85 protein-coding genes and 8 pseudogenes (1 of these 93 running past the window's edge) are annotated in these 115,343 nt (G+C 62.8%); 49 read left to right on the forward strand and 44 right to left on the reverse strand.

Annotated features, from left to right (window positions below; all coding sequences use genetic code 11):
- Window positions 1–325 precede the first annotated feature (325 nt).
- From XANALMUS060_RS10190 to XANALMUS060_RS10205, 4 genes and pseudogenes are all read left to right on the forward strand, one after another.
- A pseudogene (locus XANALMUS060_RS10190) lies at window positions 326–1,311 on the forward strand (endo-1,4-beta-xylanase).
- Window positions 1,312–1,352: 41 nt separating this feature from the next.
- Window positions 1,353–2,771 (forward strand): glucuronate isomerase, encoded by a 1,419-nt coding sequence (gene uxaC, locus XANALMUS060_RS10195; protein ID WP_045738309.1) that lies wholly within the window; start codon window positions 1,353–1,355, stop codon window positions 2,769–2,771.
- 189 nt (window positions 2,772–2,960) lie between these two features.
- The gene (gene rmuC / locus XANALMUS060_RS10200; protein WP_045738381.1) at window positions 2,961–4,550 is read left to right on the forward strand and encodes a DNA recombination protein RmuC; all 1,590 of its coding nucleotides are present in this window, start codon (window positions 2,961–2,963) and stop codon (window positions 4,548–4,550) included.
- Window positions 4,551–4,806: 256 nt separating this feature from the next.
- A complete protein-coding gene (locus XANALMUS060_RS10205; protein WP_045726511.1) occupies window positions 4,807–5,349 on the forward strand; it encodes a glutathione peroxidase in 543 nt (180 codons plus the stop codon).
- Window positions 5,350–5,594: 245 nt separating this feature from the next.
- Here XANALMUS060_RS10205 and XANALMUS060_RS10210 read toward each other — a convergent pair whose 3' ends face one another.
- The 6 genes from XANALMUS060_RS10210 to XANALMUS060_RS10235 form a co-directional block, all read right to left on the reverse strand.
- On the reverse strand, window positions 5,595–6,656 hold the full coding sequence (locus tag XANALMUS060_RS10210; protein WP_045738310.1) for a VacJ family lipoprotein: 1,062 nt from the start codon (window positions 6,654–6,656) through the stop codon (window positions 5,595–5,597).
- A 3-nt stretch (window positions 6,657–6,659) separates the two neighbouring features.
- Window positions 6,660–6,974 carry an STAS domain-containing protein gene (locus XANALMUS060_RS10215; RefSeq protein WP_045738311.1) on the reverse strand — a complete coding sequence of 105 codons (315 nt, stop codon included), beginning with the start codon at window positions 6,972–6,974 and terminating at the stop codon, window positions 6,660–6,662.
- Entirely contained in the window at window positions 6,964–7,626 is a 663-nt protein-coding gene (locus XANALMUS060_RS10220) for an ABC transporter substrate-binding protein (protein WP_045738312.1), read from the reverse strand. Before XANALMUS060_RS10220 ends, XANALMUS060_RS10215 begins: the two co-directional genes overlap by 11 nt.
- Window positions 7,623–8,162, reverse strand: coding sequence for an outer membrane lipid asymmetry maintenance protein MlaD (mlaD, locus tag XANALMUS060_RS10225; protein WP_045738313.1), 540 nt, complete (start codon window positions 8,160–8,162; stop codon window positions 7,623–7,625). Before mlaD ends, XANALMUS060_RS10220 begins: the two co-directional genes overlap by 4 nt.
- A gap of 106 nt (window positions 8,163–8,268) precedes the next feature.
- Window positions 8,269–9,018, reverse strand: coding sequence for an MlaE family lipid ABC transporter permease subunit (locus XANALMUS060_RS10230; RefSeq protein WP_045726506.1), 750 nt, complete (start codon window positions 9,016–9,018; stop codon window positions 8,269–8,271).
- On the reverse strand, window positions 9,018–9,809 hold the full coding sequence (locus XANALMUS060_RS10235; protein ID WP_045738314.1) for an ATP-binding cassette domain-containing protein: 792 nt from the start codon (window positions 9,807–9,809) through the stop codon (window positions 9,018–9,020). Before XANALMUS060_RS10235 ends, XANALMUS060_RS10230 begins: the two co-directional genes overlap by 1 nt.
- Before the next feature lie 166 nt (window positions 9,810–9,975).
- On the opposite strand from XANALMUS060_RS10235, the gene XANALMUS060_RS21980 reads away from it, so the two are divergent.
- Window positions 9,976–10,158, forward strand: coding sequence for a hypothetical protein (locus XANALMUS060_RS21980; protein WP_235430442.1), 183 nt, complete (start codon window positions 9,976–9,978; stop codon window positions 10,156–10,158).
- A gap of 65 nt (window positions 10,159–10,223) precedes the next feature.
- On the opposite strand, the gene XANALMUS060_RS10240 is transcribed toward XANALMUS060_RS21980, so the two are convergent.
- The 5 genes and pseudogenes from XANALMUS060_RS10240 to XANALMUS060_RS18580 form a co-directional block, all read right to left on the reverse strand.
- Entirely contained in the window at window positions 10,224–11,534 is a 1,311-nt protein-coding gene (locus tag XANALMUS060_RS10240; RefSeq protein WP_045738315.1) for an ABC transporter permease, read from the reverse strand.
- Window positions 11,535–11,553: 19 nt separating this feature from the next.
- Entirely contained in the window at window positions 11,554–12,711 is a 1,158-nt protein-coding gene (locus XANALMUS060_RS10245) for an FtsX-like permease family protein (RefSeq protein WP_045738316.1), read from the reverse strand.
- A 12-nt stretch (window positions 12,712–12,723) separates the two neighbouring features.
- Window positions 12,724–13,413: an ABC transporter ATP-binding protein gene (locus XANALMUS060_RS10250; RefSeq protein WP_045726502.1), complete on the reverse strand. Its 690-nt coding sequence runs from the start codon at window positions 13,411–13,413 to the stop codon at window positions 12,724–12,726.
- A 352-nt stretch (window positions 13,414–13,765) separates the two neighbouring features.
- Window positions 13,766–15,016: an efflux RND transporter periplasmic adaptor subunit gene (locus XANALMUS060_RS10255; RefSeq protein ID WP_045738317.1), complete on the reverse strand. Its 1,251-nt coding sequence runs from the start codon at window positions 15,014–15,016 to the stop codon at window positions 13,766–13,768.
- Between the two features lie 149 nt (window positions 15,017–15,165).
- Window positions 15,166–15,488: pseudogene (locus XANALMUS060_RS18580) on the reverse strand (transposase); the annotation flags it as partial.
- A 401-nt stretch (window positions 15,489–15,889) separates the two neighbouring features.
- On the opposite strand from XANALMUS060_RS18580, the gene recC reads away from it, so the two are divergent.
- From recC to XANALMUS060_RS10285, 6 genes are all read left to right on the forward strand, one after another.
- The gene (gene recC, locus XANALMUS060_RS10265) at window positions 15,890–19,300 is read left to right on the forward strand and encodes an exodeoxyribonuclease V subunit gamma (RefSeq protein WP_045738382.1); all 3,411 of its coding nucleotides are present in this window, start codon (window positions 15,890–15,892) and stop codon (window positions 19,298–19,300) included.
- A complete protein-coding gene (recB, locus tag XANALMUS060_RS10270) occupies window positions 19,297–22,965 on the forward strand; it encodes an exodeoxyribonuclease V subunit beta (protein WP_045738318.1) in 3,669 nt (1,222 codons plus the stop codon). The genes recC and recB overlap by 4 nt, the downstream gene beginning before the upstream one ends.
- Window positions 22,962–24,908, forward strand: coding sequence for an exodeoxyribonuclease V subunit alpha (gene recD, locus XANALMUS060_RS10275; RefSeq protein ID WP_045738319.1), 1,947 nt, complete (start codon window positions 22,962–22,964; stop codon window positions 24,906–24,908). The genes recB and recD overlap by 4 nt, the downstream gene beginning before the upstream one ends.
- A 277-nt stretch (window positions 24,909–25,185) precedes the next feature.
- Window positions 25,186–25,575: a hypothetical protein gene (locus tag XANALMUS060_RS10280; protein WP_045738320.1), complete on the forward strand. Its 390-nt coding sequence runs from the start codon at window positions 25,186–25,188 to the stop codon at window positions 25,573–25,575.
- 112 nt (window positions 25,576–25,687) lie between these two features.
- Entirely contained in the window at window positions 25,688–26,131 is a 444-nt protein-coding gene (locus XANALMUS060_RS19800) for a hypothetical protein (RefSeq protein WP_152640465.1), read from the forward strand.
- A 518-nt stretch (window positions 26,132–26,649) separates the two neighbouring features.
- A complete protein-coding gene (locus tag XANALMUS060_RS10285; protein WP_045738383.1) occupies window positions 26,650–27,672 on the forward strand; it encodes a sugar kinase in 1,023 nt (340 codons plus the stop codon).
- Between the two features lie 118 nt (window positions 27,673–27,790).
- Here the strand turns inward: XANALMUS060_RS10285 and fabV are convergent, their stop codons facing one another.
- A complete protein-coding gene (gene fabV / locus XANALMUS060_RS10290; protein ID WP_045738321.1) occupies window positions 27,791–28,996 on the reverse strand; it encodes an enoyl-ACP reductase FabV in 1,206 nt (401 codons plus the stop codon).
- Window positions 28,997–29,254: 258 nt separating this feature from the next.
- Here fabV and XANALMUS060_RS10295 point away from each other — a divergent pair, with 258 nt between their 5' ends.
- The 8 genes from XANALMUS060_RS10295 (at window position 29,255) to XANALMUS060_RS10330 (ending at window position 36,849) form a co-directional block, all read left to right on the forward strand.
- Window positions 29,255–29,830 carry a PEMT/PEM2 methyltransferase family protein gene (locus XANALMUS060_RS10295; protein WP_045728828.1) on the forward strand — a complete coding sequence of 192 codons (576 nt, stop codon included), beginning with the start codon at window positions 29,255–29,257 and terminating at the stop codon, window positions 29,828–29,830.
- Window positions 29,831–30,084: 254 nt separating this feature from the next.
- The gene (gene lldD, locus XANALMUS060_RS10300) at window positions 30,085–31,245 is read left to right on the forward strand and encodes an FMN-dependent L-lactate dehydrogenase LldD (protein WP_045738322.1); all 1,161 of its coding nucleotides are present in this window, start codon (window positions 30,085–30,087) and stop codon (window positions 31,243–31,245) included.
- Window positions 31,246–31,496: 251 nt separating this feature from the next.
- Complete coding sequence (locus XANALMUS060_RS10305) at window positions 31,497–32,699, forward strand: amino acid aminotransferase (RefSeq protein ID WP_045738323.1); 1,203 nt, start codon at window positions 31,497–31,499, stop codon at window positions 32,697–32,699.
- A gap of 129 nt (window positions 32,700–32,828) precedes the next feature.
- Window positions 32,829–33,536, forward strand: coding sequence for a 2OG-Fe(II) oxygenase (locus tag XANALMUS060_RS10310; protein ID WP_045738324.1), 708 nt, complete (start codon window positions 32,829–32,831; stop codon window positions 33,534–33,536).
- Between the two features lie 99 nt (window positions 33,537–33,635).
- Window positions 33,636–35,105, forward strand: coding sequence for a cardiolipin synthase (cls, locus tag XANALMUS060_RS10315; protein ID WP_045738325.1), 1,470 nt, complete (start codon window positions 33,636–33,638; stop codon window positions 35,103–35,105).
- 124 nt (window positions 35,106–35,229) lie between these two features.
- Complete coding sequence (locus XANALMUS060_RS10320; protein WP_045738326.1) at window positions 35,230–35,499, forward strand: hypothetical protein; 270 nt, start codon at window positions 35,230–35,232, stop codon at window positions 35,497–35,499.
- Between the two features lie 13 nt (window positions 35,500–35,512).
- Complete coding sequence (locus tag XANALMUS060_RS10325; RefSeq protein WP_045738384.1) at window positions 35,513–36,286, forward strand: pyridoxine 5'-phosphate synthase; 774 nt, start codon at window positions 35,513–35,515, stop codon at window positions 36,284–36,286.
- Between the two features lie 137 nt (window positions 36,287–36,423).
- Window positions 36,424–36,849, forward strand: a complete 426-nt coding sequence (locus tag XANALMUS060_RS10330) for a response regulator (protein WP_045738327.1) — start codon at window positions 36,424–36,426, stop codon at window positions 36,847–36,849.
- Window positions 36,850–37,006: 157 nt separating this feature from the next.
- On the opposite strand, the gene XANALMUS060_RS10335 is transcribed toward XANALMUS060_RS10330, so the two are convergent.
- From XANALMUS060_RS10335 to dnaA, 12 genes and pseudogenes are all read right to left on the reverse strand, one after another.
- Complete coding sequence (locus tag XANALMUS060_RS10335; RefSeq protein ID WP_045726487.1) at window positions 37,007–37,423, reverse strand: biopolymer transporter ExbD; 417 nt, start codon at window positions 37,421–37,423, stop codon at window positions 37,007–37,009.
- 3 nt (window positions 37,424–37,426) lie between these two features.
- Window positions 37,427–37,852: a biopolymer transporter ExbD gene (locus tag XANALMUS060_RS10340; protein WP_045738328.1), complete on the reverse strand. Its 426-nt coding sequence runs from the start codon at window positions 37,850–37,852 to the stop codon at window positions 37,427–37,429.
- Between the two features lie 42 nt (window positions 37,853–37,894).
- Window positions 37,895–38,656: a TonB-system energizer ExbB gene (exbB, locus tag XANALMUS060_RS10345; protein ID WP_045738329.1), complete on the reverse strand. Its 762-nt coding sequence runs from the start codon at window positions 38,654–38,656 to the stop codon at window positions 37,895–37,897.
- A 96-nt stretch (window positions 38,657–38,752) separates the two neighbouring features.
- Complete coding sequence (locus XANALMUS060_RS10350; RefSeq protein ID WP_200894040.1) at window positions 38,753–39,313, reverse strand: energy transducer TonB; 561 nt, start codon at window positions 39,311–39,313, stop codon at window positions 38,753–38,755.
- 264 nt (window positions 39,314–39,577) lie between these two features.
- Window positions 39,578–40,771: a tetratricopeptide repeat protein gene (locus XANALMUS060_RS10355; RefSeq protein ID WP_045738331.1), complete on the reverse strand. Its 1,194-nt coding sequence runs from the start codon at window positions 40,769–40,771 to the stop codon at window positions 39,578–39,580.
- Between the two features lie 105 nt (window positions 40,772–40,876).
- Window positions 40,877–41,989, reverse strand: a pseudogene (locus XANALMUS060_RS10360) (tetratricopeptide repeat protein); the annotation flags it as partial.
- Window positions 41,990–42,148: 159 nt separating this feature from the next.
- Window positions 42,149–42,955, reverse strand: coding sequence for a M48 family metallopeptidase (locus XANALMUS060_RS10365; protein WP_045738332.1), 807 nt, complete (start codon window positions 42,953–42,955; stop codon window positions 42,149–42,151).
- Window positions 42,956–43,022: 67 nt separating this feature from the next.
- Window positions 43,023–43,865: a type II CAAX endopeptidase family protein gene (locus XANALMUS060_RS10370; protein WP_045738333.1), complete on the reverse strand. Its 843-nt coding sequence runs from the start codon at window positions 43,863–43,865 to the stop codon at window positions 43,023–43,025.
- An 80-nt stretch (window positions 43,866–43,945) separates the two neighbouring features.
- A pseudogene (gene gyrB, locus XANALMUS060_RS10375) lies at window positions 43,946–46,410 on the reverse strand (DNA topoisomerase (ATP-hydrolyzing) subunit B).
- A gap of 121 nt (window positions 46,411–46,531) precedes the next feature.
- Window positions 46,532–47,632, reverse strand: a complete 1,101-nt coding sequence (recF, locus tag XANALMUS060_RS10380; RefSeq protein ID WP_045738334.1) for a DNA replication/repair protein RecF — start codon at window positions 47,630–47,632, stop codon at window positions 46,532–46,534.
- A gap of 270 nt (window positions 47,633–47,902) precedes the next feature.
- Window positions 47,903–49,003: a DNA polymerase III subunit beta gene (gene dnaN, locus XANALMUS060_RS10385; RefSeq protein ID WP_045738335.1), complete on the reverse strand. Its 1,101-nt coding sequence runs from the start codon at window positions 49,001–49,003 to the stop codon at window positions 47,903–47,905.
- Window positions 49,004–49,266: 263 nt separating this feature from the next.
- On the reverse strand, window positions 49,267–50,604 hold the full coding sequence (gene dnaA, locus XANALMUS060_RS10390) for a chromosomal replication initiator protein DnaA (RefSeq protein WP_045738336.1): 1,338 nt from the start codon (window positions 50,602–50,604) through the stop codon (window positions 49,267–49,269).
- A gap of 259 nt (window positions 50,605–50,863) precedes the next feature.
- Here dnaA and rpmH point away from each other — a divergent pair, with 259 nt between their 5' ends.
- From rpmH to XANALMUS060_RS10415, 5 genes and pseudogenes are all read left to right on the forward strand, one after another.
- A complete protein-coding gene (gene rpmH / locus XANALMUS060_RS10395) occupies window positions 50,864–51,004 on the forward strand; it encodes a 50S ribosomal protein L34 (RefSeq protein ID WP_003469983.1) in 141 nt (46 codons plus the stop codon).
- 38 nt (window positions 51,005–51,042) lie between these two features.
- Window positions 51,043–51,480: a ribonuclease P protein component gene (gene rnpA / locus XANALMUS060_RS10400; RefSeq protein ID WP_082065056.1), complete on the forward strand. Its 438-nt coding sequence runs from the start codon at window positions 51,043–51,045 to the stop codon at window positions 51,478–51,480.
- 18 nt (window positions 51,481–51,498) lie between these two features.
- Window positions 51,499–53,226, forward strand: a complete 1,728-nt coding sequence (yidC, locus tag XANALMUS060_RS10405; protein ID WP_045738338.1) for a membrane protein insertase YidC — start codon at window positions 51,499–51,501, stop codon at window positions 53,224–53,226.
- Window positions 53,227–53,355: 129 nt separating this feature from the next.
- A pseudogene (gene mnmE / locus XANALMUS060_RS10410) lies at window positions 53,356–54,701 on the forward strand (tRNA uridine-5-carboxymethylaminomethyl(34) synthesis GTPase MnmE).
- An 86-nt stretch (window positions 54,702–54,787) separates the two neighbouring features.
- On the forward strand, window positions 54,788–55,744 hold the full coding sequence (locus XANALMUS060_RS10415) for a COG2958 family protein (protein WP_045738339.1): 957 nt from the start codon (window positions 54,788–54,790) through the stop codon (window positions 55,742–55,744).
- A 51-nt stretch (window positions 55,745–55,795) separates the two neighbouring features.
- On the opposite strand, the gene XANALMUS060_RS10420 is transcribed toward XANALMUS060_RS10415, so the two are convergent.
- Window positions 55,796–56,704 (reverse strand): SDR family oxidoreductase, encoded by a 909-nt coding sequence (locus tag XANALMUS060_RS10420; RefSeq protein WP_045738340.1) that lies wholly within the window; start codon window positions 56,702–56,704, stop codon window positions 55,796–55,798.
- Between the two features lie 153 nt (window positions 56,705–56,857).
- Here XANALMUS060_RS10420 and XANALMUS060_RS10425 point away from each other — a divergent pair, with 153 nt between their 5' ends.
- A complete protein-coding gene (locus XANALMUS060_RS10425) occupies window positions 56,858–57,361 on the forward strand; it encodes a helix-turn-helix domain-containing protein (RefSeq protein WP_235430443.1) in 504 nt (167 codons plus the stop codon).
- Window positions 57,362–57,375: 14 nt separating this feature from the next.
- On the opposite strand, the gene XANALMUS060_RS10430 is transcribed toward XANALMUS060_RS10425, so the two are convergent.
- Window positions 57,376–58,218, reverse strand: coding sequence for an ATP-binding cassette domain-containing protein (locus XANALMUS060_RS10430; RefSeq protein WP_045738341.1), 843 nt, complete (start codon window positions 58,216–58,218; stop codon window positions 57,376–57,378).
- 136 nt (window positions 58,219–58,354) lie between these two features.
- Between XANALMUS060_RS10430 and XANALMUS060_RS10435 the strand changes: the two genes are divergently transcribed.
- Window positions 58,355–58,753, forward strand: coding sequence for an EF-hand domain-containing protein (locus tag XANALMUS060_RS10435; RefSeq protein ID WP_045738342.1), 399 nt, complete (start codon window positions 58,355–58,357; stop codon window positions 58,751–58,753).
- A 115-nt stretch (window positions 58,754–58,868) separates the two neighbouring features.
- On the opposite strand, the gene XANALMUS060_RS10440 is transcribed toward XANALMUS060_RS10435, so the two are convergent.
- On the reverse strand, window positions 58,869–60,845 hold the full coding sequence (locus XANALMUS060_RS10440; protein WP_045738343.1) for a UvrD-helicase domain-containing protein: 1,977 nt from the start codon (window positions 60,843–60,845) through the stop codon (window positions 58,869–58,871).
- A 134-nt stretch (window positions 60,846–60,979) separates the two neighbouring features.
- On the opposite strand from XANALMUS060_RS10440, the gene XANALMUS060_RS10445 reads away from it, so the two are divergent.
- Both XANALMUS060_RS10445 and XANALMUS060_RS10450 read left to right on the forward strand, forming a co-directional pair.
- Window positions 60,980–61,606, forward strand: coding sequence for a thymidine kinase (locus XANALMUS060_RS10445; RefSeq protein ID WP_045738344.1), 627 nt, complete (start codon window positions 60,980–60,982; stop codon window positions 61,604–61,606).
- A gap of 192 nt (window positions 61,607–61,798) precedes the next feature.
- A complete protein-coding gene (locus XANALMUS060_RS10450) occupies window positions 61,799–62,509 on the forward strand; it encodes a sel1 repeat family protein (RefSeq protein ID WP_152640466.1) in 711 nt (236 codons plus the stop codon).
- 169 nt (window positions 62,510–62,678) lie between these two features.
- On the opposite strand, the gene XANALMUS060_RS10455 is transcribed toward XANALMUS060_RS10450, so the two are convergent.
- Together XANALMUS060_RS10455 and mutM are read right to left on the reverse strand one after the other, a co-directional pair.
- A complete protein-coding gene (locus tag XANALMUS060_RS10455) occupies window positions 62,679–64,283 on the reverse strand; it encodes a glucan biosynthesis protein D (protein ID WP_045738346.1) in 1,605 nt (534 codons plus the stop codon).
- 216 nt (window positions 64,284–64,499) lie between these two features.
- The gene (mutM, locus tag XANALMUS060_RS10460; protein WP_045738347.1) at window positions 64,500–65,312 is read right to left on the reverse strand and encodes a bifunctional DNA-formamidopyrimidine glycosylase/DNA-(apurinic or apyrimidinic site) lyase; all 813 of its coding nucleotides are present in this window, start codon (window positions 65,310–65,312) and stop codon (window positions 64,500–64,502) included.
- Between the two features lie 87 nt (window positions 65,313–65,399).
- Here mutM and XANALMUS060_RS19805 point away from each other — a divergent pair.
- The 10 genes and pseudogenes from XANALMUS060_RS19805 to XANALMUS060_RS10505 form a co-directional block, all read left to right on the forward strand.
- Window positions 65,400–65,542, forward strand: a pseudogene (locus XANALMUS060_RS19805) (DDE-type integrase/transposase/recombinase); the annotation flags it as partial.
- A gap of 398 nt (window positions 65,543–65,940) precedes the next feature.
- Window positions 65,941–66,276, forward strand: coding sequence for a hypothetical protein (locus XANALMUS060_RS10465; RefSeq protein WP_045738386.1), 336 nt, complete (start codon window positions 65,941–65,943; stop codon window positions 66,274–66,276).
- A 100-nt stretch (window positions 66,277–66,376) separates the two neighbouring features.
- The gene (locus tag XANALMUS060_RS10470) at window positions 66,377–67,486 is read left to right on the forward strand and encodes an efflux RND transporter periplasmic adaptor subunit (protein ID WP_045738348.1); all 1,110 of its coding nucleotides are present in this window, start codon (window positions 66,377–66,379) and stop codon (window positions 67,484–67,486) included.
- A gap of 321 nt (window positions 67,487–67,807) precedes the next feature.
- Window positions 67,808–70,051 (forward strand): annotated as a pseudogene (locus XANALMUS060_RS21985) (efflux RND transporter permease subunit); the annotation flags it as partial.
- Window positions 70,052–70,116: 65 nt separating this feature from the next.
- Window positions 70,117–72,927 (forward strand): annotated as a pseudogene (locus XANALMUS060_RS10480) (CusA/CzcA family heavy metal efflux RND transporter); the annotation flags it as partial.
- On the forward strand, window positions 72,924–74,378 hold the full coding sequence (locus XANALMUS060_RS10485) for an efflux transporter outer membrane subunit (protein WP_045738349.1): 1,455 nt from the start codon (window positions 72,924–72,926) through the stop codon (window positions 74,376–74,378). The pseudogene XANALMUS060_RS10480 and the gene XANALMUS060_RS10485, both read left to right, overlap by 4 nt.
- A 121-nt stretch (window positions 74,379–74,499) precedes the next feature.
- Window positions 74,500–75,228 carry an MgtC/SapB family protein gene (locus XANALMUS060_RS10490; protein WP_045738350.1) on the forward strand — a complete coding sequence of 243 codons (729 nt, stop codon included), beginning with the start codon at window positions 74,500–74,502 and terminating at the stop codon, window positions 75,226–75,228.
- A 44-nt stretch (window positions 75,229–75,272) separates the two neighbouring features.
- A complete protein-coding gene (locus tag XANALMUS060_RS10495) occupies window positions 75,273–76,346 on the forward strand; it encodes an ATP-binding protein (protein WP_045738351.1) in 1,074 nt (357 codons plus the stop codon).
- Entirely contained in the window at window positions 76,343–76,963 is a 621-nt protein-coding gene (locus XANALMUS060_RS10500; protein WP_045738352.1) for a response regulator, read from the forward strand. Before XANALMUS060_RS10495 ends, XANALMUS060_RS10500 begins: the two co-directional genes overlap by 4 nt.
- Window positions 76,964–77,085: 122 nt before the next feature.
- Window positions 77,086–78,495, forward strand: coding sequence for an amino acid permease (locus XANALMUS060_RS10505; RefSeq protein ID WP_045738353.1), 1,410 nt, complete (start codon window positions 77,086–77,088; stop codon window positions 78,493–78,495).
- 34 nt (window positions 78,496–78,529) lie between these two features.
- On the opposite strand, the gene XANALMUS060_RS10510 is transcribed toward XANALMUS060_RS10505, so the two are convergent.
- The 5 genes from XANALMUS060_RS10510 to XANALMUS060_RS10530 all read right to left on the reverse strand — a co-directional run bounded on the left by XANALMUS060_RS10510 (window position 78,530) and on the right by XANALMUS060_RS10530 (window position 86,836).
- Window positions 78,530–80,056, reverse strand: a complete 1,527-nt coding sequence (locus XANALMUS060_RS10510) for a tryptophan halogenase family protein (protein ID WP_200894041.1) — start codon at window positions 80,054–80,056, stop codon at window positions 78,530–78,532.
- A 45-nt stretch (window positions 80,057–80,101) separates the two neighbouring features.
- The gene (locus XANALMUS060_RS10515) at window positions 80,102–81,136 is read right to left on the reverse strand and encodes a cupin-like domain-containing protein (protein WP_045738355.1); all 1,035 of its coding nucleotides are present in this window, start codon (window positions 81,134–81,136) and stop codon (window positions 80,102–80,104) included.
- The gene (locus tag XANALMUS060_RS10520) at window positions 81,133–81,882 is read right to left on the reverse strand and encodes a SapC family protein (RefSeq protein ID WP_045738356.1); all 750 of its coding nucleotides are present in this window, start codon (window positions 81,880–81,882) and stop codon (window positions 81,133–81,135) included. Before XANALMUS060_RS10520 ends, XANALMUS060_RS10515 begins: the two co-directional genes overlap by 4 nt.
- 37 nt (window positions 81,883–81,919) lie before the next feature.
- A complete protein-coding gene (locus XANALMUS060_RS10525) occupies window positions 81,920–85,075 on the reverse strand; it encodes a TonB-dependent receptor (RefSeq protein WP_045738357.1) in 3,156 nt (1,051 codons plus the stop codon).
- A 579-nt stretch (window positions 85,076–85,654) separates the two neighbouring features.
- The gene (locus XANALMUS060_RS10530; protein ID WP_045738358.1) at window positions 85,655–86,836 is read right to left on the reverse strand and encodes a class I SAM-dependent rRNA methyltransferase; all 1,182 of its coding nucleotides are present in this window, start codon (window positions 86,834–86,836) and stop codon (window positions 85,655–85,657) included.
- Window positions 86,837–87,093: 257 nt separating this feature from the next.
- Between XANALMUS060_RS10530 and XANALMUS060_RS10535 the strand changes: the two genes are divergently transcribed.
- On the forward strand, window positions 87,094–88,047 hold the full coding sequence (locus XANALMUS060_RS10535) for a TerC family protein (protein ID WP_045738359.1): 954 nt from the start codon (window positions 87,094–87,096) through the stop codon (window positions 88,045–88,047).
- 54 nt (window positions 88,048–88,101) lie between these two features.
- Complete coding sequence (locus tag XANALMUS060_RS10540) at window positions 88,102–89,109, forward strand: TIGR00266 family protein (protein ID WP_045738360.1); 1,008 nt, start codon at window positions 88,102–88,104, stop codon at window positions 89,107–89,109.
- 51 nt (window positions 89,110–89,160) lie between these two features.
- Here XANALMUS060_RS10540 and XANALMUS060_RS10545 read toward each other — a convergent pair whose 3' ends face one another.
- The gene (locus tag XANALMUS060_RS10545; RefSeq protein WP_235430444.1) at window positions 89,161–90,453 is read right to left on the reverse strand and encodes an amidohydrolase; all 1,293 of its coding nucleotides are present in this window, start codon (window positions 90,451–90,453) and stop codon (window positions 89,161–89,163) included.
- A 303-nt stretch (window positions 90,454–90,756) separates the two neighbouring features.
- On the opposite strand from XANALMUS060_RS10545, the gene XANALMUS060_RS10550 reads away from it, so the two are divergent.
- From XANALMUS060_RS10550 to XANALMUS060_RS21255, 4 genes are all read left to right on the forward strand, one after another.
- Window positions 90,757–91,797, forward strand: coding sequence for a patatin-like phospholipase family protein (locus tag XANALMUS060_RS10550; protein WP_045738362.1), 1,041 nt, complete (start codon window positions 90,757–90,759; stop codon window positions 91,795–91,797).
- Between the two features lie 322 nt (window positions 91,798–92,119).
- Window positions 92,120–92,461: a hypothetical protein gene (locus XANALMUS060_RS19820; protein WP_152640468.1), complete on the forward strand. Its 342-nt coding sequence runs from the start codon at window positions 92,120–92,122 to the stop codon at window positions 92,459–92,461.
- A 101-nt stretch (window positions 92,462–92,562) separates the two neighbouring features.
- On the forward strand, window positions 92,563–93,504 hold the full coding sequence (locus XANALMUS060_RS21990) for a hypothetical protein (protein WP_235430445.1): 942 nt from the start codon (window positions 92,563–92,565) through the stop codon (window positions 93,502–93,504).
- Complete coding sequence (locus XANALMUS060_RS21255; RefSeq protein WP_235430446.1) at window positions 93,504–94,100, forward strand: hypothetical protein; 597 nt, start codon at window positions 93,504–93,506, stop codon at window positions 94,098–94,100. The genes XANALMUS060_RS21990 and XANALMUS060_RS21255 overlap by 1 nt, the downstream gene beginning before the upstream one ends.
- Before the next feature lie 305 nt (window positions 94,101–94,405).
- Here XANALMUS060_RS21255 and XANALMUS060_RS10570 read toward each other — a convergent pair whose 3' ends face one another.
- Window positions 94,406–94,705, reverse strand: coding sequence for a winged helix-turn-helix domain-containing protein (locus XANALMUS060_RS10570; protein ID WP_045738365.1), 300 nt, complete (start codon window positions 94,703–94,705; stop codon window positions 94,406–94,408).
- Between the two features lie 103 nt (window positions 94,706–94,808).
- Between XANALMUS060_RS10570 and XANALMUS060_RS10575 the strand changes: the two genes are divergently transcribed.
- Window positions 94,809–96,296 (forward strand): NADP-dependent isocitrate dehydrogenase, encoded by a 1,488-nt coding sequence (locus XANALMUS060_RS10575; protein WP_045738366.1) that lies wholly within the window; start codon window positions 94,809–94,811, stop codon window positions 96,294–96,296.
- 903 nt (window positions 96,297–97,199) lie between these two features.
- Here XANALMUS060_RS10575 and XANALMUS060_RS18595 read toward each other — a convergent pair.
- The 8 genes from XANALMUS060_RS18595 to XANALMUS060_RS10610 form a co-directional block, all read right to left on the reverse strand.
- Window positions 97,200–98,162, reverse strand: a complete 963-nt coding sequence (locus XANALMUS060_RS18595; RefSeq protein ID WP_082065057.1) for an RHS repeat-associated core domain-containing protein — start codon at window positions 98,160–98,162, stop codon at window positions 97,200–97,202.
- A 207-nt stretch (window positions 98,163–98,369) separates the two neighbouring features.
- Window positions 98,370–98,756: a hypothetical protein gene (locus tag XANALMUS060_RS19825; protein WP_152640469.1), complete on the reverse strand. Its 387-nt coding sequence runs from the start codon at window positions 98,754–98,756 to the stop codon at window positions 98,370–98,372.
- Between the two features lie 303 nt (window positions 98,757–99,059).
- On the reverse strand, window positions 99,060–102,887 hold the full coding sequence (locus tag XANALMUS060_RS10585; protein WP_045738389.1) for a translocation/assembly module TamB domain-containing protein: 3,828 nt from the start codon (window positions 102,885–102,887) through the stop codon (window positions 99,060–99,062).
- Between the two features lie 14 nt (window positions 102,888–102,901).
- Window positions 102,902–104,686 carry an autotransporter assembly complex family protein gene (locus XANALMUS060_RS10590; protein ID WP_045738390.1) on the reverse strand — a complete coding sequence of 595 codons (1,785 nt, stop codon included), beginning with the start codon at window positions 104,684–104,686 and terminating at the stop codon, window positions 102,902–102,904.
- A 215-nt stretch (window positions 104,687–104,901) separates the two neighbouring features.
- Window positions 104,902–105,558: a DUF480 domain-containing protein gene (locus tag XANALMUS060_RS10595; RefSeq protein WP_045738368.1), complete on the reverse strand. Its 657-nt coding sequence runs from the start codon at window positions 105,556–105,558 to the stop codon at window positions 104,902–104,904.
- 815 nt (window positions 105,559–106,373) lie between these two features.
- Entirely contained in the window at window positions 106,374–107,591 is a 1,218-nt protein-coding gene (locus XANALMUS060_RS10600) for a lipase family protein (RefSeq protein ID WP_045738369.1), read from the reverse strand.
- A 529-nt stretch (window positions 107,592–108,120) separates the two neighbouring features.
- The gene (locus tag XANALMUS060_RS10605) at window positions 108,121–109,023 is read right to left on the reverse strand and encodes a hypothetical protein (protein WP_045738370.1); all 903 of its coding nucleotides are present in this window, start codon (window positions 109,021–109,023) and stop codon (window positions 108,121–108,123) included.
- Window positions 109,024–109,226: 203 nt separating this feature from the next.
- Window positions 109,227–111,335: a methyl-accepting chemotaxis protein gene (locus tag XANALMUS060_RS10610; RefSeq protein ID WP_045738371.1), complete on the reverse strand. Its 2,109-nt coding sequence runs from the start codon at window positions 111,333–111,335 to the stop codon at window positions 109,227–109,229.
- Window positions 111,336–111,787: 452 nt separating this feature from the next.
- On the opposite strand from XANALMUS060_RS10610, the gene folE reads away from it, so the two are divergent.
- The 4 genes from folE to XANALMUS060_RS10630 all read left to right on the forward strand — a co-directional run.
- Complete coding sequence (folE, locus tag XANALMUS060_RS10615; RefSeq protein WP_045738372.1) at window positions 111,788–112,390, forward strand: GTP cyclohydrolase I FolE; 603 nt, start codon at window positions 111,788–111,790, stop codon at window positions 112,388–112,390.
- Between the two features lie 77 nt (window positions 112,391–112,467).
- Window positions 112,468–113,937 carry a DUF3375 domain-containing protein gene (locus XANALMUS060_RS10620; RefSeq protein ID WP_045738373.1) on the forward strand — a complete coding sequence of 490 codons (1,470 nt, stop codon included), beginning with the start codon at window positions 112,468–112,470 and terminating at the stop codon, window positions 113,935–113,937.
- Complete coding sequence (locus XANALMUS060_RS10625) at window positions 113,924–114,631, forward strand: DUF4194 domain-containing protein (RefSeq protein WP_045738374.1); 708 nt, start codon at window positions 113,924–113,926, stop codon at window positions 114,629–114,631. The genes XANALMUS060_RS10620 and XANALMUS060_RS10625 overlap by 14 nt, the downstream gene beginning before the upstream one ends.
- A gap of 83 nt (window positions 114,632–114,714) precedes the next feature.
- Window positions 114,715–115,343 carry the start of an SbcC/MukB-like Walker B domain-containing protein gene (locus XANALMUS060_RS10630; protein ID WP_045738375.1) on the forward strand. 2,821 nt of this gene lie beyond the right edge of the window, so the window shows 629 of its 3,450 coding nt (coding positions 1–629); the start codon lies at window positions 114,715–114,717; its stop codon lies beyond the right edge, outside the window.

The following is a 115,343-nucleotide window of genomic DNA, read 5'->3' on the forward strand; positions in this document are numbered from 1 at the left end:
GCCCATTCTTCATCGGATACGTCGGTCGGATAGGAGCGTGCTGGCTTCATCCGCTTACGATAGCCGCGAAAGCCTCAAGTTCATAACACGCTCTAGCCCGTCACAAGCATGGCTTGGCTAGTTTGGCTAGTTTGGCTGGTTGATGGCGAATACCATGCGTATGCTCGTATGCCAGCATCAGGCAATCACACAAGAGCCGTTATGAAAACCATCGCATCGCTTTGTCACAAGCATGGCTTGGCTAGTTTGGCTAGTTTGGCTGGTTGATGGCGAATACCATGCGTATGCTCGTATGCCAGCATCAGGCAATCACACAAGAGCCGTTATGAAAACCATCGCATCGCTTTTATTCGCATTTTTACTAGTCTCTTCCACAACCAGCGTCGACGCTGAACCGTTAGCCGCCGGCAAAAAACGTTTCCTGGGCTGCGCCTATAGCACGCCGCAGGCGCTGGATTTCGCCAAGTACTGGAACAAGGTCACGCCAGAAAACGCCGGCAAGTGGGGCAGCGTAGAAGCCGTGCAAGGACAAATGGACTGGACTGCGCTTGACGAAGCCTACAATCTGGCCAAGCGCAACAACATGCCATTCCAGCTCCATGTTCTGGGATGGGGCTCGCAGCAACCGACGTGGATTCGGACATTACCGCCAGCCGATCAGCTGGCCGCCATCCAAAACTGGTTCGCCGCCGTGGCGCAGCGTTACCCCGATATCGACCTGCTGGAGGTCGCCAACGAAACCCTGCCCAATCACAATCAACCCGACAATCGGAAAAGCGACAGCGGCAACTATATACAGGCACTGGGCGGTACCGGCACCACTGGGGTGGATTGGGTAATTAATTTATTCCGCATGGCGCGGCATTATTTCCCCAATACCAAGCTGATGATCAACGACTACGGCATCACCGCCAGCGACGACGCCACGAACCAGTATTTGAGAACCATCCAGTTGCTGCAGCGTGAAAATCTGTGATCGATGCGATCGGCTTACAGGAGCATGCCTTCGAGACCACATCGGCATCCTGGTGGGTACATTTCTTCAACCTCAACACGTTGGGCTCCACCACGGGCTTGCCGATCTACATCACCGAGCTCGACATCGACGGTCCAACCGATGCCGAGCAGTTGGCTGGCTACCAAAAATTCTTTCCTCTGTTCTGGGAGAATCCATACGTAAAGGGCGTCACGCTCTGGGGCTTCCGCCCCGGCCTGTGGCGCGACCAAGAAGGCGCCAACTTGGTCAATTCAGACGGCAGCGAACGTCCGGCATTAAAATGGTTGCGTAGTTTCGTAGCAAGCAGACCATAATCGGTAGCCTATCCTACCGACTACTAAGCACGGTCTCGGTCATGCCTTCACCCACGTTATTTCTGCATCCGAACCGACTGTTTCCTGCCGATCCGAGCATGCAGGCGATCGCACGACGCCTGTATGCTCAGGTTGCGGCTCTGCCGATCGTCAGCCCGCATGGGCACACCGATCCGGCCTGGTTCGCAGACAATGCGCCATTTGCCGACGCAACCGAACTCCTGTTGGTGCCGGACCACTACGTGTTCCGCATGCTCTACAGCCAGGGCGTGGACCTGGACGCGCTGGGTATCCCGCGTGCCGATGGCAGTCGCGCTGCGGTGGATCCGCGTAACGCCTGGCGAGTGTTCGCCGAACACTTTCACCTGCTGCGCGGCACGCCCTCGGCACTATGGCTGAACCATGTTTTCCACGCCGTCTTCGGTTTGCGTGTGCGGCTGGACGCGGACAGTGCCGATCTGTACTACGACAGCATCGGCGAGGCGCTGCAGACGCCTGCATTTCAGCCACGCGCGTTGTTCGAACGCTTCGGTATCGAAGTGATCGCCACCACCGAATCGCCATTGGACCCGCTACACCATCACGCCACGATTCGCGCCAGCGGCTGGGGCGGGCGAGTCATCACCACCTACCGGCCGGACCCGGTCATCGACCCGGAGCACGAACAGTTCCCTGCGGCGCTGCGGCGCTTCGGCGAATTGACCGGCGAGGACGTCTATACCTGGGACGGCTACCTGCGCGCACATCGTCAGCGCCGCGCGTTCTTCGCACAGATGGGCGCGACGTCCACCGATCACGGTCATCCCAGCGCCGCCACCGCCAATCTGCCGGCCGTCGAGGCGGCACGCCTGTTCGCACGCGTGGTCGCTGGCACCGCCAGTGCTGCCGATGCAGAACTGTTTCGCGCACACATGCTGACCGAGATGGCGGCCATGAGCGTGGACGATGGCCTGGTCATGCAATTGCACCCAGGCTGCTTCCGCAACCACAACCGCACACTGTTTGCGCGCTACGGCCGCGACAAAGGCGCCGACCTGCCCCTGCGCACCGACTACGTCCACGCACTCAAGCCACTGCTGGACCGCTTCGGCAACACGCCAGGCTTCACCCTGATCCTGTTCACCCTGGACGAGAGCACCTATGCGCGCGAACTAGCGCCCCTGGCCGGGCACTATCCGGCGTTGCTGCTCGGGCCGGCATGGTGGTTTCACGATGCGCCAGAGGGAATGTGGCGTTTCCGCGAGCAGACCCTGAGCAGCGCGGGCTTCTACAACACGGTCGGCTTCAACGACGACACCCGCGCGTTCTTGTCGATCCCGGCACGGCACGACGTCGCTCGCCGCGTCGACTGCGCATTCCTGGCCAAGCTGGTCGCCGAGCACCGACTCGAGGAGGACGAAGCGGTGGAAGTGGGCATCGATCTGGCCTACAGGCTGCCGAAGCGTGCCTATCGGCTGTGAACATCGCTGTACAGGTACGCAATTCTCAGCGCCTGGATACTGAGCGGTGAGCTAGCAAGGCACAGGGAAAGCGTTTACTGGGCACGCGCCACCGGCGGAGCGGATCGGCATTCATCGTTCGTGCCGTCATCGCCCCGCCCCGCACGCACAGAGCGCCGTCTTTGCGATGTGGCCGGCTACACTGCCGACATGCAGAACGATGCCCATTTCTTGATCCTCGCCGGCCTGTTGTGCGCCGTCATTGCCTTACTGTTGGCGACGCTGTTGCGCCGGAGCACGCATGCCGGACTGGAAGCAAGCTTGCGCGAGGAACAGCGCAACGGTCGCAGTGAACTGCGCGAGCAGCTCGACAGCCTGGCACGGCAACAGGATGCGCGCAGCGAGAGCTTCGCGCGTCATCTGGCCGAGCTTTCCACCCGTACCGACCAGCGTCTGGACCTGCTGCGCGAAACCCTGAGCGAGGACGCGCGGCGTGGCCGTGTCGAGACGAGCCAAGCGCAACAGCGCCTGGCCGAATCGCTCAACCAACGTTTGCTGGAGATGCGCCACCAACTCGATGGGTTCGGCCAACAGCAGGATGCGCGCATGCAACAGTTCGGCCAGCAGCAGGCTGAGCTGATCGCCCGCATCGACACGCAGCTGACCGCGCTACGCGAAACCTTGATCGAAGACGCCCGCAAGGGCCGCCAGGAGGGCGCGGATGCACAGCAGCGTTTTGCCGATGTGCTGGGCTTGCGCATGGCGGAGCTGGTCCAGCGCAACGAGCAACGCTTAGGCGAGATGCGCGGCACCCTGGAGGAACGGCTGAAGGAACTGCAAGCCGACAACGCCCTCAAGCTGGAACAGATGCGCGGCACCGTCGACGAGAAACTGCAAACCACCCTCAATACCCGCCTGGATGCCTCGTTCAAGCTGGTTTCCGAGCGGCTGGAGCAGGTGCAGCGCGGGCTCGGCGAGATGCAGCAATTGGCCACTGGCGTCGGCGACCTCAAGCGCGTGCTGAGCAACGTCAAAGACCGTGGCGGCTGGGGCGAGGTACAACTGGACAACATCCTCGAGCAGACCCTGACCCAGGAGCAGTACGCGCGCAACGTGCGGATCCGGCCCGAGCGCAACGAAGCGGTCGACTTCGCCGTGCGCCTGCCCGGTCGCGGCCACGAGGATACCCCGGTGTGGTTGCCGATCGACGCCAAGTTTCCGCGCGAGGACTATGAGCGGCTGCTCGATGCACAAGAACGCGGCGATGCGGAACAGGCGCAACTGATGGGCGCGCAACTGGAACGCGCGATCCGGGTGCAAGCCAAATCGATCGGCGATAAATACATCGCACCGCCGCACACCACCGATTTCGCGGTGATGTTCCTACCAACCGAAGGACTGTATGCGGAAACCCTGCGTCGGCCCGGGCTGGCCGATGCGTTACAGCGCGAGCACCGCATCGTCATCGCCGGTCCGACCACCTTCACCGCGCTGCTCAACAGTCTGCAGATGGGCTTTCGTACCTTGGCCATCGAGAAGCGCTCCAGCGAAGTCTGGGGCGTGCTGGCGGCGGTCAAAAGCGAGTTCGGCAAGTTCGCCGGCATCCTGGAAAAAGCCGAGAAGCAGATCAACACCGTCGGCAAGAGCCTGGGCGAGGCCAGCCGTAAGACCCGCACCATCGAGCGTCGCCTGCGCGGGGTGGAGACGCTGACCGACGCGCAGGCCACGCAACTGCTGGAACTGTCCCTACCGCTGGACGAGGCCGATGCGGAGGAAACCGCAGCCGACGCGCCGGAGTAAGCGTAGCCAACAAAACGACGGCAGCGCCGCCGGATGGGCCCGAGCAGTGCTCGGAATCTTCATGTCCCCGCTCTACTGCGGTCCCTGCGCGTTGTTCGCGCCCACTCGATTCGATAGCCATTGGCGAGGTTTTGTTAGCCACTCTACGCCGTCGCCGCAGTTTGCCCGGATCGCTGCAAGGGTTGCCAATAGATCGGTGACACACCCGCCGTTGGCAGCGACTATGCTGGCACTCCCTATCGCCCGAGGCGTCCCCATGTCCCTCTCGCTCTACGACATCCCGCTGACCCGCATCGACGGCCAACCCGCCACGCTCGCCGACTATCGCGGCAACGTGTTGTTGATCGTCAACGTCGCCTCCAAGTGCGGGCTGACCCCGCAGTACGCCGGACTGGAAGCCCTGTACCGCGACAAGCGCGCCGCTGGGCTGGAAGTCCTCGGCTTCCCGGCCAACGACTTCAAAGGCCAGGAACCGGGCGATGAAGCGCAGATCCAGCAGTTCTGTCAGCTCACCTACGATGTCACCTTTCCGATGTTCGCCAAGATCGCCGTCACCGGCGAGGCGACACATCCGCTGTATCGCGCGTTGATCCAGGCGCAACCACAAGCCGAGGGCGAAGGTCCGATGCGCGAGAAACTCGCAGGCTACGGGATCGAACCGAATCCAGCGCCAGGCGTGCTATGGAATTTCGAAAAATTCCTGGTCGGCCGCGATGGTCGGGTCTGCGGCCGTTTCGCTCCCGATGTAAGCGCCGACGCTCCACGCCTGCGTGCAGCGATCGACGCCGCACTGGGATAAACGCGGCGACGCGTGCTGCCTCAAGCCAGGGCAGGGGAGACGAGCACGTCGGGTCCTCGGAAGGCGAGCACGGCGGCATCGACAACGCTTGCAACCGCTGCGCGGCGAGATTGAACACAACGCCCACGGATCGCATCCCGAGCAATTCGGCAAGCATCCCATCGGCGGGAAAACCGCTCTATTGCATCCATAAAAAAACCCCTGGCTTAACCAGGGGGTTTTATGCTGCTGCACTTGCGCTGACGTCAGCGGGTACCACCATGCCATTGCAACATCGGCATCGCGTCCGCCGGCACCGTCGGATTCTTGTCCTCCTCGCGTAGGTAGTCGGGCAGATCCTTGTCCTCGCGCTGGTGAGCGCGACGCAAGTTGTTTTCGATCTGATAGTTGCGGCGCTGCAGCCAGGCGTCGCGGGTGAGCTGGTACTCGTCCGGGGCCTGATCGCGCATGCTGTCCAGAGGCAGCAATTGCGCGCGGATGTCCACGAGTTGCAGACCCTGCAGCCCGATCCGCACGCGGTCATCTTCGATCTGCTGCAATGGCGACAGCGACGTGTCGGCAGCCAGGCCAAAGACGTCGCGCACGGTGCGTGGACCGAAAAACGGCAATTCCACGTAACGCGAACGGCGCCAGCCCCAGACGCCAAACGTCTTGCCGAAATCCTCGGTGCGACGCGGCAACTTGGCGTCGGTGGCTGGATCGAGGACGCCGCCGATGCCCAGCGTGCTGTTGATGACGAACCGGCTCAAGGTCTGCCCGGCTTGTAGCGGATGACCCTGTAACACCTGGTTGACCATGGTCAGCGGCGAGCCGAGGTTATTGAAGAAGTTGGTCACACCCAGGCGCGCCGGCTGTGGCACCACATTCACGTATGTCCGCGCCAGCGGCCGCGCCACCGCGTGGTCCACCACGTTGTTGAACGCATGCACCTTGCGGTTGAACTTTTCCCAGGGATCGTAGCTCTGCACGGATGTGCCGTCGGACAGGGTCGCGTCGGCCACCTGGTTGCTGGGGTCGCTGGCATACAACGCAGCGTAGTCATCCTCGGCCGAGGTGGGCGCACCTCTCTGCGTGCCCGTCGAAGCAGCGCCGCTGGCAACGGCCTGGGGGCTGCTTGCTGGCGCGCTGTCCGTGGCCGCTGGCATGGTGGACGCCGTGGTGCTGCTATCCGTGGCCGTGGGCGGCGTGGATGGGTCCGGCGATGCGGCGACCGGGGGCGTGGCCGGGAGCTTGGGAGTGCTGGCGCAGGCACTCAGCGCGACGACCAGGGTCAGTATCAAAGAAGTGAGGATACGCAGCACGTTCATGTGTCAGCTTGCCGCCGGTGGTGAATGGAAATCCAGGGTCGAAGCCAGCCGGTAGGCCGCGCTTAGTTCGGTCAGGCCGGCAGGGTCGCCGTGGATGGCGACCTCGGCCTGAGTTTGGGTGCGCATGCGCGCGGCGAGTTCGGCCAGCAACGCCAGGCCGGCGCTATCCACCCGCGACACGGCGCGCAGATCCAGCGCGCGCGCGCCAGAGAGCTGGCGCAACGCCGCTGGCCACAGCGCGGTGGCCGCGGCGCGGTCGAGCACGCCGCTCAACGCGAGCGTGTCACCGTCGCGACCTAGTTGCGGCTCACTTGCCACTGTTGCTCGCCGGTGCTGCCTGCAGCGTGCCGTTGCGCAGTTCAGCCGCGACTTCGGCAATGGACTTGTTACGCAGCGGAGTATCGAATTGGTTGCGGAAGGTCTGCACGTAGGACACGCCTTCCACCATCACGTCGAAGATCTTCCAAGTACCGCCCGTATTGCGCATCAGGTAGTCCACCGGCACCGGATCGCCGCTGCCGCGCACCAGTTCGGTGGAGACTTTGACACCACGGCCGCCCGGCAACGGCGCTTCGGACTTGACCTGCACCTGCGGCTTGCCTTCGAAGTTCAGCAGCGCGCTGCCGTAGCGCTGCATCAGGTTGTCGGCCATCGCATCGGCGAACAGCTTGACGTCGGCATCGGAGGCGCCGCGGCCATGCACGCCCAGCACCAGACGCGCGGCATAATCGCGGTCGAAGGACTTGTTCAATTCGCTGTCGATGAACTGGCGCAACGCGCCGCTATTGCTCTTGAACTCGGCACGGCGCTGTTCCAGCGTGGTCAAGATGCGGGTGCTGTTCTCGATCACGACCTTGCTGGCGGCCGAGGCGCTCGGAGCGGTGGCAGCGGCTGTCTGGGCCAATACGGCGCTGGGCGCGGTCATTGCAAACGCAGCGGCGAGAGCGACGGAAAGCAGTTTGATCGTCATTGCTGGTGTTCCTTAGAGGGCGGGGTAGTGCCGGCAGCGGAGGATGCGGCAGCGGGCGTTGCGGTCTTGTCACCGCCACTACCGCCGCCGAACATGTATTTACCCACGAGTTGGATCAAGTCCACCGCCGGTTGGGTGAAAGCGATTTCCTGTCCGGGCTTGAGCGTGTCCGGGTCGCCACCGGGTTGCAAGCCGACGTAGCTCTCGCCCAGCAGGCCGCTGGTGAGGATCGCGGCGGAGGTATCGGCGGGCAGATCCTTGTACTTGTCGTCGATGGACAGCGTCACCACCGAGTCGAACTTGGTCGGGTCCAGATCGATCTTGGCGACCTGACCGATGATGACACCACCGATCTTCACCGGCGCCTGTGCACGCAGTTGGCCGATCTGGGAGAAGCGGGCGATCAGCGCATAGCGGTCACCGCCGAACCCCCATTGCCGGTTGGTGGAGGCGATCGCCAACACCAGCAGCGAGGCCAAGCCCAGCAGCAGGAAGGCGCCGACGGCGAACTCGAGACGGGGACCACGCAGAGCCATAACGTACCTACCTCATTGATTCGATCTGGCCGCAGCGACAGTGCCGCGACCGGTGAACTCATGCCACAACAGGACCAGCCACCAGCCAGCCCCGCGCTGGCGCCGCCTAACGGAACAGCAACGCCGACATGACGAAATTGAACATCAGCACCAGCAACGAGGCGTTGACCACCGCACGGGTGGTCGCCACCGAGGTGCCCTCGATGGTCGGCTCGGCATGGAAGCCCACGTAGGCCGCCACCAGCGCCGCCGTACCGCCGAACACCGCCGACTTGAGCATCGCCACGCCGAAGTCGGCCCAGAAATCCACACTACTGGACAGCGCCGACCAAAAGGTACCGCGATCCAGCCCGAGCGCCCCAATCGCCTCGAAGTAGCTGGCGCTGATCGCCAGCGAGCAGAAGATGCCGGTCAGCAGCGGTACCGTCAGCACCGCCGCCCAGAAGCGTGGCGCCACCGCCTTGGCCACCGGGTCGATCGCCATCAGCTCCAGCGCCTTGATCTGGTCGGTGGCACGCATCAGGCCCAGTTCGGCGGCAATCGAGCTGCCGGCACGGCCAATGAACAGCAGGGCGGTGAGCACCGGCGCCAGTTCGCGGTAGAGCGACAGGCCGAGCAGGGTGGACAAGGCATCGGAGGCACCATAGGTGGTCAGGGTGCGGTACCCCTGCAGGGTCAGCACCAGGCCGACGAAGGCACCGCCGACGGCGATGATCGGCAGCGAACGCGCCCCGATCTTGTAGATTTCGCGGACCAACTCGGCCAGCAGATCGCGGGTCGGCAACGAGCCGCGCAGCACGGTCAAGAAGAACAGCCCGGCGCGGCCCAGGGCGCGGATCGAGGCGAGCATGGCCATCAGGCGGCACTCCGCGCACGCTGCGGCGCATCGAACGGGATCGGACCATCCGGGCGACCGTGCAAGAACTGTTGCAGCAACGGATCGGCGCTGGCCTGCAACGCCTGCGGCGTACCGGCGAAGACCACGCCGCCATTGGCGATGGCCACCGCCTGGTCGCAGATCGGCAAAGTCTCGTGGACGTGATGGCTGACAATGATGCTGGTCAAGCCGAGCGTGGCATTGAGCCGCTGGATCAGGCTCATGATGACACCCGAAGCAATCGGGTCCAGCCCGGTCAGCGGTTCGTCGTAGATCATCAACGGCGGGTCCAGTGCCAGCGCCCGCGCCAGCGCCACGCGCCGCGCCATGCCGCCGGACAACTCGCGCGGCCACGCCTCGGCGGCGGCGAGCAGGCCCACCGCATGCAGCTTCAACGCCACCAGGCGCTGCAGAACCGGCTCAGGCAGGCGGGTGTGGGCACGCAGCGGCAGCGCCACGTTCTCGGCCACGGTCAGGTCGGTCAGCAGGCCATTGCCCTGCAACAGCACACCGATGCTTTTGCGCGTTTCGCGCAGCGCGCGACTACCGCGCGGCAGTGGTTGGCCGAAGACCCGGAGCGTGCCCGCCGCCGGCACCAACTCACCGGTGAGCGCCGCCAGCAGGGTCGACTTGCCACTGCCGGAGGGGCCGAGCACGGCGGTGATGCTGCCCTGCGGCACCGTCAGCGACACATCGCGCAGGATCGCCCGACCACCACGGTCGATCCGCACGCCCGACAACTGCACCAGATTGGGTTCGGAAGACGCCATCGCGACCTTTAACGAAAATACAACGTAGGATTGATCCGGCCGGCTGAACTTAACCGGACTAGCTCGTGCAGTATTGTCGCATCGCTCACTTCGGTGTTTGCCCGGCGCAGTGGGCCTGTACATGCGCCAGCAGGGATTGGCTTGGTTGCGGTCGCGATGCCGCCACGTGTCCAGTCGCCCCCGGCGTTGCCGCAACGTATCCGGCACAATGCCGGTCGCGCGCTTCGGCCTGCACGAAATCCTCTACATGATCCCAAGCGCACTGATCGCCGAGGCTGCCGGGCTGGACGCCATTGGAAGTGGAATCTCCTATCCTCGCGTCCACGAGAATCAGACCAGGACGAGTTGAATCGTAGAGGCACTCAAGGACTATCCGCAGCGCAATGAGGGTCCGAATGGCGGATGAGGGCTACCTCATACCTCGCGCAGCGCGGTGGTGACCGGCAGCCGTGCCGCGCGCAGGGCGGGAAACAGACCGCCGACCAGGCCGATTCCCAGCGCCCACTTCAGCCCGCTCCACAGCAGCTCCGGCGAGACCTTGAACTGGAACACCACCTGGCTGAAGTTGCTGCCCAGTGTGGACACGCTGTAGCCGTTGAACACCGCCCAGGCGATCGCGCCACCCAGCACGCCGCCGAGCAGCGCCAGCAGCATTGTCTCCAGCATCACGGCCATCACCACCGGCGCACTGCGGAAGCCAAGCGCGCGCATCGTGGCAATCTCGCGTGCACGCGTGGCCACCGCCGCGTACATGGTGTTGAGTGCGCCGAACACCGCACCGACCGCCATGATCGCGCCGATCACCGTGCCGAGGATACCGATCAGCTTGCTCAGCCCGCCGCCCTGCTTGCCGTAGTAGCTGCGCGTGGTATCGACGTCGAGCTTGAGCCGTGGGTCGGCGGCCATCGCGGCCTTGAACCGGTCGAAGCCGGCCTTGCCCTCGGTGCGCGCGCTGATCGACTGCCAGGCGCTGCGCTGGTAGGTGCTGGCCAGGGTCTGCGCATCGGTCCACAGCTCCGAATCGTGTGCATCACCGGAGGCGAACACGCCGACCACGGTCCAGGTCTGGTTGCCCAGGCTCAGCGTCCTGCCGACATCCAGCCCGCGGAACTGGTTCTGCGCGCCCTTGCCGACCACGATCTCGCGCAGGCCGGTGCCGAAGCGCCGGCCATCGATGATCTTAACCTTGTCGTGCACCGCCCAGCCCTGCTCGCCGACGCCGCGGAACTGCGCGTTCACGTCGGTGCCGTCGGACTTGGCGACCAGGTTGACCACCTGCGACAGCTCCGGCGAGATCATCGCGCGACCCTGCACGTCCTTGGCGATGCCGGGCAGCGCGCCGATCAGCGGCACTAGGTCGCGGGTGATCACCGAGTTGGTCTCCGCCTGCGAACCGCCGCGCAGCACAATCGCCGTGGTGTCGTCGCCGGTGCTGTTGAGCGTGGCCTCAAAACCGCGTCCCATCGCCAACATCGCCACCAGCACGCCGACCACGCCGGCGATGCCAACCACGATCACCGAACTCGCGCCCCAGCGCTGCGGGAGACTGGCGATGCCGATGCGCGCGGCAGCCAGCGATAGCCGACCGCTGCGGGTCAGCAGCAGCCACAGCGTCAGCGCCCCAGCCGCCGCCAGCACGCCGATCCATGGCAGCGCGATCCACACGCCCAGGCCCACCGCCAGCAGCAGGATCGACAGCGCGTTGCCCAACCAATGCTTCTTCATGCCGATCTCCTATCTCCTATCAGCGCCCAGCCAGGGCATCGACGATCTTCAGACGCTTCGCGCGCAACGCCGGCAGCACGCCGACCACCACGCCGATCACCACGATCAGCCCGGCACCGACCAGCCAGGTTTGCAGTGGCACGTTCGGAGGCAGCATGCCCCTCGCCTTGGACGCCAGCCCCGGCAGGATCAGCGCCGCAAGACCCAGTCCGATCGCACCACCGAGCCCGATCAGCAACACCGATTCGACCATCACCAGGGTCAACATCGTGCCGTCCTTGAAGCCGAGCGTCTTCAGCGTCGCCAGTTCCGGGATGCGCTCGCGTACCGCCTGGGCCATGGTGTTGCCGGTCAGCAGCAGCAGTGTGAAGAACACCGCGCCCATGATCGAGGTGACGATCATGCCGATGTCGGCGAACTGCTTGACGAAGGCCTGTTGAAATGCCGACTCGGTCTGGCTCTTGGTCTCATGATCGGAGTTGGCCGAGATCGCATCGATCGCCTGCGCCACGCGCGAGGCATGGTCGGGGTTGTCCAGCGTCACCGTGTACCAGCTGACCTTGTTCTTGATGTAGTCGTTGGATTCGTCGAAGTACTTCCAATTCATCATCAGCTGGCGTTCCTCGTTGGCGGCCAGCGTGCGGTCCTTGGAGCGGAAGATGCCAACCAGTTGCAGCGGCCAGTCGTTGCTGCCGCCGCGGGGGAAGAGCGTCGCCTGCAGTGGGATGGTGTCGCCGAGCTTCCAGCCGAACTCTTTGGCCAGCGATTCGCCGACGATCGCGCCGGTGCGCGTGGCATGGAACGCCTTCAGCTGTTCCGGAGGAATCTGCAGTTCACGGTAGACGTCGAAGTAGTTCGGAGCCACCGAGGAGTTGGCGAAGAAGTTCTTCGGATCCTTATAGATGCCACCGAACCACATCGCCGAGGTCACATCGCGTACCCCGGCCACCTCGCGGATCTGCGTGCCCAGGCGGATCGGCAGCGACTGGGTGATCGACAGGCGCGAGGTCACCACCAGGCGGTTGACGCCTTCGATGCTGCCGCCGGAATTGAACGCCACACGCACCGAATCGAGCATGCCGAACAACAGGAATGCAGCGACCACCGACAGCAGGGTCAGCAGCGTCCGCGTCTTGCTGCGGAACAGCTGCGCCCATACGAGCGAGAAGTATTTCATCGTCGTCTCCGGTCAGTCAGCGACCAGCGCGTCGGCCAGCTCGCCCTTGTCCAGATGCACGGTATGCGAGGCGTACTCGGCGGCCTTGGGATCGTGGGTGACCATGATGATGGTCTTGCCGTGCTCGCGGTTGAGCTGCTGCAGCAGCTTGAGGATCTCCTCGGCGTTGTGGCGGTCGAGGTCGCCGGTGGGCTCGTCGCAGATCAGGAAGGTGGGGTCGGAGACGATGGCCCGTGCGATCGCCACGCGCTGCTGCTGGCCGCCGGACAATTCGCTGGGCTTGTGGCTGCGGCGCTCATCGAGGCCGACCAGCGTCAACGCGATTTCGGCATGGCGCCTGCGCTGTGCTGCACCGAGGTTGGTCAGCAGCAGTGGGAGCTCGACGTTCTTCTGCGCGTTGAGCATCGGCATCAGGTTGTAGAACTGGAACACGAAGCCGACGTGATGGCTGCGCCAGGTGGCCAGCTGACCGCCGCTCATGCGGTCGATACGCTCGCCTTCGATCTCGATCTCGCCGCCTGACGGCGTGTCGAGTCCACCGATCAGATTCAGCAGTGTGGTCTTGCCCGAACCGGACGGGCCCATCAGCGCGACGAAGTCGCCGCGCTCGATCTCCAGATCGATGCCATGCAGCACCTGCACCTTCTCGGGGCCGCGCTGGTAGGTCTTGGTGACGTTGCGGAGGGTAACGAGGGCGGTCATTGCGTGGGATCCTCTGCCTTTCGATGCGGGGTGAACGAGATCAATGATGGGTGGGCTGGTATTGCGATGCGATCGGTATCGATATGTCTCCATGTCATGGTCATGCATGTCGCCACGCGTGCGGCTATCAACGTCGGCGACTCCACTGTCTTTGCAGGTTCAAGTGCAGCGGGTGTGGTTGTTGCTGTCACTTTGGATTTCCCCGGTTCCGGTACGAAGCGGCATTCCCCGGCCGGCGCCGCAGACGGGGACTCGGTAGGGCGCTCGACAGCAACAACAGCAACGCCGCTCACGACCTAGAACCAATCCACGCAACATTCAAACGAAGACCACACTTGCGCGCGCGGCGCACTCACTCCTGTGCGTCGCTGGACAACGTCACCGCATCGCCATCCTTCAACGCCTGCGGTGGCTCGACGACCACCGTGTCGCCTACGGATACGCCTGATACCACCTGCTTGTCGCTGCCCATGTCGATGCCGGTCTTCACCTCGCGCAGCGCGACGTGGTTGTCGTTGCCGAGGACGAAGACGCGGCTGGTGCCGTCACGCTGCAGCAGTGACGCAGCCGGTACCCGCACGCCCTTCGGCGTGTTCTGCTGCTGCGCCTTGGCCTTTTCCAAGAAGCTCACCCGCACGCCCATGTCCGGCACGATGCGTGCGTCCTTGACCTTAAGCGCCACGCGTACCTTGACCGTGGCCTTGCCGCGGTCGGCAGCCGGGATGATCGCGATCACCTCGGCCGGGATGCGCCAGTCTGGATAGGCGTCGAGGATCACTTCGGCCGGCATCTTCGGCTGCACGCGGCCGATGTAGGCCTCGCCGACCTCCACTTCCACTTCCAGCGAATCCATGTCGACAATCGTGCCGATGCCGGTGCGGGTGAAACCGCCGGTGGCCAGCGGCGAGACGATCTCGCCCGGCTGCGCGGCCTTGGCGGTGACCACGCCGGCGAACGGCGCGCGCACCACGGTGAAGTCGACGTGGATGTCTGACAGCGACAACTCGTGCGTGGCGACCGCGACATTGCGCTGGGCCACCTGCAGCTGCGCGCGCAGCGCATCGCGCTGCGACACCGACTGGTCGTACTGCGAACGCGATACCAGTTGCTCGCCGACCAGCGACTGCAGCCGCGTCGCATCGGCCTCGGCCACGACCAGCTGCGCCTGCACGTTCTGCACCTGGCTGCGCGCCGCCGCGAGTTGCGCGGCACCGACCTCGCGCTGCGCATTGGTCTCGATCGGATCGAGCGTGGCCATCACCTGACCGGCCTCCACGCGCATGCCTTCCTCGATCATCACCTGCAGCACCTTGCCGGTGACCTGCGCCGACACCGTGGCCATGCGTCGCGCCACCACGTAGCCGCTGGCATCGAGGACCGACGACGACGCGTTGCCGGCGCTGATCGCCACCACCGGTGCGGTGCGCACCTGCAGCGGCCGCGCCCGGCCCAGCCACCACCACGCGGCTAAGCCGAGCAGCAGCACGATAACGACGACGAGCGTGGCGATGGCGATCCCCCCTCCGCGCCCCGAGGGCGATTCGCGGGACGGGGCCTTGCGGTCGATGCGCAGTTCCTTCAGCAGATCGGCAGAGTTGTTCATTGAGACCTGTTAACGTGACCGTGTCACGCTCTAGGAAGTCATTAAGTTGGAGGCGAATCCTGGGACGCGACTGTACAGCATCATGATGCGTATCGTCGGGGTGGTGCGAGTGCAGCGGCGCTACATAGTAGGGGCTTGCGCCTAGAGGCGTTGGCCGCCGTGCATTCCACGTGGTGGACCAGGCCCGACTCATCGTCCACCCCAATGTGCGCCTTCATCCCGAAGAAGTACTGGTTGCCCTTCTTGGTCTGGCGCATGTCCGGATCGCGCTCGCCGTCCTTCAAGAAAAAGTGGATGCGCGCGCAGCATCGTTTCCAGCCGATACGGCATGCCCCGACTTCGGAGAATGCGGCTCGATCAGCGCCATCAGACCCTTCCACGGCACCACCTGATCCATCACCGCCAGGAACATCTCGCGCCGCGTCCGCTTGCGCTTGCCGTTGTACTCCGCGTCGCCGAAGGAAAGTTGCATCGTGATCGTCCCGTTGCCTCGGTGCGATTGCCGCAGGATCAGGGAGAGTTGTTCAGACCTTCCTTAGCGGTGCATAGACGGAGTCGAGGTTTGATCATTCGCAACGGGGTGCTGACATTGCCATTGAATCGCCCAGGATTTTCTATCATCGAAGCCATCAGCATTGAAATTGCAAGAAACCGCTGTTCACATTAGCGGGAATTGGCAAACACCGCACGCCTGATGGTGCTTACAAACCCTGCTCTGTAAAGGGCTGTGTGGTTCTCAGGGGCGACTCATTACACCATCACCCAACCCACGGCCTGGCGTGCCACTGATGACTTGCGCCGTAGGTGTACGCCATCATCGGTGTGGGCAGCCCACCGGCGTTACCGCAACGCATCCGGCACAATAGCGGGAACATGCCTGTTACGCCCCCACCCGATTTCCGGCTGTATCCCTCCAACGCGCTGGATACCCTGGCCGCTCTGCTCGCCGAAGAGTTGCGTCGGCCACTGCCGGAGCAACCGCTGCTGGCTCCGGAAGTGGTGTTGATCCCGCAAGTGGCAATGCGGCGTTGGCTGCAATCCACGCTGGCCGCCACGCATGGAGTCGCGGCGAATCTGCAGTTCCTGACCCCCGGCGAGTTCGTCGCGCACGCGCTGGAGCGCAATCTTGGCGCCGCAGACGACGACCTGGACATGGCCAGCTTGCACTGGCATCTGTATGCAGCGCTTCGCAGCGAGCTGGGCGCCGACCCGGCGCTGGCACCGCTGGCCGCTTACCTGGCCGACGGCGATCCACTCAAACCCTGGACCTTGGCCAGCGAGCTGGGCAACGTGTTCGAAAAATACCAAGCCTGGCGCCGCGACTGGCTGCTGCGTTGGGAAGCCGGTGCCGATCCGGACGACGTACAGGCGCGACTGTGGCGCCGCATCGCCAGCGGCCGCGCCTACCGCGCCCGGCGCATCGGCCAGTACCTGGACCGCTACGCACGGCCCGACGGTCCGCTGCCGCAGGGGTTGCCACCGCGCCTGTTCGCCTTCGCCGTGCTCAATATCTCCCCCGACGTGCTGCGCGTGCTGGCCACTCAGGCCAGAGTCGGCACGCTGCACTTCTACCTGCCGACGCCAACGCAGGGTTACTGGGGCGACCTGCACACCCTCTGGCAGAGCCGCCGCACTGGCGTGGCGGTGGACCTGTTCGCCGAGCAGGTACAGGAAAATCTGCTCCTGCAAGCCTGGGGCGCGGCCGGGCGCGACTTCATGGCCCTGATCGGCGACTACGACGTGGTGCATCCGCTCGCCGAGATCGCGGTCTACGCCGATCCGCTCGAATCGGGCCAGCGTCCACTTGTCGACGGTGGCCTCGGCGACAGCCTGCTGCGGCGGATGCAGAGCGACCTGTTCCAGCGCCGCGCACCGACACCACCGGCGGCGTTGCCGACAGTGAACCAGCACGATCCCAGCCTACAGGTGCACGCCTGCCATACCCGTCTGCGCGAACTGCAGGTGCTGCACGACCAGTTGCGCGCCTTGCTGGACGATGCGCGTTTCGATCCCCCGCTGCAACCGCGCGAAATCGCGGTGCTTTCCCCGGACATCGACCCCTACGTACCGTACCTGGATGCGGTGTTCGGCGGCCACGGCGGCGGTGACAGCTTGCCCTACACCCTGGCCGACGCCAGCCCACTGGCCAGCGAGCCGCTGGCCGAGGTGTTCCTGGCCTTGCTCGACCTGCCGATCGCGCGCTTCGGCCTGCACGAAATCCTCGACCTGATCGCCAGCGCACCGATTGCCGAAGCCGCGGGGCTGGACGCCGCCGGACTGGACCGCCTGCGCGACTGGCTGCACGCGGCCGGCGCGCGTTGGGGCCTGGACCCAGCGCACCGACACCAGCACCAGGCACCGGCCGACGATGCCTACACCTGGCGCTTCGCCCTGGATCGGCTGCTGCTCGGCCACGCCAGCGGCGCCGAGGACGACATCGATGGCGTCGCCCCATGGCCGCAACTGGAAGGCAGCGCGCTGACCGCCCTGGATACGCTGCTGCGGCTGCTACGCGTCCTCGACCGCCACCGCGCCGCGCTGGCCGAACCGATGCCACCGACGCAGTGGCGCGAATGCCTGCTTGCCCTGCTCGACGCCTTATTGCCGCAGACGCCATCGGCGCCACGCGCACAGCGCGCGCTGGAACGACTGCGCACGCTGATCGATCAGTTCGCGCGCGACGCCGCCCGCGCCGAGTACGCCGATGCAGTACCCGCCGAGGTCGTGCGCGCGCATTTCGCCGCCGTCCTGGGCGAATCGGACACCCGCGCACCGTTGCTTACCGGCGGTATCAGCATCGGCCGCATGGTGCCGATGCGATTGCTGCCGTTCCGCGCGATCTGCCTGCTCGGCATGAACGATGGCGATTTCCCGCGCCGCGATCCAGCCGCCGGACTCAACCGGCTCACTGCCGAACTGGGGACCGCGCGCCGCCGCCACGGCGACCGCTCCACCCGCGAAGACGACCGCTTCCTGTTCCTGCAACTGTTCGCCTCGGCGCAGGACGTGTTCTATCTGAGCTATCTCGGCGCCGATGCGCGCGATGGCAGCGTCCGTGAACCTTCGCCACTGGTCAGCGAATTGCTGGCCTGCGCCGCGCACTACCACGCCGAGCCGGCGGCGGCCACGGCGCTGGTGGTGCGGCATCCATTACAACCATTCGCCGCGGCGGCCTTCGGCGCCATCGGTGCGGAGGCGGCCGACCCGCGCCGTTTCAGCTACCTGCAACAATGGCGACCAGCGGTGGATAGCCTGATCGGGCGACGCCAGCCGCTGCCGTCGTGGATCCCCGCGACACTGCCCGTCGTGGCCGATGACGCACCGCCGACAGCGCTGTCCATCGACGAACTGCGGCGTTTGCTGATCGATCCCGCCGAGCAGTTCCTGCGCCAACGCCTGGGCCTGCGCCTGCCCGATCCAGCGCAGGCCGACGGCGACCTGGAACCGCTGATGGCGCCCAACCGCGGGCTGGACAAGTATGTTTTGCAGCAACAGGTGTTCGAGGCGGTACTGCGCGAAGCAACAGACGGCTTGTACGAACGCCTGCGTGCTCGCGCGTTGTTGCCCTCCGGCCCACTGGGGCGGCGTCAGCTCGATCATTGCCTGCGCCAGTTGCGCCCCTATGCGGACGCGTTTTCACACTGGTGCGGCGCGACACCGCCACTGCCAGCACAGCGCCTGCACGTCCACATCGACGGCACCGAACTGCATGGCCGTCTCTCGGATTGGTACCCGTCGGGAGTCGGGCGGGTCAAGATCGGCGCATTGAGCGGGCGCAGTGCGATCCGCCATGGCCTGGAGTGGCTGCTACTGCGTGCCGCTGGCGAACACACGCCATTCGTGCGCTTCTTCGAGCACGAGGACGGCCTCGGCCCACATCCGCTGGATCCCGAACCGCTGCCACCAGCGCAGGCGCAACAAGCGCTGGCCGACTTGCTGCGACTGTATCGCCAAGGCCAGCAGACACCGTTGGCGTTCGCGCCTTACAGCAGTTGGGCGTATTACCAGGCCGCACGCGGCGGCGATCTGGATAAAGCGATCAAGAACGCCGCCGCGCAATGGCAAACCGGCTTCAACTGGAGAGAAGCGGACAGCCCGCAACTGCGTCTGGTCGGTCGTGGCCGCGATCCGTTCGCCGACCCCCACCGCTTCGCTGCCTTCGCCAGCACCAGCCAGCACGTCTTCGCTCTGCTCGAACGCGGCGATCCCGGCCCGGGACTCGACCCCGAGCGTCTGATCGAAAGCTGGCAGCGCTGGCACGGCGCGCAGGAAGATGCCGAATGAGCACCGCATCCGATCGCGATCCTTATCTGCATCTGCCACTGCACGGCGTGCGCCTGATCGAGGCGAGCGCCGGCACCGGCAAGACCTTCACCCTGGCGACGCTGTTCACCCGATTGGTGGTCGAACGCGGCCTGCGCCTGAGCCAGATCCTCGCCGTCACCTTCACCGAAGCCGCCACGCAGGAGCTGCGCCGGCGCATCCGCGAGCGCCTCACCCTCGCCGCCACATTGGTGCCGGAGACCGACGCGGCGGCTTTGGAGATGCCAGCGTCAGCAGAATCGCCCGACGTGCGCCTCACCCGGCAATTGCTCCAGGCGCACCTCGCCGCCGCCCAGGAAACGCCTGCCGCGCTTCGCCGGCGCCTGCAGCAGGCAGCCGAGGACATCGACCTGGCGGCGATCTTCACCATCGACAGCTTCGGCGCGCGGGCGTTGCGCGAGCATGCGCTGGAGAGCGGCCAGACCTTTACCGCGCCGCAGTTACTGACCGACGAGCGCGAACTCCTGCGCGATGTCGCCGCCGACCTGTGGCGCACGCACGTCGTCGATGCCACCGTCGCCGAGGATCTGGAAGCACTGTGGAAAGGCGGCCCACACGATCTCGCCGCCGATCTGCGCGCGCTGATCCACAGCCCAACGCTGTTGCCAGTGCCATCTGCACAGATATCGGCAGATCCATCTGCAACACGCGCGCAGGCGGCACAGGCGCTGATCGCCGCGATGCACACGCATGCCGACGACGCCTACGCCGCGATCATCGCGGCGTTCGACGATAAATTTTTCAACGGTCAATTGGTCAAACGGCGGAGCTTCGACAAGGCGTTCGAGCAGTTGTGGCAGGGCAGGGCAGACGCGCATTGGACACTGGATGCCCCAGGCAGTCATCTCGACAAACTACTACCCGCGCGCTTGAGCACGTTCTGTTGGGAAGACGCGCGTGATCGCGTCCCGCGTTCGCCACTGTTCGATGCGTTCGAGGCATGGCAACAGGCCGACGCACAGGTGCGGCAATGGCAAACCGAGCGTCGCATCCGATTACTGCACACCCTGCGCGAGGCCGCCATCGCACGCATCGCGGCAATCAAGCAGCAGCGGCGCGTGCAGACCTACGACGATCTCATCGATGGTCTCGCGCGGGCGCTCGGCGGTCCGCATGCAGAAAGGTTGGCGCGCAGTCTGCGCGCGCAGTATTCCATCGCGTTGGTGGACGAATTTCAGGATACCGACGCACGTCAATGGGCGATCTTTTCCACGCTCTTCGGTGTCAGCGACCTTGCACAAACCATTGGCCTTGAACCGGCGTTGTTTCTGATCGGCGATCCCAAACAGGCCATCTATGGCTTTCGTGGCGGCGACGTGCACACGTATCTGTCCGCGGTCGCGTGCGCCGAACAGGCACCGCCGCTGGATCACAACTTCCGCTCGCGCCCAGCGCTGCTGGCGGCAATCGACGCGCTCTACGAGCAAGCAGGTTACACGCAGGCATTCTTGATCGATGGCATCGACTTTCACCCCGTGCAGTCCGGTGGACGACGTGCCGACACTGACCTGCAACGCGATGGTCGTTGCGCGCCGGCACTCACTCTCTGGCGTGCACCGGATCCGCCTTTGTCCGACAAAGGCAAACCCAATCCTTGGAATGCAGGCCGTGCGCGCGAGCTGTGCACCGCAGCCTGTGTTGCCGCGATTGGCGATTGGCTCGGTGCCGGTCGTGCCGGCACCGCGCTGGTGGATGGCCGTGCGGTGCTGCCCGGCGACATCGCCGTGCTGGTCCGCAACCACAGCGATGCCACCCGCATCCAGCACGCGCTCGCAGCGGTCGGCATTCCCGCCGTCGCGGCCGGAAAACAGAGCCTGTTTGCGACCGAAGAAGCATTGGAGCTGATGACACTGCTGCACAGCCTGCTCGATCCAGGTGACGATAGCCGCCTGCGCGCCGCACTCGCCACGGTGCTGATCGGCGAGGACGCGGCGGCGATTGCCGCGCTCGATCACGACGGCGAACGGCATCGCCATTGGCAACAGCACGCGTTGGACTGGCGCGAACGCTGGCAACGCGGTGGCCCGCTGGCGCTGATCGAGCATCTCGGCTCCGTCCACGGGCAGCGCTTGCTGGCTTTGATCGACGGCGAGCGTCGGCTGACCAACTATCTGCAGCTCGCCGAACTGCTGCAAGAAGCGCACACTCATGCGCTCGGTCCACACGGCTTGGTCGACTGGCTCGCGCGCCGCATCGCCACGTCCAACGCCAATGACGACACCCAACTGCTGCGACTGGAATCGGATGCGCGGCGTGTGCAAATCATCACCCTGCACAAATCCAAGGGACTGGAATATCCGCTGGTATTTCTGCCTTACGTGGGCATCGGCCAGAAGCCCATGACGCAGAAACCAGGCGAGCGGGTCATCGTGCATCGTGATGGCAAGCGCTGCCTGCATTGGCCGTTACACCTCGATGCAGTGGAATGGGAAGCCAGCAAACACGCATGGGAACATGCGCGGCGCGCCGAAGACGCGCGCCTGCTTTACGTCGGCCTGACCCGCGCCGAACATGCACTGTGGATCGCCACTGGCCCGTTCTTCCGGCACGAGGCAACCGCGCTGGCACCGATGCTCCGCGACATGGACGCGCTGCAATCGCGCCTCGGCAGCGAGATCCTCGTGCGCGATACCCGCCTGCCGCCGACGCATCCGCCGCGCCTGCCACCGGCCGAGGCACTGCACGTGCCGCCGGCACGCACGCCCACGCGCAAGCTACTGACGGAGTGGTGGGTCTATAGCTTCACCCAATTGGCCAATGCCGACGCCGGCAGCGACCCGATGGCCAGCGCCACCATCGCCAGCAGCGGCGGTCGCGACGAACCGATCACCCCCGACACGGTGAGCACCACCATGGAGGTGGAGATCGTCGACCGACGCTTCATCGGCAATCGCTTCGGCGTCGCCATGCACGAGGTGTTCGAACGCTGCGATTTCGCTGCCTGGCGCGATTGGCGGCCAGGGCAGCCGGCCCCGGTTGGGCAGGAAAGCGCCATCCTCCAAGCGCTGCAACGCGGTGGCTATGCCGAGGACGAATGGGGCGACGGTACCGCCGTGCTCGCGAGCCTGGTCGGCCATACGCTCACCGTGCCGCTGCCCGAAGGTATCTGCCTGGCCGCATTGCCACAGACCCAGCGACGCAACGAAATGGAATTCCACTTCGCCATGCGTCCGACCCGGGTCGATGCGCTGCTGACGCTGCTGCATCGCTTCGGCGTGGCTGGCGAGCGCCAGGCGTTCGGCGCACGGCAGCGGCTGGAAGGGCTGATGACCGGCTTGATCGACCTCACCTACCACCACGCTGGGAGCTGGTACGTGCTCGACTACAAATCCAACCGCCTGCCAAGTTACGACCCCGACGCGATGGCGACGGCGATGGCGCACAGCGAATACACCCTGCAAGCACTGATCTACACCGTGGCACTGCACCGCTGGCTGCGTTTCCGCCTCGGCAGCGGCTACGCCTATGCGCGCGATTTCGGCGGCGTGCGCTACCTGTTCTGTCGTGGCCTGGACGCCGCGCGCGATCCATCGCCAGGCGTACATGCCTGGCGCTTCGAGCCGGCGCTGGTCGAAGGCGTGGACGCGTTGTTCGCCGGCAACACTGCCGTGGAAAGCGAACCATGACCCTGTTCGACGCTCTGCAACGTGCCGGCGCACTGCGTAGCCTCGACCTGGCCTTCGCGCAGAGCCTGCAGCGGCTGGAGCCGACCACCGCACCAGCGGTGCTGGCCGCTGCCGCGCTGGCTTCGTTGGCGGTGGCCAGCGGTCATGCCGGATTGGATCCGGCCCACGCCAGCGCGTTGCTCGACCATCACGACGGCACTGCGCCACCGCTGCCCACGGCGGAGGACTGGATGCGGGCATTGGCCGCCTCGCGCTGGGTCGCCCAGCCTATGGCCGAGGACGCCGCCGCCGCCGATTGCCCACTGGTGCTGGAACGCGGCCTGCTGTATCTGCGCCGCTATCGCGAATACGAACGACGCCTGGCCCTGGGCTTGCGCCGCCTCGCCGCGCAATCGCCCCCACCGGGCGACTTGGCGGCACTGGCACCACTGTTCGCGCAGTTGTTTCCCGAAACGAGCGCGCAAGCAAACGGGAATGACGCCTCTGCCGACCGCCAGGCCCAGGCTGCCGCGCTCGCCCTGCGCCGCGCATTACTGCTGGTCACCGGCGGCCCCGGGACCGGCAAGACCACCACCATCGCCCGTCTGCTGCTGCTGCGCATCGCACAGTCACACAGCATGGGCTTGGCCGTGCCCCGCATCGCCCTGGCCGCACCCACTGGCCGCGCCGCCGAGCGCATGGCCGAGAGCCTGCGCAACGCCGTGGCCCGCGTGTGCGCCGATGGCATCGATCCGGCCCTGGCTGACGCGTTGCCGGCCAGCGCTCGCACCTTGCATCGCCTGCTCGGGGTCATCCCCGAATCGCCGCGTTTCCGGCATAACGCGGACAACCCGCTGCCGTTCGAGGTGATTGTGGTGGACGAAGCCTCGATGGTCGATCTGCCGCTGATGTGCAAGCTGGTCGAGGCTGTCGCCGATGGTACGCAACTGATCCTGCTCGGCGACGCCGACCAGTTGCCCTCGGTGGAAGCCGGCGACGTCCTCGCCGCCATCCTGCAGGCCGCCGGCCCAGGCGATGCCTTGCAGCCCGCCGACGCGCACGCGTTGCAGCCGTTGCTTGGCCACAATCCGGTCGCCGTGCAGCATGGCGGATTGGTCGGACATCGTGTGCACTTGCGACGTGGCTACCGTCAGGCGCAGGACTTTACTCTGGCCCCCCTGGCCGAGGCCGTGCGCACTGGCGACGCTGACACCACCATGCACCTGCTACGCGAAGGCGCGTTGGCCGGCGTGCATTTCCACGACAGTCTCGATGATCCGCTCATCGCTGGCGGCGACGCCTTGCTCGCGCACTGGCGTGCGTTGGGTGAGGCCGACGACCCCGCCGAGGCGCTGCGCGCCGCTGCGCGCCTGCGCCTGCTCACTGCCGTGCGCGCCGGCCCGCAGGGCACCCACGCGCTCAACGCACGCATCGAACAGCGGCTTGCCGACACGAGCGCCGGTCACCGCCGCATCGCCACCGCATCGCCCTGGTTCCATGGCCGTCTGCTGCTGATCGTCGAGAACAGCTACCGCCACGGCCTGTTCAACGGCGACGTCGGGATTTGCCTGCACGACGCACAAGGCACGCTGGTGGCCTGGTTCGACGGCACCGGCGATGGTCAGGTGCGTGGCTTCCACCCCGCCGCCTTGCCCGCGCACGAGAGCGCCTTCGCCATGACCGTGCACAAGGCCCAGGGCAGCGAGTTCGACACCGTGTGGCTGCAACTGCCCAGCCGCGACGCGCGCGTGCTCAGCCGCGAGCTGGTCTATACCGGCCTTACCCGCGCCCGTCGCGCACTGCACATCGCCGCCAGCGAACCACTACTGCGCACCGCACTGGCGCGGCATGCCGCACGCATTTCGGGATTGGCATGGCGGTTGGGCGGGAAACCATTACTACCACCGCATCCCGTGTCCCCGCCTGTCGCGATGGGCGGGCCGATGCAGGGTGCGCTGTTCTGAGCGGGTTGAGCGCTCCCAAGGATGGACACGCGCATACGTTCTGTCTCCTGTCCTGTATTCTGGCAGGTCGCGACGGTGCGATGCTTTTTAGAATCGGCGCATTCATTCCATGATGCATATTATGTGAATTATGTCGCAATTGTGTTCGCATCCTTTACTTCACAGTAGACACGATACCAAGCTTGCCATTATTAATGCGCGGTGCATTGGATGGGCGCTGTGTCACTAGCAATTGCCAAGCACGTTGCATACCCTGTTAGATTCAAGAGAAACCATCATGTCTACTTCGACCGCTCGTCATTTTCGCAAAACCGCGCTGTGCAGTATCTTCGCGTTGACAATCGGCGCCACCCTCTCGACGAACGCGGCAGCTGACGTGCCCGTTTACATCAAGAACTGGAACAGCAACGTCAGTTCCGTGTATGTCGTAAGCAATACTGGCATCCATTATTGTGTGACGGCTGTCCCTACCGGCGGCACCGTCGTGTATGCAGGCTACGACTTTGAGACGAATGTTCAGTTCACTGTGATCCCAACAACCGCACCGATCTGCGAGCGTATTGGTTGGATTAACGGTCTTAGCAAAACCTTCACTTTGCACGATTACCGTAAAGTGCGACCGGGATTCATAGAAATCACAAATACCTACACAAGAGTCATTCAATAACAGCTAGTGCCCCATGTACGGCGGCTCATCCCTTGGGCCGCCACGTTGCCGATGTCAGCGTTACCGCGCGCTATGCACTGGTCGCGCGCATAGCGTATTTCCCTTTAATTCAATGGACATCATCATGCACACACATTCGACCATTCGTCATTTTCGCAAAGCCGCGCTGTGCACCATGTTAGCGCTGGGGGCCAGCGCCGCCACGTCGGCTAGTGCACAACAAGGTGTGCCGGCGTATACGGTAAATTATGTCTCTACCGTGAAAGCTATTTATATACAAAACATTAATAACCCTAATGGGTGGGCTTGTGTCCCAGTAACCGCGCCGACGGTGCACCGCAACAGGCACGGCACCACGACGGATGGCGGCTTCGGCACCGCACCAGGCCTACTATACGGCTCCACTTACAGCGCGAATGCGTTTAGCACACCTAACTGCAGCAACGGTACCAGTGTGGCTGGTATATACGCGAGGGGGTATACGGTGAATAATACGAATGAGGTGTATTTTACTATTGAAAACAACACGATCATAATCGACGAATATCCACATTAAGATGCCTGATATGCGCGAGGGCCCATCGCGTCACGGGCCTGCGCGTTGCCGATGCCAGCGCTGCCGCAGAGGCAACCATCCGGTGGCGCTCATGATTCGCATGATCCGTTTGGCAGGTACGTTGCATCACCTTCCATGTGAAATGCAGAGGAATCATCATCTCCACACATTCGACCGTTCGTCATTTCCGCAAAACCGCGCTATGCACCGTGGTCGGACTGGCGGCTGGCGCCGCCACATCGGCTAGCGCACAACAACTTCCGTCCATGCACGTTAAGACGGGGAGGATTCAACTCTGATTCGCAACGCTGTTTTTGAATTCCTCGACGAAGATATCGAGGGGCGCTTTGAATCCAAGGATCTTGCCGCAGGTCTTGCGTAGACATGTTCAACGGCGGATACGCATCGCTGCGTCGATGTCGCCGTTATACGCGTTGCCACGCCCTCACTTTCTCTAGCCACCGCAGGTATTGCCCGGCATGCTTGGCATTCTTTCGACCGTGCAGGATCTGCCCGCTATGACCGTCTCCCATATCGTCTGCTTCGGTGAACTGTTGCTGCGCCTGGCCGCGCCCGGGCACGAACGCCTGCTGCAAACACCACGGCTAGAGGTAAAAGTGGGTGGGGCCGAGGCCAATGTCGGTGTGGCCCTGGCGCATTTCGGCCATGCGGTGAGGATGGTGAGCGTGCTGCCGGACAATCCGCTCGGCGCCGCCGCCGCCGGCGAGTTGCGCCGTCACGGCGTGGACACCGGTGGCATCCGTTTCGCCCAGGGGCGCATGGGGCTGTATTTTCTCAGCACCGGTGCCGGACACCTGCCCAGCGCAATCACCTACGACCGCGCCGGCTCGGCCTTCGCCACGACTCTCCCTGAAACCTACGACTGGCCTGCACTGCTACATGGCGCGCAGTGGCTGCATCTGTCCGGGGTGACTCCGGCATTGGGCGAACGCGGCGCGGCCGTCGCGTTGGCGGCGGCACAGGCCGCGCGTGCGGCCGGGATGCGGATCTCGTTCGACGGCAATTACCGGCCTTCGTTGTGGGAGGCCTGGGACGGCGACGCGCCAAGCATTCTGCGTCCGCTGATGGCGCAGGCCGATGTGCTCTTCGCCGACTATCGCGATCTGGAAGTGGTGCTGGGCCACCGCTATCGGCAGGACAGCGCCCAAGCACGCGTGGAAGCCGGCGCGCGCGATGCGTTCGCCGCGTTCCCGCAGCTACAGCTGATGGCCTGTACGCAGCGCGTGGCGCACAGCGCGGAGTGGCATAGCCTGGGCGCGATGCTGCTGCGGCGCGATGGCAGTGTGGCGCAGGCCCCGGCCGAAGAGCTGACCGGCATCGTCGACCGCATCGGTGGTGGCGACGCGTTCGCTGCGGGCGTACTGCATGGCCTGTGCCAGGGCTGGGACGATACCGCCACGGTCCGCTTTGGTCTGGCCGCCGGTTGCCTGAAACATTCCGTGCCCGGCGACATGCTGGTCCTGAGCGAAGCCGAAGTGCAGGCCAGCGTGGGTGCGACACGCTTCGATGTGAAGCGCTGAAGGAATCACCATTGCGCCACCTGCTCACGGTGGCGCAACGCAGGATATGACGCGGGCGCGATTGCTTGCGAGGCTGGCCAACGCGGGCACAGCCATCTGTGCGACCGCAACGAATCCGCTACAGCTCGATGCAATCGAAAGTCACGTTCGGATCGACCTCGGCATCGTAATCGATGTCCTTGCGGTCGAAGCCGAACAACTTGAGAAACTCGTGTTTGTAGCCAGCGTAGTCGGTGAGCTGGAACAAGTTCTCGGTGGTGACCTGCGGCCACAGCGCCTTGCCGGCGTTCTGCACCTCCTCACGCAGTTCCCAGTCGTCCAGCCGCAGGCGATGCTCGGCGTCGGTGGCGGCCGGTTCGCCATCCTGACGATACAGGCGCTCGCGGAACAGGCGGTCGGCCTGATCGATCGTGCCTTCGTGCAAGCCTTGCTCCTTCATGATCTTGTAGACAATGGAGATGTACAACGGCATCACCGGAATCGCCGCGCTGGCCTGGGTGACGACCGATTTGAGCACGGCCACGTTCGCCGTACCGCCGTGACGTTGCAGGCGTGCATGCAATCGCTGCGCGGTCTGGTCCAGATCGATCTTGGCCTTGCCCAAGGTGCCATGCCAGTAGATCGGCCAGGTGATCTCGGTCCCGATGTAGCTGAACGCCACGGTACGTGCGCCCGGGGCAAGCACGCCAGCGGCGTCCAGTGCCTGGATCCACAGTTCCCAATCCTGGCCGCCCATCACGGTGACGGTGTCTTCGATCTCCTGCTCGGTGGCCGGTTCGACCGACGCCTCGATGATGGCGTCCTTGTTGGTATCGATGGCGGTGGCGGTGTAGGTCTTGCCGATTGGCTTGAGCGCTGAGCGTTTCACTTCCTCGGTGCCTGGCAGCTTGCGCACCGGAGAGGCGAGCGAATAGACCACCAGATCGATCTGCCCGCCCATTTCGGTCTTGATCCGTTCGATCACCTCCGCGCGGGTTGCATCGGAGAACGCATCGGCGTTGATCGACCGGCTGTACAAACCGGCGGCCTTGGCATGTTTGTCGAATGCGGCGCTGTTGTACCAGCCTGGGCTACCGAGCTTCTTGTCGCTGCTTGGCTTTTCGAAGAACACGCCAAGCGTGGCAGCGCCGAAACCGAACGCGGCGGTGATGCGCGAGGCCAGGCCATAGCCGGTGGAGGCGCCGATCACCAGCACGTTCTTCGGGCCATCGTGACGCACGCCGCGCGCGCGCGTGGCTTCGATCTGCTCGAGCACATTGCGCTCGCAGCCGAGCGGATGCGCGGTGATGCAGATGAAACCACGGACTTTCGGATGGATGATCACGGTGAATTCCTCGTCGGCAAAATGCGCGGAGCATCTTAATGTGTGCGGCTGGCGCGAAGAAGTCCCGGCCTCAGCACACGCCATCGTATGGTGTGCGATCGCACACCTGGCGCGGGTACGGCGCCAGCATCCTTGCGTCATGCTCCCTGGATGGCAGACGATCTAGGCGCAGCGCGCCAGGACGCACGCGATTGGCCCTGAGGTGCGATGCCCATGGCATCTCATCTGTGCACCCTCCACCAGGACACGATCATGCTCATGACACTGCACCCTCCGGATCTGTTGTTCCTGATACTGGGACTGTGCTGGTGCGGCGGCGAACTGTTGCTGGGCCATCGCCGCCGCGCCGCCGATGGCGGCACCCACGACCAAGGCACGCTAAGGCTGCTGTGGCGTGTGCTGTACGCCGCGGTCACGGTGGCGGTGCTGTTGTCGATGTCGGATGTATGGCGCGCGGCACCGGCGCTGCGTGTGCCTGCACGCTGGCTGGGTTGCGCGCTGCTGATCGGCGGTCTGACCCTGCGGCTGTGGGCGGTCCGGGTGCTGGCGCGCTGGTTCACCGTGGATCTCACCATTCAGGATGGCCAACACCTGATCGGTCACGGGCCGTACCGTTATCTGCGGCATCCCTCGTATACCGGCGCCCTGTTGGCGTTCTATGGTTTGGCGGTCGGGATGGGCAATGTGCTGTCGTTGCTGGTGATCGTGCTGCCGGTGACCTGGGTGTTCGTGCATCGCATTCGCATCGAAGAAGCCATGCTGACCGAAGCGTTTCCCCAGGACTATCCGACGTATGCCGCGCATCGCTGGCGGCTGTTGCCATGGGTGTGGTGAAACAGCGGGACCGTATGGGAATACCCGTGGGACAACCCAACGACATCGTGCTTGGGATAGGAGCACATCACCATTTGTCACCGCACGCGTTGCAGAAAAACGTGCTTGACCACTGGTAACGGCAGCGCTCTAATCTGCGGCCTTCACTCGCACCGATGTCGTTCTGGTGTGACCGTTGTCTGGTGACATGCGACGAAGACGGTGCCCGATGCGCGCGCCTCACGCCTCCCTTCCGCAAGCCGACGCCCCTGCCCATGATCATCTCCGCCGCCACCGATTACCGTGCCGCAGCGCAGCGCCGGCTGCCGCCGTTCCTGTTTCATTACATCGATGGCGGCGCCTATGCCGAGCAGACATTGCGGCGCAATGTCGCCGACCTGGCCGACATCGCGCTGCGCCAACGGGTGCTGCGCGACATGTCTGCGCTGGACCTGCACACCGAACTGTTCGGCGAACGCCTGGCACTGCCGGTGGTGCTGGCACCGGTCAGCCTGACCGGGATGTACGCGCGCCGTGGCGAAGTGCAGGCGGCGCGGGCAGCGGCGGCCAAAGGCGTGCCGTTCACCTTGTCCACGGTGTCGGTCTGCCCGATCGAGGAAGTCGCGCCGGCCATCGACCGGCCGATGTGGTTCCAGCTCTATGTGCTCAAGGACCGCGGCTTCATGCGCAACGCGCTGGAACGGGCCAAGGCCGTCGGTGTCACCACCTTGGTGTTCACAGTGGACATGCTCACTCCCGGCGCGCGCTATCGCGACGCGCACTCGGGCATGAGCGGTCCGAACGCCGCACTGCGGCGCATGCTGCAGGCAGTTGCGCATCCGCGTTGGGCGTGGGACGTGGGCGTGCGCGGGCAACCACACGATCTGGGCAATATCTCCACCTATCGTGGTCACACCACCGGACTGGCCGATTACATCGGCTGGCTGGGCGCCAATTTCGATCCGTCGATTTCGTGGAAGGACCTGGAATGGATCCGCGAATTCTGGACCGGGCCAATGCTCATCAAGGGTATCCTCGACCCGGACGATGCGCGCGACGCTGTGCGCTTTGGCGCCGATGGCATCGTCGTCTCCAACCACGGCGGGCGCCAGCTCGACGGCGTGCTGTCCAGCGCACGCGCCCTGCCGGCCATCGCCGATGCGGTCAAAGGCGAGCTGAAGATCCTGGCAGATTCCGGCATCCGCAGCGGATTGGACGTGGTGCGCATGCTCGCGCTCGGCGCCGATGCGGTCCTGCTCGGTCGCGCGTTCGTGTATGCACTGGCCGCCGACGGGCAGGCCGGGGTGGAGAATCTGTTGTCGCTGATCGAGAAGGAGATGCGGGTGGCGATGACCCTGACCGGGACCAAATCCATCGACGCGATCACCCGAGATTCTCTCGCGCCGGTCGCGGCTGCGACGACCGGCGCAGGGTAACGCGGCAACGCACGTCGCCCGCAAGCCCAGGATCGGCAAGCAAGGCGACAACGTGGCCGACGCGCGCAATCCTGCCGAACCCGGCGACGCGGTGGAGCCGGGATGCGCCATGATCGCGCGGCGGTCTCAGGCATACGAGCACACCTGAAACCAAGCCGGACCACGTCTGCGTTTGTTAGGATGAGGCGTTGACCGCGCCGGCTCCGGTTCCTCCCGGCACCATCATTTTTCGCCACCGAACGAGTAACGCCGTGTCCTTCTTTGCAAACGTGGAACAGGTTCCAGGCGACCCGATCCTGGGCCTGACCGAGGCTTACAACGCCGACCCCCGCCCGACCAAGGTCAATCTGGGCGTGGGCATCTATTACGACGAAAGCGGCCGTATCCCGCTGCTGCGTGCCGTGCGCCAGATCGAACAGCAATTGGCGCAGGACGCCAAGCCGCGCGGCTATTTGCCGATCGATGGATTGCCCGCCTACGACCTGGCGACGCAAAAGCTTCTGTTCGGTGCCGAGTCACCGCTGCTGGCCGCTGGCCGCGTCGCCACCTCGCAGACCGTCGGTGGCAGCGGCGCACTGCGCGTGGGCGCGGACCTGCTGAAAAAGCTGCTCTCCACCTCGACCATCGCCATCAGTCACCCGAGTTGGGAAAACCACCGCGCGGTGTTCGCCGCGGCCGGCTTCGACGTGGTCGATTACACCTATTTCGATCCGGCCACGCACGGCTTGGATTTCGACGGCATGCTCGCCGACCTGCAAAAGCTCGCTCCCGGCAGCATCGTGCTGCTGCACGCCTGCTGCCACAACCCGACCGGCGCTGACCTGAGCCATGCGCAGTGGCGCAGCGTGGCCGCGCTGTTGAAGGAGCGTGGCCTGTTCCCATTTGTGGATATCGCCTATCAAGGCTTCGACAAAGGGATCGAGGAAGACGCTTATGCGGTACGCCTGCTGGCCGAAGCCGGCATCGACAGCTATGTGGTCGCCAGCTCGTACTCCAAGTCGTTCTCGCTGTATGGCGAGCGCGTCGGCGCGCTGTCGGTGGTGTCGGCCACCGCCGCGGAAAGCAAGGCGGTGCAGTCGCAGGTCAAGCGCATCATCCGCACGATCTACTCCAGCCCGTCCACGCACGGCGCGGCCTTGGTCGCCGGGGTACTGAACAGCACCGAATTGCGCGCGATGTGGGAGCAGGAACTGACCGAAATGCGCGAGCGCATTCACGCCCTGCGCGCCGGCATGGTCCAGAAACTGGCGGCCCTGGGTGCGCCGGAATTCGGCTTCATCCAGCAACAGGCCGGCATGTTTTCCTACTCGGGCCTGAGCAAGGCGCAAGTGGACCGGCTACGCGAGGAATTCGGCATCTACGCCGTCGGCACCGGCCGTATCTGCGTGGCCGCGCTGAGCCAGAGCAACCTGGACTATGTCACCAACGCGGTTGCAACCGTCGCCAAGGGCTAAACAACCACGCGAAGTGAAGTGCTTAATACCCCCGGTGTGGTCACCACGCCGGGGGTTTTTATTGCGCCCGCGGGCGCGAAGAGCAGGATATTTTCAGCGGTCGTGCGGAATCGCTGCTAAGGTCAAAGCATGTCCGATCTGTCTGCCGATTTCATCGAAGTATTCGATGGCGCCATGTCCCGCGAAGACTGCGCCACGATCCTGCGCCGTCTGCGCGCCAGTACGCCATTGCGGCCTGGCGAAATCGACGGCGGCGTATTCCCGGAACTCAAACATAGCCACGACCTGCGCATCAGTGGCCTGGAACCGTGGCGGGAAGTGGAACTGCGGCTGCAACAAGCGGTGTTGGGCGGGCTGCTCGGCTATTTGCGCAAGTACCCGCAGACCCTGATCTCGCCGCTGATGCTGCAGGTGCCGGGTGCCGATGGCCAAGCGCACTGGCTCAAAGCCGAAGACTTCGCGCTGCTGGACGACGCTGCGTTGTCCAATCTAGCGCGTGCCTGTCTACGCCCAGGGACGATCACCTTGCAATGGTACGCGGCAGGCGAGGGCGGATATCCGTATTGGCACTGTGAGCTATCACCGCGCGATCCCAATGCCGAAACCTTGCACCGGCATTTGTTCTGGACCTTGTATCTCAACGACGATTTCCAGGATGGGGAAACCGAGTTCCTGTTCCAACGACGCAAGATCGCGCCACGCGCGGGGAGCCTGCTGATCGCCCCGACCGCATTCACCCACACCCATCGCGGCAACCGTCCGCGCGGCGGCGATCAGTTCATCGCCACCAGCTGGATCTTGTTCCAATCGGCGCAGGCGCTGTATCCCCAGGAATAGGGCAGGCAGGTTCATCAAGACGCAGATGGCTTGTCTGCGAACCGGCGCGTTCATCGTCATGCAAGCCGCGCATCACACGACGGGCCGTAGAATCCGCCGATGCTCGTCGCGATATTACACAACGCCTGGAACCACCTGACCGGTATCCCTCATATCGGCGCCTACAGCACGGTGGCTTATCTGCTTTACATCCTGTGGCTGAGCGGCTGGATCGTGCTGCAGAAACGCGAACCTGCCGCGACGCTGAGCTGGGTGCTATCGCTGGCGGCGTTACCCTACTTGGGCTTCGTCATCTATTACCTGCTCGGACCACAGAAAGTGAAGCGACAGCGCCTGCGCCGCGGTCGTACACGTTCGGGCATGGAGTACGAGCATCGCGTGTGTCCGCCGGATATTCACTGCACCGAACTGGCCAAGATCGCTCAGTCCACCACTGGCTTGGCGCCGAGCTCGGCGACCACATTGCAGTGGCTGGTGGACGGCGCGGCAACCTATGACGCAATCGTGCGCGACATCGGCGCCGCGCAGCACCATGTGCATCTGGAGTACTACATCTTCAACCCCGACCGCACCGGCACACGTATCCGCGATGCGCTGATCGAGCGCGCGCATGCTGGCGTGCGTGTGCGCCTGCTGTTGGATGCGGTCGGCTCATCACAAGTGGGGAAGCGCTTTGTGCAGCCACTGCTGGATGCCGGCGGCGAAGTGGCTTGGTTCCATCCCAACAAGTTGCTGGATGCGTTCAAGTTCAAGCGGCCCTGGGTCAACCTGCGCACTCACCGCAAGATCGTGGTGATCGATGGCCGCATCGCCTTCACTGGCGGCATCAACATCACCGACGAGGAAAACGAGGCGCTACGCGCCGACGCCTACCGCGACCTGCACCTGCGCTGCGAAGGGCATGTCGTGCGCAGCCTGCAATTGGTGTTTATGGAAGACTGGCTGTACGCCACCGAGCAAAGCCGCGATGCGTTCAACATGGCGCGGATCTGGCCCAACGACATGCCCAGCCGCGACGCTGGCACGATCCAGGCCCAGTTGCTGGTCTCCGGACCCGATTCGTCATGGGAAAGCATTCACCGCCTGCAAGTCGCGGCGATCCACGAGGCGCAACGGCGAGTGTGGTTGGTGACGCCGTACTTCGTCCCCGGCGAGGCCGCACGCATGGCACTGACCTCCGCCGCACTGGGTGGATTGGACGTGCGCTTGCTGGTGCCCAAGCGCAGCGATTCGCGACTGGTCACGCTGGCCGCACGCTCGTATTTCGACGAGTTGTTACAGGCCGGGGTCAAAGTGTACGAGTACGGCCCGCGCATGCTGCACACCAAGGCACTGATTGCCGATGAGGATCTATGCCTGGTCGGCAGCGCCAATTTCGACAACCGCAGTTTTCGGCTCAATTTCGAGGTGGCCATGCTCTTGCGTGATCGTTCGCTCACCGAGCAGTTGGCCGAACTGATCGGCGAGCAGATCGCGGCAGCAGTGCGCGTGCGCGAAGATCGCAAACGCTCCCTGTGGCGCCACCGGCTGCCCGAGGCCATCGCACGACTGACCTCGCCACTGTTATAGGCAGACGTTGCAGGATACCCGGCAGGTCATCCACCTCCTGTAACCGCGCAGCAACTCCGCGACATGAGACGTGGAACCGAACCACCCTGCGGCGTACACTGCCGCTATCCTTGGGGAGTTCGTCATGTATTGGCTCTTTCTGCCGTTTGCATTAGGTGCTTTCGTTCTGGCGTTTTCGACGCCGTATATGTGGCTGCTCGTCGTGAGCCTGCTCGTCGCGCTCGGCTTCATGCTTGCCTGGGCGCGGGGCTGGTATGCGGCCAAGATCGGCGACGCCAGCCAACGCGATGCGCTCCCCATGATCGATCCAGTCGAATTGCGCCGCCTACGTGAGCAAGCCGAAGCACGGCGTCATGCCGCAGCGGCGGCCAACAACGATGCCAGCACCCCCTGATTCATCGATGGCGATGACCAAGCTCAGCGTCAACGTGAACAAAATCGCGGTGTTACGCAATTCCCGTGGGGGCGGTCTGCCTAGCGTGTTGGACGCCGCCCGTGCCTGTCTGGATGCCGGCGCGCATGGCATTACCGTGCATCCGCGCCCAGATCGGCGCCACATCCATGCCGAGGATGCACTGGCACTGGCGGAGTTGACCCAAGCACGCGGCGTCGAATTCAACATCGAAGGCAATCCCTTCGCACCGCCACGCCCCGGTTACCCTGGCCTGATCGCATTATGCGCGCAGGCGCGGCCAACGCAGGCAACCCTGGTACCGGATGGCGATAGTCAACTCACTTCGGACCACGGCTTCGATTTTGGCCGCGACAGTGACCGGCTACGGCCACTGATCGCCGAATTGAAATCACTGAGCTGCCGGGTCAGCTTGTTCGTGGATGCCGATAATCCCGATCTGGCCATCGCAGCCGAATTGGGAGCAGACCGGATCGAGCTGTACACTGGTCCTTATGCTGCCGCATTCGAGCGAGGCGATGGAGCGGCGGCAGCCGCGTTCGCCGCCGCCGCACGTCGCGCGCAGGCCGTGGGACTGGGTGTCAATGCCGGCCACGATCTCACCCAAGCCAATCTGGAGATGTTCCTGGCGCAGGTGCCGCAAGTGCTAGAGGTATCGATCGGCCACGCACTGATCGGCGAAGCGTTATACGCCGGGCTCGACGCCACGGTAAAGGCGTATCTGGCCGTTCTCGCCGGCCGTGCCGGGCAGGCTCAGGCTTACCGCTAGGCGCGCGCAGTTCACTCCAGCGCCCCGACCAAACTTGCGCTGTTCGGGACTCCCATTCATCCCTACACGCTAGCTTCACCTCCGGATTGACCATACTTGCGCGTTTTTTGCCGCATGTTGTCCGGAGTCACCGCGTTATGCTGTTGTCCAAGCGCCATGTTGAACCGCGCGTCCTGATCATCGAGGATGCCGAAGACATCCAGGAACTCAGCCGCCTGACGCTGGAGAGCCAGGCGTGTGACGTCGTCGCCGTAGAGACTGCAGAAGCGGCGTTGGCGCTGCTCGATGCCGGCAGGTGTTTCGATCTATTGTTCACCGACGTCCACCTAGGCGGGCTGGATGGCATCGCCACAGCCAACCATGTGCGTGAGTGGCAACCACAGCTCCCGATTCTGGTGACCTCCGGCATGGACGAGCAGGCGGTGCTGTCGCGGCTGCGCGAGGGCATCCATTTCTTGCCCAAGCCATACGATATGAGCCAACTTCTCGATGCCATCCGGCTGTGCTTCCACCACGCTGACGACGGTTCTTTAGCCGCATCCCCTGCTATCTCTATCGCCTGACGTCGCTGTAGGTACTGCGATCTGACTTTGGCTTGGCTGCGCGTTTTCCGCACCGAAGCGTGGCGAGAAGCATGCGATACCGGCACCTTTTAAGAAAAACGCCACCGTTGCCGGTGGCGTTTGCAGTCGCGTCATGACTGAGGTGTTGCGGTGAAGCTTATTGCTGTTCTACAAAGCCGATCTTTTTCATGCCCGAATTTTTCGCGGCAGCCAGCACCTTGGCCATCACTTCATATTCGGAATCCGGATTGGCGTTGATGCGCAGTTCCGGCTGGTTGGTCGGATCACGCTGTACTTCGTTTTCCATCATCTGCGGAAGCGCACTCACCGCCACTGCGCCATCGTTCCAGAAGATCTGGTTCGACGCATCGATCCGCAAATCGATCGGCGGCGGTGGATCGCGCAACTGCGGGGGAGGGTTGATGACCTTCTGCGGTAGATCCACATCGATCGGATACGTCATGATCGGCGCGGTCACGATGAAGATGATCAACAACACCAGCATCACGTCGACCAGCGGCGTGACGTTGATGTCGGCCATGGGGCCACGGCTATTTCCCGAGCTGAAGGCCATGGCTCAATTCCCCTTGTCTTTGGTCGCAATGAAACCGACGTCCAGCATGCCCTGACCCTGCGCGATCTTGGTGATCTCGTTGATCGTGCGCATCTTGGTGGTACGGTCGCCACGCAGGTTGAGCGGCGGCTGCGGAGTCTGCTGAGCTGCAGTGGAGAAGTGCGACTCCAAGGCTTCCTTGGAGATCGGTTCGTCGTTCCAATACAGCGAGCCGTCTTCCTTGACCGACACCGTGATCGGATTCGGACGTTTGTCGTCCTTGTCCGGATCCTGGTTCAAGTTGGCTTTTGGCAGTTCCACCTTGACCTTGTGGGACATCAGCGGTGCCGTGATGATGAAGATGATCAGCAGCACCAGCATCACGTCCACGAGGGGCGTGACGTTGATGTCGGCCATGGGGCCGCCGCTGTTACCACTACTGAAAGCCATAACGGGCTCCGTTAATCATTGCGTGGACGACTTGACCAGGAATCAGCGAACGCGCGAACCGGTGGCGAAGAAGTCGTGCAGGTCGTGAGCGAAGGTGTCGAACTTGGCGATCACCGAGCTGTTGACCTTGCTGAAGAAGTTGAAGGCGAACACGGCCGGGATCGCGACGAACAGACCGATGGCGGTCATGATCAACGCTTCACCCACCGGGCCGGCAACGGCATCGATCGAGGCAGAACCGGTGGCACCGATCTTGATCAACGCGCCGTAGATACCCCACACCGTACCCAGCAGACCGACGAACGGCGCAGTCGCACCAACCGTCGCCAGCAGGGTCATGCCCGATTGCAGCTTGGTGCTTTCGCGGGTCACGGCCTGGCGCAGGGCGCGGTCGACAAACTCCGAGCGGCTCAGGCTCTCGCCCAGGCCAGCACCGTTGCCTTCCGAACGCTGATGGTGCGCAGCGGCCTGGGCAGCATCCAGTGCGATCTTCGAGAACGGTTCGCTGGACGGTTGCTCTTCCATCGCGCGGATGGCGTCCTGCGCATTCGGGGTGTCCCAGAACAGGCTGGTGACACGGTCGGCCTGGCTCTTCAGACGGGTGGCGCGGAAGATGTTGATGACCGTCCAGTACCAGGACGAGCCGGACATGGTGATCAGGGTGACAAGGACCACCCAGGAGACGGCGAAGTCACCCGGCTTGGAAGTCATTTCGGTGATCAGGTGCTCGAAGCCCATCTGCGACAAGGCGTTCGATGCGTTGTTGCCCCCCGCAGCAGCGGCGATGAAAATTTCCTGCAGCATGACGCTTACCTTTGTTGTTTGTGGTGGTGGTGAGGATGGTGCAAAGAGTAGACAGGGTCTGCGAACCGGCACAACGCCGGCTCGCTGACCGTTGTATCAATTGTTCAGTGCGAAGTTGACCGGAACACGGACGCGACCGGCGCTCTTCTGCCCATTGACGACAGCGGCATTGAACCGCCACTTGCGCGCCGCGTCCATTGCAGCACGGTCCAGGTCGCGGTTGCGGCTGGATTTCTCGACGGAAACGTTCGTGACATTACCGCTTGCATCGACATCGATGATCAGTATCACCTCACCTTGAGCACCCGCGCGGAATGCAGCCGGCGGATACTTCGGCGGATTCATGTTCTTCGATGAGATGTCGACGCTGGCGCCAATTTCCGACGGCGGCGATGGTGGCGCGGGCGGCGACGGCGGCGTTGCGATGTCGTTCTCGCGCGGCTGCGGTACGTCGACCACCGGTGCTTGCGGCGGCGGCGGCAACGGCGTCGGCTTCGGCGGCGCCAGGTTCTTGACCGGCGGCGGCGGCTTGTCCTGCTTCGGCGGCGGTGGCGGCGGCGGTGGAGGAGGAGGCGGGACGTCCACCATCGTGACGACGATGTTGCGTTCCTTTTCCGCCGGTGCCTTGGGCGCCACGGCGGGGATCAGCAGCAACATCAGCGCTGCAAGATGCAGTGCGATTACGAAGGCAATACCAATGATGCGTGGCCAGCTGAGGCCGGAGGCGTCATCTTTGTCGTAATGCCGATGAATGACCAGTTGTTCCGTCATGCGCCAATGACTCAATTGAGGGGGGACGGATTTCGCGATGATGCGTCATCCTTGTTCACGCGGCACTCAGACCGCACGAACCTCCAAGCTTATACCAATCCCTGTTACCTGCACTACTTTCAGCACTGGTATTCGGGGGCTTTTTTTGCATCACTTCAGGTTGATGATTTTTTTCGCCTCTTCCGGCTTCTTCACACCCTTGGCCAACGCCTGTTGCGCGGCCTTTTTGGCTTCGGGGATGCGGCCTTCCGAGTGCAGCACCTTGGCCAGGTTGAGATAGGTCTCGCCATCCTTGGATAGCGGCGCGGCCTTCTGCCAGTTCTCGATCGCCTGCGGCAACTGGTCGGTGTAGTAGTAGGACTGCGCCAAGGCCAGATAGGTCTGATAGTCAGGCTTGAGGATGCCTTTCTGTATGCCCTCGTTGATGACCGCGATGACGTCCTTTTCCTTGTGCTCGGTGTTGGCGTAGATCGAGTAGAGCTGTTTGTACTCCTTCTCGTCGGTCAGTTGTCCGCTGGCACGCAGCTTGTCCATGACGGCGGCGGCTTTGTCCATCTGATCGGCCTGCATGTACATGCTGGCCAGGTTGAGCTGGGCCTTCTTGTCGTTGGGCGATTTGGCCGCCAACGCTTCGGCTGCCTTGATCGCTTCGCCGGTCTGACCAGCTTCGGCATAGCACGCCATCAGTAACTGGTTCCAGCTGTCCTTGGGTTCGGGCGAGGCGGCGATAGCCTGCTTCAGTACCGGGATCGCTTCCTGATAATGCTGTGTCTGGTACAGCGCCTGGCCCTTGAGAATCAAGTCTTCCGGACGGTTCGACTTGGATTCGGCGAAATATTTGTCCAGCGTGGCCAGGCCTTCGGCTGTCTGTTCGTCCTGCAGTTGCAACTGCGCCAGCATCAGCATCGACTGAAAATGGCCGTTGTTGTCCAGGCCATTGAATTGGATCGCCTGCTGCAGGTATTGCTTGGCAGCTTTCGTGTCGTTGAGGTTATAGGCCGCTTGTGCGGCAAGCTGTGCGGCAAGCGACTTGTCGTAGTCGTTGGCACCGCTGTTGGCCAGGATTTCGTCGGCCTGCGTGCGCACTGCCGCGTAGTCTTCGCCCTTGTTGTAAATGTCGATCAGCTTCTGCAACTTGCTGCCGAGCTTGGAAGAAGGCTTGCCTGCCGGCTCCTTGCGCTCGGCGTTGGGGAACATCACCGTCGCCTTGTCGTTCTTGGATTTGTGTGAAGAACGCTGTTCGGAATGATCGCTCTGTGCGAGAGCGTCGTTCACCACCACACCACCAAGGGCAGCAGCGATCACCAGGGACAACAGCGCTTGCTTGCGATTACGGAATTTCATGAGTCACCTCGGTGGAAACCGCCCGGAGCGGAACAGAAGACGAAGTGGCCAACCACGGCCGGGTCGGCAAACCTATCAGAAAGCCGTACGTCATGAAAACGTTTCTTCGGGGATGCGGCCTTCCGAGTGCAGCACCTTGGCCAGGTTGAGATAGGTCTCGCCATCCTTGGATAGCGGCGCGGCCTTCTGCCAGTTCTCGATCGCCTGCGGCAACTGGTCGGTGTAGTAGTAGGACTGCGCCAAGGCCAGATAGGTCTGATAGTCAGGCTTGAGGATGCCTTTCTGTATGCCCTCGTTGATGACCGCGATGACGTCCTTTTCCTTGTGCTCGGTGTTGGCGTAGATCGAGTAGAGCTGTTTGTACTCCTTCTCGTCGGTCAGTTGTCCGCTGGCACGCAGCTTGTCCATGACGGCGGCGGCTTTGTCCATCTGATCGGCCTGCATGTACATGCTGGCCAGGTTGAGCTGGGCCTTCTTGTCGTTGGGCGATTTGGCCGCCAACGCTTCGGCTGCCTTGATCGCTTCGCCGGTCTGACCAGCTTCGGCATAGCACGCCATCAGTAACTGGTTCCAGCTGTCCTTGGGTTCGGGCGAGGCGGCGATAGCCTGCTTCAGTACCGGGATCGCTTCCTGATAATGCTGTGTCTGGTACAGCGCCTGGCCCTTGAGAATCAAGTCTTCCGGACGGTTCGACTTGGATTCGGCGAAATATTTGTCCAGCGTGGCCAGGCCTTCGGCTGTCTGTTCGTCCTGCAGTTGCAACTGCGCCAGCATCAGCATCGACTGAAAATGGCCGTTGTTGTCCAGGCCATTGAATTGGATCGCCTGCTGCAGGTATTGCTTGGCAGCTTTCGTGTCGTTGAGGTTATAGGCCGCTTGTGCGGCAAGCTGTGCGGCAAGCGACTTGTCGTAGTCGTTGGCACCGCTGTTGGCCAGGATTTCGTCGGCCTGCGTGCGCACTGCCGCGTAGTCTTCGCCCTTGTTGTAAATGTCGATCAGCTTCTGCAACTTGCTGCCGAGCTTGGAAGAAGGCTTGCCTGCCGGCTCCTTGCGCTCGGCGTTGGGGAACATCACCGTCGCCTTGTCGTTCTTGGATTTGTGTGAAGAACGCTGTTCGGAATGATCGCTCTGTGCGAGAGCGTCGTTCACCACCACACCACCAAGGGCAGCAGCGATCACCAGGGACAACAGCGCTTGCTTGCGATTACGGAATTTCATGAGTCACCTCGGTGGAAACCGCCCGGAGCGGAACAGAAGACGAAGTGGCCAACCACGGCCGGGTCGGCAAACCTATCAGAAAGCCGTACGTCATGAAAACGTTTTTAGATGCACTTCCTGTTGCGATGCGGGCGTCAACCGCACGGACGACGATAGATTTCAACCGCATTGAGGGGTCCGCCCAGTACTGCGCGCCTGCGCGTACACCGGCTCTAGCGCAGGGACATCGCGCTGTAATTCGCTGATACGGGCGCTCGGGTCGGGGTGAGTGGACAGCCATTGCGGTGGATGCTGGCCGCCAGCGGCCATCATGTTTTTCCATAAATCCACCGCCTGCGCCGGATCGAAACCCGCCCGCGCCATCAGCCGCTGACCGACCACGTCCGCCTCGGTTTCCTGTTCGCGCGAACCAGGGAGCAGGAACAAGGTCTGCGCGGTCATGCCACCGAATTGATTGACCGTGTCGGTAGCACCTTGGCCATAACGCGCGCCAGCCAGCGCACCGATCACGCTCAAGCCGGCCTGAGCACCCAGCTGACGGGTAATGCGTTCCTCATGATGGCGCGAAATGACATGACCGATCTCATGACCAAGCACAGCCGCCAACTGGTCCTGATTTTTTGCGACGGTGAAAATGCCGTTGTTCACCCCAACCTTGCCACCCGGCAGGGCGAACGCATTGGCTTCCTTGTCGTTGAACAGCGCGGTCTCCCACGATGTGCTGCGCCATTGGTCGGGCAACTGCGCCACCAACGTATTGACCACGCAGCGCACGTAAGCGTTGCGTTTGGGGTCGGTATCGAGAGTCTCTTTGGCCTTGGCTTGAGCAAATGCCTGTACACCCATCTGATCGAGTTGTTGCTGCGAGATACCGCCCACCACTTGGGTGCGTCCGGTTGGCGAGGTTGTTGTCGCGCACGCAATGAGGAGCATCGCAATCGACGCGCCGAGTACCACTTGTTTCATACAGCTCCCCTCTTAACACATGCCGAAGTTTCGTCGGAAGCGTCTTAACTTTTCGTCAAACTAACCTTCAGGTTATGCCAAACCAGTACAGACCGGCGACAGCAATCGCGTTGTTGAGGCCATGCGCAGCGATCGACGCCCACAGGGTGCCGGTGCGCTTGTACAACCAAGCGAACGCAACGCCCATGCCGCCGTACACCAGCCATAGCTGCGCGGTCGCGACCAGACCATTGCCGCTGGTACCTGGCACTTCATGCGACAAGGCAAAAGCCGCGCCGCTGAGCAGCATCCCCAAGCGCGGCTTGCCCGCGTCCCATAGACGACCGAACAGAACACGACGGAACAACACTTCCTCGTAGGCCGGCGCGATCAGTACGGCGAACACGCACAACAAAACCGGCGCATGCGCCATGGCTCCCTGCATCAGCGACAGGTTGGTCGGCACTGGCTTGATGGCGATCTGGGTGGCCAGCGCGGAGACCGCGGTACTGCCAAAGAACACTCCGACAACCACCAGTACCACCCAACCCCAGGTCGAAGGCGTGCGTGCCGCCCGCCAAGAGGCGCGGCGTTCGGCGGCGCTGGCTGGACGCCGCAAGAAGTAAAGCAACATCGCCGCGGACAAGGTACTGACCAAAGCGATCAACAGTTGCGCCACTGCACCTGGCTGGCCGATGCGGTGAGTGACCAACGCGGCCACTCGGTCACTGGCGACACCTTGGGCGCGCAGGTCCATGGCAAGCTGAAAACCACGCCATACGCCCCAGACCAATCCACACAACACGCTCACCATCACCAGCACAACCGCTGCCAACGTGAGATCGAGGAAAAAACCTAGAACCGGCCAACGCGGGCGAGGTCTGACGAACAGAGGCAACGGTGGCACAGCAGGGGACGGCAATCCAGTCATCGCAATCCTGTACAAAAGCGGGCGAAAGACATGGCAAGACCTGGGTCCCGACATTGGCCGGGAGCAGGGGACAGCCGCGGTCAAATGTCCAGGTTGGCGACCTTTAGCGCGTTTTCCTCGATGAAATCACGACGCGGTTCGACCACATCGCCCATCAAGGTGCTGAAGATTTGATCGGCCGCCACGGCGTCCTCGATACGCACCTGCAATAGACGGCGGGTGTCGGGGTTGACCGTGGTTTCCCACAACTGTTCGGCATTCATTTCGCCCAGACCCTTGAAGCGCTGGATCTGACGGCCTTTCTTGGCTTCTTCGAACAACCAGGCATGCGCTTGCGCAAAGCTGGAGATGGCTTGGGTTTTATTGCCACGCACGATTTGCGCACCCTCGCGCACCAGACCGTGCAGCGCCAACGCGACCTCGCGCAACGGCCGCAATTCGCCGCTTTCGAACACCGCCATCGGCACCACCTGGGTCATTTCCTCGCCCATGTGGCGACGCACCAACAGCAAGGTGGCCGGACGCTGCTCGTTGGCCGGCTGGAAGCGCAAGGTGTAACGGGCCGAACCCAAGTTACCGCGATTGAGAACCGTTTGCAGTGCATCCAGGCTTGGATGCAATTCGCCTTCGGCTTCGAGCTGGTTGACATCCAGTGGCGGCAAGTCGATCAACGCGGTCAGCAGCGCCGGATCGTAGCGATGGGCATTGCGTGCCACGGTTTCATTGGCGCTGGCGAACAGCAGCAACAACTTCTCCAGAGCGGCACCGGTGATCGGCGGCTCGCCGGTCGCCGGGATCAGCGCCGCACCCTCGACCGCGCTGCTGGCGAGGTAGACGTTGAGCGCGTTGTCGTCCTTCAGGTACAGCTCCTGCTTGCCTTGCTTGAGCCGATAGAGCGGGGGCAAACCGATGTACACGTAGCCGCGTTCGATCAGCTCTGGCATCTGCCGGTAGAAGAACGTCAGCAGCAACGTACGAATGTGCGCACCGTCGACGTCGGCATCGGTCATGATGATGATGCGGTGGTAGCGCAGTTTGTCCGGGTTGTACTCGTCGCGACCGATGCCGGTCCCCAAGGCGGTGATCAGCGTACCGACTTGGTCGGAGGCCAGCATGCGATCAAAACGCGCACGCTCGACGTTGAGGATCTTGCCACGCAGGGGCAGGACCGCCTGATTCTTGCGATTGCGGCCCTGCTTGGCCGAGCCCCCCGCCGAGTCACCCTCAACAATGAACAATTCAGATAGCGCCGGATCTTTTTCCTGGCAATCGGCGAGCTTGCCCGGCAGGCCCGCGATATCCAAGGCACCTTTGCGACGGGTCAGGTCGCGTGCCTTGCGTGCGGCCTCGCGCGCGCGTGCGGCATCGACAATCTTGCCGGCGATGGCTTTGGCTTCGTTCGGGTTCTCCTGCAGGAACTCTTCCAGACGTGCCCCGAAGGCATTCTCGACCGCCGGACGCACATCGGAACTGACCAACTTTTCCTTGGTCTGACTGGAAAAACTCGGGTCTGGAACCTTCACCGAGAGCACCGCGATCATGCCTTCGCGCATGTCATCGCCAGTCAGATTGATCTTGGCCTGCTTGGCGATACCATTCTGCTCGATGTAGTTGTTGAGCACGCGCGTCAAGGCACCGCGGAAACCCGCCAGGTGAGTACCACCGTCTTTTTGCGGGATGTTGTTGGTAAAACAGTACATCGTCTCCTGATAGGAGTCGGTCCATTGCAGCGCCACTTCCACGGTGATGCCGTTATGTTCACCGCTCACCGAAATCACGTTCGGATGCAGCGGGGTTTTCAGGTGCGCCAAGTGCTCGACGAAGCTGCGGATGCCACCTTCGTAGTGGAAATCGTCGCGACGGCCTTCGCCGCGCTCGTCGGCGAGCACGATCTTGACCCCGGAGTTGAGGAAGGACAGCTCACGCAGGCGCCGTGCCAGGATGTCGTAGTGGAACTCGACATTGTTATTGAACGCCTTCACCGACGGCCAGAAGCGGAGTGTGGTGCCGCGCTTGGTGCTGGTTTCCAATTGCTTCAGCGGCGCCAAGGCGGCACCGTGGCTGTATTCCTGCTGGTAATGGAAGCCACCCTGGAAAATATCCAGCAGCAACTTTTCCGACAACGCGTTGACCACGCTGACGCCGACGCCATGCAGGCCACCAGAAACCTTGTAGCTGTTGTCGTCGAACTTTCCGCCTGCATGCAGGACGGTCATCACGACTTCTGCCGCCGAGACCTCGCGATCAAGCTTCTTGCTCATCTGCGCATGCTTGCCGACCGGAATGCCACGGCCGTTATCGGACACAGACACTGAACCATCGGCATGGATCATGACCGCGACATGGTCCGCATGACCGGCCAAAGCCTCGTCGATGGAGTTATCGACCACCTCGAACACCATGTGATGCAGGCCAGTGCCGTCATGGACGTCACCGATGTACATCCCTGGACGCTTGCGCACTGCTTCCAGGCCTTCCAGGGCAGTGATGCTATATTCGCGTCGTAATTGCCGTTGTTTGCCGGGGTGTTCTGTTCGTCGGTCATTGCGCGCGCCGTAGGCTCCACGAGGCGGCGAGGATAGGCGGGAGCCTGCTCGCACCGCTGGATAGGTGATTAGGTAATTCGGTGGAATTATAGCAGTCCTGGCGGGTCGACCCGCTGCGCGCTAGGAAGGTGACAGAATTTGTCCATGTTCCACGTGGAACCGCGCGATTGGCAGACCTGCATCGGTCAATGCCTGCGGCGTCTCGGTCGCGGTCAGGAAGACCTGGGCCGGCCCAGCGCACAAACGCTGCAACACCCGAGCTTGATGATGCTGATCCAGCTCCGATGCCAGATCGTCCAGTGCGATCACCGGCCATTCGCCACGTTGCTCGGCATAGTCTTCGGCCTGGGCCAATAGACAGGCCAGTGCGGTGAGCTTGGCCTGTCCTCGCGACAGAGCTTCCCTGCCTGGGATCGCAGCAAAGCCCAGACTCCAGTCCGCACGATGCGGCCCGGCAGTGGTGTAACCAAGTTGACGGTCGCGGTCGCGATTGAGCAACAGCGCGTCTGCCAGTGAAACATCGTGGCGCCGCCACCCCGGTGAAAATTGCAATTGCTCGATCCCCAGCGCCGGTGCCAACTCCGGGGCAAGGATCAGCAGTCGTCGCAGGAGTCGGTCCAAATAATGCTGCCGACGCGATGTCAGCGGCTCGCCGGACTCGGCAAGCTCGTGGTCCCAGGCGTCCAACGCCGCGCCGGCACCTCCACTTTTCAAAAGTGCATTGCGCTGTTTGAGTGCCCGGGCATAGCGCCGCCAGAGTGACAGGAAATCAGGTTCCACGTGGAACAAACCCCAATCGATGAAACGCCGACGCGGTTCGCCGCCACCACTGACCAACACATGGCTCCCTGGTTCGAAAGTGACCACCGCCAAGGCCGCGCACAAAGTGCCCAGATGAGAAACATCCTGCCCATCCAGACGACCACGCCAATCCTGGCCGCTGTGGTGTAATCCAGCGCGCCGCCGGCGCATCTGCATCGTATCGGCGCCTTGTTCGTGCCATTCCACGAAGACATCCAGTGCAGCCTCCCCCTGGCGAACCAGGCCATCGCGGACACGACAACGAAAGCTGCGCCCATACGCCATCAGATGCATGGCTTCCAGAATCGTGGTTTTTCCCGCGCCATTGTCACCGGTGATCAAGTTCATGCCTGGCGCCGGTGTCAATTCAATCGATGCAAAACGACGCAGATGATGGAAATCGAGACGGAAAAGGTGCATGCGGAATCAGGGGCAAGCGTTCGCGCCAGGCGCACGCAGATCGTCGAAAGGCAGATTGCCAGCATACCCAAACATGCCACACACGTCTGATCGAGTCGGTTTCTCTGTCGGGTCCGGTGTGGTCACAATTGTGCTTTGGTGCCCTCGTAGCACCCTCCCACATACAAACGACGGGGTGGGGTGTTTCATGCAGGGATAAAAGAAAACCCGGCGCAAGGCCGGGTCGTTCTTTTGTGCTTGTTCCACGTGGAACATTGGGGGTTGTACACGTCACAGGCGCAATGGCATGACCACGTGGCGCGATCGGGCGCTGCTGGCCTCACGGACCAATGCGGAAGAATTCGCATCACGCAGTTGAATCACCACGAATTCCTCCCGCAACGCGGACAGGGCATCCAGCAAGTAGTTCACATTGAAGCCAATGGCCAGATCGCTGACTTTGGTATCGGCTTCGACTTCTTCCTGCGCCTCTTCTTGCTCGGGGTTGTGCGCGCTGATTTTCAACTGGCCCGGTGAGACTTCCACGCGCACACCACGATACTTCTCGTTGGATAGGATCGCGGCGCGTTGCAGTGCTGCACGCAGGATTTCCCGATCCAGTTTGACCTCACGGTCGGCCCCAATCGGGATCACGGTTTCGTAGTCGGGGAACCGACCGTCGATCAACTTCGAGGTGAAGGTGACATCGTTACGCTTGACCCGCACATGACTGCGGCCAACTTCCAATTCGACTTCGCGATCACCGCCTTCCAACAGCCGCTGCAACTCCGTCACGCCTTTACGCGGCACGATGATCTGGCGTTTAGCGCCGCCAGCGTTTTCCAGTTCCGTCTCGCACAAGGCCAAACGATGCCCATCCGTGGCGACACAGCGTAGCATCTTGTCGTGCAGATCGAACAATAGGCCGTTCAGGTAATACCGCACGTCCTGCTGCGCCATCGCAAACGCAGTCCGCTCAATCAACTCCTTTAGCGCAGCTTCCTGCACCAGGACGCGTTCTGTGGTTTCGACTTCATCCACTGAAGGGAAATCATTGGCCGGTAGGGTCGCCAAGGTAAAACGGCTACGTCCGGTTTGGACGGTGATTTTATCGTTGGAAAGGGAGACGGTGACTTTGCTTCCGTCGGGCAGGGCACGGACGATTTCGAAAAGTTTGCGAGCAGGAATCGTGGTTTCACCATCCTGGGCATCATCGACCCCGATGCGCGAGACCATTTCCACTTCCAAGTCGGTACCGGTCAACGAAAGCTGACCACCGTGGACCTGGACCAGAAAATTGGCCAGCACCGGCAAGGTCTGACGACGTTCGACCACATTGACGACTTGCGCCAATGGCTTCAGGAAGGCTTCGCGCTGCAGTGTGAAACGCATTTGGTTCCGTGCCCCTATGCTTTAAAAGATGTGGAATAAATCAAAAGCGTGGTGGTGATGGTAGAGCGAAATTCGGTGCAAATGTAACTTAAGCTATTGAAAATAAATAAGATTTCACGCTTTCAATCCCATGTATTACTCCCCTGGAACAGGTGGGGAAACCTGTGGATCGTTTTGCCGCCGCTGCTGCGTCGTGCTTTATCCACAGTTTCTCCCGGATTTGTCGCGAAGTCATGCACTGATTTATCACGTGGCGCTCGCCACTACTCGCTGAGCTTGCGGATCAGCTTGTCCCAGTCCTCGCGCAGCTTGCCGTCGGTTTCCATCAGGTGTTTGATCTGTCGGCAGGCGTGCAGCACGGTGGTGTGGTCCCGGCCGGCGAATGCATCGCCGATTTCCGGCAAGCTGTGCTCGGTCAATTCCTTGGTCAGGGCCATTGCCATCTGCCGTGGGCGCGCTAATGAGCGCGTGCGCCGTTTGGACAGCAGATCCTTGATTTGCAGGCCGTAGTAGTCGGCGACGGTCTTCTGGATGTTGGGAATACCGATTGCCTGCTGCTGCGCGCGCAACAGGTCGCGCAATGTTTCCTGGGCGAATTCGGTGGTGATCGCGCGGCCGGTGAAGTTGGCGCGGGCAGCCAGCGTGTTGAGCGCGCCTTCCAGGTCGCGCACATTGGAGCGCATTTTCTTGGCGATCAGGAACGCCACGTCGTCGGGGATCTCGGCGCCGCGTTCGCGCGCCTTGGCCAGCACGATGGCCGCACGTGTCTCGAAATCGGGTGGGTCGATCGCCACCGACAGGCCCCAGGCCAAGCGCGATTTCAGGCGTGGCTCCAGGCCATCGACCTCGCGCGGATAGCGGTCGCAGGTCAGGATGATCTGCTGACGGCCGTCGAACAGCGCATTGAAGGTGTGGAAGAACTCTTCCTGGGTGCGGTCCTTGCCGGCGAAGAACTGGATGTCGTCGATCAGCAGCGCGTCCACTTGCTGGAACTGGCGCTTGAACTGGTCCATGGTCTTGTCTTGCAGGGCGCGGATCATGGCACTGAAGAACTGCTCTGAGCGCAGGTACATCACCCGTGCGTTCGGATTGTGTTCGCGCATCGCATTGCCGGCAGCGAACATCAGGTGGGTCTTGCCTAGACCTGTGCCGCCGTACAGCAGCAGCGGGTTATGCGCGCGGTCACCAGGTTTCTGCGCCGCCTGCACCGCTGCGGCCAGGCCGAGTTGATTGCTGCGGCCCTCGACGAAGTTGGCGAAGGTGTAGTGCGAATCCAGGTTGCCAGCGAAGGGTTCCAGCAACTGCGGGCTGGGCGTGCGCGCCGTTGTGGTATCGCTGGCGGCTGCCGTCGGTTCTGGCGCGCGTGGGCGCGAACCCACCTGCAGCAGTACATCTTCGCTGCCTGCAAAGTAATTCAGCAATTCGCGGATGCGCGGCAGGTAGCGCGCGTGGACTTGTTCCACGATGAAGGCATTCGGCGCATAGAGCACCATGCTGTTGTCATGACGCTGCTCTGCTTGCAGCGGTTTCAACCAAGTGTGAACGTCCTCGGCTGGAAATTCGGCTTCCAGACGTTCCAGGCAACGGGGCCAAGCATCCATCAGATCTAAATTCGTCGAAAAGACCGGCTCTGAAGAGTGCGCACAGGCGCTACACATTCGGCCAGTCGGGAAGGAAATCGGTGGCTCAGACTACCATTGGCGCGCAGGAGCGGGAATGGTTTTCCCGCATCTATTCACAGATTCATCCACAGCCTGTGGTGTTCACTGGCGTGTCGCGCGATGGGAGAGTTGACCGCGGTATAGGTACACCTATAGAATTTCCGGTTCTTTCCCGCCCTATTCAAATCAGAGCGCCCCGATGGCCACCAAGCGCACCTTCCAGCCCAGCAACCTCAAGCGTAAGCGCGACCATGGCTTCCGTGCTCGCATGGCGACCGCCGATGGCCGCAAGATCCTGGCCCGTCGTCGCGCCAAGGGCCGCAAGCGCCTGAGCGCTTGATTGCTTCGCCGCCCCAGGCGGCGCCTGCAATCGACCCGGTGAATTCTTTCGACCCGCGTAGGCGATTCCCTCGCACTGCGCGGGTTCGCACGTCTGCAGAATACCGGGTCGTGTTCGATACCGCGCGCCGCTGCTCCGAGCCGTTGATGAGCTTGCACTGGCGCAGCGTCACCCATCCGCCGCGGCTTGGTCTGGCGGTCTCGCGCAAAGTCGACAAGCGTGCTGTCGTGCGTAACCGGATCAAGCGCGTGTTGCGCGAGGCCACGCGGCAATTGCTGCCGTGGCTGGCGCCAGGCGATTACGTCGTGGTTGCGCGCAGTGCCGCCGCGCAGGCCAGCGGTGAACAACTGCGCCAGGCGTATCTGCGTCTGTTGCGTCGCGCCGGTGCATTGCCGACCCCGACGGCGGACGGCACAATGCCGCCGCCCGATCGTTCTTCGTCCCCCACTTCCACGTCAGAAACCACTGACGGCTGAGCCGAGTTTGCCTGTCCGATGAACCAGACCCGTCTTTTCCTGATCTTCGCCTGGCTGATGGTCGCGACCCTGTTGTGGATGGAGTGGAGCAAAGAACACTCCTCTGCCACTAGCGCGACCAGCAGTGCCGCCACGCCTGCGCTGCCGTCAGCGTCTGCGACTAGTGCTGGCAGTGCCGGTATGCCGCCGATACCGAGCGCCAACGTTCCCGGTGCAAGCTCTGTCCCAGGCAGCACTGCCGAGACTGCAGCGCCAGCGGCGGGCGCGCCACGGGTGACGGTCACCACCGACGTGCTGCGCCTGACGATGGACGGTTTCAGCGTGCTCGATGCGGACCTGCTGATGTATCCGCAGACCCAGCAGTCCGGTAGTCCTCCGGTCCAGTTGTTGACCGAGGATGCGTTGCACCCGTATAGCGCCACCAGTGGTTGGGTCGGCGAACACCATTCGCCATATCCTGATCGTGGCGGCTTCCGTCCCGAACAGCCGGGCAATGAGTATGTGCTGGCCAAGGGTCAGGACAGCCTGGAAGTGCCGTTCGTGTGGAATGGACCATCCGGGATCAGCATCCGTCGTGTCTATACCTTTCAGCGTGGTCACTACGCCTTGCAGGTGCGCGACGAGATCGTCAACCACGGGGACAAACCTTGGCAGGGCTATGTGTTCCGCAAGCTGAGCCGGGTACCGACCATCGTCAGCCGTGGCATGACCAATCCGGATTCCTTCAGCTTCAACGGTGCGACCTGGTTCAGTCCGCAGGATGGCTACCAGCGCCGGGCGTTCAAGGACTACTTGGCAGATGGTGCGCTCAACCAGACGATCTCCGGCGGCTGGATCGCGGTGTTGCAGCATCACTTCTTCACCAGTTGGATTCCGCAAGCCGATCAGCAATCGGTGTACGTGCTCTCCAACGAAGGCCCGCTGCATGTGATCGAGGCGCGCGGCCCAGCTTTCGTCGTGGCCCCTGGCGCGCATGCCAGCACCGAGGCACGGTTGTGGGTCGGCCCGAAGCTGGTCAACCAGATCGCCAAAGAGCACGTGAAGGGACTGGACCGTGTGGTCGATTACAGCCGCTTCTCGCTGATGGCACTGCTCGGGCAGGGCCTGTTCTGGGTGCTCAGCCATCTGCACACCTTGCTCGGCAACTGGGGCTGGTCGATCGTCGGTCTGGTGCTGCTGCTGAAGTTGGTACTGTTCCCGTTGTCCTCGGCGCAATTCAAGAGCGCGGCGAAAATGCGCAAGTTCCAGCCGCGCTTGCAGCAGCTCAAGGAGCGCTACGGCGACGACAAGCAGAAACTCCAGGCCGCGACGATGGAGTTGTACAAGAAAGAGAAGATCAACCCGATGGGCGGTTGTTTGCCTGTTTTGATCCAGATGCCGATCTTCTTCGCGCTGTACTGGGTGCTGGTGGAATCGGTGGAATTGCGTCAGGCACCCTGGTTCGGCTGGATCCAGGATCTGACCGCCCGTGATCCGTACTTCATCCTGCCAGTGATCAACGCAGCGGTGATGTTGCTGACCCAGAAGCTGACTCCCACGCCTGGCATGGACCCGGCGCAAGCCAAGATGATGCAGTTCATGCCATTGGTGTTCGGTGTGATGATGGCGTTCGTGCCTTCGGGTCTGGTTTTGTACTGGGTCACCAACGGTTCGCTGGGCTTGCTGCAGCAGTGGTGGATGAACAAACATCATGGCGAAGCCGCGGCGAGCGTTAGCGTCAAGCCACCTGCCAAAGCCAAGAAGTAAGTTCCCAATGCCCGCCGTCAGGCGGGCAGTGCGCATCTGTGCAATTGCATCTGGTTTTTGTGTCGGCGCGATGTGTGCATCCAGCGGCAGGCGCTGCGCCTGTCGCCGCACGGAGACAAAAGATTCGCCATGTCGAGCTCTGCCAACGACACCATCGCCGCGATCGCCACCGCACCGGGAGCAGGCGGTGTCGGTGTGGTGCGCGTGTCCGGGCCAGCCGCTGGCCGCATCGCCGCTGGACTTGGGCTTGGCAAGCTGCCGCCGCGTAACGCACGTTATGCGTGCTTTCGCGATGCGCAGGGCGATACGCTCGATGACGGCATCGCACTGTGGTTCCCGGCGCCACGCAGTTTTACCGGCGAGGACGTGCTGGAATTACAGGCACACGGTAGCCCGGTGTTGCTGCGGCAACTGGTCACGCGTTGTTGCGAACTTGGTGCGCGCCCGGCACGCCCGGGCGAGTTCAGCGAACGCGCCTTCCTCAATCGCAAACTGGACCTGGCCCAGGCCGAGGCCATCGCTGATCTGATCGCCGCCAGCGATCTGCGTGCGGCCCGCGCGGCCCGCAGATCCTTGGACGGTGTGTTTTCGCGTCGGGTCGAAGACCTGGCCGAACAGGTGATCCGTCTGCGCCTGCATGTCGAAGCAGCGATCGACTTCGCCGACGAAGCACTGGAAACGCTAGGTGGTGCGCAGGTTTGCACCGGTCTGCAACAGGTGCGTGCGGACCTGGCGCAACTGCAGCTGGAGGCCGAGCGTGGCCGTCGTCTGCGTGACGGCCTGCATGCCGTGCTGGTGGGGCCGCCGAACGCCGGCAAGAGTTCCCTGCTCAATGCGTTGGCGGGTAGCGCCCGCGCCATCGTCACCGATATCGCGGGCACCACCCGCGACACCTTGCATGAAACCGTGCGCGTGGACGGGGTGGAGTTAACCCTGGTGGACACTGCCGGCTTGCGCGACGGCGGCGATGCGATCGAACGCGAAGGCATGCGCCGCGCTCGACAGGAACTACAACGTGCCGATCTGGCCTTGGTCGTACTCGATGCGCGAGATGCAGCAGTTGGCCGTGCCGCGGTTGCCGACGCCATTGCCGATGTGCCGCAGCGCCTATGGATCTACAACAAGTGCGATCTGCTGACCGAGCTGCCTGATGCGTGCGCGGACAGTGTTTACCTCTCTGCCGCCACTGGCAGCGGCCTGGAACAATTGCATCTGCATCTGCGTGCAATCGCTGGCGCCACAGCAGGCGAGGGCAGTGAGGGCGAATTTTCCGCGCGCGCGCGCCACGTCGAGGCGTTACACAGCGATCCTGCATGCACGCCGCAGCGGCGATGGCCGAACTGCAACACGAACGTCTTGAACTGGCTGCCGAGGAATTACGCCTGACGCACGCCGCACTTGGCGAAATCGTCGGTACCTTCAGCGCCGACGATCTGCTCGGTCGAATCTTCTCCAGTTTCTGCATCGGGAAGTAAGGTAGTTCCAGCGACATCCACGCATTTAAGTCTGCTCATGTCGCTGTAAAGCGCTATATCATGGAAGCAAGGAATGGAGAAATAACGTGGCGCTGAATCTCTCGAAAGCGGTAGTCGATTATTTACAGGCCAGGCCCGAGGAAAAATTCACTGCCAGGCAGATCGCCGAGTGGGTATTGGCTACTTTCCCTGCGCAGTGCCAGGAAAAACGCGCCAATAGCCGAGGCGACTACATCCAGTCCGATGCGGATTTGTTGCAGCAGCTTGTCGCGGAAATCAGCTCGCAACGACCGCGCATGCAAACGAAGCATCCAGCGCTAAAAACCACCGAAGGACGACCGCGGAAGTATTACTACTCGGAGAAATCGGACAGTGCCGAGGTGGCCGCCGCCGAGGATGAGGGGACTTTGACAGTTGCAGATGTCGGTACTGCGAAGCTGGATGAACACGCACTTTACCCTCTGCTTTCACACTATGTCCGGGAAGAGTTCGGTGTTTTTTCCAAACGCATCGACGAGAAGCGCTCATCGAACAAGCGAGGGCCGAATGGAAATCGATGGTTGTACCCGGACGTGGTCGGCATGGAAGACTTGGGTGTGGACTGGCACCAGGAGGTGCGGGACTGCGTGAAGCAGTATTCCGACAAGCGCACCAAACTTTGGTCGTTTGAGGTCAAGCTGCTGATCAACCGCTCCAATGTGCGGGAGTGCTTTTTCCAAGCCGTATCGAATTCCTCGTGGGGTAACTTCGGCTACTTGGTCGCGGCGGAAATCAGTGGGCAGGACACACTGAAAGAGTTAAGGATGCTCTTCGCGCCGCATGGTATTGGTTTCATCAAGTTGGATGTGGACAACCCGGTGGACAGCCAAGTGCTGATTCCCGCGCGTGAACGCGATGAAATTGATTGGGACATGGCGAACCGGTTGGCGACCGAAAATCGAGATTTTCTGGACTATATCAAGTTGGTCAAGCAGTTTTATCAGACTGGAGAGGTGCGTTCGAAGGACTGGGATATGCCCGAAGAAAAAGCCTCAAGCCAGTAATGAAATGACGACATGACCAACTTGCAAGATCTAGGCTTGGCCTATCGCAACTCAGTGTCCGCGCTTCGCTAATTGTGCTTGATTAACCCGTAGCCATTGTTCGAATGGCTGCGGTGCCTGCCCGGTGAGCGTCTGGTAATCGCCAGTGACGTTGGCGACGCGGCCAGCAGCGGTATTGCTGTCGAACGAAGCGTAGATGCGCGCGACCGCCTCCGGCATGCCGGCGCCAACCATGCCTTGCACCAACCCTTCGACGGGTACCGGGACCACCTGGATCGGCACGCCCAGCCTGTCGCCCACCAGCGTGGCGATCTCGGTGGTGGTGTAGGCGCGGGTGCCGCTCAAGGTCAGCGTGCGCTTGTCTGTGCTGCCACTTGCCAAGGCGACCGCCGCCGCATGGGCCAGATCGTCGCGGGCGATGTGCGCGATGCCGCCGTCGCCGGCGGCGCTGTACCACTGGCCCGATGCCAGCACCGAAGGCAGGCTCATGAGCAGGTTCTCGAAATACCAATGGTTGCGCAATACGGTCCAGCCGGGCAGGGCGCTGGCGGTGATCGCGTCTTCGGTCCCGGCGTGGTCGGGGGCGAGCAGGAGTGGCGAATTGTAAGGCTCCGGGCAGGAGGTGTAGATCAGATGCGCCACGCCTGCACGTTCGGCGGCGGTGATCGCGGCCAGGTGCTGTTGCAGACGGTGGCCGGGGCGGTCCAGCGCATCGGTGCTGATCAACAGCACCCGGCTGGCATTGGCAAACGCGGTGTCCAATGAGGCGGGGGCGTCGAAATCGCCCTGGTGTACCGCGACGCCGCGCGTCGCCCACGCGGCCAGTGTCTGTGGCCGGCGCGTCATTGCCACCACCCGTGATGGCGCGATGTGCAGCGTATCGAGCAGATGCGCGAGCACGCGCTGGCCAAATTGGCCGCCAGCGCCGGTGACAAGCAGAGAATCGGACGATACGGACATGATGGGGTCTCCTGCTGACGGGGAAGCGAGGGCATCGGCAAGATGCCGCACAGTGGTCTGGAAGAGGAACCTGGTCTATCGTAAAGACCAATGCAATGTTGTAAAGACGGCACTTTTTTCGCCCCTGATTACCTTGAGGTCAGCACGAGCACCATGGACATTGCTTCAATGCAGGCCGATGGCGCGATGGAGCCGCCGCTGAGCCAGCAACTGAACGACTATCGTCGCCAGGGCATGGCCATCGGTCAGTGTCCGGTACGCGACGTGCTGGCACAGATCGGCGACAAATGGAGCACTCTGTTGGTGATGCTGCTGGCCGAGCGCCCACATCGTTTCGGCGAACTGCGTGGTGCGGTGCCGGACATCTCCCAGCGTATGCTGACCCAGAGCCTGCGCGACCTGCAGCGCGACGGGTTGGTTGCGCGCGAGCTGTTGCCGACCGTCGTACCGGGGGTGCGATTACCAACAGACACCGCTCGGTCAGTCCTTGAACGCGGCGCTACTGCCGCTGGTGCAGTGGGCCAAGACGCACCATGCGGCCGTGCGCGCCGCGCGTGTGGTGTTCGACGACGCGGCTCTGGCGCGTGTTGCCAGTGTGTCGCGCACTTGAGCCGATGTGCGCAAAGTGTTGAACGTGCCGGCTGCGCCTCAACATGACCCGGCCAGCCTGTTCAACCGTCTTTCGCGATGCTCGCGCAATAATTGATGCCATCGTGGCGTACCCGTACTGGCGCGCCAAACACCGCCGATAACGGTGCGTCGGCGAGCACGGCATCGGGTGTGCCATCGGCATAGACCTGGCCTTGGCGGAGCAGGATCACCCGCTCGATTTCCGGCACGATCTCTTCGATGTGATGGGTGACCAGCACCAGCGTGATGCCCTGAACGGCGAGTGCGCGCATTGTCGTCAGCAGCGCCTGACGCGCGACCAGATCCAGTCCGGTACTGGGCTCGTCCAGTAGCAGTGCTTGCGGCCGATTGACCAGGGCACGCGCGATCAGCACGCGGCGTGTCTCGCCCGCCGACAGTTCCGCGTATGGCCGCTCTAGCAAGGGCAGAGCTTGCACGGCCTGCAGCGCTTCGCGCGCGCGCTCCCGCATCGCCGCAGTCAGCTCACGGTGCGAGGGCAGCACATGGCTGGCGAAGAACCCCGACAACACCGCACTCTCCACGTCCAAGCCGGGTATTGCGAGCAGGTGGCCACTCAGATCGCCGGTGACGATCCCCAATTGGTTGCGCAGCCGGTCTACCTGCCAGCGGCTCTGCCCCAGCACCCGCACAGCCGGCTCCTCGCCGATACGCGCTAAAGGATAGAGCTCGCGGGTGATCAGTTTGATGAGAGTCGATTTGCCGCAGCCGTTCGGGCCAAGCAGGGCGGTGTGCTGGCCGAGTGCGATGCGTAGGCTCAAGGCATGCAGCACGCGAACCTGGCCGCGCACGACGCTGGCGCGGTCCAGCTCGATCAACGGTGGGCCTACTGGGACTTCGGGTGCTTCGGAAGGAGAGGCAGACATGGAACTGGGACCGTTGGATGATCGGAAACACTCGGCGTGCCCATACCATACGCCAGGCCTGGATCAATGTGTGGTTTCAGCCGCATGCTGTTGCTTGTTCACGTATCAGGTTGTCCTGCGGTCCGGAGGTTTGGTGATGTCCGATACAAATGTTGATGTCCTCGCTAGCGGCTTGCTCGCTGAAAGCCGCCGCGTGCGACGTTCTGCGTGCGTGCTTGTACTTGGACTGCTGCTCGCATTCGGCGGCAACGCCATCGCTCAGGTCAGCGATACCGCCAGCTACCTGCAACGCATGGACCGCGATGGCGACGGCCGGGTCAGCCTGGACGAATACCTGGATTGGATGAGCTACGCCTTCGATGCCCGCGATCTCGATCACGATGGCGTACTCAGCCCGGCCGAACTGCCCGGTGGCCGTGGTCCACCGATCACCCGTGCGCAACACCTGGCAACGCTGACGGCCCGCTTCCACAAGCAGGACAGTAACGGCGACGGTTACCTCAGTGCCAAGGAACTGGTGGCACCCCCGCAGTGAGTGCGGTTGATTCAACTCTCGTCGTCGCTGTGTGGTAACGCGATGCAGCGCGACGACCCTGTCATGTACGCCAACACCGGTGCATGGCACGTCATCTGAAACCGTTCAAAAAACCTCAGTCGAACAGCGCCTGGATCGCGGCCAGGCCCGCATTGGCACGCTCTTTTTTGCGCGCGGCATCGGCGACGGGGTCTGCACCATCGCGCTGCATCTCTTCGGCCGGAATCTCGTCGAAGAAGCGACTAGGCTTGAGCCGGATGTGCTCGCCGAATTTGCGGGTCAGCATGCTGTAGCTCATCCACAATTGCTCCTTGGCACGGGTGATACCCACGTACAGCAGGCGGCGTTCCTCCTGCAGGTTGCCTTCTTCGAGGCTGACCTCGTGCGGTAGCACGCCGTCTTCGCAGCCGACGATGAACACGTAGCGGAATTCCAGGCCCTTGGAGGCGTGCATGGTCATCATGCGCACCTGATTGCCGCCGTCGTCCTTGTCGTTGCGCGACAGCAATGCCAACTGTGCGGCCAGGTCACCGACACTGGCGCCGCGCGGGCCGCCTTCGAACCACTTGGCCAGTTCCTCCAGATTGCCACGGCGACGCTGGAAGCTGGCCTCGTCTTTGCACTGGTTGCGCAGTTCGCGGATCAAACCGGATTGCTCGGCGAGCTGGCGCACCACGTCGGCCGAGGAGATGGTGGTCGAAGCCGCGCGCAGCTCGTGCAGAATATCGACGAAATCGCTCAGTCCATTAGCTGCTCGTGGCGGCAACTGTTGCAATGCACCGACCGATGCAGCCGCGCGCGACATCGGCAGATGTTTGGCCGCCGCCAACTCGGCCAATTTGGCTAGCGAGGTCGCCCCGACCTCGCGCTTGGGGGCCTGCACCGCGCGCAGGAACGCGGCATCGTCATCGGGATTGACCATAAGACGCAGCCACGCCAGCACGTCTTTGACTTCCTGCCGTTCCAAAAACGCGGTGCCGCCAGTGATGTGATACGGCACGGCGGCCATCTGCAATGCTTTTTCCAGCGGCCGCGACTGAAAATTTCCCCGGAACAAGATGCAGAAGTCGCTCCACGGCACTTGCTTGGCGGTCCCCAGATACGCGATCTCGGCGGCGACCTTCTCCGCTTCGTGGTCACTGTCGCGGCATTCCCACACACGGATGCGCTCACCGTCGGCCTGGTCGCTCCACAAGGTCTTCAGGTGTTCATGCGGGTTGTGCGCGATCAGCGCATTGGCTGCGCGCAACACGCGGTTGGAACAGCGATAGTTTTGTTCCAGCTTGATGATCTGCAGCGTCGGGTAGTCCCGGCCCATCTGCATCAGGTTTTCCGGATTGGCGCCGCGCCAGGCGTAGATGCTCTGGTCGTCGTCACCCACGCAGGTGAAATTGCCGCGCGGACCGGCCAACATTTTCAACAAACGGTATTGCGCATCGTTGGTGTCCTGACTCTCGTCCACCAACAGATAGCCGATGCGCTCGCGCCAGGCCATCACGATGTCTGCGTTGCCCTCCAGTATCTGCACGGGGAGCCGGATCAAGTCGTCGAAGTCCACCGCGTTGAACGTCGTCAGCCGCGCCTGATAGCGTGCGTACAGGCTGGCCGCTTCCTGTTCGCGGTTGCTGCGTGCCGCGGCCATCGCCTGTTCCGGCGATAGCCCGGCATTTTTGGCACGCGAGATCAGGTTCTTGGCATCGTCGACGGCATCGGGCTTGGCACCGGGCATCAGATCCTTGATCTGCGCGGCGGCATCGTCGGCATCGAAGATCGAGAAACCGCGTTTCAGGCCCACCGCGGCATGCTCGATCTGTAGGAACTTCAGTCCCAGCGCGTGGAAGGTGCAGATGGTCAGGCCGTCGGCGGCATCGTTGCGGATGCGCTTGGCCACGCGTTCGCGCATTTCCTTGGCGGATTTATTGGTGAAGGTGATCGCGGCGATGCGCTTGGCTGGGTAGCGCCCGCTCGCGATCAGGTGCGCGATCTTTTCCACGATCACCCGAGTCTTGCCGCTGCCGGCGCCAGCCAGCACCAACAGCGGTCCCTCATCATGCAGGACCGCGGCGCGTTGGGGAGGATTGAGACCTTGCATAGAAATTTCCCTTGAGCGCGTAGTGTAACGGGCGCCGGCCTGCGTCACCGCCTGCATCGTCGCGCGCTGGCTGAACCGGTTTCCAGTGCTAGCTGGTGCATGGAATGCGCCGTGTCCGCGCTAGAATCCAAGACATGGCAAAACTGTATTTCTACTATTCGGCGATGAATGCCGGAAAGACCACGACGCTGCTGCAGTCGGCGCATAACTACCGCGAACGCGGCATGCGCACGGTCATTCTCACCCCAAGGCTGGACCATCGTGCCGGCAGTGGCGTGGTCGCCTCGCGCATCGGCCTGCGTGCCGATGGCAAGGGCTTCGTGAACGAGACCAACCTGCTGTCCTTGATCGAAACCGACATCGCCAGCCATGGCACGCTGCATTGCGTGCTGGTGGACGAAGCCCAGTTCCTCAACCGCGCCCAGGTCTGGCAACTCAGCGAGGTGGTGGACCGGCTGCGAATCCCGGTGTTGTGTTATGGCCTGCGGACGGATTTTCGCGGCGAACTGTTCGAAGGTAGCCAGTCCTTGTTGGCCTGGGCGGACGAGTTGCAGGAAATCAAGACCATCTGCCACAGCGGTAGCAAGGCGACCATGACCGTGCGTGTGGACGACAATGGCCGCGCGGTACAGGATGGGCCACAGGTGGAAATCGGCGGCAATGAACGCTACGTGTCGGTGAGCCGTGCCGAGTTCAAAAAGATCATGCGTGGCGAGGACCGCATCGACCCACTGCAGATCGCGCCGTCGCGATCATTCTGATGATAGGCGGCCAGGCAACAACGACGGCGCAGAATATGCCAGGTTCCCTCCGGATCTATACCATGAGTTTATGGATGCGCATGCGCCAGATGTGTGTAGAATTGCCCCCACCACACTCATGGGAAGAGAAAAATGCAATCGTGGAAGAGAGGGGTACAACCGTTCAACGTAATGGTTCTTAGCAGCGCGGTATTGGCCTGCGCACTTTTGCTTGCCTCGCCCGGCGCATTTGCTGCGGCTACGACTGAGCGCACGTTCGACGATATCCCGGCACAGGTGCTGACCGATGGCTTTCTTGAAGCGCACCTGGATCTGTTCTATCGCCGTGCAGGCATCCGTGCCGACAAAAAGGGCGACTATGCTGAGGCCAAGAAACAGTATCGGTTGGCTGCCCGCTACGCCGACAAGCCATCGCAGGCGCGTTTGGGCGAGATGTATTGGCAAGGCCAGGGCGTGGCGCCCGATCATGCAATGGGATTCTTGTGGATGGCATTGGCCTCCGAGCGCGGCTACGAGGCTTTCAGTGCGCGCAAGATGGAATACTGGAACCAGCTCACGCCGGAAGAGCGCAAGCGCGCGATCACCCTCGACAAGCAGATGCTTGCCGAATATGGCGACCAAGTGGCCAAGCCGCGCCAGGAGGCTGTCCTGCGCCGCGAAGCGATGAGCAGCACCGGCAGTCTGCTTGGTCATTCCGGCGCTGGTGCCTTGTCGATCAACGGCCCGCGCGGTGGCAGCATCGATCCAGAAGTGTTCTACGCCAAACAGTTCTGGGAGCCGTCGGCGTACTGGAAACTACAGGATCGGGTTTGGGACGGGCGCACGCCAGGTCGCGTTGATATTGGCGACGTCGAAGACATCAGCCAGAAAAGCGCGTCGCCACCGGCACCGAGCAAACCCTGAGCCGGTTGCGATCGCCATTGGCCGCGCGTTTGCGCGTGCGGCATCTCAGCGTCCACATTGCTTCGCCCTCCTGGCGTGTGAGGAGGGCGACTTCAGCCGCGACGACCAGTGCGTCACCGCAAACGACGATCCACACGTTATTTTGTGTGATGCCTTTCATCGTGCCGGATCAATACAGCTTGCGCTCGGCGGCAGGCGGCGGTGTCCATTGGTACAACCAGGTTTCGGTTAGCGTGCTGTTGCCACTGCGCAGGAACAGGCGAATATCGATCTGCTCGGTACCGTCATCCGGCGGTACGACATCGAACATCGCGCGATAGCCGGCGATCTCGTGCAGTGGTCTGGCCGATACGATTTCGCTGCGACCTCGGCTGAGCTGCAATACGGCTTCGACCTTGGCGTCTTTTTCTTTGCCGAGCTTGGCCAGTTCGCCACCGGCGAAATCCACGGCAAAACGCCAGGAAAAATACTGGCGCTTCTGCCCCGCGACCCCACCCAGGCCGGTCCGGCTGGCAACGCAATGCGCCAACGACGAGGATGCCGGCGGCTGCGCACCCCAGTACAGGCGGTAGCCGAACAGCAGTTCCTGGCCTGGTTGAGGTTTGTCCCGCGGATTCCAGAACGCGACGATGTTGTCGAAGGTCTCATCGACCGTCGGAATTTCCACCAGTTGCACGGAACCCTTACCCCAGCCGTGCTTCGGTTCCACCCACAGGCCTGGACGTTTCTCGTAAAAAACCCCATCGTCCTGGTAGTGATCGAAATTGCGGTCGCGCTGCAGTAGGCCAAAACCGCGCGGGTTCTCGTCCACGAACATGTTGAAGCGCAGGTGCGGTGGATTGCACAACGGCCGCCAGATCCATTCGCCAGCACCTGTCCACATCGCCAGACCGTCGCTGTCGTGGATTTCCGGGCGCCAATCCCAGTCCATACGGCGATCGTTCTCGGCGGTCTGATACATGCTGGTGCAAGGCCCCAATCCCATCCGTTCGATGCGCTTGCGCGGATACAACGCGGTGTCGATATCCATCAGCAACACATCGCCGTTGGTGATCGCGAAACGGTATGCACCAGCCACGCTGGGCGAATCCAGCAGTGCGTACACCACCACCGTATTGGAATCTGCTTTCGGTTGCTCCAGCCAATACGCAATGAAATCGGGAAATTCTTCCGGCGCGCCGGTCCCGGTATCGATGGCCAGAGCGCGTGCGGACTGGCCGTACTGGCCTTCCTTCCCCACTGCGCGGAAATAACTGGCGCCGAGGAACGCAGCGAAATCGCGCTCGGTGTCCTGCTTGGTATTGAGACGGAAACCAGCGAAACCCAGGTCATTCGGCAACGATTTGCCTTTTAGACCACTGCGGCCGTAATCGAACGCCGCGCTATCGTAGGCCAGTTGCTGCGCCTGCCCATCGACCAGGTCGAACATCTGCACCGGGGTTTTGAAGTACAGCCCCAGATGGAAAAACTTGACCTGAAATTTTGGGCCTTGCTCTGCCGCCCACAACGCGTGGTCCTGGCGGTAGCGGATCGATTGATACTGGTCCCAGCTCAACGCCGCCATTGACGCTGGTAGCGCCCGTTGATGGCTCTGGTATGGCGCGTTGGCGATGGCCTGGGCATGGCCCTTGAGCCAGGCATAGTCGAATGCTTGCGGCTTGCCCAGGCGCCGCAGGCCCACGGCATCAGCGGCCTGTCCCAACATCGGCATCGCTGGCAAACCCATGGCGGCGAAGGCGGCGGCGGCATTTTTGAGAAAATTGCGTCGTTGCATGAGCCTGGTCGATAAGCCAAGGAGAGACGTCCATCATAAGGTCATCGCCTCCTTAGCACCTCACCACGGTTTAACCTGAGAGTGCGGGTGCTGCGCATCGTCACCGAAGCCTGCGCACGCGCAGCAAGCTCGCCGTAGCATGGCCTCCGGATCGGCACCGCGAGTGCTGCTTCGCCAGGTTGCTGCGTGACCGTGACCGTCAGTACCAACGTCGCCTCAGCGCTGGCATTGCCCGCACCAGACGCTGGCGCGCTGGCCGATGCTGGCATGTCGCAGAAGACGTCCGCAGCGCTTGCAGGGTTCACCCTCGCGACCGTAGACCGACAACTCCTGTTCGAAATACCCCGGCGCGCCATCTGGACTGATGAAGTCGCGCAGCGTCGTTCCGCCGCGCTGGATCGCGTAACCAAGAATCGCCTTGGCCGCCTCGGCCAGGCGCGCGTAGCGCGCGTGCGAGACCTCCCCGGCGGCGCGTAATGGACTGATGCCCGCCTGAAACAGACTCTCGGCGGCATAGATGTTGCCGACGCCAACCACGATGCGCTGATCCATCAAGAACGTTTTGACCGGCGCCTTGCGGCCGCGACTGAGCTGGAAGAGATAATCACCATCGAACGCATCCGATAGCGGTTCCGGCCCTAGCTCGGCGAGTAGCGGATGCAACGCGCCAGGTGCTTGCCACAGCAAACAGCCGAACCGGCGCGGATCGTTGAAACGCAGCACACGGCCATCCTCCAGGCTGATATCCACATGATCGTGCGTGCGCGGTGGCGTATCGCCGGGCAGCACGCGCAGGCTTCCGGACATGCCCAGGTGCAAGAGCGCACTACCTGCTGCGGTTTCCAGCAACAAATATTTGGCTCGGCGGTGGATACCGGCGATACGTTGTCCCGGCAACTGCTGCGCGACCTCTGGCGGGATCGGCCAACGCAGATCCGGTCGCCGCAGAATCACGCCGTGGATGCGCCGGCCTGCCAAATGTGGTTCCAGGCCGCGCCGGGTGGTTTCGACTTCGGGGAGTTCAGGCATGAGCGTGTGGGTTGGGCAAGCGATGAAGAGACATTATCCCGGCACTGTAGCACCGGAGGTTTCGAAGTGAACGTACCGCATAGGCTCTGGGCGAGTGATTTCATGTTTATTCGCACACACGATGTCTGAATATATCTAGCGGTTGTGCTCGACTTTTTTCGAGGCAAGTCGTCCCCTGGGCGATGTGTGATCGCGCCGATACCGACTTCGTCTTTCAGGCTCTCAAATCACCAGGCGATTCACCCCTCGCCTGACACCCGCCCACACGATACGTTGGTATAGCGCAGACATGCTGATGTGCATGCGCAGATGCCTCACGCATGCTGGTGCACCTCTGCCTGGCATGCCAGACTTTCCGTCTCGCAACGCAGCGTGACGCGGGCCGTCAGCCACAGGTCGTAAGCGCCCATTCGTCGGCAATGCGTCGCCTGACATGGCCGCTGTTGCGGCCACTTTCTTTCATCCCACCGGAGATCGCCATGGACCCCGACCCGCATCGACGCGGCGCCATCGCCGCACTCCGCTCGCATTCTTTTCGCCTGGTAATAGCCTTGCGCTGAACCGGAAGACGCCCGTTGCCGTAGTGGTCGCGGTGTCCTTGCCGGCTATGCGCCGCAAGGAGGTCGTCATGTTCCTGTTCTTCGCCCGTCGTTTCCGCCTGCAACGCGGATTGCAGCGCGCCCTGCGCGCGGCCGTCGCCATGCGTCGTACCGAGGCGCTGCGCTATCTGCTGGCCGCACATGGCCCGCGCGCTTTCGCCAAGGCCATGTCCGCACAATCCGCGCGGGTGCTGGCCGATGCGTTGTCGCTGCTGCCGCTCGATGATCGCATCCGCGTCCGTGCGCGCTTGTCGCATGCGGCGCAACGTCGCCTCCATGTGATCGGTGGATCCACTGCGACGTCGAAATGGAGTCACGCGGCGTTGGCCTGGTGGCCTTGTGCATCGCTCCTGCGTCGCAACTGAACCTCGCAGCGCCATCGCTGCTGATCGCACCTCGTCAGTCTCTCTTCCCACGCCAGATCGCCATGCGGCGCTGGCTCTTGCCATGGTGAGTGCCGTTTCAATGTATTGCTCTCGTGTTTTGTTGCTCATCGCGTGCGCGGTTCCGTTGCTCGCGGCTTGCCACGCGCATCCGCAGGTGGCGGACAGTGCCTCTGCCGTGTTGCGTCGTGGCACGCAATTGCGCGTTCCACCACAATCGCCGTTGCGCGGCGCGTTGCGCATCGGCACCGTGGTACGACGCCCGATGACGCCGACCATCCAAACGCCTGGAGTAGTGGAAGCGCTGCCGGAACGGCTGGTGAAACTGGTGGCGCCGGTCAGTGGACGCATCGTCAGCCTGGCGCATGGACTCGGCGACTCGGTGAAAGCCGGCGAGACGTTGTTCGTGATCGACTCGGTCGATCTGGCCAATGCCTATGCCGACGATGGCAAGGCGCAGTCGGCGCTGCGCCAGGCGCAACGCGAAGCGCAGCGGCAACAGGCTTTGCTGAGTGGCGACGTCGCCACCAGAAAAGATGCCGAGGCGGCGCAACTGGATCTGGCCCAAGCACAGGATCAGGCGCGTGCCGCACGCGAACGCCTGGCCCAGCTTGGCGTCGATCCGCTGGCCACTTCGCACCGGCGCTATGCGATGCGCTCGCCGATCGATGGCCGCATCAGTGATATTGCCGTGTCGTTGGGCGGCTACTGGAACGACACCACGGCGACGGCGATGACGGTCGCCGACATCTCCAAGGTCTGGGTGAACGCTCAGGTGACTGAGCGCGATATCGGCCAGGTGTTCGTCGGCCAGCACGCGCGGATCCATGTCGATGCCTACCCGGATGTGTCATTCGAGGGCACGGTCCAGCACATCGCCGATCTGCTCGATACCGATACCCGCACATTGACCGTGCGCATCGCCATCGACAATCGCGACGGTCGCCTCAAACCAGGCATGTTCGTGCGTGTCGGCTTGGCGGCGCGGTCGCGTTCGGTGCTGCTGGTGCCGACGACCGCTTTGATCCAGGCCGGGTTGACGACGCGGGTGTACGTGGAGACGGCGCCGTTCGTTTACGTCTCGCGTGAGGTGACCACCGGCGCAACGCTGGGCAGCGACACCGAGATGATGACCGGCCTGACCCAGGGCGAGCGCGTGGTGATCGGCAATGGAGCGCTGCTCGATGATTAAATCCATTGTCAGCGTCTGTTTCCAGCGGCGCGGCATCGTTTGGTTGGTGTTTCTGGCGGTCGCGCTCTATGGAGCGTGGAGCTGGACGCAATTGCCTTTGGAAGCCTATCCAGACATCGCCGACGTCACCTCGCAAGTGGTCACCCAGGTTCCGGGACTGGCGGCGGAGGAGGTGGAGCAGCAGATCACCGTGCCGTTGGAGCGCGCCTTGTTGGGCACGCCCGGCATGGAAGTGCTGCGCTCGCGCAGTCTGTTCGGCCTGTCGCTGATCACGGTGGTGTGTTCGCCGATGGCACGGATGGTTACTTCGCCCGGCAACGCCTGCAGGAGCGGCTCAACGAGGTCACGCTGCCCTACAACGCCGCGCCTGGCCTGGACGCCTACACCTCGCCGACGGGCGAGATCTATCGCTATACGCTGGAGTCGAAGACGCGCAGCCTGCGCGAGCTATCCGAATTACAGACCTGGACGGTTATTCCACGGCTGAAGAAAGTGCCTGGTGTGGTCGATGTCAGCAACTTCGGCGGCCTCACCACGCAATTCATGCTGGAGCTGGACCCGCAACGTCTCACCCAATACGGTTTGAGCCTGCAGCAGGTCAAGGATGCGATCAATGCCAACAACGCCAATGGCGGCGGCAGCGTGATCGATCGCGGCGAGCAAAGCTATGTGGTGCGTGGTGTCGGCTTGCTGCATTCGCTGGAGGACATGGGCGCTGTCGCGGTGACGACACGCAACGGCGTGCCCGTGCTGGTACGGCAACTGGGCACCTTGCGCTACGGCAATGTCGAGCGTCGCGGCATTCTCGGTAAGGACGCCAATCCCGACACCATCGAAGGCATCGTGTTGTTGCTCAAGGACGCCAACCCTTCGGCGGTGCTGGACGGCGTGCATGCGGCGGTTGCCGAACTCAACGCTTCGCTGTTGCCCAAGGACGTGAAAGTGGTGGCCTACCTGGACCGCACCGCCCTGATCGATGCCACGCTGCACACGGTCGGCTCGACCCTGGTCGAGGGCATGCTGTTGGTCAGCGTGGTGTTGTTGCTGTTTCTCGGTAGTCCGCGCGCGGCCGCCATCGTGGCCTTGACCGTGCCGCTTTCGCTGCTGATCGCCTTCGTGTTCATGCATCACCTGAAGATTCCAGCCAACTTGCTATCGCTGGGCGCCATCGATTTCGGCATCCTGGTCGATGGCGCGGTGGTGTTGGTGGAGAACATCCTGCGCCAACGCGAGGCCGATCCGTCGCGGCCGTTGCAGCCGCAGGACGCCATCGCGGCAACCTTGCAGGTGGCGCGGCCGATCTTCTTCGGCATGGGCGTCATCATCTGCGCCTACCTGCCGCTGTTCGCGCTGCAGCGCATCGAGTACAAGCTGTTTTCGCCGATGGCCTATGCGGTCGGCGCGGCGTTGCTCGGTGCGCTGGTCGTGGCGTTGACGTTGATCCCGGCACTGGCCTGGCTTGCCTTCCGCCGTCCGCGTCCGGTGGCGCACAACCGCGTATTGCAAGCGCTGACAGATGCCTACGGGCGCTTGCTGGCGCGCAGCGTCGGCGGCAGGCGTTGGCTGCTGGTCAGTTGCGCTGGTGCGTTGTTGGCGTTGGGCCTGCTGGGCGGCAGCATCGGCCGCGACTTCCTGCCGTATCTGGACGAAGGCTCCTTGTGGTTGCAGGTGCAGATGCCGCCGGGAATCACCCTGGACAAGGCCGCGACGATGGCCAATGCGTTACGGCGTGCCACGCTGGCGTTTCCGGAAGTCAGTTACATGGTGACTCAGACCGGACGTAACGATGACGGCACCGATTACTGGACACCATCGCACATCGAGGCCAGCGTCGGCTTGCGCCCGTATGGGCAGTGGCGGCCCGGGCTGGACAAGCAGAGTCTGATCGCCGCGCTCGCCGCGCGTTATGCGCGCATGCCCGGTTACACCATCGGCTTCATGCAGCCGATGATCGACGGTGTCCAGGATAAGTTGTCCGGCGCGCACGGCGATCTGACGGTGAAGGTGTTCGGCGACGACGTGACCCAGGCGCGGCAGATCGCCGAGCGGATCGCCGGGACGCTACGCACGGTGCCGGGTGCGGCGGACGTGACGGTGGATGTGGAGCCACCGCTGCCGAACTTGAAGATCGAAATCGACCGTGCCGCCGCCGCGCGCTACGGCATCAATGCCGCCGACATCGCCGATCTGATCGCCACCGGTATCGGCGGTAGTCCAATCGGCCAACTCTACGTCGGCGAACGCAGCTACGCGATGACCGTGCGCTTTGCACCGGCCACGCGCGACACCGTGCAGACGATCGGCGCGTTGATGCTGACCACGCCCAGCGGCGCCAAGTTGCCGCTGTCGGCGGTGGCGCATCTGCGCACGGTGTCGGGCGAGAGCGTGATCGTGCGCGAAATGGCCCGACGCAACATCGTGGTGCGGTTGAACGTGCGCGGTCGTGATTTATCCGGGTTCTTGCAGCAGGCGCGCGGCGCGATCGCGCAGCAGGTGCGGTTCGATCACCAGCGCTTCCAGGTAGTGTGGGGCGGCCAGTTCGAAAACCTGGAACGCGCCCAGGCACGCCTGCTGGTGATCGCGCCGATGACCCTGGGCATCATGTTCCTGCTGTTGTTCGCCAGCTCGCCGATGGCACGGATGGTTACTTCGCCCGGCAACGCCTGCAGGAGCGGCTCAACGAGGTCACGCTGCCCTACAACGCCGCGCCTGGCCTGGACGCCTACACCTCGCCGACGGGCGAGATCTATCGCTATACGCTGGAGTCGAAGACGCGCAGCCTGCGCGAGCTATCCGAATTACAGACCTGGACGGTTATTCCACGGCTGAAGAAAGTGCCTGGTGTGGTCGATGTCAGCAACTTCGGCGGCCTCACCACGCAATTCATGCTGGAGCTGGACCCGCAACGTCTCACCCAATACGGTTTGAGCCTGCAGCAGGTCAAGGATGCGATCAATGCCAACAACGCCAATGGCGGCGGCAGCGTGATCGATCGCGGCGAGCAAAGCTATGTGGTGCGTGGTGTCGGCTTGCTGCATTCGCTGGAGGACATGGGCGCTGTCGCGGTGACGACACGCAACGGCGTGCCCGTGCTGGTACGGCAACTGGGCACCTTGCGCTACGGCAATGTCGAGCGTCGCGGCATTCTCGGTAAGGACGCCAATCCCGACACCATCGAAGGCATCGTGTTGTTGCTCAAGGACGCCAACCCTTCGGCGGTGCTGGACGGCGTGCATGCGGCGGTTGCCGAACTCAACGCTTCGCTGTTGCCCAAGGACGTGAAAGTGGTGGCCTACCTGGACCGCACCGCCCTGATCGATGCCACGCTGCACACGGTCGGCTCGACCCTGGTCGAGGGCATGCTGTTGGTCAGCGTGGTGTTGTTGCTGTTTCTCGGTAGTCCGCGCGCGGCCGCCATCGTGGCCTTGACCGTGCCGCTTTCGCTGCTGATCGCCTTCGTGTTCATGCATCACCTGAAGATTCCAGCCAACTTGCTATCGCTGGGCGCCATCGATTTCGGCATCCTGGTCGATGGCGCGGTGGTGTTGGTGGAGAACATCCTGCGCCAACGCGAGGCCGATCCGTCGCGGCCGTTGCAGCCGCAGGACGCCATCGCGGCAACCTTGCAGGTGGCGCGGCCGATCTTCTTCGGCATGGGCGTCATCATCTGCGCCTACCTGCCGCTGTTCGCGCTGCAGCGCATCGAGTACAAGCTGTTTTCGCCGATGGCCTATGCGGTCGGCGCGGCGTTGCTCGGTGCGCTGGTCGTGGCGTTGACGTTGATCCCGGCACTGGCCTGGCTTGCCTTCCGCCGTCCGCGTCCGGTGGCGCACAACCGCGTATTGCAAGCGCTGACAGATGCCTACGGGCGCTTGCTGGCGCGCAGCGTCGGCGGCAGGCGTTGGCTGCTGGTCAGTTGCGCTGGTGCGTTGTTGGCGTTGGGCCTGCTGGGCGGCAGCATCGGCCGCGACTTCCTGCCGTATCTGGACGAAGGCTCCTTGTGGTTGCAGGTGCAGATGCCGCCGGGAATCACCCTGGACAAGGCCGCGACGATGGCCAATGCGTTACGGCGTGCCACGCTGGCGTTTCCGGAAGTCAGTTACATGGTGACTCAGACCGGACGTAACGATGACGGCACCGATTACTGGACACCATCGCACATCGAGGCCAGCGTCGGCTTGCGCCCGTATGGGCAGTGGCGGCCCGGGCTGGACAAGCAGAGTCTGATCGCCGCGCTCGCCGCGCGTTATGCGCGCATGCCCGGTTACACCATCGGCTTCATGCAGCCGATGATCGACGGTGTCCAGGATAAGTTGTCCGGCGCGCACGGCGATCTGACGGTGAAGGTGTTCGGCGACGACGTGACCCAGGCGCGGCAGATCGCCGAGCGGATCGCCGGGACGCTACGCACGGTGCCGGGTGCGGCGGACGTGACGGTGGATGTGGAGCCACCGCTGCCGAACTTGAAGATCGAAATCGACCGTGCCGCCGCCGCGCGCTACGGCATCAATGCCGCCGACATCGCCGATCTGATCGCCACCGGTATCGGCGGTAGTCCAATCGGCCAACTCTACGTCGGCGAACGCAGCTACGCGATGACCGTGCGCTTTGCACCGGCCACGCGCGACACCGTGCAGACGATCGGCGCGTTGATGCTGACCACGCCCAGCGGCGCCAAGTTGCCGCTGTCGGCGGTGGCGCATCTGCGCACGGTGTCGGGCGAGAGCGTGATCGTGCGCGAAATGGCCCGACGCAACATCGTGGTGCGGTTGAACGTGCGCGGTCGTGATTTATCCGGGTTCTTGCAGCAGGCGCGCGGCGCGATCGCGCAGCAGGTGCGGTTCGATCACCAGCGCTTCCAGGTAGTGTGGGGCGGCCAGTTCGAAAACCTGGAACGCGCCCAGGCACGCCTGCTGGTGATCGCGCCGATGACCCTGGGCATCATGTTCCTGCTGTTGTTCGCCAGCTTCGGCAACCTGCGTCAGCCGTTGCTGGTGTTGGCCGCGGTGCCGTTGGCGATGCTCGGCGGGCTGGCCGCGTTGCACCTGCGCGGGATGACCTTGAACGTGTCCAGCGCGGTCGGTTTCATCGCCTTGTTCGGCGTGGCCGTGCTCAATGCGGTGCTGTTGCTGGCGCAGATCAACCGCTTGCGTAACGAGGAAGGCAAGCCGCTGCGCGAGGCCGTGATCGAAGGCGCGCGCAGCCGCATGCGGCCCGTGCTGACCACCGCCACCGTGGCCGCGTTGGGGTTGACCCCGGCGATGTTGGCGACTGGCCTGGGCAGCGATGTGCAGCGTCCCTTGGCGACGGTGGTGGTCGGCGGACTGGTTACCGCCACCGTGCTGACCCTGCTGTTGCTGCCGTCGTTGTATCACTTCATCGAAAGCATGGTCGCCGCTCGCGCACAGCGTGCTGCGGTGAGCGCAGGAGATGCCTCATGAGCACTTGCCGCATCGCGCCCGCGTTGCTGTCCCTGGCCCTGCTTGGCGGTTGCCGGGTGGGTCCGGATTTCGTGCGCCCGCCGCTGCCGAACGTGGACCGCTACACCGCTACGCCGCTCCCGCCGCAGACCGTCGCGGCAGCGGACCCGGCGGGTGCCGCGCAACACTTGTTGCCAGGTGAAGCGGTGCCGGCACGCTGGTGGAGCGCGTTCGCCTCGCCCGCGCTGGACACGCTGGTGGACGCCGCACTGCAAGCCAATCCGGATCTGCAGGCGGCCGACGCCGCATTGCGCGTGGCGAACGAAACCGCAGCGGCGCAACTCGGTACTCTGGTGCCGGCGGTCGATCTGCAAGTCAGCCCGCAGCGCCAGCGGCAGGCGGGCAGCAGCCCATACACCTTGCACACCGCGCAGGTGAACGTGAGTTACGTGCTGGACGTGTTCGGCGGCAATCGCCGGCAACACGAGGCGCTGGCGGCGCAGGCACAGGTGCAGGGTTTTCAACGTCAGGCCGCGTACATGAGCCTGACCAGCAATGTCGTTGCCACCGCGATCCAGGAAGCCGGCTTGCGTGCGCAGATCGATGCGGCGCAGGCGCAGATCGCGCTGGCGCAGCGGCTGCGCGTGTTGTTCGCGCGTCAGTACGCCGCCGGTCAGGCCAGCGGTGCCGATCTGGCCGCGCAGGATGCGGCGCTGGCCCAAGCGCAGGCCGTCTTGCCGCCGTTGCAGCAGCAACTGGCGCAGCAGCGCGCCCGGCTCGCGGTTTTGGCCGGGCGGCCGCCCAGCCAGGACATCGCGCAACGCTTCACGTTGGAATCGCTGCGCTTGCCGAGCGCGCTGCCGTTGAGCGTGCCGGCGCAGGTACTGCAGCGCCGCGCTGACGTCGCGGCGGCGCAAGCGCAATTGCATGCGGCTTGCGCACAGATCGGTGTTGCCACCGCCGCGCGTCTTCCCAGCCTGTCGCTGAACTGGAACATCGGCAGTTCCGCCGCAGAAGTGCAGCATCTGTTCGAGGGTGCCAGCGCGCAGTGGTTGCTCGGTGCCGACTTGATCGCCCCGCTGTTCCATGGTGGCAGCCTGCGTCACCAGCAGCGCGCTGCCGTGGCCGCCTACGATCAAGCCAAGGCCCAGTACCGCAGCGTGGTGCTGACCGCACTGCAGGACACCGCCAATACCTTGCAGGCGTTGCTGAGCGATGCGCAGACGTTGCAGGCCGCGGTCGCGGCGCGCACCGCCGCCGCGCGCAGCTTGGCGTTGGCGCAGCGTCAGCACGTGCTGGGTGCTGGCAGCGGCCTGCAGGTGTTGCAGGCCGAACAGGTCGAGCAACAAGCGGTGGCTGCGCTGGTGCAGGCGCAGACCCAGCGCTATGCCGACACCGTTGCGCTGTTCCAGGCGCTGGGCGGCGCGCCCCCGGTGGCCGACGATCCAGCGCCGCAGACCGCCGCGCGCTGAATCACGCGCACGTAGCGCTGCAGATGCCACACCAACCCGGCATCATAGGCATCCCGGAACTGCCCATTTCTTATCCCGGAGCCATCATGATCGATCCTGTCGTCCTGCGGAATGCGCCCTGATGGAAGCGCTGCGCCTGTTCAATCCCGGCTCCTTGCTGGATACCCTGGTAAGCCTGTCGGCCGCGTTCGTGCTCGGCGCGATCATCGGCTTCGAGCGCCAGGTGCGTCAGCGCACCGCCGGGTTGCGCACCAATACCCTGGTCGCGGTCGGCGCGGCGATTTTCGTCTCCCTCGGCGACCGCCTGTTCGAGATCCACGGCGGCCCCCAGGGCGCGGTGCAGGTGGTGGCGTATGTGGTCTCGGGGATCGGTTTTCTCGGTGCCGGGGCGATCATGAAAGAGGGCGCCAACGTCACCGGGCTCAATACAGCGGCCACCTTGTGGGGCTCGGGCGCGGTCGGTGCCTGTGCCGGTGCCGGGCTGATTGCCGAAGCGGTGCTGGCGGCGGCCTTCGTGTTGCTCAGCAATACCCTGCTGCGACCGATGGTGAACCGGATCAACCGGCATCCGTTGAAAGAATCCTCGGTCGAAGCCACCTACATGTTCTATGCGATCTGTGCGCGCGAGGTACACGGCGAGGTGCGCGAACGCTTGATCGAATTGCTGGAGGAGGCGCATTACCCGGCGCGCGAAGTGGAACAGCATCCGTTCGGACAGGAGGACGTGGAGATCGCCGCGACCTTGTACGCCACTGCGGTGCGTGCCGAGGAATTGGACGCGGTGGTCCAGCGCCTGGAAGGTGAGCGCGGTGTCCAACAGGCGTTCTGGAACGCCGGTGCCGAAGGCTGAGCAGCCGTGTCCGCGTCCGCTCCTTCAACCTTGCCGTGGCACCGATGATCGCGTGTTTCAAGCCATTGCCGATCCACCGTCGCCTGCTCGGTCTGGCCGCGCTGAGCGTAGTGTTGGCGGCGATCTTCTTCGCCGACACGGTCACCGATTATGCGGTGGCCGCACCGCTGTTCTACACCGTGGCAATCCTCGGTGCGGCGCGGTTGCTGGCGCCGGCCGGGCTGGCACTGCTGGCTGGCATCTGTGTGGTGCTGATTGTGCTCAGCTTCCATCTGACCCATGCCGGTGCCTACCGCGTCGGCGTCATCAATTCGGCCATCAGCATCGTGGTGGTGGCGGTGACCGCCTCCATCGCAATGCAGATGGAACACGCCAAGGCCGCCGCGCATGCGGCGCAGGCGCAATTGCTGCGGTTGGCGCGCGTGCGTAGCTTGGGCAACCTGACCGCGTCGATCGCGCACGAGGTCAACCAACCGCTGGCGGCGATTGTCACCAGCGGTCATGCCTGCCAGCGCTGGCTCGACCAGCAGCCGCCAAATCTGGACAAGGCGCGCGCGGCGTTGATGCGCATCCTCGCCGATGCCGAGCGTGCCGGCGATGTGATCGCGCGGGTGCGCAGCCTGACCAAGGGCGAAGCGCCGCAAAAGCGCGCTTTCGACCTCAATGCCGCCGTTGCCGAAGTGCTGGCGCTATCGTGCGGCGAACTGGAGCGCAATGCGGTCACGGTGCAAACCGAGTTGGCCACGGCGCTGCCGCTGGTTTCGGCCGATCCGGTGCAAATCCAGCAAGTGATCGGCAACCTGCTGCTCAACGCGGTCGAGGCGATGGTGGCCACGCCGCCGGCACAGCGCATGCTGCGCATCGTCACCGAACGCGAGGATGCCCGCACGGTGCGGCTGAGCGTGGCCGATGCCGGCGAGGGCCTGTCGGCGCAAGCGCAGGCGCATCTGTTCGATGCGTTCTGGACTACCAAACAAGGCGGCATCGGCATCGGTTTGAGTATCAGCCGCAGCATCGTCGAAGCTGGCGGCGGACGGATCTGGGCCGAGCCGGGCCGCCTGCGTGGCGCGGTGTTCTGCGTGTGTCTGCCCGCTGCTGCGAGCGGAGCGCGATCATGAGCGCCGCCGCCGCGCCGCGTCCGGTGGTGTACCTGATCGACGACGACGCCTCGATCCGCGCCGCCCTGGAAGACCTGTTCGCCTCGGTGGACTTGCAGGTGCATGCGTTCGCGTCCACGCGCGATTTTCTGGCGCATCCGCAGGCCGATGCACCGGCCTGCCTGGTGCTGGACATCCGCATGCCCGGGCAGGGCGGCATGGAATTCCATCGGCACATGCGCGAGGCGGGACTGGCATTGCCGACGATCTTCATCACCGGCCATGGCGACATTCCGATGAGCGTGGAGGCGATGAAGAACGGGGCGATCGAATTCCTGACCAAACCGTTCCGCGATCAGGAGCTGCTCGATGCGATCGAACACGGCATCGCCCGCGACCGCGCGCGGCGCGACGCCGAGGCGGCGCAGGCCGAGTTGCGCGCGCGCTGGGCGCGGTTGACGGCCGGCGAGCAGGACGTGGTGCAACTGGTGGTGCAGGGCTTGTTGAACAAGCAGGTGGCATCGCGGTTGCAACTCAGCGAGATCACCGTGAAAGTGCGGCGTGGCCATGCCATGCGCAAATTGCAAGTTGGCTCGTTGGCGGAACTGGTACGGCTGGCCGAGCGGCTGGGGTTGTAGACGGACGCTACGCGGTGTCATCTGGCATCGTAATACTGCACGGTGTTCGCCGATACTTCCCCCTGTTTCGTCGCTCTCGAGGTCCACATGTCGCGTTCCTGTTCCGGCGCAAATCATTCGATATGGTCACCGTCCACGAAGCCGGGCGCCGACTGGTCCCCACCCTGCGCTGGCCGCATCTGGTGGCACTGGGCATCGGCGCGATTGTCGGTACCGGCATCTACACTTTGATCGGGGTCGGTGCGCAATTGGCTGGGCCGGCGGTGCTGGTGTCGTTCGCGGTGGCCGGTGCGATCTGCGCCTGCGCCGCGTTGGCCTATGCGGAGATGGCCACGCTGATGCCGGCCGCTGGCAGTGCCTACACCTATAGCTACGTTGCGCTCGGCGAGAGCATCGCCTGGGTGGTGGGGTGGAGCCTGATTCTGGAATATTCGCTGGTGGTCAGCACGGTGGCGGTCGGGTGGTCCGGCTATTTCGTCGGCTTCCTGCACTGGGCCAGCGCGCAGTGGGGCGTGGATCTGACCTTGCCGGCCGCGTTCGTCGCCGGGCCGCACGCCGGCGGCATCGTCAACCTGCCGGCGGTACTGATCACCTTTGCGGTGGCTGGCCTGCTGATGGCGGGCACCAAGGAGAGCGCGACGTTCAACGCGGTGCTGGTGACGCTCAAGCTGATTGCCCTGGGCATTTTCGTGGCGGCGGCGCTGCCGGCGTTCAACAGTCACAACCTGCAGCCGTTCATGCCCTATGGTTTTCCCAAAACGGTCGGGGCCGATGGCGTTGCGCATGGGGTGATGGCGGCGGCTGCGATCATTTTTTTCGCCTTCTATGGATTCGATGCGATCTCCACCGCTGCCGAAGAGACCATAAATCCCAAGCGCGACCTGGCGATCGGCATCGTCGGCTCGATGATCGGCTGCACCCTGATCTACATGTTGGTGGCATTGGCGGCCATCGGTGCCATGCGTTACAGCGTGTTCGGCGCGAGCGCCGAGCCATTGGCGTTGATTTTGCGCGAGCTGGGTCAGGTCAAGGCGGCGGCGGCCATCGGTGTGGTCGCGGTGATCGCGCTGCCGACGGTGCTGCTGGCATTCCTGTACGGGCAGAGCAGGATCTTCTTCGTGATGTCGCGCGATGGCCTGCTGCCCCGCGGCCTGTCCAAGGTCAATCCGCGGACCGGCACGCCAGTGGCGACGACGCTCTTCACCGCAGTGCTGGTCGCGGCGCTGGCCGGGGTGGCGCGGCTGGATGAAATCGCCGCGTTGGCCAATGCCGGCACCCTGGCCGCGTTCATCGCCGTGGCGGCGTGCATGCTGGTGCTGCGCGTGCGCGAACCTGGGCGTGCACGCAGCTTCCGCACGCCGCAGGCGTGGGTAGTCGGGCCGCTGGCGATTGGTGGCTGTGTGTATTTGTTCTGTAGTTTGCCGCAGACCACGCAATTGTGGTTCATGTGCTGGAATGCGCTCGGCCTGGTCGCCTACCTGCTATATGGCTACCGCAACAGCCAAGTGCAGCCCGCGCAGATGCGCTCGTAACCGCGTTGCCCGATGGTGGTGTTCGCTGCGTTGTTCAGGCGTTCGCCAGTACCGTCGCTGGCGAACGCGCCCATACCTGCGGCGGCGCTTTGCAGTAGTGGGCGATGAACTGCGCTTGCGATGGCATTTGTGCCACGCTGCGTTCGATCGGCGCACGGATCGTGGCGAGGAAGCGTTGCAGTTCCTGCTCCGGTAGCGCGCGCGTCAGCGGATGATGCGCGTCGGGCATGACGCCTTGGCCGAGCAGCACGTAGGCCCACGAATCTCCACGGAACAGTTCATCGGCACCCTGCCAGACGTGCGCGCGTGTGCGCCAGGCGTCCAGGCGCTGCTGCAACGACGCCGGTAATGGCATCTGCCGGCAGGCGCGCCACATCGCTTCCTCGCGCCGGGTCGCGTGGTAATGCAGGATCACGAAATCGCGCACGTGCTCCATCTCGGCGCGGCTGGCCGCGTTGTACAGCGTCTCCAGCGATGGAGTCATGCCGTCGCTGGGAAACAGCGCCAGCAGACGCATCACCGCCGTGATGGTCAGATGGATGCTGGTGGATTCCAATGGTTCGATGAAGCCGCTGGCCAGGCCCAGCGCGATCACGTTCTTGTTCCAGGTCTTGTGCCGGCGACCTGTGCGGAACGGCACCAGTGATGGTTCTTTCAATGTCGGTGCGGCGACGTCGCGCAGCAACTGCGCACGCGCCGCGTCGTCGGACAGGTGTGCGCTGGAATACACCAGTCCGCAACCGACGCGATGCTGTAGCGGAATCTGCCAACGCCAACCAGCGCCATGGGCGATGGTGCGGGTATACGGCACCGGTGGTGCCACGGCCTCGGTCTGCACCGCGATCGCGCGGTCGCAGGGCAACCAGTGGCTCCAGTCTTCGTAGCCGCTGTGCAGGGTTTGCTCGATCAGCAGACCGCGAAAGCCGGTGCAGTCGATGAACAGATCGCCGTCGATCACTTGTCCGTCTTCCAGTTGCAACGCGGTGATCGCACCGTTCTGCGGATGCTGCCGCACCTGGCAGATCTTGCCTTCCACCCGGCGTAGCCCATTTTGCTCGGCGTGTGCGCGCAACAGCCGCGCATACAGGCCGGCATCGAGGTGATAGGCGTAATTGAGCGGCGATGGCGCTTCGCGTGCGAAGCGATCCGCGCGTGCCGCCACGCTTTCCAGGCAGTAATCGCCCAGTTCCGAATGCAGGCCGCGCCGCTGTGCCTCCAGCCAGAAGTGGTGGAAGGCGCAGACCAGGGTGCTCTGCCCGGTGATCCCGAACGGATGCATGTAGCGTTCGCCCGCTTGCCCCCAGTGCTCGAAGGAAATCGACAACTTGAAGGTGCCGGCGACCGCACGCAGAAACTCTTGCTCGTCGATCTGCACGAAGCGGTGGAATTGACGCAACGGTGGCAGCGTGGCTTCGCCGACGCCGATGGTGCCGATCTGTTCGGATTCGATCAGGGTGATGTCGAGCATGTCGCGAAACTGATGCGCCAGCGCACAGCCGGCGATCCACCCCGCAGTGCCGCCGCCGGCGATCACCACCTTGCGTATCTGGGTCATTGCGATTTCTCTTCCGTCATCGTGATGTGCGCTGACCAGGGACGTTGGATGTCAGCGGTTGAGCCGGGACAGCAACATGGCGCGCAATTGCCGCGCCTGCACCTCGTCGATCGGCCCAAGGACCTGCCGTGCCTGCGCCGGCAGATGCGCACCGGCCCGCTCGGCCGCGCCGAACACGTAGTAATCGAACAACGCACGCCAGGCCGCCTTCTCCGTCGGTGGCCGGTCGCGCAGCGCCCATAGCGCATGCTGCAGCGCCGGCATCGGTGCCGGCAACTGCGTCGGTGCTTGGCTCCACCAATAGTTCACGAGCACGTTGAACGACGCCAATGCTTGCACATGGTGCCACCACAGTGCTGGCAGGAACAGCGCATCGCCAGGTTCCAGCACTGCACTGCGGCCATGGGTCAATGCCTCGCGAAAACGCGGGTAACGAACGAAATCCGGCGCGGCGAAGTCGACCACGCTGATCGCCTGACCACCGGGATTGAGTTCCAGCGGCCCCGGGTACAGGTTCTCGATCTGCTCCGGGGGAAACACCGTGAAATGGCGCCGTCCAACAGCGCAGCAGGCCAGATTGTGCGGCACGTCGTAGTGGCAACTGGCAGTGATCCGGTTGCCGATCCAGATGTTCGGTTGCGCGGCGATGCCATGCGCGGCGAAGTCCACCGCGTTGCTGGCGCACAACCCCGGCAAGTGCGCGTCCATCGGCAGTGAGGCCAGGTAATAGGCCGGTGGCTGCGCCGCGTCCAGATGCGTGGCGATGGCCTCCAGCAATCCATGCAGGTCCTCGTGCCTGACCTGGAAGTTCAACGCGGTGAAGTCAGCGTTGTAGAACGGTCGGCCACAAATTTCTGGACCGCCATAGGAGTACGCCAGCACCTGCGGGGTGGCATGCGCGCGCAGCAACGCCATCGCCGCCTGCGCCCCGTGCAGACCTGCCTGGACTAAGCTCCAGTCGCGCGTCAGACCGCGCAGCACCACGGGTTCGCCGGCATCGCACAACGCCTGTAGCGGCAGTGCGTCGGCGCGGCAATCGGTACGTTCGGCAATCGGTGTCAGCATGCGCTGCGGCAACGCGCTCATCCTGCGGCCATGGCGCTGCCTTGCTGCAAGCGACGCTGTTTCTCGGCCATCAGCCAGCGCATGGCCTGCAGCGATGCCAGGATCAGGTAGGCGCCTTCCAGATAGCCGGCGCGATGCAGGCCGTGCAATGCGGCGGCATCCAGCGCGGCCAGGCGTTCGCGGTCGATGCCGTACAAGCCGGCCAGATTCACCGCGTGTGCGCTATCCAGTTGTACGTCGATGCGTAGCGGCTGGATCAGGCCCAGTGCATCGAAGGCGGCGAACATCGCATCGCTGCCTTCCACGCCATCGTGGATGCCACGCAGCACAGTGACGATGTGCTCCAGGTAGGCACTGTGTCCGCCCTGCGGCAGAAAGATCGACTCGCCTTCGCTGCGGCTGATGCGCGGGTGTTCCAGATCGACATGGATCACCGGTTCGCGTCGCGCGATGCCGTCTTCGCGCCGCTCTTGAAAGCCGATCAGGAACGGACCCTTGGCGATGGCCCCTGGCAGGTACGCCGCGTTCCAGCGCTCGTCTTGCAGGAACAGATTTTCCTGCGCTTCGAAGCCCAGCAGCGCTACCGCGTGGAAACCACTGCCGCTGGCATTTTTACGCAGGAAAATTGGATATTCGCGTTGCAGGTCGGCGAACTCGGTCGGAAATGCCTGCACCATGCCGATGGCGTCGCCGAACGCGGCGCCAAAGCGCAGGATCACGCGCAGGTCCTGATGGGTCACATTGTTGAGCAGTTCGAATCGGGCCATCGATGTTCTAGCTTGGCGTTAACCCTGCCGGTGTCGCTCAAAAGGTATAACGAACACCCACCGTGTAGCGCGGGCTTTGGTCGATGAGCTTGATGATCTGCTTTTGCGAACGCCCATGCCAGCGGACATCCTCGCTGGTGAGGTTGATTCCTTCGAAGCCGATCGACAGCTTGTCGGTGATCGCGTAACTCACGCTCAGGTCCAGTTGCTTGTACGGTTCGACGTAATACGGGTTGCGGTTGGAGCCGTCCTGGTTGGCGGCGATCAGGTACTTGTCGCGCCAGTTCCAGGCCAGGCGCGCGGTCCAGCCGTGTTTTTCGTACATCAGCATGGCATTGGCGGTGTTGCTGAGGCCGAGCAATGCGAATTGGTCGCGGTCCAGCACGGTATTGTTGAAGCCGACATCGCCCTTGACGATGGTGTAGTTGGCATAGACGCCGAAGCCGGTATCGCCGAAGAAGTACTGCCCGCCCAGTTCCCAACCGTGGATATGCGCCTTGTTCTGGTTGACCGGGCGCGAGACATCGAATTCGTACAATGGATCGTTGGCCTGGCCGACCAGGTCGTAGGCGTTCTCCAGCGCCAGGCTTTGCGCGGAACTGCCGTTGTAGGCGGCTAATCCGCCGGTTTTCGCCGCATTGCGCAACAACGCCACGGTGGAGAAGAGCGAGGTGTCATTGGCCGAACACGCCGAAGTGGCGTCGCCACCGGCGGCGGCGACCTGCGCGGCACAGGCACCGCTGCGCAGGAACGCCAGCGCAGTCTGCGCGTCCGGGCCGGAGGTGGGATCGCGCAGCCCGTACAAGTTTTCGCGGTTGACGCTGGTGCCGATGAAGTTGGACACGCGCTTGTCCCAGAACGTCATCGAGACATAGCTGGTATCGGCGAAATACCACTCCAGGGCCAAGTCCACGTTGTTGGATTTCAACGGGTCCAGGCTGGGGTTTTGCGCGCTGCCGGCGGCACGCGTGGAGGGATTGATGAGGACCGAGCCGCTCGGAGTGCCAGGCGTCGGCCCAGGCACCAGGTTGTTGTATGGCGCGCGCGCGATGCTTTGGCCGAACGAAGCGCGACCCTTCAGCGCATCGGTGAAGTTGATGCTGAAGTCCAGATTCGGCAGCACGTAGCTGTAGCTGTGCTTTTCGCTGAAGGGTTGCACGTCGCTGGAGCGCAGCAACTGGAAATCGTTGTTGGATTGCCACTCCAGCGCCACCGGCGTGGCGACCATGGCTGTGGCGACGACATCGGTTTTTTCGTAACGCACGCCGACGCGGGTATTGGTGCTCATGTTGCCGAGATGGCCGTCCAATTCCACTTGCATGTACGCGGCACGGGTTTTCTCGGCGACTTGGTTGTCGGTGCTGAAATTGTTGTTGTAGCGCGTGCCCACGCCGTAGGCATTGGCGCCCCACTGCGCCAATTGGTCGGCGTTGCCGCGCCAGGCGCTGGAGGCAATGCCGGCGGTATTGAAATCGTTGAACAGGCCAGTGATGCTCACCGGCTGCAACAGCGCCACCATGCCGGGTTCGTTGCCGGCATTGGACACGCTCCAGTCGCCCAAGCCGGCGTAACTGTCGCTGATGCGCCGATGCGTGGTGGTCTTGGCGTCGTCCACGCCGAACTGGAAACGGCCGTTGTCGAAATCCCACTGACCATCGACGCGTCCTTCCTTCACCTCGGTCACTTGGCTCTGGTAATAGATACGCAGCACTTGCGAGCCCAGTTCGGCGGGCGTGAACGGCTGGTTGACCACCCCGTTGGTGCCGGCCAGCGAATCGGCCGCGCTCGGATACCACGTGCGGGTCCCGATCGGCAGGCCGTTGTTGAAGCGCAGTTCCTGCGCCCATTGCCCACCGCATTGCGGGCCGTTGCTGCAGTTGTTGGTGCCGGCGAAGCTGAAGTAGGTGGCGCTGCCGCCGGTGAGTGGGTCGTTGGGCAGGCTCTGGCTTTTGGAGTCGTGCGCATCGAAGGTCAAGCGCAGGCGGTCGGCGGCCTGCCAATCGGCGTTGAAGCCGAGCGAGCCCAGTTTGTATTTCTGCATGCTGCGCTCTTGCTCCATGCCGAAGTCCTTTGCACCGTCGGGCACATCGCGCAGATACACCGGGGTGGCCACCGCCTGCCCGGTGTCGAAGGTCAAATCGGTGAAGCTGTTGGCACGCTGCAGCCACATGCCCTGTTCGCCGCGGTTCTCGGTGATCTTGTTGGTCGAGTAGGTGTAGTCCAGGGTCAGGGTCAGGCTATCGGTCGGTGCGAACTGCAGCACGGCCTGGCCGTTGAGGCGTTCGCGCTCGAAATCGGCGAAGGCATAGCGCACGTCGTTGGGCATGCCGTAGAGCTGGCCGATCTGCGGGGCGTTCTGTACGTTCGCGCCCGGCCGCAGCGCCGGTTCGTTGCCAGTCCAGCGCTGGATGTTCCAGGCGTTCTCGGTCGACTGCACCGAGCCGCCGCGTCGCTTCTGGTAACTACCGCTCAGGCCGATTCCCCAGGTCTTGTCCGGGTTGGTGTAGCTGAAGATGCCGGACAACTCCGGGGTGAGCTCGTGGGTGAACGGCTGCGAGGTGTCGTAGGCCGCCTTGACGCCGGCGCTGGCGACGGTGCCCTGATGATTGAATGGCCGGTCGGTGAGGATATTGATGGTGGCGCCGATACCGCCGCTCGGTGCGTTGGCGCGGCTGGTCTTGTAGACCTCCAGGCCGCTGATCGCTTCGGAAGCCAGTTGGGCGAAGTTGAACGCGCGGGTGCCGCCATCCACACCACCGATCGGTGCTGCGCCGGGCGCGCCGAACGCATCGGCACCGGGAATCTGACGTCCGTTGAGGGTCACGGTATTGAACTGTGGCCCGAAACCACGCGCAGTGACCTGGGCACCTTCGCCATCGCGGCGTTCGATCGAGATGCCGGTGATGCGCTGCAACGATTCGGCCAGGTTGGTATCGGGAAACTTGCCGATGTCTTCGGCGCTGATCGCATCGACCACGCCGATGTTGTCGCGCTTGATCCCCATCGACTGATTCAGACTGTTGCGCATGCCGGTGACGCTGACCGTGTCGAGCGTGGTGGCATTGGCGGGCGGGGTGGTGTCCGCGGCCGGTGTTTGCGCGGCCTGCTGCGCGAATGCCGGATTGATCACCAGCACACCGCCGATGAAGGTGAACATGGCGCTGGAGCGGAACTTCTTCAACGGCTGACGCATTTGAATGTCCTCGGTGCTGGAGTCGAACGAGCAAGGCCAAGTGCGGCGATGGCCCGTATCGCGGCTGTCACTGGTACGCGACGCGCATTGCCCGACATGCCTGCGTGTGCATCCCCTTACTGTCCATTGCTGGATGGCGCCTTCCCCCGAAGCGCAGCGTGCGCATCAGGCGCACGCTTGCAACACGAACGCCACGCGAGCCGTCCGCTCCTGTCGATCACAACGTACCGCTCGGCACACAGCCGAAAGTGATAGCGCTATCAAAGGATGCGCCAAACTTTTAATCTTTCATCTCAATGCTTGTCACACTGCGCCGCAACAAAGCACGCAACGACATCCGATAGCTGTGATACAAGCCACGTTGTAAGCGTTATCAGGTGTTGGGCACGGTGATTCCATGTGTGCGTCCTGGCAATCGAATGCGCGACTCCCTCGGCCCGGATTGCTGCCGCCGGTATGACGCGGGGTGTCGATTCGGCGCGCATCGGCGCGCGCTGCTCTGGCTGGAAATGCCAGCCATCTTCTGCGGTGAGCGACACACGTGGTGTCACCGCTCACCGATCAGACCGACCCATTGGATCAGTCCAGCACCCGGCAGAACACTGCCTTGAGGTAGCGCGATTCCTGCACGTGTGCCATGAACGGATGGTCGGCGCCAGCGCCGGCGACCTTCAGGATCTGTATGGTACGCCCGGAGAAATACGCGGCGCGGCGCAGCATGTCCAGGAACTCGTGCTCGGCGACCAGCCCGGTGCAAGAGAATGTGGCAAACAACCCGCCCGGGGCGACCACACCCAGAGCCAGCTTGTTCATGTCCAGATATTTCTTCAGCGCCGGGATCACCTGGTCGCGGTCGCGGGTCATCTTGGCCGGGTCCAGGATCACCACGTCGTATTGGTCGCCGCGTGCGGCGGCGTCGCGCAGGTACGGGAAGATGTCGGCCTGCACGAATTTGGGACGCACCTCGTTGAGCCGCGCATTGCCCTTGGCGATTTCGATCACATCCTGGTCGATGTCCACGCCGACCACCTCGGCCGCGCCGCGCACCTGCGCGTACACCGCGAAACCGCCAGTGTTGCAGCACAGATCGAGCACGCGCTTGCCTTGCACCTGCTGGCTCAGCCATTGGCGGTTCTCGCGCTGGTCGGCAAAGAAGCCGGTCTTGTGCGCGCCCGCCGGATCGGCACGGAAGCGCACGCCGTACTCGCTGATGATCGCCGGCTCGGGGCGCTCGCCGCTGCTGGAGACCGGGCGGTAATCGAAGCTCTCCTGCTTCTGCACATGTTCCTCGGCGAAACTGTAAAACCGCGCGCCAGGAAACTGCGCGCGCAACGCGGCATAGATCCACTCGCGGTGGCGGAACATGCCGGCGCTGAAGAACTCCACCACGAGCAGATCGCCATAGCGGTCCACCACCAGCCCGGACAAACCGTCGCCCTCGGCGTGCACCACTCGCCAGGCGTCGCTGACCGCGTCGAGCTTGAGTACCTCGCGGCGCAGCGCCACCGCGCCGGCGATCTTGCGCGCGAACCAGTGTTCGTCGATGGCGATGTCCGGATCGGTCTCGAGAATGCGCACGGCGATGCGCGAATGTCCATTGTAGAAACCGCGACCGATCCACATACCGTCCACCCCGACCACGTCCACCAGCGCCCCCGGCTTGGGTTTGGCGGCGGGTTTTTCGACCAGTTTCTGGAAGATCCACGGATGACTGGAACGCCAAGCGTTCTTGAGGCGGACAATAGGCAGAGACGTATTCATGAACGATATTGTAGCCGCGCGGATTGACGTCGTTGCTGGCCGCGGCAAGAATGCAGGCAGAAGGGGAGTCGCTCCCAACGTTGTCGCCGTCAATTCGAGCCTGCGGGCTCCGGTGCAACGGCAGCCGGATCGCCGGCTGCGAGCGAGACCTTCGCCGCTGTGGCGAAGGCATTCCCTGGACGACATCGTCGTCTCCGTCCGGAACGCTGACGCCATCACGGCCCCGAGTTTCCCTGTTCACTGACGGAAAATTCCCAATGCAAACGATAGGCAACGTGTGGTTGTGGAGTGGTTTCACGATCGTGGTGGTCGTGGCGCTGCTGGTGGACCTGGTGCTGATGCGCCACGGCGGGCCGCACAAGGTCACGTTCAAGGAAGCGCTGTGGTGGAGCCTGGGCTGGATCGCCCTGGCGCTGGCGTTCAATGCCGGACTGTGGTGGTACCTGCGCGAGGCCATCGACACGACCACCGGTAATCGCTACGCGCTGGAATTTTTGACCGGCTACCTGGTCGAAAAATCGCTGGCGGTCGACAACATCTTCGTGTTCCTGATGCTCATGGGCTACTTCGCGGTGCCCGAGGAGCAGCGCCAGCGCGTGCTGGTCATCGGCGTGCTCGGCGCGATCGTGCTGCGCGCGGCGATGATCTTCGCCGGCGCGGTGTTGCTGAGCAAGTTCCACTGGTTGCTGTACGTGTTCGGTGCGTTCTTGCTGTTGACCGGCATCAAGATGTGGTATTCGGCGGGCAAGCAACCAGACCTAGAAGCCAACCCGGTGCTGCGCTTCATGCGCAAACACCTGCGTCTGACCACGCAGTACCACGGTAACGCGCTGAGCCTGACCCAGGAAGGCAAGCGCTGGTTCACCCCGTTGTTCGCGGTGCTGATCCTGATCGCCATCACCGATGTGATCTTCGCGGTGGACAGCATCCCGGCGATCTTCGCGATCACCACCGACCCGTTCATCGTGCTGACCTCCAACGTGTTCGCGGTGTTGGGCCTGCGCGCGATGTTCTTCCTGCTGGCCGGCATGGCCGAGCGCTTCCACTTGCTGCCTTATGGTTTGGCGATCGTGCTGGTATTCATCGGCATCAAGATGTTGATCATCGACCTGTACAAGATTCCGGTATGGGTGTCGTTGAGCGCGGTAGTGGGGGTGATGAGTGCCACCGTGGTGCTGAGTCTGCTGCGTCCGCCCAAGTTGGCGCATTGAGTCTGTCAGCCGCAGGCTAGACTGGGTGCCGACTTCCGCCAAGGACTTGCAGACATGCCTCAGTGGTACTTTTTGACCGGCAGCGAACAGGCTCGCTCCGGGCCGTTCGACACCGCCGCCGCCATCGCGTTCGCGCGCAATCATCCCAATGCCCTGGCCTGGTGCCAGGGCCAGAGCAATTGGCAGCCGGTGGAGCGGATCGACGCCCTGCGCGACAGCGGCACCAGCGGCATGCCGCCGGAGTTGCCACCGCTGCCTGGCGGCGGATCCGATGCCATCGACTACCGCATCGTCGGCCACGAGATGCAGTTCGTGGAGATCGAACTGGACCCCGGCGAAAGCGCGGTGGCCGAAGCCGGCGCGCTGATGTTCAAGGACACCGCCGTGCAGATGGATACCGTGTTCGGCGATGGCTCCGCCAACCAAGGCGGGCTGATGGGCAAATTGCTCTCGGCGGGCAAACGCCTGGTGACGGGCGCGACCCTGTTCACCACCGTGTTCACCCACCAGGGTCAGGGCAAGGCCAAGGTCGCCTTCGCCGCGCCGTATCCCGGCACGGTATTGGCGATGAAGCTGGATCAGCACGGCGGTTGCTTGATCTGCCAAAAGGACAGCTTCCTGGCTGGTGCACGCGGGGTGTCGCTGGGGATCCACTTTCAACGCAAGATCATGACCGGCCTGTTCGGCGGCGAAGGCTTCGTCATGCAGAAGCTGGAGGGCGATGGTTGGGTGTTCGTGCATGCCGGTGGTTGCGTGGTCGAACGCGAATTGGCCGCTGGCGAGCGCGTGGAAGTGGATACCGGCTGCGTGGTCGCTTTCCATGCCACGGTGGACATGGACGTGCGTGCGGTCAGCGGGATCAAGAGCATGCTCTTCGGCGGCGAAGGCATGTTCCTCGCCACGCTGACCGGTCCCGGCAAGGTCTGGCTGCAATCGCTACCGTTCTCGCGCTTGGCCGCACGCATGTTCGCCGCCGCGCCGCAGGGCGGCAGGCAGAGCCGCGACGAAGGCTCGGTGCTGGGCAACTTCGGCCGCATCCTGGATGGCGACAATAACTTCTGAAGTGGTGCCACCGCGCGCGGCGCCCCGGCTGCGCGCCAACTGCCGCGCCGCTCAGGGCGCTGGCGGCATCGCGTTGATGACCGCCAGCGTCATCGCTTCCACGCCGGTGCGGATGCTCGGCTGTGGGACCGGCGCGAAATCCGGAGAATGGTTGACCGGAATGCCTTCGCCTTTTTGCTTGGCCTGTTGCAGCCACTGTGGGTCGAGCCCACCGATCCCGAAGTAAAACGACGGCACGCCGGCGGCGATGAAGGCCGAGTAATCTTCGCTGGCCGCGCTCGGTTCGGTCTGGCGCTCGGCATCGCGTCCGAACGCCTGCGCGAACACCGCGCCGGTGCGCTCGGCCAGCGTCGCATCGTTGATCACCGCCTTGGAACCGTGCGCACCCAACACGATCTGTGGCACGGGTGCGCCGGCCATCTGGGCGCTGGCCAGCGCGGTGCGGCGCACGCCGTCGAGCAACTTGTCGCGGACCTGCGGATCGTCACTGCGAATGGTGCCGCGTAGTTGCGCGCGGTCGGGGATGATGTTGCCGGTAGTGCCCGCGTTGAAGGTACCGATGCTGATCACGCCGAATGCGGCCGGATCTTTTTCGCGGCTGATGACGCTCTGCACGTCGACCACGAAGCGTGCGGCGATGAGAATCGGGTCGATCGTCGCCGCTGGCATCGCCGCGTGCCCGCCCTTGCCTTCGAACACCACCTCGAGCGAGTCGGAGTTGGAAGTCACCGCGCCGGGTTTGTAGTAGACGTGACCATACGGACTCGGGCCGACATGCAGCGCGAAGCCATAGTCCGGTTTGCCGAACCGGGTGAAAAGGCCGTCGTCGAGCATCGCCTGCGCGCCGCGACCCTTCTCCTCCGCCGGCTGTGCGATGAACATCAGCGTGCCGTGCCACTGCGTGCGCAGTTGCAGCAATGCCGTGGCCGTGCCGACCCAGATCGCCATGTGGATGTCGTGGCCGCAACTGTGCGCCACGTAGGTGTCCCGATCCTTGGACTGCAAATGCACGGTGCTGGCGTATGCCAGGCGGGTGGTTTCGCGCATCGGCAGCGCATCCAGTTCGGTGCGCACCATGACCGTCGGTCCGGGACCGTTGCGATAGATCGCCACCAATCCGGTCTTGCCGATGCCCTCGTTGACTTGAAAGCCTAGCGCGCGCATCTGCTTGGCAAGCCGTTGCGCGGTCGTGGTTTCCTCGAAGCCGAGCTCGGGATGCTGGTGCACGCTTTTGTACAGCGCCTCAAGCTGCGGATAATGCTGCTCGAGCACGCCGTCCACCTGCTGCTTCACCGCCACGGCATCCAGCGCGTGACCAGGAAACGCGGCGCACAGCAGGAACATCGACAGGGACCGCAATCGCGTGCGCGTCATGGCTGGCGATCCACGGATCGCGACGCGGTATCACCACACGCTGTCTGTTGTATCGAAGGCATGGCGGCACGATACCAATCTGGGTCCAAGCGAACAACGAACTTCATAGCGCGCAGCGTGTGCGGCAACGCGCAGTTCGACCCATTGGACGATCTGCCATGGCATCCATCGCCGCTGTCGTCGTCGGCCCACCCAGTGGCTTACCGGCGGGCAAGGTGACGGCGTGTATGCTGCGCCGCTCATCCACATGACACCTCAGTGCGCCCCCCCGCCATGACCACCTTTCGTCGCTTGCGCTTTCTGCTGTCTCTGTCGCTGGTCTGTCTGCTCGGTGCCTGCGGTGGCGAGCCCAAGCCCGCCGCGCCAGCGCCGGTGGTCCGCGATCTTGCACAGGCACAGACAACCAAACCGTTGCGGATTGGGATTGCGCTCGGCGGTGGCGCAGCCAAGGGATTCGCCCATATCGGCGTCATCAAAATGCTGCAGGCCAACGGCTTGGAACCTGCGGTGGTCTCCGGCACCAGTGCCGGCAGCGTGGTTGGCGCGCTGTACGCCAGTGGCATGGACGCGTTTGAGCTACAACAGGCGGCAGAGGCGCTGGAAAAAAGCAGTATCCGCGATATGCACCTGTTCTCCGGCGGACTGGTGCAGGGCCAGGCGCTGCAGGATTACATCAATACGCAACTCAAGAACACCCCAATCGAGAAACTTGCACGACCATTCGCAGTGGTGGCCACGCGCCTGGAAGATGGCGAGCGCACGGTGTTCGTGCGCGGCAATGCCGGCCAGGCGGTGCGTGCCTCCAGTAGCTTTCCTGGCGTGTTCGAGCCGGTCGCTATCGGCAAGTACCACTATGTCGATGGCGGCGTGGTCAGCCCGGTGCCGGTGGATGCCGCGCGCCAGCTCGGTGCCGACGTGGTGATTGCCGTGGATATCTCCAGCAAAGCCAGCGGCAAGAATCCGAGCGGCATGCTCGGCATCGTCAACCAATCGATTGCGATCATGGGCCAGCGCCTGGGCCAGCAGGAACTGGCGCGTGCGGACATCGTGATCCGGCCCAAGGTCAACGAGATCGGCGCGACCGATTTCGCGCAGCGCAACGCCGCGATTTTGGAAGGTGAGAAAGCCGCGTTGGCGGCGATGCCGCAGATCAAGGCCATGCTGGCGCAATTGCAGCAACAACGCGCCGCTGCGGCTGAGGCGGCAGCCACTGCGGCGAAGGCCGCGCAAACGGTGCCCACGCCGCCGTGCCCGCCGCGCTCGCGCCTGGGTCGCCTGTTTGGGAGCGATACGCCTTGCAAGCCTCAGGACTGAGCTGCGTCGGGCCGCAGTCGGGGCGGCCAATGTGCTTGATCGGATCGCGCTGCACCATGGACACCCGTCTATTGGTTCGCACCTGCCTTCTATGATGGCCCTGTACCGGTACTGTGGAAATTGGAAAGGGGCCGGTTCAATGATTAGGCTAGACTGCATTTCAAGACAGTGTAATTAGGAAGCCCCCATGGCAATGACTCGTCATCATCGGGCATGCGACACTGCTCGTCAGAGGGATGCTTGGCGTGGAGCTGTTCCGCGCCTTTTCCGCGCCAGCCTGCTTTTTTTAGTCTCCATCTCAGCTGCGACAGGATGCACTGCCATGAGCAATGCGGACACATCGACCGAACCATTTCGAGATCAGCAATCCACGAAAGAAGCCAAGACCCAGATCGGACACTGGATCGTTCCCGAAATGACGCTTGCTGATGCCATGCTAGCCCTTGGCGCGCGAGGCTTCTCTTGTAAGCCTGCTGAGCCAGCGTCGGGAAAATTCCAATCCTCGGTTCTGTGCTTGCGCTCGACACCCGCATCTCCACCACCGGACCAGCGCATCACGGCTCCAGCCACGCCGATCCATTGGTTTGTCACACTCAATTCCAAAGATGGCGCATTGGTCACCGACGTTGAGGTGGCGCGCACCCCTAGAGAAATTGGGGGCTAGCCATGCCAGGAGATGAAGCGAAAATTATCGTGGGGACAAGTCCGGTTGCCGCTGACCGACGGCACGCATATCTCATCTTCCAACGATCCGATGGTAGCCAGATGGTCGTGCGCGGTGGTCCGGATGCACGCACAGAAGGTAACGATCTCACCAATCTCGTAGAAAGTACGCTGCTCGGCTCCAACAAATTTGGCAACATCCGCGTTGATGCCGCGCCCTATGTTCCGCCATACGACGCCGTGTACCAGAGGCAACCCGATGGCTCCATTCGCCCAATACCGGTCGATCAAGCCAAGCCCGACGACCCCGCCTTGTTTCGAGATGCGCAAGGAAACGTCGTTGTGCAACGAGAAGTCGCGCCAGATTGGCCGCTCCATGGAGAAAAGCACGAACACCTGGTCGTGTGGCAAGGAACCGATCAGGAGCTTGAGCGGAAGCTGCATTCGGCGCTTGCTGCAGGAAAGCAGATCAACGATGCAAAGCTTGAATATTCACCGCTGTACAACAATAGCAACGGTGTCGCCAGCACGCTATTGAAGGCTGCCGATGTCACCCCGTCACTGCCGCTAGGTAAAGACGGTAAAAAAGTAGATGCGCCTGATTTTGGCGAGAACTTGTATCAAGACGTTGGGCTCGCTTCCAGCCGCAGTGGCTATTGGTTCGACGGTAAGCAGTGGTACGACGCTGACGACCGCAAGATCAAGCCTCCGCAATCCGGCGAGCCGACCGTCCCGCTTGATCCAAACGACAAGAAAAAATCGCAATCGGGTTCCTTGCATAGCAGCCTCGATCATCCACAGCGAGAGGGACAACACGAAAGGCAAGCTTTCGCTACGGGCGACCACGATCTTGATCGACTGGCTGCCGCGTTGTTCGCTGACGATGATGCGGAGATTTCGCGTGTCTGCGGACAAATCGAACAGTCACCTCACGTCCAGGCCCACGCGCAATTGGGACGTGATCTGGTTGCGGCACAGCAACCAGAAGAACTTCAGCAGCAAGAAATGGCTAGGCAGATTCAAGGTCCCATCATGAAAATGTGATGGCCCATCGCATCGTCATTGGAACGCACATGTCCAGCGAGCAAGAACTCCCCAGCCTACTGGCATCGCTTCAAAGCACGCTCAAGCTGCAATCGGCGTTGATAGCCAAGTTCGAGCAACGTGAGGCAAGGATGCAGGCCAACTTCGATCAACAAATGCAAGCATTGCATGGCGATCTGGCGCAGTTACATCGCCGTGTGGATAGCATTGTGGTTGGAGCCAGCTCTCAGATTACCAAGCAAGCCAAGGACGCGATTGCGCCGGTTGCGGCGCGATATGACCTCGCCGTATCGGCCACCTCTGCGCAGTTGCAAAAAGCCAACAAGACCGTGTGGCTTTGGTTTGTTGCCGCAGGTGTGATCCTGCTGCTCGTTCTTCTCGTCGGTTGGGCTGTATTAGGTTATTACCGCCGCGAACTTTCGGCTGCCAGGGAAGAACTCCAGCGCTACGAAAACGCGATCCCTATCCTCCAAGCCTATTCCGCATCCGATGCGGTCATTTGCGGTGGCCGTATATGCGCCGATATCGATGCCAATGGGCAGCGCACGGGGGACAAGCACCAGTATCGGCAGGCCAAGCCGCGACCCGTGCAATGAGGATTGATGTGCGGATGCGGACAGATTCACTTCTCTAGCCAGACAACACCCACCGGTTCCTGCACAGCGCATGCGGTGAATGGAGTGACACAGGCCGTATCCAGGATTTGCATCCTGACAGTGGCTAACAAAACGTCGCCAGTGGCTGTCGGGTGAGCGTTGGCGGTTGTGGAGGGCAATCCAATCGCCGATCACGCGCAGGACATACACCTGACTTTCGAAGCGATGCCGGTGACGCACTGTTCCTCAAGTGGACGCATCACCCGTTCCACCATGCCGTTGCGATGCGGGCAGTGCGTGGGGCGCTACTCAGCATCGGGCGGACGTCGCTCCACCACCACGTCGATCAGATCGCCGATACGGCAATGCGCTTCCAACGGGTGCCTGAGCGGCACCCCGCGCACGATGCGGTAGGTGTTTTGGCGTCCGTCGCGCTGGCGCTGCAGTACCCCGGCCGCTTCGAGTTCAGCCACGATGCGCTGGACGGCCCGCTCGGTAATGCCGACCTTGGTCGCGACTTCCCGCAATGTCTGCTGCGGGTCTGCAGCTAGACAAAAGAGCACATGGCTGTGGTTGCTGAAGAAGGTCCAGCCGCTGGAGTCCATACCGTTCGTCCCGGGTACACTATGATCAAAGCCTAGCCTATTGACGCGAACCATGTAACGCGATCTATAATGCACGACACACATGTCGTGTATAGGAGATCGTATGTCAGCACTGCTCAATCCAGCCGCCGTTCGCCTGCCCGCCCGGACCATTGCCGTGGCCGAAGGAGACGGCATCGGCCCGGAAATCACCCGTGCGGTGCTGAAGATCCTGACGGCAGCAGACCCAGGGCTGTCGTTCACGCCACTCACCGTCGGGCTTGAGGCGTACCGGGCAGGGCATGCGGCAGGGTTTGATCGCAGCGTCATCGACGCGGTCACCGAGCACGGCGTGCTGCTCAAGGGGCCGATCACCACGCCTCAGGGCGGCGGCTACAAGAGCGTGAATGTCTCGCTGCGAAAGACCTTCGGTCTGTACGCGAACCTGCGCCCCTGCGTGGCCTACCATCCTTTCGTCGCCACGCATCATCCGGGCATGGACGTTGTCATCGTGCGCGAGAACGAGGAAGACACCTACGCCGGTATTGAACACCAGCAGACCGACGAAGTCGTGCAGTGCCTGAAGCTGGTGTCCCGCCCGGGCTGCGAGCGGATCGTGCGCTATGCCTTCGAGTATGCGCGCGCGCATGGTCGCCGCAAGGTCACCTGCATGACCAAAGACAACATCATGAAGTTGACCGACGGCCTGTTCCATCGCGTGTTCGATGAGATCGCGAAGGAATATCCAGAGATCGCCAATGACCACATGATCATCGATATCGGAACGGCGAAGATGGCGGTGGATCCGCGCCGTTTCGACGTGGTGGTCACGCCAAACCTCTACGGCGATATTCTGTCGGATGTCGCGGCTGAGGTGGCGGGATCCATTGGCTTGGCTCCTTCGTCCAATATCGGCCGCCAGTGCGCGATGTTCGAAGCAGTCCACGGTTCGGCGCCGGATATTGCCGGGCGCGATCTTGCCAACCCATCCGGGCTGCTGCTCAGCGCAGTGATGATGCTGGTCCATCTGCAACGTCCGGCGGCGGCCACCGCGATCCACAATGCTTGGTTGCGCACGCTCGAAGAGGGGCTGCACACCGCCGACATTTTCGGTTCGCACAGTCAACGGCAAGTCGGCACGCAGGAATTTGCCGACGCGGTCATCGCGCGTCTTGGCCAAAAGCCACAGCAAATCCCATCCGTCGATTACCCAGAGCAGCCCACAGCGTCAGCCGCTGCTCCGGTCATTGAATCGGCACGTGCGAAGGTCGCCAAAACCCTGGAAGGCATGGATGTCTTCGTGCATTGGGATCATCCAGGACGCGATGCCGACACGCTGGGCAACCAATTGCAGGCACTGGCCGGTCCGGAGCTTCGACTGGCTCTGATCACCAATCGTGGGGTGAAGGTGTACCCGAGCGGCTTGCAACAGACCACGCGCACTGATCATTGGCGCTGCCGGTTCCTGGCCGCGGACGGAACCACGCTGAAGCCTGCTCATCTGTGTTCGTTGCTGCTGCGTCTGTCCGAGGCCGGCTTTGAAACTGTCAAGACCGAGAACCTCTACGCATTCGACGGCGTCAGGGGTTACTCGCAGGCGCAAGGCGAGTAAGCGCATCGCCCAGCGCTTGCATCCGCTTCGATCGACGCTGGCCGTTCGGTGGCGGTGTCGACGGATTACGGCAAGGACGCCGTGATGGGCGCATGTTTGGAAAAAAGGCCTAGACTGCTATGTTGTCCACGTCGGGTGGAGAAGCTATATCTCAGCCGAGCAAGCTTCGACGCCACTGATAATCAGACTCATACACCCTGTTATGCTGGGATAGATGACCGGATGAGTGATGTGAATGCTTGAATATCACAAGCAAACGATATTGTTGCATTGAAAACGCGTCATTCATGCACGCCTTACACCGCATCTGCATGGCTGTGCGGTGTTCTTAGGGGGATAAGTCTGCCATTTGGCAGGCAGCTTTCTAGGTGACGTTCTATGGCTTCTTGTGGAACTGTGCTTCGAACTTTGGTTTGAACTCCGCAAGGTTCTGACCGATACAATTTTTATTAGGACATGATTTTAACAGTATCAAACCAGTGGAGAACGCCCATTCCATTGGATCGCCATCGTAAGGTGGCATCAGCACTTCGAGGTCGCATGTTCCATTCTTTTTAAGCCTCACTCGCATACGGCCCCATGAACGGCCCTTCCAAGTGAAGCCATTCTCATAACTCAAAAAATCGAATGCATCGGAGTAACCCACCCTACATCCATTCGATTCCAACACGACAAGTTTCGATTCGGGATTGGACCAATCGCTAAGCGTCCAAACACGGTCATGGACAGAATCTTCAGCAATTCGATCGACAATCTCCGTCGATCCTTCCTGTATGCACCAGACGGCTTGTTTAATTTCGCATCGCCGCGGAGGTGAAGCCGGAGCTTGGGAAAAATCCACCAACCTGCAACCACTCAAAAAGAGTAAGCAGACGCCAATAAGAAGGAAAGATAGAAATCTCATCAACAACCTCCAGAAGCCGCAGAAATACCCTTCGCGCATGTATTGACGTTCGTTGGTGCCTTGATGATTTCGCCGAGGGTTTGCGAGTTTGCGTTAGAACCTGTCAAATCTTTCATTATATTAGCTCTCCCTGGAACATCTGCTGGCAAAGATTTTCCATTGATATCAATGCCACCTTTGTATTGATCGCCAGCCCCAAGTCCATGTCCAATTTCATGAGACGCGGTCAATTGGTTTGCAGCATCAACGCCGGTAGCTCCCAACGTAATTTTATTGCCACCAATCGCATTAGTTTCTGAACGCCCGCTTTTCGTAACGCCAGCTGTGTCTTTAACAACATTAATCGTATTAATGCTTTTTCCAGGAGTGGTGACCTGAACAGCCTGAGCCTTGACGGTGACGTTAACACCATTAACCGTTACGGTCCCGGAGTAGTTTTTAGCGACTTGGTCTTCCAATTGAGTAGGAGTAAACGAAGGACTCACTCCGCTCATAATGTATTTGAAAGTCACAGTAACTTGGTCAGACGCCGCCCAGAACAATTCCCCATCTCGTCCATCTCGATCATTAAATTTGTATGGATTGTTGAAAACATAGTCATAGAGATTGAAGTGTCTCAGATCACCCCCATACGCTGTCACTGCATCAACACTTAAGAATCTACCTAGTATCGGATCGTAATACCGTTGCTGCATATACGTCAGTCCAGTCGCAGCATCCATCACATGACCCGTGTAACCGGGGCCATCCGTTACTGGACGATTCAGCAGACTGCCATACGGCTCATACTCGCTACGCTCAACAACGTTATGATCCTTGTCCGTCACCAACACGACAGACCCCAGCCCATCCGTGTGGATGTAGCGGACCGTCTGCGCCGAGGCGGCAAACACGACGAGCAATGAAACTGCGGCTACACCCATCAAGCGGATTGCCGCGCGAATTCCGTGAAATTTTGACATCACTCGTCCTTGCGAGTTTGAGCCTTAGATACGCGCTGCAGAAAGTGGCTCTCTCGTGTAAATCACTCTACCTCATTTTGTTGGTGGCCTGACGTCAGTTCATCCCGTGTAGCCTTATCCAGTTTCAACTTGCTTGCTCCTCTCATAGGCCGGGGCCAGTAGCTTCTCAAACGGCAGTTACACAGTTCAAATTATAGACTCTAATCTCTAATGAGAGACTGAAAATTTATGTATCAATTGAGAAATTCTCTCTCTATCTTTTGATTTTAGCACACAAATCTTGCCTATATTCGAGTCGTAGAAATGAAATGGAGAAGATTTCCAAGTCATCTCTTGCTTATTTGGACCATGGCCCTTTATCAATAAGTATAGATCCATTTGCTCTTCTTTCATATCGCTAGCTACATCACATGCTTTGGAAAGGTTCTTAATAAGTTCAATAATCTCATTCTTGCTGCTCAATAAAACTTTAAAATTGTCATTTCTCTCAATGTCATTTTCTGAAAATGTAAAAAGAGAAGTTTGATCAAATTCTTTAAAAAATAAATCAATCCTCTCAGCACTTTCCCACTTGCTCTCACTCTGAGTGACCATGTCAGGAGAGCAACCTGTCATAGTAAAAAATATGCTGTAATCAACAGAGAGATTCCGCAGGAAAAAATAATGGAATATTTCATTTGCACTCCGGAGTAGAACACTTGAATATTATAGATTTCATTTGCACTCCGGAGTAGAACACTTGAATATTATAGATTTCCCACTGTGATCCCCAGGCTCACCCTCTCCAAGCTTCTTCGCGGCAGGCCGCTCGTAGCCTTGAGGGAGATTCTGAGCGATTCAGTTTTATCTAGACACGCCGTTGCCTATCTATCATTCGATGTATTCGTAAGCGCAGAGCTACCGCTCCTTCCGCCAATTCAACGAGCCACGGTTCTCCACCGTGGTCGATTCCACTTCTGCATCGAAGCCGTGGCCCAGCAAATATTTCAGTGTCAGTACCGAGCCGCTGCCGATTAACGAGACGCCATAACTCACATAAAGTTTCGGTGAGAGATATTTGCCGAATCCGACCACCGAACCACCGAGCGCACGCGACTGGCTGACACCCGCATCGTCGAAGCCGAGTCTGCCGCCGAGCTGCGAGGCGAGCAGGCCGCTGCCGGCCGACAACGCACTTGCGGCGGCGGTCACTTGGTTGGCTTCGTCGCTGCTGGTGTTACCGAGGCTGCGGCCCAGCACCAAATAAGACATCGCTTCGGATTGCGACATCGATGGGTCCGACCACACTTGCGCACGCGGCGCGGTGGCGCGGCCGGTCACGTCGATCCCGGCGGTGACGTCGGCCACTTGGCGTTCGGCGCGAATATTGATGCGCGGGTCGGACACGATGTTGTTGCTCCAGGCCAATTGGCCGCGTGTGATCGTCAGGTCCTGGCCGTAGGCCTTGTACTTGCCGCTGACATCCAGGCCGCCGGTGGCGGTCATCTCGCGGCCCGGGCGCGAGCGCACTTGCATGGCGCCGGTCAGTGCGCCCTTGAGGCCGAAGCCGGCCATCTTGACCTGATCGCCGAGGGTCACCCGCAAGTCCATTTCCAGCGGCGAACTCGCTGTTGCTTGCGGATCGACCGGATCCAGCACCACGACGTCCTCGGACAGCGAGGTGCCGCGATCCAGGCGTTCCAGATTGATATCGGCCGAGGGCACGGTGACCTGGCCGCTCAACGACATGGTGTTGTTGGCGATGCCGAACTGCAGGTCGGGATTGATCACCGCACGCAACTCGGCGGTGTTGGAGGCCAGCACGTTGTTGCCGTGGATGTTCAATTGCAACGGGGTGCTGTCGCCGTACCAGGATAATCCACCGTCGACGTTGAGCGTGCCCTGGCCGGATTTTACCGAGGCGACGATGCGCGCCGAGCCGTCCGGCTGTGCGTCGAAGCGGCCCTGGCCTTCGCTCAGGGTCAGGCCCAATGCGGGCAGTTCGCCGGTGAAATTGCTGAGTGTGGCCTGGCCGCCCATCGCCGGTTGCGCGCGGGTGCCGCGCAGGCTGACATGGCCTGCGACCAGTCCCTTGGGTTGGACCAGATCGGGCGAGAACAATTCCATCCAGTACAGCCGTGCGATGTTCATGTAAATCTCGCCGGTCAGCGGCGCGGAGGCGTCCCATCCGGTGTCGACGGTGGCATCGATGAAGCCGTCGCCCTGGAAGCCGATGCCGAGTTTGGAATGGATGTGCTGTGCGGTTAAATCGGTGACGAAACTAAATTGGTCGTAGCGCAGTAACTCGTCATGCGCTTTGTCGCCCAGGCGCAGGCCGCCAGTGCGCGAGGCCAGGCGCAGTGCGCCTTCCCAGGCGTTACCCGCAGGTTTGATATTGCCGTCGATGGAGAGATCGCCACGCAGGTATATCTGCCGACCGCTGTTGGGCGGTAGCCACGGTTGCACCAATGCCAGTGGCAGCGCGTCGCCTTGCAGCGTCAGCCCCTGCTTGGGCCAGTCGGCCCAGACGCACAACGTGCCACCGCCACTGTTCGGCGCCAGGCAACTACGCGACAACGTGAAGGTGCTGCCGGCCACGGCAACGTCGGCGGCTTGCTGCAACTGCCACGGCTCACCCTTGGATGGCGCGATGCGTAGCGTGTTCAACGTGCCCTGCCAGCGCGCGCCGTCGTGGCGGATTTGTCCGGCCAAGGCCAGTGCGCCCATGGCATTGTGGATGTCCGCATCCAGTTGCAGGTTCTCCACCGCGCCACGCGCATCCACGCGCAGTGTCTGCAGCAGGATGCCGGCGTTGATCGCACTGCCACGCAAGGCCAATGCGCCGCCGCTGCCGCGCCACGGCAGGTGTCCGTGCAGGCTGATGTTGTCGGCGCTGTTGCCGTCCCACTTCAGGCCGCTGCCGTTGAGGTCGGCGGTGAGGTCGGGCGCTTCGGGACGGCCTTTCAGTTGTACGCGCCCGCGCAGGCTGCCGGCCGCGCCGGGCAGCAGGTCGGCCAGTTGCAAGGGTTGCAGTTGCGCGTCGAGGTCGAGTTGGTCGCCGATCTTGCCCTGCGCCTGCACTTGGCTATCGCCCAAGTGCAATTGCAAGGTGCCTTCGCCCTGTTTGCCCTGCAACGCCAGCGTGGCCTTGGCGTCGAGCGGGCGGCTGCGCAGACGCCCGCTCAAGCGCGGCACCGTCAGTGTGGCTTGGTAGCCGGCAGCGCTGCCATCGGCGTGGCTCGGCAATTGCTTGCCCTGCGAGGCGAATGTGCCGGACAGCGTGCCGTCCCAGCCGGGTGCGAAATAGCCCGGATCGAATCCCGCCAGCGTGCCATGCACATCCCAGTGCAGGTCTGGCGCCCAGGCGATGTGGCCGCCGAGGTCGAGCGTGCCGCTGGACATGCGCGCTCGCACTTGCGCCAACTGCGCTTGGTGATCGTCCCCGCGTACATCCAGGTGCAGTGTGGCGCTTTCTTTCCCGCGGGCGACGGTGGCTTCGCCGTAGGTGGCCCATTGGCGCACGCTGCCCGCCAGGCCCAGGTGGGCGTCGACCAGGGTGATCGGGATCGCCGGAGCATGCGGGGTGGATGGATCCGGTGCTGGGGTAAAACGCATGCCGCTGGCGTTGATCGAAAAGGACAGGCGCGCATTGGCCGGATCGCGCAGATCCGCGTTGCCGCGCAGCCGCATCTGTCCGTCGAAGGCGTGCAGTTGCAGCAATGCGACGGTGAGGACCTGGTTGTCCAGGCGCAACCGGGATGGATCCAGCACCACCTTGTTTCCATCGCGCGATACCTCGCCTTGCAGCGTGGCGTCGCCGCCTTTGCCCGCGGCCCGTAGATCCAACGCCAACGGCACGCCAGCGGCACCGGCATTGGTGTCCGGTGGCAAGAACAAGGAGGGGTCCAGGGACGCGCTGTGCGCGGCGAATGTCCAGGTGGGATCGCGACGATCGGTGAATACCAGGGTGGCGCGCAGCGGTGCCGGTGCGTTGCCGGCGATGGCGATCTCCATCTTGTCCAGGTCGCCGCGCGCGACCAGTCCCAGGCGCGCTGGCGTGCGCCCGCGCGCGGCCGGCAGCACCGCACTGGCGGTGAGGTCGGTCTGGTAGTCCTGCGCGGGCAGGTAGTGGCCGTCGACACGGAAATCGCCACGGTCGCTGTTCATGACCAACTGAGTGGCGCGCAATTCGCCGTTGGCCACTTCCACCGCGCCACGCAGCCGCTGGATCGCGATCAGCGGTTGTTGGGCCTGGGTGATGCGCAGACCATCGATGGCGATGCGGTCGGCTTGCAATGCCAGCGGCATGTCGATCTGCGGCAGCGACTGCGGCCAGCGCGGCAGTTCGAAGGGGGTGTCGCTCTTGGCCAGGTTGAGCGTGGCGTTGCGCAGTTGCAGCGCATTCAATTGCAGCTTGCGTCCCAACAACGGACGGATATCCGGATCCAGAAACGCACGCTCTGCGGTGAAGTGAATCTTGTCGTAGCGAAAATCCAGGTTGTACAGGGTCAACGGTCCGGCCAGCGGTCCGTCGGCGCGTTCCCAGGTGAGGGTCGAGCCGGTCGGTAGCCGCGCTACCAACTGCGCCAGCAGCACGTCGCGCCCGGCCACGGTTTGCAGCAGCCAGTACAAAGCGATCACCACCAGCAGGCCCAGGCCGGCAATACTCAGTGCCGATCCCCACCAGAAGCGCTTGCGCCTGTAGAAGCGCGGCCGACGTGGCGGCAGCGTTGTGGGCGTGGACAGACCGGCTGACGCGCTCACAGGTTGGCTCCGATGTTGAGATAGAGCTGTAACTGAGAGTCGGGCCTGTTCAAGCCGTGGGCGATATCCACGCGCACCGGACCGATCGGCGAACGCCAGCGCAGGCCCACGCCCACGCCGGTGTGCCAGTCGGGTGTCGTGTCGAAGGCACTGCCGCTGTCCACGAACACCGCTCCACCCCATGGCCCGCCATTGAAGTAGTGCTCGTACTCGGCACTGCCGGTGAGGATGTATTTGGCGCCGAGTGCGAAGCGATCCGGTTGCGGCGGCGTGCGCGGGCCGACTTCGCGGAACGCATAGCCGCGGATGCTGTTGTCGCCGCCAGCGAAGAAACGCAGGCTCGGTGGCATTGCCATCAGCGCATCGGTCCAGGTGCTGCCTGCTTCGCCGCGCAGGATCAGCCGATCGTTCTCGCCGAACCCATGGAACCAGTTCAGCCGTATTTGCGCTTGGGCGAAGCTGGCGTTGGAGCCCAACGCTTTGGTGCCGCCACGCAGGCTGACGTTGCCGCTGAAGCCTCTGCGCGGGAATACCTTGTCGTCCACGCCCACGTAGTTGGCTTCGATCTGCGGGTAGAGCAGAGTCGCGGTCTCGTATAGCGCGCCATCGAATACCTTGTCGGTGGCGTAGCGCCAGCGTTCGCGCAGCGCATTGAGCGAGGCGATGGCGATCCAGTGCGCGTTGATCTGGCCGCTGCGGCTGCCGGTCAACTTGATGTTGCGCAGGTCGATATAGTCGGTCTGTTCGTCGTAGGCACGAAACGACGCGGTGTACCACCCGTCGAGCCAGCGAAATGCGGGAATCCGGTAGCTGGTGATGAAGCTTTTGCGCTTTTGCGCGTAATCCAATTGCGCGCTGAGCTTGTGCCCGCGTGCGTTGACATAACGGCGGTCCACACCCAGGCGCACGCCGGCACCGCTCTCGCTCCCATAGCTCAGGCCACTGGTGTAGATGCTGCGTTTGGCGAGGGTGAGCTTGACATCCACCGGTACGTCGGCGTTGGCGTTGGCCTGTTCCGGTTTGGATTGGATGTCGATGGCGCTGAAATAATCGAGCTTCAGCAGCGACTCGCGTAGGCGATCAAGCTTGCCTTCGTGGTAGTAGCTGCCTTCTTTCCAGTACACCAGTTGGTCGAGCAGGTGCGGGTTGAAGTAGTCCTGATGAAAGCGGACCGGCCCCATGTTGTAGCGACGGCCGCTGTCCCAGCGCAAATCGATGTCGGCGGCGTGGTCGGCACGGGTGATCTCGACCTTGCGTTGAGTGAAGTCCGCATCGAAGTAGCCGCGCTCGGCCAGGCGCCGGCTGATGGCGACCTTGCTGGTTTCGTAGTCATTGCTGACGAAGATATCGTGCGACTGCGGGCGAAAGTTCTTCAGGTCTTCGCCCAGGTAGTGATCGTCCTCGCCCGGGCCGGTGATGGCGACGTCGAAGTGACGCACCCGCACCGGCTCGCCCTTGTCTACGTGGATCACCACGGTCAGCTTGTCGCCTTGACGCGGGGCATCGACGCGGATGGTCGGAGTGAAGTAGCCGAACGGTTCCAATGCCTGGCGGGTTTGCCGCTGGGCCTGGCTCAGCAGGTACTCCAGGCGCGACTCGCCCTGGACCTTGCCGATCGTCTCGTACAGCGAGAGCGACACCTGGATGTTCTGGATCATCGCCGCGTCTGCGCGCTTCTCCAGGCCCTGGATCTGCACGTTCTCGATGGTGCCGTTGGCCTGGGCGAAGCCGGCCAGCAGGAGCAAGGACACAAGCAGGGCGAGTCGGAAAAAGGCGCGCATGGGCGCCAGAATACCGACACATTGGGTGAAGCGGTGAACCAGGAAGCGGTGAACCAGTTCGGATTGCATCTGGACACCGCTGCCGTCTCTACAGCGGATGAGGTGAGCGCCAAACAACCAGGCACAGATCGCTGACACGCCCGCGCAGCATGGCTGGACCGCCACGACCATCCGGCGACGCGCTCGTGTGCATGCAACGCGCAGCATCCCAAGCGCTACGGTATGACCCGTGATGCCTGCAACTGCGCCACGCTCTCGCGCAACGCGGCCACCTCGGCTTCCAGCGCTTGCACGCGTCCTTCCAATTCATCGTGTGCCGATGCTGTCGCTGTCGCGTGGGATTTGAACGTCGTGGCGAGCGTCTGTGCATCTACTGGCCCGCCGAGCAGATGCATGTAGCGATCCTCCCGTTGTCCACTGGCACGCGGCAAATGCACGGCCAACTGACGTTGCGCCAAGCGTTCCAGCGAATGACGCACATCCTCGGCATCAGCAAAACGTGCCATGCGTTCGGCTCGTGTCAGTAACTCATTGACCGTCTGCGGACCACGCAGCAACAACAGTCCGAGCAACACCACCTGTTGCTGAGTCAAGTCCAGTGCTGTGGTCACTCGATGTTCGTAGCGTTCCGCACGCGAGGAGAATTGTTGTCGGACCAAGCCACGCGCTTCCAATTGGCGTAGCGCGTGCTGCACATCGCCTGAATTCAGTGCCATCACGGGTTCGCGCGAGTTCTTCTGATTGGCCGCCATCACCGTCGCATTGACCGTGAGTGGATACGTATCCGGTGTGGTTGCCTCTTTCTCTATCAGACAGCCGAGCGCACGTGCTTCGATGGCGGAAAGAACGGGGATGGTAGGCGTGTCGGTCATTGCGGCTGTTTCCAATATGGCGAAGGTCGTTCTCAAGATTCAAATGCAAGAGGCAATTTGAAGGCTGTGATCGCGTTTTCCATCGCACTTCATCAGGTGTCCCCCGACGGGCGTGCCGTGGGGGCTGGGTGGGCAGTGTAATGGAGCCAAGTTTGCTTGGTGTCGGAGATCTTGGTAAAGCATCGTCGGACAGGCCGCACGCACGCGGAGCGGGCGCAAGCGTTGGCATGGATCGGCAGGATGCTTTGCATCGGTCTGCTGAAGCGATCACCGCCACAACACCTGACGATCAGGCATGCGCGGCTGAAGTCTAACTGTCTCGATCAACCTTCACGGTTACGCATCGAGACGAGGACGCGACCGAGACGGCGCATCGGTGGCAGTGACCGAGTACATGCTCTGGTCTTAACCTCAAGAGCCCATCGCTCAGCGTTGAGGCACGGTGGCTCAGACGCGTGGAGATCGAGCGCGAACGTTGCACACGACGCCTCTCGATTGGATCACGATAAGCCTTCGAGCACTCGCACGACAGTCGCGTTTCGACATCCAGACACCTCGCCTTTAGCGGCAAGACGTTGGATCAGAAATGGAGTCGGCGCGGTTGGGCGGCTAGGTGAGTTGGCTGAGCTTGACTGTCGGCTTTCAGAATACGTGCCTTGCGACGGGTTGACCGCCTGATGCCGGTGCGGGTAGTTCGCGTTGTCGGCATCCTGACTTACGCGCTGCCGCGCCGATCGGGCGCGGCAGCGTTCACTTGCCGATGATGATCGCAGGAGCGGGGGGAGGCGACGCTCCTGCGATCTTTCGCCGCTGACTCAGCGGAACTTATCGAACAAGCTCTGACGCACGGCGATGGTGCATTCGTCTTCAGTTACCAAGTGCTCAAGTGCGCTGTTGTCCTTCGGATCACCGGAGCCCAGGTCGAGCATGGACACCTGATTGCTGCCGTGGGCCTTGAACGCGGCGATGGCCGTCTTGGCATTCTTCAGCGGCACGGTGGCGTCGTTGTCGGAGCCGCACAGCAGGGTCGGGGTACGCGGCGCCCAGTCGATCACGTTGTTGCGGGTCAAGTCGCGCAGGAACGGATTATTGATGTTATTGGCGAAGTCGTTGTAGAAACTAGGCTGGAAGTAGCTGCGGACTTTGTCGATACTGGGCAGGATGTCATTGAGGAACAGGTCGGTTTCACTGTATTTGCCTGGGAACAGCGGCTCGACCTTATCCGCCCACGGATCCTGGAACACCTGCGACGGGTTGTTGTACACATTGTGGTAGGTGTGTTGCATGCCGACGATGGCGTAGCTGGCCAGCAGGATGCCGAAGGTGTTCTCACCCACGGCGTTGCGACCGCTCCAGCTGTCACGGAAGGTCTGGCTAAGTGCATACGGGCCGGAGATGGGAGCGCTGGCGACCAGGTTGAACTCGCTTGACAGGTTCGCTTCGATCTCGCGCTGTGTGGCCATCGCCGCATGGCCGCCCTGCGAGAAACCGCTCAGCATGACCTTGCCCGATAGTGGCGTTTTCAGCTTCTGCAACACCTGCCGTGCGGCGCGCATTGCGTCGATGGTGGCGCTGGCTTCCGAGCGCGCGTGCAGGTAAGGGTGGAACGAATAGTTGGATTGACCGATGCCCAGATAATCGCTGCTTACCACCACGTAACCTTGGGTGGCGAGGTGGGTGAGCATGGTGTCGTCGCCCTTCTCGTCTTCGACAATTTCCTTGGCCTGCTCGGCGGAGCGCTTCGTCTCGGTACCCTGGTCATAGCTCACCAGCGGGAAAGGACCGCGGCACTGGTTGCCGCCGGGGATCAGCAGCACCGCCGAAGCAGTGGCCGGCTCGCCATTGACGCCGATCGTGGCATAGGTGAACTTGGCGACGCGCACGTCGCACTTGGCCTTGTCGTTGGTTCCACCGTTGGCCAGCAGGGTGGCGATCGCCTCGTGGGTATAATTGGTCAGGACCGAGCTACTGAGCACGGTGCCGCGCGCCGGGGATGCCGATGCGGCCAGGGGCAGCAGCGCTCCGGCGATCATGACGGCAAAGAGCACTCAATGCCAGACGGTTTTGTAGCTTTGCCATGGGGAATCTCCTCGTGCTTGAAATCCCCATCCGTGGGGTGGGGTGGTTTGGGCGGCAAATGCTACTATGGCGACATGGTGGTTTCTAAGACAATCCAGTCAGGTGTTTATCTGCCGTATCGATTCACTCTTGTTGATAGATCGTGGCGAATGAACGGCAACAAAAGAAAAGGTATTTCTGTACGTTGACAGGACGGCAATGGTTTGCAAGAGAGGCGCAGTGTTTGCTGGTGTGTTGGGACATGCCTTGTGCGTCAGGGCTCGGCGGTGCTTGTACAACACCGTAGTGTCAGGCGTGGATTCGGACCCCAACACGGTGCTTGGTCTTCGCTGCGTGCCCCTGGCGGACACACCGTAGTTGTCCGGCGAGCACGGTGATGGGGGGCGCTGTCAGCCACGATGACACGTACCGAGTTTTGCCATCTCGCTATTACGATGGCAACCCAGGTCTCGAGGGCGTGGGAGGCCGTTCTTGCCTTGCCGCTCAGCGATACGGGCCGGGTCCGCGCCAGACCAATTCGCCGTGATGGTAGACCTGCAACATGGTGATGACCTGACGTGCATCGCCGATCGTCTTCAGTTCCGGCGAGTCCTGCGGCAGCGCGCGACATTTGCCGGAGCCACGGGTGAGCGCGATGTCCAGTGGGCAGACCATGCGGTACTCGGTTCCCGGCAGCAGGATGAACAGTTCCTTCATGCCCTGCCGTTGCCAGGCGCGCAACTGCGTTTCGCTGCCCAGGTCGTAGTAGACGAGGTAGCCGCCGACTTCCAGGCTGGGCTGGGAGGCGTCCAGGTCGTGTCGGTTGCCACGGTTGCCTGGGCCCTCGGTCAGGCCGCTGTTGTCTGGGGCGGTGTCGGTGTCGAGCGCGCCTGGTGGGCGTCCGGTCCAGGTCTGAGGCCGGCGCTCGGTGGGCGGTGGCGGCGTGCTGGCGGTGGTCTGGCTCGGCGTCGGCGCGTCCTGGGCCGGGGAGGGAGCGTGTGCCGTGACGGCTGTCGGCTCCTCGGAGGGGGGTGTCCGGGCGTTTTCGGTTGATTGGGTGGCGGTGTCGGTTGGCGGCACCGGATCGTCCGCGTGTGCGACCAGAGTGGACTGCACCGGGCTGGCCGCTCGCGCCGCACGTCGGTGAGCTGGCGCTTGCGCGGGCGGTGGTGTCGGTCGCGGTGGCACCGGGTGATCGGGGCGCTTGGTCTCGCCGATGAAGTCGACTTTGATCCGGCTGCCACCAGCCGCGCCTTGCGCTGTGGACATGGTCGGCTTGGCGGCATACAGCAGCAGCACTGCCATCAGCAGATGCAGCAAGGCGCTGATCAGCAAGGCGATCCAGTGCTGCCAGCGTTCCTTGCGGGATTGTGCCCTGGCGGGCTCGCGGTTCGACGCGCGGCTCATGCCATCGTGGCTGCGTCGGGGGTGCGGGCCTTCACTGAAATCTGCGCAAGGGGCGGATATGGGAAGGCGCCATCCTAACCTGTGTGCAGGCGTATGCCGTGGTTCGGCAGGCACCGCCGGTCATCGCCCGACACCTTGCGTTCACCCATTGCCGCCACCGGTTGCCGCCGAGACCAGGCGGCAACGCTGGCTGCGCTCTGCGCTCAGACGTAGGCGCCGACCTTGAACACTTCCACCGCCTGGGTGAGCTGTGCCGACTGTTCCTCCAGCGAGCGCGCTGCGGTGCTGGCCTCTTCCACCAGGGTCACGTTCTGTTGGGTGGCTTCGTCCATCTTGGCGATGGTTTGGTTCACCTGCTCGATGCCCTGTGCTTGCTCGCGTGAGGCCGCCGAGATGTGGCCCATGATGTCGGTGACGTGCTGCACGCTGGTGACCAACTGGCCCATGGTGGCGCCGGCCTTGTTGACCAGTGCGGCACCATGCGTCACGCGCTGTACCGAGTCGTCGATCAGCGTCTTGATCTCCTTCGCGGCGTTGGAGGCGCGGTGGGCGAGGGTGCCGACTTCCGCGGCGACCACCGCGAAACCCTTGCCTTGCTCGCCGGCGCGCGCGGCTTCCACCGAGGCGTTGAGCGCCAGGATATTGGTCTGGAAGGCGATGCCATCGATCACCGAGATGATGGCGGCGATGCGCTTGGACGCTGCCTCGATGCCGCTCATGGTTTCCACCGCCTGACTCACCACGTCGCGTCCGTTCGTCGCCACGCTGGCTGCGCCCAGCGCAAGTTGGTTGGCACGCTGGGCGTGTTCGGCGTTCTGCTTCACTGTGGAGGTCAGCTCCTCCATCGCGGCGGCGGTTTCTTCCAGGTTGGACGCTTGTTGTTCGCTACGCTGCGCCAGCTCCTGATTGCCGCTGGCGATATCCTCGGCGGCGAAGCCGATATTGTTGGTGGTGCGCTGGATGTGGGCGACGATGTCGGTAAGACGGTGCACGGTGCTGTTGGCATCGTCGCGCATGGTGGCGAACACGCCATGGAAGTTGCCGGACATGCGCACAGTGAGATCGCCCTCGGCGATGCCACGCAACAGTGCCGAGAACTTGCCCAGGTTGGTATCGGCTGTCGCCATCATGGTGTTGAGGTTCTCGACCATGGTGCGGAAGGCATGCTCGAATTTCTCCGGTTGCCCGCGGTGAGCGAAGTCGCCGGCGCAGGCGGCTTCGGCCAGCGTCTGGATCTGCACGTTGATCGCATGCAGGTTTTGTTTGACATGCCGCATCGTGGCGGTGATCGCGGCCTTTTCGCCGGGGTAGTCCGCGATTTCCTGACGCAGGTCGCCGATAGCGTAGCGGCCCATGACCTCGGTGATGCGCAATTGCGTCTGCACATGGGCATCGACCAGGGCGTTGGTGCCGGCGACCATCTGTCCGTATTCGCCGGGGAAGCGTTGCGCATCCATGCGGTAGCTGATCGCACCGGCATCGTGGCGCGTGGCCATTTCGCGTTGCGCCGAGATGACTTCATGCAGGCGCCGCTGCATTTGCTGCATCGCCCGCAGTAATTGCCCGGATTCGTCGTTGGCGGTGGAGGTGTCGGGGCTGCTCAGATCGCCAGCGCCGATGCGCTCGGCCAGACGGAGCGACTGCCGCAGCGGCAATACCACCTGCCGGGTGAGCAGAAAGGCGATGCCGGAGCCCAATAGCAAGGCCAGCACGGTGCAGCCGACCATGAGCACGGCGAAGTCATGCGCGGTGGTCATCGCTTCCTTGGCGGCCTGGCGGTTCTTGGCTTCCTGCAGGTCGATGAAGGCATTGATGCTGGCCAGCCAGTCGACGAAGGCCGGACGCGCTTGCTGCAGCAGCAGCGTTTGCGCCTGGTCTTTGTCGCCGCTGTCGCGCAGGCTGCGCACTTGCACGATCAGCGGCATGGTGCGCTGCTCGATTGCCTGAATCCGCTGCAGGATGGCCTGTTCTTTGGGGTCGTTGGAGGCCGCCAGCATGTCGTCGAGCGGCTGCGCCGAGCGCGCATAGTCTGCGGCCAGTTTGTCGATCAAGTCCTTGGTGGTTTGACGGCTGGCCGGATCGTCCAGCAGCACCACGTCGCGCAGTGCGATCGCGCGATCATGGACGCTGCCGCGGAAATTGATCGCGTAGCGTTGCTTGACGCTATTGACCGCGTTGATGGCGGTCAGGCGTTGGTCGATGCTGTGGACGCGCTCGATGCCGACGACCGTGAGCAGGACCATCAGCACGATGATCGAGAGAAAGCCCAGGGCCAGGCGTTGGCCGATACGCAGATTCGAGAAGACGTGCATGGAGGTGGATTTCGCCGACGTGGGGTGGGAAGCGGGGATAACAGACATGGTGGGGGAGCGAATTGTCGACGGTCGCGCGACTGCGCTTGGCCAAGTGAACATAGGAATAGCGGCGTGCCGCAGGTGAACTGAAGTACATCGCTGCCGCATGGCGATGCCATGATCGAGGCTGGACAGTAAATTCATGTGATAAATATCGCGCAAATACGCCAGAGTACGGTGGCTACTCCCGTGGAAGCCTCTCTGCGGCAACGCGGCGTCCTGTTGTCAATTCCACAATCCACGATGTCACCTTGATCGGCGGTCGCCTGCTCGCCCAGGCTGTACTGCTGAAGCTGCGCGATCGGCGCGTAGAGCGAGGGGATTGGCGGGCAGCCTGCGCGCGGTACCGAAACGGCGTCCTCCAGGCGACTCGGGTACCATGCAGCCCCTCTTACGGGTGTTTCTTCTCGATGGCCGATTCCAAACACACTCCTGTTTCTTCCGTGACCCAGGCCCAGGCCGAGGAGGCGGTGCGTACCCTGCTGCGCTGGGCCGGCGACGACCCGACCCGCGAAGGCTTGCTGGATACCCCGCGGCGGGTCGCCGAGGCTTACAGCGATTGGTTCAGCGGCTACCGCGAGGATCCGCGCGAATATATGTTGCGTACCTTCGAAGAAGTGGCTGGCTACGATGAGCTGATCGTGCTGCGCGACATCGAATACGAAAGCCACTGCGAGCACCACATGGCCCCGATCATCGGCAAGGTCCATGTCGGTTACCTGCCGCGCGGCAAGGTGGTGGGCATCAGCAAGCTGGCGCGGGTGGTCGATGCCTACGCGTGTCGCTTCCAGGTACAGGAAAAGATGACCGCGCAGATTGCGCAATGCATCCAGGACGCGCTGCAACCGCTGGGTGTGGGTGTGGTGGTGGAGGGTTCGCACGAATGCATGACCACCCGCGGCGTGCACAAGCGTGGCGTGAGCATGGTCACCTCGAAGATGCTCGGTACCTTCCGCGAAGATGCGCGTACGCGCGCCGAATTCCTGCGTTTCATCGATTGCGGCGCGCGTTGAGCGTGCCGCATGCGGTGCTGGGTTAGCATGTCCGCGTCGTTGCAACCTTGTCGTTGCTTGCGCTTGGCACACACCCGATGAAACACCGCGCCCGTATCGCCCGCTATCGCGCGCTGCGCGAGCAGCCGTTGTGGAAGCTGATCGCGGCCGATCAGGCACCGGAAATCATCGGTTTGCTGCAAACCTTGCTGCTGGAGAACGAGCGTCGCTTGCCGACGGCGGTCTTGCACGAGCGGCTGCAGCGCATGCTCGACGATCTCAATGCCGATCAACTGGCGCGCGACCTACCGCGCACCGCGCAGGCCTACCTGGCTCACTGGCTGGCCCAGGGCTGGCTGGAGCGCCGGCTGCCGGAGGGCGCGCAGCAGGAAGACTATGAGGTGTCGACCCAGGCCTTGCAGGCGATCCGCTTCGTCGATGGACTGGAACATACGCGCGGCGCCGCCACCGAGAGCCGCCTGGCGCTGGTGATGCAGCAATTGGCGCAGTTGGCGGCGTTGACCGAAACCAATCCGGATGCGCGCTTGTCCGCGTTGCGCGACGAACGTGACCGGATCGATGCGGAAATCGCGCGGGTTTCCGCCGGCAAAGTCGCCTCGCTGGATGGCAAGCGCGCGCTGGAACGCACGCGCCAGGTGATCGCTCTGGCCGACGAGTTGACCGAAGATTTCCGCCGCGTCCGCGACGATTTCGAGCAACTCAACCGCAGCTTCCGCGAACGCATCATCGATGACGATGGCGAGCGTGGCGAGATTCTGGGCAAGCTGTTCGAAGGCGTGGACGTGATCGGTGACAGCGATGCCGGCCGCAGTTTTCAGGCGTTCTGGGCGTTGCTCAACGATGCCGAACAAAGCGCGCAGTTGGATGCGGCGCTGGAGACGTTGTTGTCGCGTGGTTTCGCGCGCAAGCTCGATCGGCGCGAACGCGGCTTCCTGCGCGGGCTGACCGCCACCATGCTCGAACGCGGCGGCCAGGTCCACGATGTGATGCAGCATTTCGCGCGCAGTCTGCGTGGCTTCGTCCAGAGCCGCGGTTATCTCGAACAGCGTCGCCTCAATCAGTTCCTCAAGCAGGCACAGGCCGAAGCGCTGGCACTGCGTGATCGCATTCCCGCGCAGCGCAGCATCGGCCGCGACCTGAAATTGACCAGCAGTCGCCTGCGCTCGTTGTCGCAGTGGCGCTTGCACGATCCGCGTCAGCAACAGATCGATGGCAGCATCCAGCGCAACGCGGCGGCGGCGATCTGCCTGGACAGCGTTGGCGATCTGGTCGCGCAATCGGAGATCGATTTCCGCAGCTTGCGCCGCGATCTGTTCGAGTTGCTCGCCGCGCATCGGCAGTTGTCCATCGCCCAGGTGCTGGCACAGCGTGAGGCCAGCCAGGGTTTGGGCAGCGTGATCGGCTATCTGTCGCTGGGCACGCGCCATGGCGTGGTCCTGCCCGAACAGCACGAACACGCGCACTGGCGTGGTGGCGACGGTCAGTGGCGCAGTGCGCGCATTCCGCTGGTGTGGTTCACCCAGGAGAAACGCCATGAATTGGCATGACCATGCGGATGCGTCCGATGCGGCAGGCGATGTGGATACCGCGACCGCAGCAGATCCCGGCAGCGGATTATTCGCAGGCGACAGTGGTGGTCTGCCGCTGGATGCACGTCGCGCGCTGTGCCAGTTGCTCAGCGGTCCGAGCGTAGACGCGCAGCGGCATAGCACGCTGTGGCCAGCGCTGCTGCGCAACGAGGCGGCGATTCGCAGCGCGCTGTCGGAATTGTTCCTGGAGTTGGTGCTGGATCGCGAAACCGGCATCGCGTTCACCCGCCAGGCCGACACCGGCGAATTGGAAACGCCGGTATTGCTGCGCTCGGCGCCGCTGACCTTCATCGACTCGGTGTTGCTTTTGCACCTGCGTCAACAGTTGGCCGAAGCCGATGCGCGTGGGGTGCGCGCGGTGGTCGAAGAGGCGCAGTTGAGCGACGCGTTGGCTGTCTATGAGAAAAATGTGTCCACCGACCGCGCCGGCTTCCTGCGTCGCGTTGGCAATGCCGTGCAGAAAATGAAGGACAACCATGTCCTGACCCGTTTGCGCGGTGAAGAGCAGCGATACGAAGTTTCGCCCGCGCTCAAACTGTTGTTCTCCGCCGAGGATGTGGCCGCACTGGCCCAGGTCTACCGCGAACTACGCGATGCGCCGGAATCTGCGCAAAACAGTGATGCGGTTGTGGAGGTGTCTGGTGACGGCTAGCCTTTGCCACGCCTCATCACCTTCGTAACGCTGACGACCAACGCAACTCAATTCCAAGTGCATACACGCTCTAGACTGTGCCGATGAAATCCTCCGCGTCTTCCGGTTTGTTCGCCGCCGATTTGCCCGATCCGCGCCTGCAGCAGTTCCGCATGCGGCGCCTGCAGGTCTACAACTGGGGCACGTTTTCCGGCTTGACCGAGGTGCCGATCGCCGCGCGTGGCTTCCTGTTCGTCGGCCGTTCCGGTTCCGGTAAATCCACCTTGCTGGATGCGATGTCGGCATTGCTGACGCCGCCGAGCATCGTCGATTTCAACGCCGCCGCGCGCGAGGCAGAACGCAGTGGCCGCGACCGCAACCTGGTGTCTTACGTGCGCGGCGCCTGGGCCGATCAACAGGACAGTGCCTCCGGCGAAATCGCCACCCAGTACCTGCGCAAGGGCGCAACCTGGACCGCGCTGGTGCTGGAGTATCACGACGACGAGGAGCGCGTGGTCAGCCTGGTACGGCTGTTCTGGATTGCCGGCAGCGGCGCTGCGCCGGGCGATGTGCGCAAGCACTACATGGTGGCTGAGCGTGCGTTCGATATTGCCACCGAGCTGGCCGGCTTCGACCTGGACCTGCGCAAGCTCAAGCAACGTCTGCCTGATGTGCATCACTTCGACAGTTTTGCTGGCTATGCCGAGCGTTTCCGTCACCAGCTTGGTATCGG

The sequence above is a fragment of the Xanthomonas sp. MUS 060 genome (assembly GCF_000963215.1).
Taxonomy (GTDB): Bacteria; Pseudomonadota; Gammaproteobacteria; order Xanthomonadales; family Xanthomonadaceae; genus Xanthomonas_A.

Bases quoted from the DNA above. Each gene is read 5' to 3' on its own strand.
- uxaC (WP_045738309.1), top strand. From the start codon at position 1,353: ATGCCTTCACCCACGTTATTTCTGCATCCGAACCGACTGTTTCCTGCC.
- rmuC (WP_045738381.1), top strand. From the start codon at position 2,961: ATGCAGAACGATGCCCATTTCTTGATCCTCGCCGGCCTGTTGTGCGCC.
- XANALMUS060_RS10205 (WP_045726511.1), top strand. From the start codon at position 4,807: ATGTCCCTCTCGCTCTACGACATCCCGCTGACCCGCATCGACGGCCAA.
- XANALMUS060_RS10210 (WP_045738310.1), bottom strand. From the start codon at position 6,656: ATGAACGTGCTGCGTATCCTCACTTCTTTGATACTGACCCTGGTCGTC.
- XANALMUS060_RS10220 (WP_045738312.1), bottom strand. From the start codon at position 7,626: ATGACGATCAAACTGCTTTCCGTCGCTCTCGCCGCTGCGTTTGCAATG.
- mlaD (WP_045738313.1), bottom strand. From the start codon at position 8,162: ATGGCTCTGCGTGGTCCCCGTCTCGAGTTCGCCGTCGGCGCCTTCCTG.
- XANALMUS060_RS10230 (WP_045726506.1), bottom strand. From the start codon at position 9,018: ATGGCCATGCTCGCCTCGATCCGCGCCCTGGGCCGCGCCGGGCTGTTC.
- XANALMUS060_RS10235 (WP_045738314.1), bottom strand. From the start codon at position 9,809: ATGGCGTCTTCCGAACCCAATCTGGTGCAGTTGTCGGGCGTGCGGATC.
- XANALMUS060_RS10240 (WP_045738315.1), bottom strand. From the start codon at position 11,534: ATGAAGAAGCATTGGTTGGGCAACGCGCTGTCGATCCTGCTGCTGGCG.
- XANALMUS060_RS10245 (WP_045738316.1), bottom strand. From the start codon at position 12,711: ATGAAATACTTCTCGCTCGTATGGGCGCAGCTGTTCCGCAGCAAGACG.
- XANALMUS060_RS10250 (WP_045726502.1), bottom strand. From the start codon at position 13,413: ATGACCGCCCTCGTTACCCTCCGCAACGTCACCAAGACCTACCAGCGC.
- XANALMUS060_RS10255 (WP_045738317.1), bottom strand. From the start codon at position 15,016: ATGAACAACTCTGCCGATCTGCTGAAGGAACTGCGCATCGACCGCAAG.
- recC (WP_045738382.1), top strand. From the start codon at position 15,890: ATGCCTGTTACGCCCCCACCCGATTTCCGGCTGTATCCCTCCAACGCG.
- recB (WP_045738318.1), top strand. From the start codon at position 19,297: ATGAGCACCGCATCCGATCGCGATCCTTATCTGCATCTGCCACTGCAC.
- recD (WP_045738319.1), top strand. From the start codon at position 22,962: ATGACCCTGTTCGACGCTCTGCAACGTGCCGGCGCACTGCGTAGCCTC.
- XANALMUS060_RS10280 (WP_045738320.1), top strand. From the start codon at position 25,186: ATGTCTACTTCGACCGCTCGTCATTTTCGCAAAACCGCGCTGTGCAGT.
- XANALMUS060_RS19800 (WP_152640465.1), top strand. From the start codon at position 25,688: ATGGACATCATCATGCACACACATTCGACCATTCGTCATTTTCGCAAA.
- XANALMUS060_RS10285 (WP_045738383.1), top strand. From the start codon at position 26,650: ATGACCGTCTCCCATATCGTCTGCTTCGGTGAACTGTTGCTGCGCCTG.
- XANALMUS060_RS10295 (WP_045728828.1), top strand. From the start codon at position 29,255: ATGACACTGCACCCTCCGGATCTGTTGTTCCTGATACTGGGACTGTGC.
- lldD (WP_045738322.1), top strand. From the start codon at position 30,085: ATGATCATCTCCGCCGCCACCGATTACCGTGCCGCAGCGCAGCGCCGG.
- XANALMUS060_RS10310 (WP_045738324.1), top strand. From the start codon at position 32,829: ATGTCCGATCTGTCTGCCGATTTCATCGAAGTATTCGATGGCGCCATG.
- cls (WP_045738325.1), top strand. From the start codon at position 33,636: ATGCTCGTCGCGATATTACACAACGCCTGGAACCACCTGACCGGTATC.
- XANALMUS060_RS10320 (WP_045738326.1), top strand. From the start codon at position 35,230: ATGTATTGGCTCTTTCTGCCGTTTGCATTAGGTGCTTTCGTTCTGGCG.
- XANALMUS060_RS10325 (WP_045738384.1), top strand. From the start codon at position 35,513: ATGACCAAGCTCAGCGTCAACGTGAACAAAATCGCGGTGTTACGCAAT.
- XANALMUS060_RS10330 (WP_045738327.1), top strand. From the start codon at position 36,424: ATGCTGTTGTCCAAGCGCCATGTTGAACCGCGCGTCCTGATCATCGAG.
- XANALMUS060_RS10335 (WP_045726487.1), bottom strand. From the start codon at position 37,423: ATGGCCTTCAGCTCGGGAAATAGCCGTGGCCCCATGGCCGACATCAAC.
- XANALMUS060_RS10340 (WP_045738328.1), bottom strand. From the start codon at position 37,852: ATGGCTTTCAGTAGTGGTAACAGCGGCGGCCCCATGGCCGACATCAAC.
- exbB (WP_045738329.1), bottom strand. From the start codon at position 38,656: ATGCTGCAGGAAATTTTCATCGCCGCTGCTGCGGGGGGCAACAACGCA.
- XANALMUS060_RS10350 (WP_200894040.1), bottom strand. From the start codon at position 39,313: ATGTTGCTGCTGATCCCCGCCGTGGCGCCCAAGGCACCGGCGGAAAAG.
- XANALMUS060_RS10355 (WP_045738331.1), bottom strand. From the start codon at position 40,771: ATGAAATTCCGTAATCGCAAGCAAGCGCTGTTGTCCCTGGTGATCGCT.
- XANALMUS060_RS10365 (WP_045738332.1), bottom strand. From the start codon at position 42,955: ATGAAACAAGTGGTACTCGGCGCGTCGATTGCGATGCTCCTCATTGCG.
- XANALMUS060_RS10370 (WP_045738333.1), bottom strand. From the start codon at position 43,865: ATGACTGGATTGCCGTCCCCTGCTGTGCCACCGTTGCCTCTGTTCGTC.
- recF (WP_045738334.1), bottom strand. From the start codon at position 47,632: ATGCACCTTTTCCGTCTCGATTTCCATCATCTGCGTCGTTTTGCATCG.
- dnaN (WP_045738335.1), bottom strand. From the start codon at position 49,003: ATGCGTTTCACACTGCAGCGCGAAGCCTTCCTGAAGCCATTGGCGCAA.
- dnaA (WP_045738336.1), bottom strand. From the start codon at position 50,604: ATGGATGCTTGGCCCCGTTGCCTGGAACGTCTGGAAGCCGAATTTCCA.
- rpmH (WP_003469983.1), top strand. From the start codon at position 50,864: ATGGCCACCAAGCGCACCTTCCAGCCCAGCAACCTCAAGCGTAAGCGC.
- yidC (WP_045738338.1), top strand. From the start codon at position 51,499: ATGAACCAGACCCGTCTTTTCCTGATCTTCGCCTGGCTGATGGTCGCG.
- XANALMUS060_RS10420 (WP_045738340.1), bottom strand. From the start codon at position 56,704: ATGTCCGTATCGTCCGATTCTCTGCTTGTCACCGGCGCTGGCGGCCAA.
- XANALMUS060_RS10425 (WP_235430443.1), top strand. From the start codon at position 56,858: ATGGACATTGCTTCAATGCAGGCCGATGGCGCGATGGAGCCGCCGCTG.
- XANALMUS060_RS10430 (WP_045738341.1), bottom strand. From the start codon at position 58,218: ATGTCTGCCTCTCCTTCCGAAGCACCCGAAGTCCCAGTAGGCCCACCG.
- XANALMUS060_RS10435 (WP_045738342.1), top strand. From the start codon at position 58,355: ATGTCCGATACAAATGTTGATGTCCTCGCTAGCGGCTTGCTCGCTGAA.
- XANALMUS060_RS10440 (WP_045738343.1), bottom strand. From the start codon at position 60,845: ATGCAAGGTCTCAATCCTCCCCAACGCGCCGCGGTCCTGCATGATGAG.
- XANALMUS060_RS10445 (WP_045738344.1), top strand. From the start codon at position 60,980: ATGGCAAAACTGTATTTCTACTATTCGGCGATGAATGCCGGAAAGACC.
- XANALMUS060_RS10455 (WP_045738346.1), bottom strand. From the start codon at position 64,283: ATGCAACGACGCAATTTTCTCAAAAATGCCGCCGCCGCCTTCGCCGCC.
- mutM (WP_045738347.1), bottom strand. From the start codon at position 65,312: ATGCCTGAACTCCCCGAAGTCGAAACCACCCGGCGCGGCCTGGAACCA.
- XANALMUS060_RS10465 (WP_045738386.1), top strand. From the start codon at position 65,941: ATGTTCCTGTTCTTCGCCCGTCGTTTCCGCCTGCAACGCGGATTGCAG.
- XANALMUS060_RS10470 (WP_045738348.1), top strand. From the start codon at position 66,377: ATGTATTGCTCTCGTGTTTTGTTGCTCATCGCGTGCGCGGTTCCGTTG.
- XANALMUS060_RS10485 (WP_045738349.1), top strand. From the start codon at position 72,924: ATGAGCACTTGCCGCATCGCGCCCGCGTTGCTGTCCCTGGCCCTGCTT.
- XANALMUS060_RS10490 (WP_045738350.1), top strand. From the start codon at position 74,500: ATGGAAGCGCTGCGCCTGTTCAATCCCGGCTCCTTGCTGGATACCCTG.
- XANALMUS060_RS10495 (WP_045738351.1), top strand. From the start codon at position 75,273: ATGATCGCGTGTTTCAAGCCATTGCCGATCCACCGTCGCCTGCTCGGT.
- XANALMUS060_RS10500 (WP_045738352.1), top strand. From the start codon at position 76,343: ATGAGCGCCGCCGCCGCGCCGCGTCCGGTGGTGTACCTGATCGACGAC.
- XANALMUS060_RS10505 (WP_045738353.1), top strand. From the start codon at position 77,086: ATGGTCACCGTCCACGAAGCCGGGCGCCGACTGGTCCCCACCCTGCGC.
- XANALMUS060_RS10515 (WP_045738355.1), bottom strand. From the start codon at position 81,136: ATGAGCGCGTTGCCGCAGCGCATGCTGACACCGATTGCCGAACGTACC.
- XANALMUS060_RS10520 (WP_045738356.1), bottom strand. From the start codon at position 81,882: ATGGCCCGATTCGAACTGCTCAACAATGTGACCCATCAGGACCTGCGC.
- XANALMUS060_RS10525 (WP_045738357.1), bottom strand. From the start codon at position 85,075: ATGCGTCAGCCGTTGAAGAAGTTCCGCTCCAGCGCCATGTTCACCTTC.
- XANALMUS060_RS10530 (WP_045738358.1), bottom strand. From the start codon at position 86,836: ATGAATACGTCTCTGCCTATTGTCCGCCTCAAGAACGCTTGGCGTTCC.
- XANALMUS060_RS10535 (WP_045738359.1), top strand. From the start codon at position 87,094: ATGCAAACGATAGGCAACGTGTGGTTGTGGAGTGGTTTCACGATCGTG.
- XANALMUS060_RS10540 (WP_045738360.1), top strand. From the start codon at position 88,102: ATGCCTCAGTGGTACTTTTTGACCGGCAGCGAACAGGCTCGCTCCGGG.
- XANALMUS060_RS10545 (WP_235430444.1), bottom strand. From the start codon at position 90,453: ATGTTCCTGCTGTGCGCCGCGTTTCCTGGTCACGCGCTGGATGCCGTG.
- XANALMUS060_RS10550 (WP_045738362.1), top strand. From the start codon at position 90,757: ATGACCACCTTTCGTCGCTTGCGCTTTCTGCTGTCTCTGTCGCTGGTC.
- XANALMUS060_RS19820 (WP_152640468.1), top strand. From the start codon at position 92,120: ATGAGCAATGCGGACACATCGACCGAACCATTTCGAGATCAGCAATCC.
- XANALMUS060_RS21990 (WP_235430445.1), top strand. From the start codon at position 92,563: ATGGTCGTGCGCGGTGGTCCGGATGCACGCACAGAAGGTAACGATCTC.
- XANALMUS060_RS21255 (WP_235430446.1), top strand. From the start codon at position 93,504: ATGGCCCATCGCATCGTCATTGGAACGCACATGTCCAGCGAGCAAGAA.
- XANALMUS060_RS10570 (WP_045738365.1), bottom strand. From the start codon at position 94,705: ATGGACTCCAGCGGCTGGACCTTCTTCAGCAACCACAGCCATGTGCTC.
- XANALMUS060_RS10575 (WP_045738366.1), top strand. From the start codon at position 94,809: ATGTCAGCACTGCTCAATCCAGCCGCCGTTCGCCTGCCCGCCCGGACC.
- XANALMUS060_RS18595 (WP_082065057.1), bottom strand. From the start codon at position 98,162: ATGTCAAAATTTCACGGAATTCGCGCGGCAATCCGCTTGATGGGTGTA.
- XANALMUS060_RS19825 (WP_152640469.1), bottom strand. From the start codon at position 98,756: ATGGTCACTCAGAGTGAGAGCAAGTGGGAAAGTGCTGAGAGGATTGAT.
- XANALMUS060_RS10590 (WP_045738390.1), bottom strand. From the start codon at position 104,686: ATGCGCGCCTTTTTCCGACTCGCCCTGCTTGTGTCCTTGCTCCTGCTG.
- XANALMUS060_RS10595 (WP_045738368.1), bottom strand. From the start codon at position 105,558: ATGACCGACACGCCTACCATCCCCGTTCTTTCCGCCATCGAAGCACGT.
- XANALMUS060_RS10600 (WP_045738369.1), bottom strand. From the start codon at position 107,591: ATGATCGCCGGAGCGCTGCTGCCCCTGGCCGCATCGGCATCCCCGGCG.
- XANALMUS060_RS10605 (WP_045738370.1), bottom strand. From the start codon at position 109,023: ATGAGCCGCGCGTCGAACCGCGAGCCCGCCAGGGCACAATCCCGCAAG.
- XANALMUS060_RS10610 (WP_045738371.1), bottom strand. From the start codon at position 111,335: ATGCACGTCTTCTCGAATCTGCGTATCGGCCAACGCCTGGCCCTGGGC.
- folE (WP_045738372.1), top strand. From the start codon at position 111,788: ATGGCCGATTCCAAACACACTCCTGTTTCTTCCGTGACCCAGGCCCAG.
- XANALMUS060_RS10620 (WP_045738373.1), top strand. From the start codon at position 112,468: ATGAAACACCGCGCCCGTATCGCCCGCTATCGCGCGCTGCGCGAGCAG.
- XANALMUS060_RS10625 (WP_045738374.1), top strand. From the start codon at position 113,924: ATGAATTGGCATGACCATGCGGATGCGTCCGATGCGGCAGGCGATGTG.